Source organism: Albibacillus kandeliae, assembly GCF_003116585.1.
Lineage (GTDB): Bacteria > Pseudomonadota > Alphaproteobacteria > Rhodobacterales > Rhodobacteraceae > Albibacillus > Albibacillus kandeliae.
This window is the reverse complement of the sequence record NZ_QEHM01000003.1, coordinates 787756-900281: the sequence shown is the minus strand read 5'-3', so window position 1 is coordinate 900281 and position 112526 is coordinate 787756. Positions and strand designations below refer to the sequence as shown.

Sequence of the window (112526 nt, the reverse complement as noted above, 5' to 3'; positions counted from 1 at the left end):
ACTGCAGATCGAAGAAGCCCGGCAGGACGCCCATGTAGAAGAGGATCGCCTTGGGGTTGGCGAGGATCGCGGCCACCCCGGCGGCGAAACCGGCGGCCTTGCCGGGGCGCGTCAGCCGGCTGTTGGCGGCGATCTGGCCGGAACTGCGCACCAGCGTCCAGCCCATCCAGAGAAAGATCAGGCTCGCCACCCAGCGCATGATGGTCATGAAGCCCGAGACCTCCTGCACCAGCCACGAGACGCCGATCACGGCGATGAAGGGCCAGACGATGTCGCCGACCGCGACGCCAAAGGCCAGCGGCCATGCGGCCTGGAACCCGCCGCTGATCGACCGCGCCATGATGGCGAGCCAGACCGGCCCCGGGGTGAGGAACAGGATCAGCAGCGCCCCGGCATAGAGGAGCAAGTCGCCGGCGGTGATGGTCATGAAGCGTCGGGCAGCGTCAGCGAGCCGTCCTCGGCAAGAGGCCAGAAGGGGTTCATCGCCAGTTCCCAGACATGGCCGTCGGGGTCGGCGTAGTAGCCGGAGTACCCGCCCCAGAACACCTTTTCGGGGCGCTTCAGTACCGTGGCCCCGGCCGCCAGCGCCGCCGCGAAGGCCGCGTCGACCTCTTCGATGGTGGCAAAGTTCTGCGCCAGCGTGATGGCCCCTGTTCCGAGCTCCGCCCCGGCCCGCCCCTGGTCCTCGGCGAGCGCCGCCCGCCCGAACAGGCCGAGCGCAAGGCCATTCATCTGGTAGAAGGCGACACCCTCCTGCTCCTGCGCCGGAGACCAGCCGAGAGCGCCGTAGAAATCCTTGGCACGATCCAGGTTCGCGACGCCAAGCGTGATCAGGGTAACCCGTTGCGGTGTCATGCGGCATCCTTTCGTTCGACGCGGCTCTCGCCGCCGGTCTCGGTCACCTCGAGGTATTGCGCCCGCGCGCCCAGTTCCCCGAAAAGCTCCGGCCCGGTCCCCGTCATCCAGGCCTGCGCGCCAAGCGCACAGATCTCGTCATAGAGCGCAGCGCGGCGCCCGGCGTCCAGATGAGCCGAGACCTCATCCAGCAGCAGCAGCGGCGGCGCCCCTATGCGCGCGGCCAGCGCCCGTGCGTTGGCCAGGATCAGCGAGACCAGCAACGCCTTCTGCTCGCCAGTGGAACAGTCCTTGGCGGGCACGCCCTTGGCCGCGTAGACCCCGTAGAGGTCGGTACGATGCGGCCCCACCAGCGACCGTCCGGCCGCCATGTCGCGAAAGCGGCTTTCGGCCAGCGCTTCGCGCAGGTCCGTCTCGGTGTCGGGCATCTCGCCCTCGCTCTGTACCAGTTCCAGCGTGGCGGCGGGAAAGGCCGTCTCCGCCCCCTCCTGCGCGCCCGCCAGTTCCTCAAGCGCCTCGCGCCGGGCGCGGTCGATCATATGACCCGATTCCGCCATCTGCCGCTCCAGCGCGGCGTACCAGTGCGCATCGCGCACCTGGTCCTTCAGCAGCCGGTTGCGCTCGCGCATCGCCTTCTCGTAAGCCAGCGTTGCATCGGCATGGGCCGGTTCAAAGCTCATCACCATGCGGTCGAGGAACCGACGCCGCCCGTCCGCGCCCTCGATCCACAGCCGGTCCATCGCCGGGATCAGCCACAGCACCCGCGCGATCCGCCCGAGCGCCACCTGACCTGCGGGTTTTCCGTCGATCTTCACCTGCCGCGCCGCGCCGCCATCCGACCAGGTCTCGACTTCGTGCATCCGCCCCAGCGAGGCGATCACGGCGGCAAGCTTCCATCCCACCGATTCCGGCCGCCGCGCCATCTCTTCCGCGCTCGACCGGCGCAATCCGCGCCCTGGCGAAAACAGCGAAACCGCTTCGAGGATGTTGGTCTTGCCCGCGCCGTTCGGCCCCCAGATCGCCACGGGCCGGGCGTCGGTTTCGATCCGCGCCACCTTGTGACTGCGGAAATGCGACAGGGTCAGCTGCGTCAGTGCAAGCAAACCGGCCCCTGTCTTCTTTTCTTCGAAAATACTCTCGCCGAAGGCATCGACGCAGTCGATTTACACGCGCATCGGCATGACGACATAGACCGCGGTCTGGTCGTTGCCCTCGCGCATCAGCGTCGGGTCACCTGCCGAGTTGAACATGAAAACCGCGTTCTCGCGATCCACCTGGCTGGCGATCTCCAGCAGGTACTTGGCGTTGAAGCCGATCTCGAGCCGCTCGTCGCCATAGGCCACGGCGAGTTCCTCTTCGGCGGCACCGCTGTCCGGCGCATTGACCGAAAGAACGAGACGGTCCTCGTCGAGCTGCAGCTTGACCGCGCGCGAGCGCTCGGACGACACGGTGGCGACCCGGTCCACGGCCTGCGCGAATTCGCTGGCATCCACCTCGAGGCGGCGGGTGTTGCCCTGCGGAATCACCCGGGTGTAGTCGGGGAAGGTTCCGTCGATGACCTTGGAGGTCAGCGTGATGTCGGGGGTGGCAAAGCGCACCTTGGTCTCGCTGACCGACACGGCGATGGCCATGTCGTCGTCTTCCAGCAGCTTGCGCAGTTCGCCCACGGTCTTGCGCGGCACGATCACGCCCGGCATCGCCTCCGCGCCCTCGGGCAGCGGTGCGTCGATGCGGGCGAGGCGGTGGCCGTCGGTCGCGACGCAGCGCAGGACGCGGCCGTCCTCGCTGTCGGACACGTGCATGTAGACGCCGTTCAGGTAATAGCGGGTTTCCTCGGTCGAGATGGCGAACTTCGACTTGTCGAACAGGCGGCGCAGGTCGCTGGCCTTGGCCGAGAAGTTCGACTCGTATTCCGACGAGGCCATGACCGGGAAATCTTCCTTGGGCAGAGTCGCGAGCGAAAAGCTCGAGCGACCGGCCTCAACCGAGAGACGTCCGGCGGCGCTGTCGGCGGTCAGGGTAACGAGCGAGCCATCCGGCAGCTTGCGCACGATCTCGTGCAGCGTGGTGGCCGCGACAGTGGTGGATCCGGCGCGTTCAACCTGGGCCGGTGCCTTGTCCACGACCTCGATATCGAGGTCGGTGGCGCGGAACTGGACGGTGTTGCCCTCGGCCTCGATCAGCACGTTGGCCAGGATCGGGATCGTATTGCGGCGCTCCACGACCGATTGAGCCTGTGCGACCGCCTTGAGCAGGGCGCCGCGTTCGATGCTGATCTTCATAGTCTTCGATCCTTCGCAAGGGCCGGGAAGGGCAAGTTACCCGTTTGTTCCCGCAGCACAAGGTGTTTTCCTGCGTTTCTCGGCCGGAAAGGGAGATGCGTCAAGAGGAACGCCCGCCAGCGAAGCAAAGCTATGGCGCATCGGCACCGCAGTTGCTCCCAACCGGCTGGACGCGGCCCCGGAACAGGTCCGGGGCACGGCGTTGCCGTCCTGCTGAAGCGCTCAGGCTTCCAGCTGACGGCGCAGCATTTCCACGTCTTCGGCGATCTGCCCGTCCGAGGCCTTGAGCTCCTCGATCCGTTTCACGCCGTGCATGATGGTGGTGTGATCGCGCCCGCCGAACCGGCGCCCGATCTCGGGCAGCGAACGGCTGGTGTGATGCTTGCACAGGTACATCGCGACCTGGCGCGGACGGGCATAGGCCCGCAGGCGCTTGGGTCCGATGATGTCGCTGAGGCGGATGTTGTAGTACTCCGCCACCTTCCGCTGGATCTCCTCGACGGTGATCTTGCGCTCGGAAGCGCGCAGCACGTCGGCGAGGCAGTCCTGCGTCAGCTCCATGTCGATCTCGCGCCCGACCAGCGAGGCGAAGGCGAAGAGACGGGTCAGAGCGCCCTCGAGAACGCGGACGTTGGTCGAGATGCGGTGCGCAAGGAATTCCAGCACGCCGTCGGCGATGGTGAGACCCGGGTAGGTCTTGCGATAGGTCTGGACCTTGGACTGCAGGATGCCGAGGCGCAGTTCGTAGTCGGTCGGATGCAGGTCGACAACGAGACCGCATTGCAGGCGCGACTGCACGCGCTCTTCGAGGTCCTTGATCTCGCCCGGGGCACGGTCGGCCGAGATGATGATCTGCTTGTTCTGGTCCACCAGCGCGTTGAAGGTGTGAAAGAACTCTTCCTGGGTGGAGTCCTTGCCGGCGATGAACTGCACATCATCGACCATCAGCACGTCGACCGAGCGGAACATCAGCTTGAAGTCCATCATCTTGCGTTCGCGCAGCGCCTGGATGAAGCGGTACATGAACTGCTCGGCCGAGAGGTAGAGCACGTTCAGCTCGGGCTGACGGGCACGTAGTTCCCATGCGATCGCATGCATCAGGTGAGTCTTACCGAGGCCGACGCCGCCGTAGAGCACCAGCGGATTGAAGGTCACCGGACCGCCCTCGCTGACGCGACGCGCTGCGGCATGGGCCAGTTCGTTCGGCTTGCCGACGACGAAGCTGTCGAAGGTAAAGCGGGGATCCAGCGGCGCGGCCGGCAGGTCAGAGACCGTTTCCTCGGCGGCCACGGGGCGCGCCTGAACGGCCGCCGAAGCGGACTCGGCCTTGGCCGCCGGACGGGCCGACGCGGGATTGGGCCGGCTCGGCGCATTGGCCGGAACCTGGAACAGCACGCGCTGGACGGATTCGCCCGCGGAATTCAGTTCGTAAAGAATCAGATCCGAAAAGTTCTGCCCGACGTAATTCCCCATGAAATTCGTCGGCACGTGGAACACTGCAACCCCATCTTGCAGTTTCGAGAATTCAAGCGGCTCGATCCACGTGGTGTAATTGTTCTGGCCGACAGTCTTCAGCAGCCTCTGTCTGAGTTGTCCCCATTTCTCTTGTGTCATCCAGTGCCTCATGCATCCCAATTCAGGCGATTTCGCCCTTGCTATCGTTGACCGGCGCAGAAACCGGCTGGATTCACAGCAATAGGAGGCATGCGCTGCCGGAGACCGGCAACGTGAAGACCCAGACACTTCAACATCGAAACCCCAAACGCAAACCGACACCCGCCCGCAGCAGACGGATCGATCAGCGCAAGACTTCGCGCACACTTTTATATGACAGGGCCATGCGACGGCGAGCAACCAACGTACATAGCAGACCGAACAGACGAGGATTTGAGCCTCAACTGCCGACATCGCCTCCGGATTTCCCTGATGGCATTCAGGTTGTTTTTCCGAAGACTGCCTGTCCCCCCAAGCGAGTGAATCGCAAGATCAGTGGTACCAATTCCGGGTGGAGAGCGGCAACGAAACTATGATGTTGACTCTCACTTTCGCGGAAAGAATCTCTCGCGGCCGCAGAATGGTGCAGGGGACCGATTTCAGAAAAAAAGGCGCTGCGAAGTGCAACGCCTTTGAGCCGTTAAATATTCGTCACATTTCGCAGGGGACTTAGCCCAGGGCCTTAACCCGCGAGGACAGACGGGACAGCTTCCGCGAGGCGGTGTTTTTGTGCAACACACCTTTGGTCACGCCGCGCATCAGTTCGGGCTGAGCAGCGCGCAGAGCGGCAATTGCCACTTCTTTGTCACCGGAAGCGATTGCTTCCTCGACTTTGCGCAGGAAGGTGCGAATGCGCGAACGGCGCGCTTTGTTGATTGCGAATCGAGTCTCGTTCTGACGAGCGCGTTTCTTGGATTGCGGCGTATTTGCCATGTGTCGGTTCCCCTGTTTCGGGTCGGTTGAAATCGAGAGCGCAACGAGACCCATCCCTTTCGGGGAACACCGGGTTCAGTAACCGGTCGAATCCTGCCAGAGCGGGCATCACGCGCATGTATCGGCGGCGTATAGGCGACAACGCCGGAAAAGGAAAGCCCCTATCGCGCAGCAGGCGAAGGGGCGGGCCCGGCGGTACCGCCGGGCGCAGGACTCACTTGTCGCGGAACTGAGGCTGGCGCTTTTCGAGGAAGGCGGCCATGCCTTCCTTCTGGTCCTCGGTCGCGAACATCGAATGGAACAGGCGACGTTCGAACAGGATACCTTCGCGCAGCATCATCTCGTAGGACCGGTTCACCGACTCTTTGGCGGCGATGACGGTCGGCAGAGACTTCTCGGCGATCTTGGCCGCAGCGGCCATCGCTTCTTCCATCAGCTTCTTGGCGGGCACAACGCGGCTTACCAGTCCTGCGCGCTCAGCCTCCTCGGCGGGCATGAAGCGGCCGGTGAGGTTCATGTCCATCGACTTGGACTTGCCGACGAAACGGGTCAGACGCTGAGTGCCGCCCATCCCGGCAATGACACCGAGGTTGATCTCGGGCTGGCCGAACTTGGCAGTGTCGGCAGCGATGATGAAATCGCAGGCCATCGCCAGCTCGCAGCCGCCGCCCAGCGCATAGCCGGACACGGCCGCGATGATCGGCTTGCGGATCGCAAGGATACGGTCGCTGGCATCGGCAAAGAGGTTCTCGCTGAACACGTCGACAAAGGACTTCTCCGACATCTCCTTGATGTCGGCACCTGCGGCAAAGGCCTTTTCCGACCCGGTGATGACGATGCAGCGCACCTTGTCGTTGGCGTCGGCTTCTTCAAGTGCATCGCAGAGTTCGCCCAGAAGCTCGGTGTTCAGGGCGTTGAGGGCGTCAGGACGGTTCAGTTTGATGAGGCAGATGTGGTCTTCAGTTTCGACGTTGATCGTCTCAAAGGCCATGAATCGAGCTTTCGTTGTTCTCTTCGGAGTCGAGCCTTAACACGAGAGGTCCTCACTGCAAGTTATCTTTGGCATTTCGGACAGAAGAACGAGGACCGTCCCGACTGCACCAGTCGTGCGATGGTCTCGATGCAATCCGGGGTTTTGCAGGGGGCGCCTTCGCGCCCGTAAACATCGAAAGAGTGCTGGAAATAGCCCAGTTCCCCATCCGCGCGCCGGTAGTCGCGCAACGACGAGCCGCCCGCCGCGATGGCCTCGGTCAACACCTGGCGGATGATCGGGACCAGCGCGGCAACCCGGGCTGCGGCGATTTTTCCCGCCTTGCGCCGCGGCGAGATGCGCGCGCGGTACAGCGCCTCGCAGACGTAGATATTGCCAAGCCCTGCGACGATCCCCTGATCCAGCAGCGCGGCCTTCACGGGCGTGTTCTTGCCCCGGAACGCGGCGATCAGGTGGTCTTCGTGAAAGTCGTTGCCGAGCGGCTCGGGCCCGAGGACCGAGAGCAGCTTGTGCTGCTCGGCGGTGGCGGTCTGCATCAGGTCCATCGCGCCGAAGCGGCGGGCATCGTTGAAGGTGATGCGGCTGCCGTTCTCCATGTGGAAGACGACGTGGTCATGCTTCTCGGGCAGCGGATGCTCGTGCACGAACCGCCCCAGCGGATCGCCCGAGACCACCATGCGCCCGGTCATCCCGAGGTGGACCAGCAAAGTCTCACCCGACGACAGGTCGGCAAGGATGTACTTGGAACGCCGCCGCAGCCGCTCGACCCTTTGCCCGGTCAGCCGCTCGGCCATGCGCTCGGGGAAAGGCCAGCGCAGATCGGGCCGGTTGACCTCGGCACGGGCGATCACCTGCCCCTCCATCACGGGGGCCAATCCGGTGCGAACCGTCTCCACCTCTGGTAATTCTGGCATTATGCACTTTCTTACTACGGGGGCGCGCATTGTGCCGCCCGGAAACGCCCTATAACAAGGGGCAAAATTCAGCGGCGGCAAGGGCCCATGACCGACGACACCTCCAAGACAACCCATTTCGGACGCGAGACCATTCCCGAGGGCGAGAAGGCCGGGCGGGTGCAGGGCGTTTTCAACTCCGTGGCCAGCAAGTACGACATCATGAACGACGTGATGAGTGTCGGCATCCACCGGGTCTGGAAGGACGCGATGATGGACTGGCTGGCGCCGCGTCCGGGGCAGAAACTGCTGGACGTGGCCGGGGGCACCGGTGACATCTCGTTCCGCTTCCTCAAGCGCGCGGGCCATGGCCACGCGACCGTGCTGGATCTGACCACCCCGATGCTGGTGGAGGGCCGCAAGCGGGCCGAGGCGGCGCAGATGGCCGAGAGCCTCGACTGGGTGACGGGCGATGCGATGAACCTGCCCTTCGAGGCGAATACCTTCGACGTCTATACCATCAGCTTCGGCATCCGGAACGTGACCCGTCCGCAGGAGGCGCTGAACGAAGCCTACCGCGTCTTGAAGCCTGGCGGGCGCCTGATGGTGCTGGAGTTCTCGCAGCTGCCGAACGACGGGCTGCAGAAGCTCTATGACCTCTACAGCTTCAACGTGATTCCGCGCATGGGCCAGCTGATCGCAAACGACCGCGACAGCTACCAGTACCTGGTCGAGTCAATCCGTAACTTCCCTGACCAGGAGACCTTTCTGGGCATGGTGCGCTCCGCCGGTTTCGGCAATGCCAAGTACCGCAACCTGAGCATGGGCATCGCCGCCCTGCATTCGGGCTGGAAAATCTGACGCATGCGCGGACCGCACAACATCATCCGGCTGGTCCGGACCGGCGCCACGCTGGAACGCACCGGCGCCATGCAGGTGATCCTCGACGCCTACGACGCGCCGCCGCTGCTGCGGCTGGTGGCACGTCTGATGGGCAAACCCTTCATGTGGCTCGGGTACAAGGGGGATCCGGCGATGCCGCCCGCGACCCGCGCGCTGACCGCGCTCGGCCCGGCCTACATCAAGTTCGGCCAGATCCTCTCGACGCGTCCCGACCTCGTCGGCGACGACCTCGCCGTTCAGCTGCGCGTTCTTCAGGACAAGCTGCCGCCCTTTGCGACTGCGCTGTCCAAGGCAGAAGTGGCGAAGGAGCTTGGTGTCACGGTGGATGACGCCTTTTCGGAGTTCAGCGAACCGATTGCCGCCGCTTCCATCGCGCAGGTCCACAAGGCGCGGCTGGCCGACACCGGCGAAGAGGTTGCGGTCAAGGTTCTGCGGCCCGGGATCGAGCGGGCCTTCCGCAAGGACGTGGACGCCTTCTACTTCGCGGCGCGGATGGTCGAGCTGTTCGCTCCCGGCGCGCGTCGGCTGCGTCCGATGGACGTGATCGAGCATTTCGACGGCGTGGTGCGGGGCGAACTGGACCTTCGACTGGAGAGCTCTGCCGCCTCGGAGTTCGCCGACAACACCAAGGGCGATGAAGGTTTCCGCGTTCCCTCGATCAAGTGGGGCCTCTCGGGGCGCCGGGTGATGACGCTCGGCTGGGCAGACGGCGCGCCGCTGGGCGACAATGACGCCATCGACGCCGCCGGACACGACCGCGCCCTGCTGGGCGAGCGGGTGCTGCGTCTGTTCTTGATGCACGCCTTGCGCGACGGTTTCTTCCACGCCGACATGCATCAGGGCAACCTGAAGGTCGCCCCGAACGGCGATATCGTCTGCTATGACTTCGGGATCATGGGGCACATCGACGAGTATACCCGCCGGGTCTATGCCGAGATTCTCTTCGGCTTCATCCGTCGCGACTACAAGCGTGTGGCCGAGGTACATTTCGAGGCGGGCTACGTGCCTGCCGATCAGGATGTGGACGAATTCGCCCGGGCACTGCGCGCGGTGGGGGAGCCGATCTTCGGCATGGACGCCAGCCATATCTCGATGGGGCGGCTGCTGGCCTATCTCTTCGAGGTAACCGAGCGGTTTGGCATGGAGACGAGGACCGAGCTGATCCTGCTGCAGCGCACGATGGTGGTGGTCGAGGGCGTGGCGCGGTCGCTGAACCCGCATATCAACATCTGGGAAGTCGCACGGCCCGTGGTCGAGGATTACATCAAGAAATCCATCGGCCCCCGCGCCCTGCTGTCGGATCTGACCCGGACCGCGCTGGTCATGGCCCGTTTCGGCCCCCGCCTGCCCGGCATGGTCGAGGCGGCGCTGGTGGCGCAGGCGGACCCGAAACCGGTGGAGAAGAAGCACTGGCGGCGCTACGTCGTGCTGGCCGCCCTGATCGGCGGGGCCTTTGGTGCCGTCGTGGTCGCGGCGCTCGACCACATCTTCTGACGCAAAACGCGCCCCGGAGGGCGCGTTTTCGGTTCCGTCGGCTGGGTGTGCCTCAGAGCCGCTCGATGGCGATGGCGATGCCCTGACCGCCGCCGATGCACATGGTGATAAGGCCCTTGGTGCCGCCCGTGCGCTCCAGTTCGTAGAGCGTCTTGACAGTGATGATCGCGCCGGTCGCACCCACCGGGTGACCGAGAGCGATGGCGCCGCCGTTCGGATTGACCCGGGCCGGGTCCATACCCAACTCCCTGCTGACCGCCAGTGCCTGCGAGGCGAAGGCCTCGTTCGATTCGATCACGTCGAAGTCGCTGATCGACAGGCCGGTCTTTTCCATCAGCTTCTGCACGGCCGGGATCGGACCGATGCCCATCACCTCGGGGCGTACGCCTGCGTGGGCATAGCCGAGGATGCGGGCCCGGGGCTTCAGGCCGGCCTTTTCGGCCGCATCGGCGGTGGCGAGCACGATGGCCGCCGCGCCGTCATTGATGCCAGACGCATTGCCCGCGGTGACCGATCCGTCCTTCTTGAACACCGGACGCAGCCCGGCCAGCGCCTCGAGGCTGGTCTGCTTGGGGTGCTCGTCGACCTTGAAGGGCACCTTCTCGCGCTTGACCATCACCTCGACCGGAACGATCTGGCTGTCGAAGTAACCGGCCTCGATGGCTGCCGCCGCGCGGTCCTGCGACAGCATGGCAAAGGCATCCTGATCTTCGCGGGTGATCTGGTGCTCGGCCGCCACGTTCTCTGCGGTGACGCCCATGTGGCCGGTGCCAAAGGGGCAGTTCAGCGCCCCGAGCATCATGTCGAGCGACGTGATGTCCCCCATCTTCTGCCCCCAGCGGGTCGAAGGCACGATGTAGGGGCTGCGCGACATGCTCTCGGCACCGCCCGCCAGCGCGAACTCGGCATCGCCCAGCATCAGGCTCTGAACTGCCGAAACGATGGCCTGTGCGCCGGAGCCGCAGAGACGGTTCACGTTCATGGCCGGGGTGCTCTCGGGGATGCCAGCCTGCATCGCGGCGACGCGGCTCAGGTACATGTCGCGCGGTTCGGTGTTGATGACGTGCCCGAACACGACGTGCCCGATCTGCTTGCCCTCGACGCCCGAACGTTCCAGCGCCGCCTCTGCCGCCACTGTGGCGAGATCGATCGGCGCGGTGCTGGCCAGGGCGCCTCCAAAGGTGCCGATGGCCGTGCGTGCGCCATCGAGGATCACGATATCCGTCATGATGAACTCCTCCTCGTATCAATGAGTCGGCGCAGACTATGGCCCTCGCCGCGGTGCGGCGCCAGCCGAAACGCCCGGGACGTCGCGTTGCAAGCGCGATTGACAACCTCCCCGGGGCGGCGGATGAATCCGCCATGACGGACGAAACCGACGATATCCTGAACCGCCTGCCCGCCCGGTTGAAAGAAGCCCGCCGCGCGCAGGGCCTGTCGCTCGAGGCGGTCGCGAACCTCTCGGGCGTCTCGCGCTCGATGGTAAGCCAGATCGAGCGGGGCGAGAGCAGCCCGACCATATCGACCCTGTGGAACCTGACCCGCGCCCTGCAGGTCGATTTCGCGGGCCTGCTGGACGCCGCGCCCGCCAACGACAGAATCGACGTGATCCGCGCCGCCGAGGCGCCGACCATCGACAACATGGGCGAAGGCTGCCGGATTCGCATTCTCTCGCCGCCCGAGGAAGCAGGCCACCACGAGGTCTACGAGCTGATCTTTGCCCCCGGCGGGGCCCTGCGCAGCAAGCCGCACACCCGGGGCGCGACCGAGCAGCTAACCATCATCGAGGGCAGCGTGACTGTCACCTCCGGCATGGCGGAAAAGCCTCTGAACCTGGGCGATACCGCCCGATACGCCGCCGATGTGCCGCATGCCATCGTCGCCTCCGGCGGGGCGGCCAGGGCCTTTCTTATCGTCAAGGATGCATGAGAATTCCATGTTAACGGAATTTTTCCGCTAAACAGGAAATCCCCTATTTCGGATTCGCATCCGCTATGCTAGACATGAGAGCAAAGGAGACGCGCCCATGTCCACTGCATTCCTGTCCCACATCTCTGACACGCTGGCCGAGATCGACGCCGAAGGGCTGACCAAGCGCGAGCGGCTGATCACCTCGCCCCAGGGCGGCCAGATCACCGTGGGCGACCGCAGGGTGATCAACCTCTGCGCCAACAACTACCTCGGGCTGGCCGATCACCCCGCGCTGATCGCGGCGGCCAAGGGAGCGATGGATGACCACGGGTTCGGGATGGCCTCGGTCCGGTTCATCTGTGGCACGCAGGATCTGCACCGCGAGCTGGAGACACGTCTGGCGCAGTTCCTCGGCATGGAGGACTCGATCCTCTTCGCCGCCTGTTTCGACGCCAACGGCGCCGTGTTCGAGCCGCTTCTGGGCCCCGAGGACGCGGTGATCTCGGACGCGCTGAACCATGCCTCGATCATCGACGGTATCAGGCTCTGCAAAGCCAAACGCTACCGCTATGCCAACTCCGACATGGCCGACCTCGAGGCGCAGCTGAAGGCCGCACGGGCCGATGGTGCGCGGCACATCATGGTGGCGACCGACGGGGTCTTCTCGATGGACGGCTACCTCGCCAAGCTTGGCGAGATCCGGGCGCTGGCCGACAAGTACGAGGCCATCGTCATGGTCGACGATTGCCACGCCACCGGATTCATGGGGCCGCAGGGCCGGGGCACCCCGGCGCACGCGGGCGTCAAGGTGGACGTGCTGACCGGTACGCTGGGCAAGGCACTCGGCGGCGCGATCGGCGGCTATATCGCCGGGCCGCAGCCGGTGATCGACCTGCTGCGCCAGCGCGCACGTCCCTACCTCTTTTCCAACTCGCTGCCGCCCGCCATCGTCGCCGCCGGGATTGAAGCGATCCGGCTGGTGGAAGAAGGCGATGCGCTGCGGACGCAACTGTTCGCGAACGCCGCCTACTGGCGCGCGGGCCTCGCGCGGCTCGGCTTCGACCTGCTCCCCGGCGAACATCCGATCATCCCCGTGATGCTGGGCGAGGCGAAACTCGCGCAGGAGATGGCGGCGCGGCTGTTCGAGGAAGGCGTCTACGTCTCCGGCTTCTTCTTTCCCGTGGTGCCGCGCGGACAGGCCCGCATCCGCACCCAGATGAATGCCGCGCTGACCCGCGACGAACTCGACCGGGCGCTTGACGCCTTCGAGACCGCAGGCAAGGCCACCGGCGTCATCGCCTGAGATCCGCCCCGGACCTGATCCGGGGCCTACACGACCCAGACCCAAATGGCCCCGGACCAAACCCAGGGCGTGTCGGAGAGAGACCATGACCAACCAAATGCAGGCTCTGTGCAAGGCAAAACCCGAACCCGGGCTCTGGATGATCGACGCCCCGGTGCCGGAGATCGGGCCCGATGACGTGCTGATCAAGGTGAACAAGACCGGCATCTGCGGCACCGACATCCACATCTGGAACTGGGACGACTGGGCGCAGAAAACCGTGCCGGTCCCCCTGATCACCGGCCACGAATTCGCGGGCGAGATCGTCGAGTTGGGGCGCAATGTCGAGGGACTCGAGCTTGGCCAACGCTGTTCCGGCGAGGGACACCTGATCGGCAAGACCTCGCGTCAGAGCCGCGCGGGCAAGTTCCACCTCGACCCGGCGACGCGCGGCATCGGGGTGAACGAACAGGGCGCCTTTGCCCAGTACCTGCGCCTGCCCGCCTTCAATGTGGTCCCCCTGCCCGACGATATCCCGGACGAGATCGGCGCGATCCTCGACCCGCTCGGCAACGCCGTTCATACCGCGCTCTCCTTTGACCTGATCGGGGAGGATGTGCTGATCACCGGTGCCGGGCCCATCGGCATAATGGCCGCCGCCGTCGCCCGTCACGTCGGCGCCCGCCATGTTGTGATCACCGACGTGAACCAGGCGCGCCTCGATCTCGCCGCGCGTGTCGCCGACGTGATCCCGGTGAACGTGGCAAAGCAGGATCTGGCCGAAATAGAGTCTGGTCTGAAGATGAAGGAAGGCTTCGACGTGGGTCTCGAAATGTCCGGCAGCCAGCATGCGCTCGACCAAATGGTCGAGGCGCTGGTGATGGGCGGCCGCATTGCCCTCCTTGGCATTCCGCCGGGCAAATCGCCGGTGGACTGGTCGCGTATCGTGTTCAAGGCGATCACCATCAAGGGCGTCTACGGGCGCGAGATCTTCGAGACATGGTACAAGATGATCGCCATGTTGCAGAACGGGCTGGATGTCTCGGGCGTCATCACCCATCGTTTCGCCGCGGCGGAGTTCGAACAGGGGTTCGCCGCGATGAAGTCGGGTCTGAGCGGCAAGGTGGTACTGGACTGGACATGACCGCAGCTTCGATCCTCGATATCATCGGCAAGACACCTTCCGTCTGGCTCGACCGGCTCGTCGCGGCGCATGGGCTCGACGGGCGCATCCTCGCCAAGCTCGACTACCTGAACCCCGGCTTCTCCAAGAAAGACCGCGCCGCGCTCGGCATCATCCGGGCGGCGCGGGCCGACGGCACGCTGCAGCCGGGGCAACCGGTGGTGGAACTCACCTCCGGCAACATGGGCACCGGCCTCGCCATCGTCTGCACCCAGCTTGGCCACCCCTTCATTGCGGTGATGAGCCGGGGCAACTCGCCCGAACGCGCCGCGATGATGCGCGCTCTCGGGGCGGAGGTCGTGCTGGTCGACCAGGCCCCCGGCAGCGCGGTGGGCGAGGTCTCGGGGACCGATCTCGCGCTGGTCGATGCCGAGGCGCAGCGGATCACGGCCGAGCGCGGCGCCTTCCGGGCCGACCAGTTCAACCACCCCGGCAATGCGGCGGCCCATGCCGCCACCACCGGGCCGGAACTCTGGGAGGATTCGGGCCGGTGCCTGACCGCCTTCGTCGACTTCGCCGGCTCCGGCGGCACCTACGCGGGGACGATCCGCGCACTGAAGGCGTTGAACCCGTCGCTGCGCGGTTACCTGCTCGAACCCGCGGGGGCCGCCGCGATCTCGGGCCAGACCGTCACCGATCCCGGCCACCCCATTCAGGGCGGCGGCTACGCAATGCCCGACCTCGCCCTGCTGCAAGGCGCCCCGGTGGACGGCCACCTGACGGTGACGGGCGCGCAGGCGAAGGAAACAGCGCGCGACCTCGCCCGCGTCGAAGGCATCTTCGCGGGCTTCTCGGCCGGCGCCAACGTAGCCGCGGCGCTCGACCTGCTCGCCGGTCCCGAAAGGGGCGGGACCGTCGCGGTGATCATCTGCGACAGCGGCCTCAAGTACCTGTCGACCGATCTCTGGAGCTGAGCCCTTCTTTGGGTTCGCAAGTATCCCGGGGGTGAATTGGCCCGCAGGGCCAAGAGGGGGCTGGCCCCCTTACGGCACCAGCGGCATCCGACCCTTGCCGTCGAGCAGCCAGGCGTCGGTGCCTTCGAAGACGGCCGGGTAGATCGGACGACCATAGCCCGCGCCGCCGTCGAGGTTGACGTGGTTGCCGAAATGGAACGGCATGTCGACCGGCGTATGCCCGTGCACCACCAGCCTCGGGTGTTGCCGCCGGTCGGTCAGGAACTCGTCGCGGATCCACAGCAGGTCGTCTTCCACCTGATCCGCGATCGCCACGCCCGGCCGGATCCCTGCGTGCACGAAGAGCAGGTCCCCGACCTCCAGCATCAGCGGGCGTTCGGCCAGAAAGGCGCTGTGGGCCTCGGGCACCTTCTCCAGCGCCTCCGCCAGCACTTCGGCGCCGGGGCGGCGACCGGCCTCTTCGATGCCGTAGGATTCCAGCGTCGTCAGCCCGCCGACGCGCTCATGGAACCAGCCGATCCCCGAGCGAATCTGCGGGTCGGTCAGGGTGCCGTCGCGCAGGAAGCTCTCGAACATCCGGTCGTGGTTGCCCTTGATCACTTCCCAGTTCCGGCCTGCGGCGACACCGGCGCTCAGCAGCTCGATCACCTCTTTCGAGTTCGGCCCGCGATCTTCGAGGTCGCCAAGGAAGACGATGCGCGCGTCGTCGCCCCCGTCCTGCCGGATCCACTCCAGCGCCGCCTCGAGAAAGTCCATCCGGCCGTGAATGTCGCCCATGGCATAGAGAGGAGAGGTCACATTGCCACCTGTCGAAGAATTGCCTGCGCCTGCGGTGTGTCACAGCCGGGGCGAGATTGCCACCTCGACGGGCCTCGGGCGGGCGAATGCATGGCGGGATTGCCGCAGCGGAGCAGCTTGCCGCGGTCGGCCAGGCCACACCCGGGCATCATCATGCGGGCCGGGCTCGTGAAGTCTTTCTTTTTTGGACGTCTTTTGCCATGCTTGACGTAGGGTGAGAGGCCAGATCAGAGTCTCGCGGAAACTGCTGATGCCATTTCGACCCAGCAAGGTCGCTGCCATTTTTGGGTGCGGCCAAGCCAGGGGGAGCGATTGCACAAGGGATTGCGAACACGTCTTTCGGAAAGCCGGACAACGGCCGCGCAACGGCCGGGTTCCTCATTTGTTTCTCCGAAAGTCCGCGACCGGCCCCGCATCCTGACAATGATAAATCTCGAAAACAGGGAATACGGAAAATGAGGGGATTACCCTATTACTTCATGACGCTTGCAGTCGTGTCGATCCTGATCGGTATGGGCTGGGGCATCCAGATGAGCGTGACGATGGATCACTCCATGCATCCCGCCCATGCCCACCTGAATCTGATCGGCTGGGTCGGCTTCGCGATCTTCGCCTTCTACTACCACCTCGTGCCGGCCGCCGCCGATACGGTCATCGCCAAGATCCATTTCGCCCTTGCCGTGGTCGGGCTGGTGCTGATCGTGCCGGGGATCGTCATGGCGCTGAACCAGACGGGCGAAACGCTGGCCAAGCTGGGCTCGGTGCTGACGGTCCTGTCGCTCCTGTGCTTTGGCATCGTGGTGGTCCGGGGCGGATCGGCGAGCAGCGCCTGAGCGTCCCCGGACGGCGGCAAACCTAGGCGCCGTGCTCGGCAACGCTGTCGCGCGGCGCCTCGGCCCGCTCGGTCATGCCATAGTCCCGCAGGACATGGGCCACCCGCAGCCGGTAATCGCTGAAGATGCCGGCGCGCCCCTTGGCCTGTGCCCTGCGGTGCTGTGTCAGCTGCCGCCACTGCTCCACCGCCTCCTCGTCGCGGAAGAACGAGAGCGAGAGCAGCTTCTCGGGATTGGTCAGGCTCTGGAACCGCTCGACCGAGATGAACCCGTCGATCTCGTCGACCAGCGGGCGCATAGTCGCCGCTATGTCGAGGTACTGATCCTTGCGGCCCTCTGCCGGTTCAACTTCGAAGATGATGGCGATCATGGCTGGTCTCCTCCGCTCCCATGTGGGGCCGAGGCCAGCTTCAGCCAGGTCCGGTCCTCGCGCAACAGGAACCGCTCCTTCTGCGCGAACTCGTAGTTTTCGCGCCCCAGCGGATCGGCGGTGAGGCGCGCGCGATAGGCCTCGTAGGCGGCGAGGTTTTCGACATGGTAGATGCCGTAGGCCAGCGTCGACGATCCCTCGTGCGGCGAAAAATAGCCGACGAGGTCGGCGCCGCAGCGCGGGATCGCCTGACCCCAGTTTCGCGCATATTGCTCGAACTGCGCCTTCTTGGTCGGGTCGATTTGATAACGGATGATGCAGGTCAGCATTAACGGTGCCCTCTGGTAATGTCCCGCAATCTATGCCCCTTGCGGGCGTTGTGACGCTTTGGCCGCGGCCGAAACCGAGGGAAAGATCAGGGCTGGACAGCCGTTCCAATAAGGGGAAAACTGCTCTGAAGGACGCCTAGAAACCCTTTGCCCAGCCCTGTTTCCGCGCCTTCAACGATCCCCGACAAAACCCCGATATTATCTCAAGCTTGCCCCGATCTTGCCCAGATTGGGCGAGATAACGGCGGCTGAAACATAAATAGAATGCCACCGAGGGATCGCTGATGGACCGTCTCACCGAAATGGAAGCCTTTGCCAACGTGGTGGATCAGGGCGGCTTTACCGATGCGGCCAAGAAGATGGGCATTTCCAAGTCCGCCGTGTCCAAGCACGTCTCGAGCCTCGAGGCCCGGCTGGGCGCACGTCTTCTGAACCGTACCACGCGCCGCGTGAGCCCGACCGAGATCGGCCTGGCCTACTACGACCGCGCCCGTCGCGTGCTGAACGACGCGGGCGAGGCCGATGCGCTGGTGACCTCGATGCAATCGGCCCCCTCCGGCCTGCTCCGCATCTCGGTCGCGACCGATTTCGGCGTCAATCATCTGTCGCCGGTGCTGAGCGAGTTCCTGTCGGAATTCCCCGAGATCACCGTGAACATGGTGCTGAACAACCGCTACGTCGAACTGATCTCCGAAGGCTTCGACATGGCCGTGCGGATCGGCGAACTCGAGGACAGCACGCTGCGCGCCCGCAAGCTGACCGAAACCACCAAGGCGATGATCGCTTCGCCGTCCTACTTCGAGAAGTACGGGTATCCGCAGAAGATCGACGACCTGAACGAACACAAGCTGCTGCACTATTCCAACCAGTCCTCCGGCAACGTCTGGAAGCTGACCGCGCCCTCGGGCGAAAAGCGTCAGGTTCGCACCGCCGGGTGGCTCTCTGTGAACGATGGTCAGTCGCTGCTGAACGCCGCGATTTCGGGTCTCGGCATCGCCTATCTGCCGTCCTTCCTGTTCTCGGACGCGATGGAGAAAGGCCTGGTCGAATACGCCATGCCGAGCCTGCCGGTCGAGACTCAGGGCATCTATGCGGTCTATCCCCCGGGCCGCTTTACCCAGCCCAAGGTCCGCGCCTTCATCGACTTCCTCGTCAACGCCTTTGCCGACAAGGGCCCCGACGACTGGTAACGCCTTTCATGTTGCATCCCTGGCAACACACTGCCCCGCATCCCCGGATGCGGGGCTTTTTCATGCCGCGCGTTGTGTGACCCAGTTCATTGATGCGGTGCCTCGTGCGCGGTTTGAATGCCCGCAAATCCCGGTGTCAGCGTTCGGCGTGCCCTCGACAGGCGTCGTCCGCTGCGATCGGGAACCGGTGAGTCGTTTTTTTCGATGGCCGGGAAAGAAATTATCGACAGAAGCCCGCAAGCTTGCTGTCTATAGCGCAGGATGCTGGCGGGGCAAGGCATGGAAGCACGGATGAAAGGGAGGACGGGATGGCGGATCTGACAGCGGAACAGTTGCGTTTCGTGCAGAAGCACCTTGGCTACGACACCAAGGGTTACTTTGCGAAGAAGGCGATCAAATCGCAGATCGAGGAATTCTGGCGCCGCCGCGAGAAGGCGCAGTCAGAGATCAGGGACCTGCCGCCGGACCACCCCCAACGCGCCAACCTCCAGCAGGAGATCGATGCCGCGACCGCCAAGGCGGAAGGCGGCGACCTGAAAGGCGCCTACAAGGATCTGAAGTCAACCAAGGACAATGCCCGCGCCGCCGCCAAGCAGGTCCGCGACGGGGTGAACCTAGGCGCCGTGAATGCCGATCTGAACGCGCTCGAGAACGATGTGCGCCGCATGTCTTTCGACCGCGACCGCATCAGCGCCCTTGCCGACACCCAGAGCCAGGACGTGCTCGACGCGGTTGCCCGCATGGGCGACCCGGCCAGCGGGCGCGACCGCGAGGACACCATGCGCATCGTGGCCGACAACTACCGGGATCGCGAGCAGATCATGAGCGACTGGGACGCGATGGAGGCGAACCTCAGGCAGTTGGTGCAGACCTACAAGACCCAGCTGACAACCACTCCGACGATCCTGGCCCAATTGACTGCGGTCAGCCACAGCATCGGTCTCTACAACAAGCAGAACCCCGGGAACTCGAGCGGCACGCACAACGCGCGTTACACGGGGCTCGACGCCCGGGCACGGAACTTCAAGCTGACAGGCAACGGCGCAGACCTCGAAACCGAGGTGAATCAGTTGCTGCGGACCCGCCGCGATGCGCTGCTGAACGCGCTTAAGCCGAAGGTCACCTCGCCCACACTGTCCCCTGCCGCCTTCACCGACAACGACGGCAAGGCGCTGACGGGTCAGGATGCCGAGAAGATGTCGAAGGAGATGGAAGAACGCTTCCGTCACATCGAGAAGCGCGAGAAAGAGCGGCTGGAGGCCGCCAAGCGGGCGATGCAGGAGGCCATGATCACCGACTCGGCGTTTCTTCGGCAGACCGAAGACACCTCTCCGGTCACATCGCGGCAGCAGAGGCCCTTCTATACCGACGAGATGTTCGAGGAAGCGGAGATCGACGTTACCGATACCCGCAAGCGACCCGACGAGATTGCTGCCTCGGCGGCCCAGGCGCTCGACCAGGCGATCGACAGGCTGATGGCGCAGGCGGGCGGCTTCGTGCCCGACGAAGTCTTTGACCTCACGACTCGCAGCCCCCACGACTGGTACCGCGAGGCTGCGAAGGCCGCGGGCATCGTGTTCGATCCGGCCCATCCGGAAACCATCGACCCGACGGTCTGGGCCAAGATCAAGGCCGCAGGCGACGCGATGCGCAACACGGCCATCGACAAGTATCCGGACAAGGCCAAGTGCGACGACAAGGGCAAGCTGACCGAGGCGACTGTCGGCGGCGTGACCTATTCCGAGATCAAGATGCTCGGGAGCGGCGGCGGCGGCGTGGTCTACAAGGCGACTGACCCAGTGACCGGGCACCAGATCGTCCTGAAGACCCCCAAGGGCTACCATGCCGGCGAGCCGTCATCGGAGGACACCATCGAAACGATGCGGTCCGAGGCTGCAAACCACCGCGCCGTGAGCGGAGGTGAATCCGATCCCTGCCACCAGAACATCCTCGACATGAAAGGGATCGTCCTCGCACCCAACGGCGATCCGCTGATCGCCATGGATCTGGCCGACGCGGGGGATGCCAACGACTACACCGAGGCGATGGGAGCGTGCGAGCATTCGGGCATGATCTCGGAACCGGCGCGGCAGGCAATGATGGCAGCGCAGATGCGCGACATCATGAAGGGCATGAAGGCGATGCAGGCGCAGGGCATGACCCATTTCGACCTGAAGGAACTGAATATCTTCCTGACCTCGGACGGCACCTTCAAGGTTGCCGACTTCGGGCTGGCGCAACATGTCGATGGGCATGACGGCAAGGCCAAGCGGATTGATGAGTATACGCCGGGCTACGAATCTCCGGAGCAGAACGGCGAAGGCAGCCTGTCGCAGAAGTCCGACAACTTCACGCTGGGCGAGATCCTCGAACGCATCACCGATCCCAAACGGCAGCGCGGCAAGTTCAAGGAATCTTTCAGCTCCCAGAACCCCACTTCGGACCGCAGGCGAGACCAGGATGGCAAGGTCGGCACCGCCTCCGCGCTCGACCGTGTCATCAACAGCCTCAAGGACCCCGACCCCGACAAACGACCCACGATCGACTCGGTCCTGCTGAGCAGCTACTTTTCCGAGCTCGACGCGAGCCACACGCCCGAGGATGTCGACAGGCTGAAGAAGGCATCCGCCGAGTACGCCAAGAGCATCGGCCGGGAGACCGCCGACCTCAACCGGGAGATCACCTATCTCGAGGGCGAGATCCAGCAGCTGGAGATGGGAAAGACCGACGCTCTGGCCCGCGATCAGATCGAACTGGCGCAACGGTTCATCGCCGAGCAGGAGGCCCGTATCCGGCGGCTGACGCGCGAGCTTGCGCTGGAATGGGAGAAGAAGCCCCGGGAGGCGATCGAACGCAGCATCAGCAACTCCGAAAGCTCGATCGAAGGCGCCAACCGGCGAATTGCGACGGCCCAGGCCAAGCTGGGGCAGACCAAGTCGGCACTGGAGATCGAGGACATCGATAAGAAGATCGCGGACAAGCGCAAGCAGATCCAGGACTTCACCAAGAAGATTGGCGAGATCCACGCCAAGCCCGAATATGCCGCTGTCGTGCAGGAACTGAACGAGGCCAACAAGGCATTCGCCTGACCTGCAGGGACTACTGTTCGCGCAGTATGACCGCCTCGACCCGCCGATTCTCCTCGCGCCCTTCGGGCGTGAGGTTCGAGGCGGCGGGCGAGAGATAGGCAACGCCCTCGGCCTCCATCCGGTCCGGGGCGATGCCGTAGCTGTCGATCATCCGGCTGCGCACGGATTCGGCACGCCGCTTTGACAGGGACAGGTTTTCGTCCAGCGACCCGATGGAATCGGTATGCCCGACGAGGGCGATCACCATGCCCGGGTGATCTTCGAGGAAGACGGCAAGCTGGGCCAGCGAATCGTAGTCGCCCGGATCGAGCGCATCGGCCCCGGTATCGAAGACGAGGCCACCCAGTACTGCGTGGCCTTGCTGCAGCATCCGGTCCGAGAAGCCAGCCTCAAGGTCGGGGGCGGGCGCCGTTTCGGTCCCCGTCTCGGGCAGTGCCGCAGGCGGCGCGCTGGTGCCATCGCGATTGACATAGATGATCTGGACGAACCCGGCGCTCCGGCTCCGGCTGACCAGCAGGCTGGCTGCGGTGTCCTTGTCCTTGACCGCCGAAACAAAACGATAGTTGCGGATATCGACATACATGTCCGGCGCCGGCACCACCTCGGTCCCGAACCGGAAGTCGAAGCCGCCGCATTCGTTGTCCTTGCAGTCGAACGTCAGGGAGTAACCGGCCTCTTCCAGCTGGCTGCGCAAAGGGGCTAGGATCTGCAGCGTGGTCAGCCCCGGCCCGTCGATGCGCCAGGTCTGCCGCTCGATCCGGCCCTCAAGCCTCTGTGCCGGGATGCTGCCATCCCGGAACGGGCCGGTCGGCAGAGCGTAGCTGCCAAGCGGGCTGTCACGTTCCGAAAGCTGCCGCGCAGCGCCCCCCAGCCTGAGCTCGAAGGCCGTTGCGGGCGTCACGGCGAAAAGTAACGCCGCAAGCGCGGCAGCAAGCCGGATCATCTGAACTGCGAGTGATACTCGTCGTTGGGGGTCATCGCCGTGGCGCTGGCGACCCTGTTCGACATGTTGAAGAAACCCGCGACGTTGGCGATGTCCCAGATATCGCGGTCGTTGAAGCCGACCTCGCGCAGCGACTGACGGTCCTTCTCCTCGATCCGGTGGCTTTCGATCGTCATCTTCTCGGCAAAGTTCAGCATGGCGCGCTGGCGCGCATCCAGCGGCGCGACACGGTAGTTCATCACCAGCATCTCGCCGAGCTTCGGGTCGCCCGACAGCTGGCGCACTGCAGCACCATGTGCCACGAGACAATAGAAGCACTTGTTGATCGACGAGACGACAACCGCGATCATCTCGCGCTCCAGCTTGGACAGGCCGCTGTCGGCCAGCATCAGGTCGTTGTACATCCCGGTAAAGGCATTCAGCTTGGCAATGTCGAAGGCGTTGGCCTTCAGCACGTTCGGCACCATCCCGAGCTTTTCAACGCAGATATCGAAGTACTTCTGCGTCGCTTCGGGCAGCGGGTCCACCATCGGGAGGTTCAGGGCGGTGGGCATGGTCTGGTCGGTCACGTGCGGCTCTCCTCTTGCGGCATGTGTCGGTAATGATAGTGCCCGACCTTCGACATTCCCATGCCTGAGTAGAGCGCGTTCGCGGGTGTGTTGGCCACGGTGCAGACGACGGACAGCGTATGCGCCCCGTTGTCCCGCCCCCAGAACGCGGCTGCGCGCAGGAACCACTGGGCCATGCCCTTGCGCCGCTGGAACGGAACCACCTCGACCGCGTGCACCATCGCCACACCGTCATGGATCGCGGCAAAGGCAACCCCGGCAGGCTTGTCATGCAGGCGGCCCAGCAGGCCCGTCTTGGGGCCCTCCGCCCGCTTCATCACCTCGATCCGTTCGGGCCCGATGCCACCGGCGGCCCACATCTCGCGCATGATCGCCAGCGGCTCCCAGACGGTCAGGACGGTGACACGAGGGATCTGCACGTTGCAGAGCGTATCGACGGGGCAGGAATAGATGTTCACCGGATCCAGAACCGCGTAGCCCCGCGCCTCCAGCACGGTATCGAGCGCATCGTCTCCCGGGCGGATCTGGAAGATGCGGCGCTGTCCCATCGCGTCCATCGCCTGTTCCGCCGCGTCCAGGTCAGCCTCGGTGAAGGCGCCCTCAATGGTGGTCGCCGACACCCGGCTGCCACCGCCCCGTCCCTCGCGCAGGGTCGCGGGCCCAAGCCTGCGATAGCTGGCGGCGGGCCATGTTCCGTCCACCACCGCGAACCAGTCGGGTGCAGTCATGCCAGCGCCTCCAGCCCCGAGCGCAACCCGGCCATCGCCTCGGCCACGCGCGGGCCGTCGGCCCCGCGGATCACGACGTTTGCCCCAAAACGCCCGTCCTTCTGGAAGGGGTAACAGCCGATGGAAAGATCGTCATAGGCCTTGGCCAGCGCGGTCAGCACGTCGGCGATTTCGCCCTCACCCCGGTCCACCCTCAGCGTCTCGCTGATCAGCGGGGCACCCCCCGTCAGCAGCGGAAGGATGCTCTCGACCATGGCGACGAAAACGGCGGGCACCCCGGCCATGACGTGCACGTTGCCGAGGGTGAAGCCCGGAGCGGTGGAAACCGGGTTGTCGATCAGCGTCGCGCCATCGGGAATGCGGGCCATGCGCAGGCGGGCGACGTTCAGTTCCGCCCCGGTGCGCTGATAGTGCGCCTCGAGCAGGGCGCGCGCGTCGGCGCGCACGTCGATATGGGCATCAAAAGCCGCCGCGATGGCATCGGCGGTGATGTCGTCGTGGGTCGGCCCGATGCCGCCGCTGGTAAACACGTTGTCATAAGCCGCGGACAGGGCCCGCACCGCCGAGACGATGGCCTCGTGGTCGTCGCTGACCACCCGGACTTCCTTGAGGTCGATGCCGCGTTTCGCCAGTTCCCCCGCAAGGTGGTACATGTTGGCGTCGCGGGTCCGGCCCGAGAGGATCTCGTCGCCGATCACCAGCATCGCTGCGGTTGGATTTGCCATCTCACTGCTCTCCCTTGATCGGCATCAATGGCCGGTATAGGCCCCGCGCCATGCGCTTTCAAACCCCTCTTGTGCCCGCCACCCTGATCCGCCGCTACAAGCGTTTCCTGGCCGACTGCCGTCTGGAGGACGGGACCGAGATCACCGCCCACTGCGCCAACCCGGGCTCGATGATTGGGCTGGCCGAGCACGGCATGCGGATCTGGCTCGAACCCAACGACGATCCCAGGAAAAAGCTGAAGTTCGGCTGGCGCCTCGTGGATCACGGCGATGGCCATTTCACCGGGGTCGATACCTCGGTTCCGAACCGTGCCCTGCGCGCCTCGCTCGAGGCCGGGGAAGTGCCCGAACTGGCCACCTATGGCACTGTCCGGCCCGAGGTGAAGTACGGGCAGAACAGCCGCATCGACTTTCTCCTCAGCCAGACGGGACTGCCCGACGCCTATGTCGAGGTGAAGAGCGTGACCCTGTCGCGCCAGCCGGGGCTGGCCGAGTTTCCCGACAGCGTGACCGCGCGCGGGGCCAAGCACCTTGCCGAACTGACCGAGATGGTGCGCCTAGGTCACCGGGCCTTCATGTTCTTTCTGGTACAGCGGACGGACTGTACCCGCTTCGATCTCGCCCGAGATATCGACCCCGGTTATGCGGCGGCATTCGAAATTGCCAGACAACAGGGAGTTGAATTTCTGTGTTATGATACCACAATAGGGACAGATGGGGTCGAACTGGGCCGACCCGTTGCGCCAGTGACCTGATGTCCTCTGGCCCTTTTTGCATTCTGCGACTAAGTAGCCGGAAGTATGACGATGGAGCATTTCTTGAATAACGACAGTCGTGGTCGGACGACCAAGGACGGCATTCGTATCTACGACCGGGCGGACTTTGCCGGTATGCACGCGGCCGGAAAGGTCGCGGCACAAATTCTCGACGACATTTCCGCGCATATCTTTCCGGGCCAGACGACCGCCGAAATCGACCGGTTGATCACCGAGATGGTGGACGCCGCAGGCGCCACCTCGGCGACGATCGGATACAAGGGCTATCAGCACGCCAGCTGTATCTCGGTGAACCACGTGGTTTGCCACGGGATTCCGGGCGCCAAGATGTTGAAAGACGGCGATATTCTCAACATCGACGTCACCGTGATCGTGGACGGATGGTTTGGCGACACCAGCCGCATGTACGTGGCGGGCAAGCTGCCCCGCAAGGCCGAGCGCCTGATCGAGGTCACCCACGAAGCGCTGCTTCGCGGGATCGAGATGGTCAAGCCGGGCAACACCTTCGGTGACATCGGGCACGCCATCCAGACCTTCGTGGAAGCCAACCGCATGAGCGTCGTCCGCGACTTCTGCGGTCACGGCGTAGGCCGGGTGTTCCATGCGCCGCCGAACGTGCTGCACTACGGCCGCCCCGGCTCGGGTGCGACTCTCGAGGAAGGCATGATCTTTACCATCGAGCCGATGGTGAACCTGGGCCGCCCCGAAACCAAGACACTGGCCGACGAATGGACCGCCGTGACCCGCGACAAGTCGCTTTCGGCCCAGTTCGAGCATTCGGTGGGTGTGACCGACACGGGCTGCGAGATTTTCACGCTGTCCCCGGGCAACAAGTTCCACCCGACCTACGAGTCCTGATCAGCCCTCGCGCCACAACAGAGTGACATGCGTGTCGCCGTACTTGCGGGTATCGTGCAGGTCGTAGCCCTCGGGCGCGGCCTGTGGCGCGCTCTCTTCCCAGACCACCAAGGCCCCGGGCGCGATCCAGCTGCCCGCGGCTGCGGCGGTCAGGGCGGCCTCGCCCATGCCGAGCCCGTAGGGCGGATCGAGGAAGACAAGGTCATGCTGCCCCGCGGTGCTTTCGGCAAGGCGGGTGGCGTCCATGCGCAGCAGCCGGGTCTGCGCCCCGACACCGAGCAGCGAGATGTTCTTGGCGACGAGGCCGCCCCCGACGCGACCGTTCTCGACGAAGGTCACGCTCTCGGCGCCGCGTGACAGCGCTTCCAGCCCCAGCGCACCGGTCCCGGCGAACAGGTCGAGGACACGGGCGCCCTCGATCACGCCAAGCGAGTTCAGCGCGCTGAACAGGCTCTCGCGGACGCGATCGGCGGTCGGGCGCAGGTGTGCGCCCGCATCACCCTTGCCGACCGGCGTCAGCGGTCGCCCGCGAAACTGACCGGCAATGATCCTCACGCTTTCAGCAGCGACTTGAGATCGGTCGCGGGGTCGGCGATGGCTGCTGCGTCAGGCGACTTGCCCGCGTCGATCAGGCGCTTCCCCACCATGTAGCCGCGCGGATCGTTCATCGCATCGACAGCCAGCAGCGTATCGCCCTTGTAGTACCAGTAGGACACCGCCTCGCCCTCGCCCGAGCGGACGATGATCCGGTCATAGCCGGTATTCAGACCCGCGATCTGCAGCTTGATATGGTACTGGTCGGACCAGAACCACGGCTGCGGCACGTAGTCCTTCGCGGCGCCCATGATGTTGTCGGCCACGCACTCGGCCTGGTCGATGGCGTTGGGCACGCTCTCCAGCCGGATGCGCTCGCCCCGATAGGGGAAGGACGCACAGTCGCCCGCCGCCCAGATATGCGGGTCCGAGGTACGGCCCTGCGCATCGGTGCGAATCCCGTTTTCGAGGGTGACGCCCGCCATCTCGGCCAGCTTGGTCGCGGGCTGGATGCCGACACCGACAACCACGAAATCGACGTCCAGCTCGGTCCCGTCGCTGAGGATGGCGCCGGTCACCTTGCCGTCACCCACCAGCCGGTCGAGCCCTACGCCCTCGCGGACCTCGACCCCGAACTTGCCGTGCAGGTCGCGGAAATAGGACGAGGTCTCGGGCGCGGCGACTCGCTGGAGGATGCGCTCGGCCATCTCGACCAGCACCACCTTGACCCCGCGCTTGGCTGCGACCGCTGCCGCCTCCAGCCCGATGTAGCCACCGCCGACGATCAGCGCCCGCGCGCCCTCGGTCACGCCCGGGGCCATCGCATCGACATCGGCCAGCGTCCGCACCACGTGGACGCCATCCAGATCTCCGCCGATGGTCGCGGGCAGGCGGCGCGGTTCGGATCCGGTGGTGAGAACCAGTTCGTCGTAGGGAAATACCTCGTCCCCCGCGATAACCTTGCGCGCTGCCGCGTCGATCTCGGTGACCGGTTTGCCGAGGTGCAGGTGGATGCTCTGCTCGGCATAGAAGCTCTCGGGGCGCAGGTAGAGGCGCTCCAGCGCCATGTCGCCCAGCAGGTAAGCCTTGGACAGCGGCGGTCTCTGGTAGGGCGGCACCGGCTCGGCGCCGATCAGCGTGACATCCCCCTCGAAACCGTTCTTGCGCAGCCGCGCCACGAGAGAAGAGCCCGCCTGGCCCGCCCCCACAACGACAATTCTTTTCATTGCGTCCACTTCCTGATTTCTTTCGCCTTCCTGTCCCGCTCAGCTATATGCGCAGGAAAGCGAAATGCCAAACTCTACGGGAGACCATGAATGACCATCACAGTCGGAGACACTCTGCCGGACGCCACGCTCGTCCAACTCGGCGGATCCGGGCCCGAGCCGGTCGCCATCGCTGACAAGGTCAAGGGCCGCAAGGTCGTGATCTTCGCAGTTCCGGGCGCCTTTACCCCGACCTGCCACTCGGCCCACGTCCCGAGCTTTATCCGCACCAAGGCCCAGTTCGACGGCAAGGGCGTGGACGAGATCATCTGCGTTTCGGTGAACGACCCCTTCGTGATGAAGGCGTGGGGCGAGGCGACCGGCGCCACCGAGGCCGGGCTCACCATGCTCTCGGACGCCGGCAGCGAATTCACCAAGGCCATCGGCATGGACTTTGACGCGCCGCCTGCCGGGCTGATCGCGCGCTCCAAGCGCTACGCGATGCTGGTCGAGGATGGCGTGGTTAAGGTTCTGAACGCCGAAGCCTCGCCCGGGCAGTGCGAAATCTCGGCCGGCGAAGGCCTGCTCGAGTCGATGTAAGACCGCGAAGGTTCGCGCACGGATGGCGCGAACCTTCCTTTCGGCTTTCCCGGCGGCACGATCCGCGATAGGTTGACGCCCCATCGCTCACCCGTCCGAGACCCGAATGAACAGCCCCCGATCAGATGGCACGATGATCCCCGCTTGGGTCGATGGCCGCCTGCAGCCAGCCGACAAGCTGGAGGTGCATCGCCTCGGCCTGCGGCACCGCGCGGTCTCGGTGTTCCTGATCGAAGGGGAGAGCATCCTGATGCAGCGCCGGGCGCTGGAGAAGTATCACACCCCCGGACTCTGGGCGAACACCTGCTGCACCCACCCGCATTGGGGCGAAGAGACAGCGGATTGCGCCGTTCGGCGACTGGAGCAGGAACTGGGCATCACCGGCATCGTTCCCGAGTTTCGCGAGACGCTGGAATACCGCGCCGAGGTGGGCAACGGCATGGTCGAGCACGAGCTCGTCGACGTGTTCGTCGCCTTCGTCCCTTCGCGGCCTGCCGTGTCGCCCGACCCCGCCGAAGTGATGGAAACGCGCTGGAGGCCCTATGACCGGCTGCGCGAGGACATCGCGTTGCACCCGGAAAACTACGCGCCGTGGATCAAGATCTACCTGCGCGAGCATGCCGAACGTATCCTTGGCCCCAGCTTCGCCGGGGCGCAAAACAGCTATCGCTCCCGCGCGGCCGGCTGCTAGGCTCTCACCGGACAGTCAGATTCCGGGCGCATCGCGTTCCGACGGGCCAGAGCCCGTTTCAAGCTCTTGTAATCGCCCAAAATACTGCCAAGACTGCCGCTACGTCCCGGGCCGGCCACCGGCCTCAATCAACCGATGGGGAGCATCGAAATGTCCAAATTCAGCAAACTGGTGTTTGCCAGTGCCCTCGCGCTAGCCTCCGGGCTTGGCGCGGCACAGGCGCAAACCAGCCTCACCGTCGCCGTGCAGCTCGAGCCGCCGCACCTGGATCCCACCAGCGCGGCCGCCGGCGCCATCGACACCGTCACCTATGCCAACATCTTCGAGGGCCTGACCCGCTTCGCCTCCGACGGCTCGGTTATCCCGGGACTCGCCGAGAGCTGGGACATCTCCGAGGACGGCCTGACCTACACCTTCCACCTGCATGACGGCGTGAAGTTCCACGACGGCACCACGATGGACGGCGAAGACGTCAAGTTCAGCCTCGACCGTGCCCGCGCCGATGACAGCGTGAACGCCCAGAAGGCCCTGTTCGCCGGGATCGACACCGTCGAAGTGGTGGATCCGCTGACCGTGAAGGTGACACTGAAGCAGCCGAACGGCTCTTTCCTCTTCAACATGGCCTGGGGCGATGCCGTGATCGTCGCGCCCGAGAGCATCGAGAACATCAAGACCACCCCGATCGGCACCGGCGCCTTCAAATTCGTGAGCTGGACGCAGGGCGACAGCATCCAGATGGAGAAGAATCCGGACTACTGGGGCACCCCCGCCAGTATCGACAAGGCGACCTTCAAGTTCATCTCTGACCCCACTGCTGCCTTTGCCGCGATGATGGCCGAGGACATCGACGTCTTCGCCGGCTTCCCGGCGCCCGAGAACCTGCCGCAGTTCGAGGCGGATCCGCGGTTCCAGGTCCTGATCGGCAACACCGAAGGCGAGACGATCCTCTCGATCAACAACAAGGAAAAGCCGTTTGACGATATCCGCGTGCGCGAGGCCGTGGCCCATGCCATCGACCGCCAGGCGATCATCGACGGCGCCATGTTCGGCTACGGCACGCCCATCGGCACCTTCTTTGCGCCGCACAACCCGGCCTATGTCGACCTGACCTCGCTGTCCGAGTATGATCCCGAGAAATCCAAGGCGCTGCTGGCCGAAGCCGGCCTCGCCGATGGCTTCTCGACCACGCTCTACCTGCCGCCCCCGTCCTACGCACGTCGTGGCGGAGAGATCATCGCGGCCCAGCTGGCAGCCGTCGGCATCAAGACCGAGATCATCAACGTGGAATGGGCCCAGTGGCTCGAGTCGGTGTTCAAGGGCAAGAACTTCGGCCTGACCGTGATCAGCCACACCGAGCCGATGGACATCGGCGTCTTTGCGCGGCCTGACTACTACTTCCAGTACGACAGCAAGCCGTTCCAGGACCTGATGACCAAGCTGGATCAGACCACTGACCCCGACGGGCGGACCGAGATCCTGAAGGAAGCCCAGACCATGATCGCCAAGGACTACGTGGTCGGCTACCTGTTCGAACTGCCGGTGTTCACCGTCGCCAAGGCCGGGATCAAGGGCCTCTGGAAAGACGCCCCGACGCAAGCGGCAGACCTGACCGGCGTGTCCTGGGAATAACTCTCCCTCTTGGATCAAGACAATCGACGCGGGGCCCCGGCCCCGCGTTTTTCGTTTCCGGGGGCTGAAAAAGAAATGCGCCCGCTCCTTGGGGCAGGAGCAGGCGCAGATGCGGGCGAAAAGCCCTGCGGGGGACGAATGACAGAGCACACATGCGCTCGGGTCACATCATGTTAACGACACAGCTCTCAGCAAGTTCCATCGGTTTGAAAATAATTCATTTCTTCTTCCAGGTATCCAGCCAGCGCGAGAACCGGCCCCGGCGTTCGGCCATGTTCCCCTCGACCGAATCCCACTTCTCGCCCGCGTCCTTCAGCGCCGGGTCGATGGTGCGTTCGCGGAACTGTCGCCACGCCGCCCGTAGGAAGGCCCAGGCGATCAGCAGGAAGAGGAAGAAGCCGATATTGAACCAGGGGATCACGGTGACGTTCGGGCCCTCGATCGGGCGGATGCCGATGGCGTTGGGGTAGATCGACAGGTACTTGTTGCGCCAGCCGTAGTGGGTGATCACCACCCACTGGTCTTTCGCCGGGCTGATGTTCGCCGCTGCCTGCGCCTGCAGGTCCGAGCTGTCGAACTTGAAGTAGGGCGGCCAGATCCAGCCGGTGTCCTCGTTGCGGTAGACCATGACCCTGGTCGAGTCGCGCGGCAGGAAGCCGAGCAGCCATGTCTTCTGCTTCTCGGTGTTGATCAGCCGCAGGTCGCGCGTGACCAGCTGTGAGGCGCCGCTGTCGGCCTGTGCATAGAAGATCTTGTTCAGCCAGTTGAAATCCGTCCGGATCACCTCGGTCGAGGTGACACGCGCGATGTCGTGCTGGGGCAGGACATAGTGCAGAAGCCCCGCGAACAGCACGAAGACGATGACTTTCAGTGTGGTGATGATGCGGCGCATGGGCGCTCCTCGGGTAGTCAGGTGTAAGTCGTAATGAAGTGGATCGTCGCGATCAGAATGACCGGGAGCACGTAGACAAGCAGGATCAGCTTGCGGCGGAGACTGGACTGGTAATCCTTCATGCCGAGCTCGATGAAGGTTTCGCGGGCCATCGGATCGCCACCGTTGGGATGCACCTCTGCCCAGTGCTTTTCAAGCTTTTCCCGCCGCACCGAGCGGGAATAGACCGAGATCAGCAGGTAGGCCCCGGTCATGAAGATGAACCCGAATATGACGAGACGGACAAACCCCATGTGCTACCTCCGTACCGCGCCCCAGGGACCAACCCTGCGGACGATCTCCTGTACTGGGTCCTTGACCGGCGCCGATGGCATCCGGTTGGCCATGTCCGGCTCGCTCCCAAACAGCGCCGCGCGGGCGCCTGCCTTGTCCACCTGATACTCCCGCGCGAGGAAGTCGGCGACAAAGGATCGCTTGGCATCGGGCCAGCCCCGGTAGAGCTGATAGAACAGCTCCTTGTGACAGATGAAAAGCTGGCGGATGTCGAGCGGCGCAAGCTCCGCCAGCAGCATGTTGACCAGATCCTTCCAGGGCGTATCGGCTGCCCTGAGCGAGTAGAAATAGGCCGCATCGTCGGAATCGATCCGGGGCCAGCGCCCGCCTGCCTCGGCCCAGCGCACGAGGTCGCGCAGCCCGTGGTAGGCGTCCGGCAGCCGGTCGACCTGATCACGCGCCAGCCGCCGCAGGTCCGCGCGGGACCGCCCGGCGAGGTCCAGTCCAAGGTCCGCCGCCGCATCCACCACGATGAAGTCCATCTTCTGCCGCAGGATCGCAGCCGCATCGACACCCCGCGCCTTGACCACCGGCTCGACCAGCCCGTTCAGTTCGAAGAACCGCGCGATTCGGTTGCGCTCGGTCAGATCGAACACCTTGGGGATCGGTACGTCGCGGAACACCTCCTTGTCGCCGCAGGCAATCAGCGCCGGATGCGCGACCGACTGGAACAGGTAGGCCCCGCCGAAATGCGCGGTCCAGAAATCCGGTTGGCTGTAGCTGCGATGCTCCAGCCGCACCGGGTTGCGGGTGATATCGCCCGATTTCTGCGCCAGCCCGATCATCTCGGCAATCAGAACGTCATCGAACCAGCCATCCTCCTCGCGTCGGAATCGCTCGACCAGCCCATGCAGCTTTTCCGCGTGGGCAATGGTACCGGTGGTGGTGTCAGCCTCGATCTCGACCTGCCCGACATCGAACAGTCGCGCAGGCGTCGACACATCGAAGACCGAGTTCACCATCTCGCCTGCCACCGCATCTGTCGCCGTCAGCGCGAAAAGCTGCGCCTCGTTTTCGGTGATGAACCGCTTCAGGATTTCGCGGCTGGTCGAGAACTTGACGTTCAGCAGCGGGCAGCGCTTCTGGTCGGTCGAGAGCAGGATGAACTGCCGGTTCACCCCCCGGTGGTTGAGGTAGAGGTCATCGTCGAATTCGTCGCCCACCTCCGGCGAGTATCCCGAGAGATCGATATGGAAGTCGGTCAGCCCCGTGCGGCGACCCGTCAGATGTTCCAGCGCGCGATTGTACCGCTCCACCATCGCCGCGCCGGTGACGCGGTAGAGGTTGCCGAACATCAGGCCCTTTTCGATGAGGCGTTTCATTTGGTCTCTCCTTCGGAAGCGTGACCGGTCCGATCCCTGTTCGCGGGCTGGGTTGGTGTACTCCCGGTGAGCAAGCAGGGTGTCAGAAGGACCATGGGAAGGACGTTATTGAGCACCATGGCTATCCCCCTCCTTCCAGCGCCGCTGAAAGGTCGCGAGAAGCCACGGGACACCCAGAACGACCATCGTGCAGATGGACGCGAGATTTGCCAGGAGGGGATGATCGCCCATGGTTCCCGTTACCCCGACAAGGCTCAGGATCAGGGCAACCAGCCCTGTCAGCAGAAGGCAGATGACCAGAGATCGGGTCAGCCAGCTCCAGCGCCCCCAAGGGCGGACCCGTACGACCGCTTCCGCAAGGACAGCAGCAACAAGAATGAAGCTGACCCAGTAGGCGTAGATGCTCACCCCCGCTCCTCCAGATACCGCCGCTTTGCCTCTTCCTGGCGCCCGAAGTCGCGCACCATGGCGTCAATCGCCACCTCGTCCGACTTGTCGGCATAGCGGAACTCGGAATCGGCGTAGCGGTTGATCTCCTGAATCACCATCTCTGGCGTGATCGGCACCCGCAGGTCGGCGATCATCGCCTTCTTGGTCTCGTAGTCGCGGAACAGGAACAGCTCGGGGTTCTCCATCCACTCGTCCGGAAGCTCGAAATCCATCGCGCGCACCTTCACCGCGTCGGTGATGTTCTTGATCGCGCGGCCCGTAAATCGCTCGTCCGCCTGCTGGATCGCCTTCAGGTAAGTGCCCATCTTGGCGATGGTGTCGAGTTCTCCCACCTGCGCATGGACCCGGTCAAAGACCTCCATCAGCCCCGCCTCGTGCGGCCGCGAATGGCTCTCGAAGCTCGCGGCCACTGCCTTCTTGATTTCCTGAGCCGAGAACAGCTCGTGCGCCCCCAGCGGGATCGCGTGGTTCTTGCCCATCAGCAGGGCGAGAATGTCGATGTAGTCCTCCCGCGTCTGCGGCCCGTCGACAAGGAACCGCGCCCCGGCCCTTTGACGCAGGGCGTCGTCCACGTTCTCGGGGTAGTTCGAGAACATGCCGAAGGTACAGTTGCCCCGCACCACGGTATTGGCCCCGGCAAAGCTCTCCATCAGCACGGCGGTGATCTCCAGTTGCCCGGCCGAGGACTGCCGGTCACCGCGCTTGCCCGCAAGCTGGTCGATGTCGTCGATGGTGCCGAAGCCGATCACGTTCGGGTCGATGATGGTGTTGATAAAGGCCTTGGCGTTCTGCCCCGATTTGCCCTGGTAGCTGTCGATGTTCTCGGTACTCAGGTTCTGGTAGCGGAACGGATACCGCGCCACCGCGCAGTAGTCATTGATCAGCCCTGCCATCATCTGGATCAGGGTGGTCTTGCCCGTCCCCGGCTTGCCGTCGCCCATGAAGGTGAAGATGAAGCCGCCCAGCTCGGCAAAGGGGTTCAGCCTGCGGTCGAAATCATAGGCCATCAGCATCTTCGAGAGCTTCATCGCCTGGTACTTGGCAATGTGGTTGCCGACCACCTCGTTCGGTTTCTTGAAGGTCATGGTCAGCGTGGTCGACTTTGCCTTCGACGCCGGGGTGAACCCCCGGATGGTCAGGTCGTCCGCCTCCACCCGCCAGGTTGCGCCACTAAAGGCGCCGAGGTGCGCGGCACTCTGGGCGCGCAGGGCCGCCTTCTCCATCACCTGCTCTGCATGGGCCGCGACGCAAGCCACCAGCCGCGCGTCGTCGCCCGCGTGGGCGGCGATCACCTGGTCCAACTCCCATAGAACCCCGTGCAGCGCCAGCTGCCCGTTGTCGGTCAGCACTTCCTGTGACTCGCCCACCTCGACCGTCACATCGCTGGCATGTGACGACAGCAGGTAGGCGACGGCATTGCCATAGACATGGAGCGCGATCAGCGCCTCGGCTGCCAGCAGTTCGGAGAACTCCGTCCGGCGCGCGGCGGGCAGGTCACCGGCGAGGTTCGCGCGCTTCAAATCAGCCAGCGGCGTCGCCGCGCCAAAGGTATCGGTCAGCGCCATCGCGATCGCCAGCGCGCGGCGCAGGCTGTTCATCACCACCGCCTGCGAGGGCGAGGTGATCGGATCGCCCTCATCGGCCGCCTCGATCCGCTCCAACAGACGCACACCCTCGGGCCGCGCCGTGGAGCGGGTCACCAGACCCGGCGTGGTGGACCGGAACCGCCGGTGGCTGCCGATCCCGGGTGAACGCTCGGCCACCGGTGCCTCGGCCACGGGCTTGCCGATGCGGGGGGTGTGATCGAAGCCGTCCAGCATGGCCGCCGCCGCCGCGTAGTGCTTGCGGATATCCTCCTCGCGCAACTCCATCTGGTCCGATGTCAGGCTCATTTCGCGCGCGCTCCCATAATCTTTTCTCTCCAAATACTCTCGCCGAAGGCGTTCTTCGGATCGGACTGCGTCCCCTCAGTACCTGAGCACCCGCCCACCTTCCCCGACCACGAATTTCCTTACCCCCGCGAACCCCGGCGGGTTGCGCTCGGCCAGCACCTGGAACGGGCGCTGCGGCAGGATGATCGAGCGTTCGGTCAGGGTCGCCCCGGTATCGGCCCCGCGTCCGGCGAAGGGATCGAGGGCAAAGACCTCGCGCTCCACCGTCCCGAACCAGCCGGAGCGCTCCGAGATGACCCGCTCGCTTTGCAGTTCCTCGAGGGTCCAGACCAGCGCCCAGTCCTCGCCCTCGGCGGCGCGGGCATCTTCCAGAACCTCCCGCAGTGGCCCGTGCTGACGGGTGAAGGCATGGGAATACATCGGGCCGATGTGCAGCCGACGCAGCCGTTTCGGGTGCAGATCGTCGAAATCCTCGTCGAACCCCTTGGCGATGGTCAGCAGCTTGAGCCCGCCCAGCGCCTGCGCCATCAGGTGCGCCTGTACTTCTGGCCAGCGTTTCTGGTCCTTGGGCAGCGAGATCTTGCCGCTGTCCTCGACCTCCATCAGGTAGATCACCGGCAGGTTTGTCTGACTGTCGTAGGCCGCCCAGTGCAGCAGGAACCGCCGCCGGTCCGGCCCAAGGTCCCCGAGCCACTGGAACTCGGGGTCATTCTGGACCCAGAACAGCTGACCCCGGGCCAGTTCCTCGTAATAGAGCCGCTGCGACAGGGCGAACTGGAGTTTCGTCGGGATCGTGCGTTCACCGATGATGGTGCGCACCATCTCGGTCTTCAGCGCCTCCGCCGAGGGCATGTTGGCCAGATGGCTGGCCGCCTGCTGGGCGTCATTGGCCATCGTCATCAGCTCGGTCGCCACCGGGAACCCGCTGTCCCGCGTGTCGATCATGAGCGAACCAAAGAACCGGCCGGTGTCGCGCCCGACCATCAGGTATTTCATGCTGAGCGCGCGGAAGGTGAAGGTCAGGGCCGAGACGTAGCGGGTCAGAACCTTGACGTCGGTCTTGCTGAGCGTGCCGTCCGCCTCCATCACCGCCGCCACCCGACCCAGGTGAGAGGTGATGTCCTCGAACTTGCGGAAATAGCGGCGCGACTGGAAGGTATCGGTGAGCCCGGTGCGCTCGTCCACGGAATCTGTCTGGGCGGTCACGGCCGTTCCCCCGTGTCGCCTGCGCCGAGATCCCCAGTAAGGGAGTTGACGTGCACGTTGCCGCCATGCGGCTCAAGCCCAGCCACAAGGCTTAGGTGGCCAGGCCGCATGCCAAAAGAGGCGCGGTGACGATTGACCGATGCGGAAAGGGCGGACCCGAAACTGTCCGTGACCAGCGACGGACGGTTCGCGTCACCCGCCATAGAGGTTCTTGTCATGTTTCTCGACAATCTTCTGGAACCGGCGGGCAAAGCGCTCGTCGGCCTTGGCCTTGGCTTCCAGCACTTCGCGGGCAAAAACCATATGGCCCTCGTGCGCTTCCAGCATGTCGGCCATCTTCTGGTTGGTGGCGGTGCCGATGGCGGCCATGGCGGTCTGGGCCTCTTGGTCCGTCTTCACACCGATCTCGTTGATACGGTGCGCTATGTCCTGCTGCTGGGCCGTTTTCAGCGACTTCGAGAGGGCATCGTAGAGCACGACGCGCTGCTTGGTGTCCGTCTGCAGCTTGTTGATCAGCACCATCTGCGTTGCCGCCTGGTTCTGCAGCGAATCCACCCAGGTCTTGCCCTTCTCGATGTAGCGCTCCAGCGTCTGCGACTTGGCGAGCTTGACCTGCTCCTGCTGGACCATCTCGTTGTAGGTCTTGTTCAGGTCAGCCAGCTCGGTTTCCAGCTTGGTACGCGCGGCGGCGTCCTGTTCCACGGCGATCCTGTTCTCGACCGCGATGATCTTGGGGTCCATCGCGAGGATCTCGGCGCGCAGACTTTCCAGTTCGCCGACGACCGCCTCGCGCTCGTCCAGCGTACCGGTGAGGTTGTCGCCAACCTTCACCTTCTGCTCTTCCAGCATCGCCAGCTGGCCCTCCAGCAGCTGCACGATCACGTCGGACTTCGAGATCAGATCCTGCAGCTTGTCGTCGATCGACGCGGTGCGCATACGCTCCTGCCGCATCGAATCGGACTTGGCCGACGAGAAGATGCCGACAAAACTCTCCCACCCGGTTTTGTTCCGCATCTCGTCGAAGTCCTTCGAGAAGGCGGTGGTGACGTCGTCGAGGCCCATGATCAGCTCGGCGATGTTGGCGTTCATCACCTCGGTATGGGCGTGAACGTCCTCCAGCGTCGCGTTCTCGATGTCGATATCGGCCGCCTGCCCCGCGTCGATCTTGGCGCGTGCGGCTTCGATCCGGGCCGTCATCGCCTGAATCTCCGACTGGCTCTTGGCAACTTTTTCCTGGGACTCGCGCACCAGCGCATCAAAATCCGCCATCTATCGCTCCTCGTTGGCCCGACCGGTCCTGCAGACCGCTCCCCCAATCATGTAGTAATGTTAAATCAATTTACATCCCCGCCGGAGCGGATTTTCGCGGGAAGTGTCGCAAATGCCGGTCTCAAAAGAAAGACACTTGAAGCATGGACTTGCATCCGGCCCAAGGGGCGGGACTATGGCGGTTATCTCATTGCAAGGAACCACCGGATGTCCAGCTTTCAAACCGTCGCCCCCTCGGTCGAACCCGAGACAGAACGCCCCGACCCGGCCAAGGTCATCTCGGGCGATCCCGTGTTCACCACCTGGAACCTCGAGGAACGCGACGGTCTCTACTGCGGCATCTGGGAGGCGACGCCGGGCAAGTGGAGGATTTCCTACGACGAGTGGGAGTACTGCCGGATCCTTTCGGGCCACAGCATCATCACCGACGAGACAGGAGCCTCTTTCGAGGTGAAGGCGGGCGACAGCTTCATGCTGCGCCCGGGCCTTTCGGGAACGTGGGAAGTGGTCGAGACCACCCGCAAGGACTACGTGATCCGGCTGTGATGCCAGCTCACTCCGTCTGGGCGACGACGCCTTCCAGTGCGCGCTGCTGCTCGAGGTCCCTCTTGCGCTGCTTCTCGGCCTCGACCGCGGCATAGACCTCTTCGGGGTCCACGATGGTCGGCGGCAGTTCCACACCGCGGCTGGCCATCTCTGCACCTTCCAGCATCACGGACTCAGAGTAGGTTCGCACCACGACCTCGGTTCCAAGATCGGTCCGGTTGAACAGGTGGATCACGTCCTGGTTGAACAGGCGGATGCACCCGGCCGAGTTGGCGTTGCCGATGGACTGGGCGTCATTGGTGCCGTGGATGCGGAAGTAGGTGTCGCGCCCGCCGCGATAGAGATAGAGCGCCCGCGCACCCAGCGGGCTGGCCACACCGCCGGGAATCCCGCGCTTGAAGGGGCCATAAACCTCGGGTTCGGTGCGCAGCATGTTCGCCGTCGGGGTCCAGCCGGGCCATTCCTCCTTGCGGCGGATGGTGCCACGGCCGCTGAAGCTCTTGCCCTCGCGGCCGACCGCGACCGGGTAGCGGGTTGCCATGCCGCCCTCTTCGACGAAGTAGAGGAACTTGGCGTAGGGATCGACAACGATGGTGCCCGGAGACTCGCTGCCGTTGTAGGAGACTTCGGCGCGGCGGTTCGGCTCCGCAAGGAATGCCGGGTTGACCGGCGGGATCAGGATGTCGTTGTCCTCGACCGGACCGTAGGGCTCGACGATATCGACCTTCGGCGGGTTGTAGGAATCCTCCGGGACGCCGCAGGCCGAAACGGCGGCCAGCGAAAGCGAGAGAACGAGGAAGCGGGGTATGGAAAAGAGGGTCATAGGCCGAGCATATTCTGTTTTGCCGACAACAATTAGCCGGGAAACGCCCTGCGTCAAACGCCAATCCCCTTTATCGTCCGGGGTGTTCCTGTCCGGTCACGCCCAAAGGCGGAGCCCTGCCGACCCCGCCCCGGCAGTTCCGATCAGCCTACCACGTTGAATCCCGGGCCAAAGGGATAGCCCGTGATGTCCTCGGAGCCCTCATCGGTGATCACGAGAATATCGTGCTCCCGATACCCCCCGGCGCCCGGCTGACCCTGTGGAATCGTCAGCATCGGCTCCATTGAAATGACCATTCCGGGCTCCAGAATCGTGTCGATGTCCTCGCGCAGCTCCAGCCCGGCCTCGCGGCCATAGTAGTGCGACAGAACACCGAAGGAGTGGCCGTAACCAAAGGTCCGGTATTGCAGAAGGTCCCGGTCGGATAGGAACTGGTTGATCTGACCGGTCACCTCGGCACAGCTTACGCCAGGTTTCAGCAGGCTCATCCCGTATTCGTGGGCCGCCACGTTGGCTTCCCAGATCTTCAGTGAAGCCTCGTCCACCTCGCCCACGAACATGGTGCGTTCCAGAGCGGTGTAATAGCCCGAGATCATCGGGAAGGTATTCAGGCTCAGGATGTCGCCCCGTTGCAGCAGGCGACTCGTCACGGGGTTGTGCGCGCCATCGGTGTTCAGGCCCGACTGGAACCAGACCCAGGTGTCGCGATACTCGGCGTCGGGAAAGCTCCTGGCGATCTCGAGTTCCATCGCGTCGCGGCCCGCCATGGCCACGTCGATCTCGCGCACCCCGGCACGGACGGCATCGCGAATCGCATAGCCCCCTACATCCGCCACGCGCGCCCCCTCTCGGATCAGGACGATCTCGGCCTCGGACTTGTGCATCCGCTGCAGCATGGTGGTCAGAGACAGGTCGACGATGGTCAGCGGTTCGAGGAAATCCTCCAACCGGTCGCGCTGGGCCAGGGTCAGGTGGTCGGCCTCGTAGCCGATCACGCCGCCGGTGCCCGCCACCGAGCGCACGGCGCGCCAGAAGTTGTCTCGCGTCCAGTCGGTATAGGTGAGGTTGTCGCCATGACAGCGCCGCCACGGCTGACCCGCGTCGATGCCGGCGGAAATCGTCACGCTGTCGGTCTCGGTCACCACGAGGGCATAGGGTCGACCGAAGGAGCAGTAGAGGAACCCCGAGTAGTAGGCGATGTTGTGCATCGAGGTGAACACGGCCGCCGTCGCACCCGCCGCGTCCATGCGCTCGCGCAGTTCTTCCAGACGGGCCTCGTATTCCTCGGGCGCGAACGGCAGCTTGGCCTTCTCGCCATTGTGGAAACGGTAGAATTCAGGACGTGAGGTCATCGCGACCCTCCTTTTCAGAAAGGTCCCGGCGTTCAGGACAGGAAACCGGGCTCACCCACAGGTGCGGCGACGCCATCGCCCAGCCCGGCGAAACCCTGTGTCAGATCGGAGCGTGTTGCAAGCCCCGGCGCAGTCAGCGCAGCTTGCGCGCCTTGGCTTCTGCGAGGAGCCTGGCGTAAAGTGCATCGCTTTCACCCCGGCTCAACCCGGAGGTGGCGACGACCTGTCCGCCCACGGTCGCCGCCGGAGCGGCAGAGGCACCGGACGCCGCGAGAGAGTCATTGCCCACGCCACCGGTAATCGGACCCGAGGAATAGTCCATCGAATAGACCGTGTCGGTCTTGGTCACGAAGACGTAGTCGGGCATCACCGTCACGTACTGATCACCGGCCAGAACGGGGGATGCGGCAAGGGCGAGGGGCAGGATTGCCGTGAAACGCATAAACTGAAACTCCATCAAGGCGCCCGGCCAAAGGCGCGCGCAAAGGAAACTGCCACCAGCAATCGGCGGCCCGATATGCGATCGGTTATATCACCGACGCCCAGCGAAATCTGCAAGTTTCTCTGGGCAAGGCCCCAGGTCGCCACCCCCCCGATCCATTCGTCCCCGTACCAGGACAGGCTGGCGCCATAGCGGTCGCTGAGGCCGAGGCCGACACCGCCGAAGACGCCAGGCTCGGTGCCCCGGTCCCTGATCCCGCTGCCGTAGCCAAAGGTGAGCATCATGGGCAGGCCAAAGGCTTCGTCCGCAGGCCGGATCCCCGAAACGGCGAGGTTCGCGTCCGGGTTCAGCAGGTTGGAATCGCCCCATGTCACAAGGTTCTGCAGATCGAGCGCGACACCGCCCTGCCATGTACCGCCAAAGCTGAAGTTCCGGCTGAGGGTCACACCGATCTTGCCGGACTCGCCGATATGGTAGGGTGTGAGCGAGGTTATGTCGACCATCGGCGTCACCGCGATGGCCCGGTCGGCGTCGCCGAATCCCATGCCAAAGACCAGCGACGCGTCCCAGTCGTCCTCGAACCTGCGGTCCCGCTTGTTGGTGGCCGCCAGCCCGACGAACCCCACGCGGCTGGGCAGGCCGAAGCCCGAGGGAACGCCAAAGTTGCTGACCCGCGTGGGCCGCCGCTGGCGCCCCCGTTCGAGCTGGTTCAGCAGGTCGAGCAGTTCCTCATCACTGAGGGTCGAGGGGTCGATCTCGGCCGCGGCAATGCCGGGAAGGGGCGGCGGCACCTGCGCTGCCACGGTCCCCGGCACGGCCGGGAACAGCAGCATGGCAATCCGCAGGAGCCGTCGCACCGCCTCAGGCTTCGCCGGTCAGCACCGCCACGAGGTCGCTCTCCGGATCGGCCAGCGCCTCGATGACGTCGAAGTGATGCCTACCGGGCGCAACCACGCGCGGACAGCCCCAGGCGTCGGCCAGCCACTGCGCCTGGTCGAGGAAGGCGGGGCGCTCGTCACCACCGACCCACACCGTGACGGGCACGTCCGGCATCGGCTGCAGAACGGGACTCTCGGCTGCGGATTCCTCCGGCGTGAGCCGCAATTTCTCGTTCATCGTCGTCTGCATCAGCGGGGCGAGGTCGCTCAGCGGAGAGATCGGTACCACCTGGCTCAGCCGTTCTGCCACCTCGGGCGGCAACATGCCCGGAGCCAGCATGCGCGCCGAGAGGTGCCCGCCCGCCGAATGGCCGGTCACCGCGATCGGTCCTTCCACCATGGCAGCGGCCGCATCGACCGCCCGCGACATCTGGGCCGTGATATCGGAAATATGAACGTCCGGGCACAGATCGTAGGACGGCATCGCGACCGCCCAGCCATGCTCCAGCGGGCCCGCCGCGAGATGCGACCAGTACCCCCGATCGAAGGCCAGCCAGTAGCCGCCGTGGATGAACACCACCAGCCCAAGCGCTTGACCTTCGGGCAGGAAGAGGTCGAACCGGTGGCGCGCACCTTCGCCGTAGCTCAGGTCGAGATGCGCCCGTCCCTCCGCCGCGAGGCTTCGCGCGAAGGCTTCGGCCTCCGACTTCCAGCGATCGGGATAGTCGTCGCTCCCCGCGATATAGGCGCCATTCGCATAGGCGTCGTCCAGTTCCATTCCAGGCTCCCGTTGGTGCTGTCGTCATCGGCCGCATCATTCCGCGTCGCAGCGCGCGGGACAAGCCATTTACGGAGCGCATCAGAACGCTATGTTTCCGATAGTCCCACTTTGCCGAAAGCCGCCCGGTGCGCCCGGCGAAGCCCGGGCTTTACGCCTAGACAACCGCAGGTTCCGGTGCTTCTTAGGCGGGAAACGATACCATCAACAGGAGGCCCCGATGCTGGACGCAACCACCGACCTCAAATCCCTTCTCAAAGATCCCGACCTGCTGGCCACCAAGGGCTATATCGGCGGCACATGGGTCGACGGCGAGGACGGCACCTTCGCGGTCACCAACCCGGCGCGCGGCGACGTGATCGCCGAAGTCGCCAGCCTCAGCCGCGCACAGGTCGCCAAGGCGATCGACAACGCCTACGCGGCCCAGAAGGAATGGGCGAAGCTCACCGGCAAGGAGCGCGCGGCCATCCTGCGCAAGTGGTTCGATCTGATGACCCAGAACGCCGAGGATCTCGGGATCATCCTGACCGCCGAACAGGGCAAGCCCAAGGCCGAGGCCACCGGCGAAATCCACTACGGCGCCTCCTTCGTCGAGTTCTTCGCGGAAGAGGCCAAGCGGGTCTATGGCGAGACCATTCCCGGCCACCAGCGCGACAAGCGCATCACGGTGATCAAGCAGCCGATCGGTGTCGCCGCCTCGATCACGCCGTGGAACTTCCCCAACGCGATGATCACCCGCAAGGCTGGCCCGGCGCTGGCCGCGGGCTGTGCCTTTGTCGCGCGCCCGGCCTCCGAAACCCCGCTGTCGGCATTGGCGCTGGCGGTGCTGGCCGAACGTGCGGGTATCCCCGCCGGTGTGTTCAACGTCGTGCCGTCCGAGCGCGCCTCGGAGGTCGGCAAGGAGTTCTGCGAGAACCACAAGGTGCGCAAGCTGACCTTCACCGGCTCGACCGAGGTCGGCCGCATCCTGCTGCGTCAGGCCGCAGATCAGGTGATGAAGTGCTCGATGGAACTGGGCGGCAATGCGCCCTTCATCGTGTTTGACGACGCGGACATCGACGCCGCCGTCGAAGGCGCGATGATCTGCAAGTTCCGCAACAACGGCCAGACCTGCGTCTGTGCAAACCGCATCTACGTGCAGGCCGGCGTCTATGACGCCTTCGCCGCCAAGCTGGCCGAGGCCGTGAACAAGCTGAAGGTCGGCGACGGCCTCGCCGAGGGCACCACCACCGGCCCGCTGATCAACGCCGAGGCAGTCGAAAAGGTGAAAGAGCACCTCGAAGACGTCACCTCGCACGGCGGCAAGGTCATCGCGGGCGGCAAGGAGCACGCGCTGGGCGGCACCTTCTTCGAGCCCACCATCGTCACGGGCGTGACGCAGGACATGAAGGTCTCCAAGGACGAAACCTTTGGCCCTCTGGCCCCGCTGTTCAAGTTCGAGACCGAGGACGAAGTGATCGAGATGGCGAACGACACCATCTTCGGTCTGGCCTCCTACTTCTACGCAAAGGACCTGTCGCGGGTCTACAAGGTGGCCGAGGCGCTGGAGTACGGCATGGTCGGCATCAACACCGGCCTTATCTCGACCGAGCTCGCGCCGTTCGGCGGCGTCAAGCAGTCGGGTCTTGGCCGCGAAGGCAGCCATCACGGCATGGAAGACTATCTGGAGATGAAATATCTCTGCATGAGCCTCTGACAGGCTCTGTGCAAGGGAAAGGGGCGGCGCGGCCGCCCCTTTCGCATTCTGTCCGGTCAGGTCTGGCTGGGACCGCGCAGGCCAGAGATGACCCTCCGGATCGCACTCCAGTCCTCCGCTTCCTCGATGCGGCCCGCCTCGCGGCACTCGTGCATCTTGCGGGCGACTTCCGCTTCGGCCTTGGGGCCATGGGTCCGGTACAGCGCTCTCGCGTATTCGCTCACTTGCATCGCTTCCATCGGTCCAACCTCCTCGTGGATTCGTTGACTGGCGTTGCTCCCGACTCATGGCCGGGACTCCCAATATAGGCGCAATGACCCCGATCTGCCGAATCCGGTGGCAAAGTTACGCGGGAACCGGCCGGTTCCTCCGGTAGCTCGCAACCGCAGCAATGGTCAGACCCAACACCAAGAGTTCGGCCAGGGGACCGCTCCACCAGATGCCCGGCTCTCCCATCCAGAAGGGCAGGATCACCGTCAGCGGGATGCCGAAGAGGAAGGTCCGGGAGAGCCCCAGCAACCCGGCACGCGCCGCATCCCCGATCGCCTGGAAATAGGCGGCGATCATCATCTGGGGTCCGAACAGGAACAGGGTAATGGTGACCACCGGCAGGATCCGGGAGACCTCGGCCACGATGCCCTGATCAGCGACGAAGACCGCCCCGATCTCGTTCCGGAACAGGAAGAATCCTGTCTGCGCGAGGGAGCAATAGGCCAGGGCCACGCAGGCGCCCGTGACGAGGGCGAGGACGGACCTGCGCCCAAGACCGGCCCCGTGATTGTTCCCGATGATGGACTGCGCGGCAAAGCTCAGACCCAGCAGCGGCAGGAAGAGGAAGGTCATGAGCCGGGTGATCAGCCCGAAGGCGGCGGCCGTCACCGGGTAGCTCTCAGGTGCCCAAGCCTGCAGGCAAGCCAGCGTGACAGCCGAAGAGAGCGACAGGCCGACATACCCAAGGCTCATGGGTGCCCCGAGCGCAAGGATGCGGCTCCACTGCGCACTCTGCAGGCGCATCCGGGTTCCTATATGCCCTCTCCGGTTCAGGATAAGCGCCAGAGACAGGGCCTGCGCCAGCACTGTGCCCAGCGCAGACCCGGCTACGCCCCAGCCGAACCCGGCGACGAACAGCAGGTCGAACCCGATGTTCAGAGTCGTGGAGAGCACCATTGCGCCGGTCATCAGGCCCATGCGCCCCTCGGCCCGCAGGGCATCGGTATTGACGGAGAGGGAGAAGGCTACCGGCGCGAACCCCGCGAGGATCGCAAGGTATCGCCAGCCTAGCCCGGCAAGCGCGGCATCCCCGTCTGCAAGGCGCAGCGCCACCGGATGACCGGCGGTCCAGACCAGCAGGTTCACGATCAGCGCGCAAAGCCAGCCAAGTTGCAACGCACCGTGGTAGGCTTCGCGCGCCTGCCTTTGGTCCCCCGCGCCCAGCGACCGGGCGTAGATGCTCGAGAAGCCCGAGGACACCAGCGATGACAGTGCGACCAGCGCGATCGTCAGCGGAAACACGAGTGTCACGGCGGTCAGCGCCTGCGCACCGGCGAATATGCCAAGGACGTAGGCATCGACGAGCGTGAACAGCCCGTTAGTCAGCATGACACCCACGATGGGAAGCGCAGTGCGCGTGAACAGCCGCCCCAGCGGCAGAGTCAGGTAGATATTGGTCGAAGACGACGGCATCGACATGGCACAACCTCATCCGGTTCCGTCAGCTCGGAAAGGTCGGGGCTCGCATTGCCGACGGTTCGCGGAACCGTAATCGGTCGGGTCAGGGGAACGGACTTCACCGGGATGCGAGCGGCAGGCGCCGTGGCCTGTTGCGCGCAGTAGGGTCTGAGGACCAACAGGTCAAGCCGGAAAACCGCCGACGCCGACACGCTCTGCGATGCGACGAAAAAACTTCCCGGGGTCGCCAAGGATTGACCGTCGCCGCGCGTCCAAGGAACGTGATGCGAATGGATACGAGCGACGAGACACTGGCCCAGGCGGCCGCCGCTGGCGATGCGGCGGCCTTCTCGGCGTTGTTGCAGCGGGTCTACGACCGCCTGTTCCGCCTCGCCTTTCGCCTGACCGGCAGCCGGACCGAAGCCGAGGACCTGACTCAGGACATATGCGCCGCGCTGCCGGGCAAGCTGTCCGGGTTCAGGGGACAGTCGCGGTTTTCGACCTGGCTCTACCGGGTGACGGTGAACGCCGCCCACGACCGTCGCCGCAGGCAGGCCAGCCATTCGAAGGCCGCCGATGGCTGGGGCGACTGGGAACTGGCCCGTCGCGCCGAAGCCGAGGAGACCTCGGAGCAGGTGGACTGGCTGATGACGGCGATGCGCGGCTTGAAGGACGACCTGCGCGATACGCTGGCACTGGTGCTCGACGAGATGACCCACGCCGAGGCCGCCGAAATTCTGGGGGTTTCCGAGGGCACCATCAGCTGGCGCATCTCGGAAGCCAAGAAGCATCTGGCCGCCTTGCGCGCCACGGAGGATCGGACATGACCGACGATCTCGATGACCTGAAGGCGGCGATGAACGCCGCGACACCCCGCCCCGATCCCGCGGTCAAGGCGGCACATCTTGCGCTGGCCGAGAAAAACTTCGCCGACCTCCAAGGATCGCGCGACGCGGCGCGTCTCAACTCCGATCGCCCCCGTGGGGGCCTTTGGAGCGGAGTTAGGAAGATGTTTGCAACCATGACCACACGCGGCGGACTCGTCGCGACCACCGCCATCGTCGCCGTCGCCTTCGTGGTGCTGTCGCCCGCCGGTCGCGACCTGCTGTCGCCGCGCGACCTGACGCGCCCAGCTGTCGTCGAGGAGCGCGAGGCCGACGATGCGATGGGTCTGCAGGACGCGCGGCAGGAAACGGCCGGGCAGATGGCCGAACCCGCGCTGGAAGCGCCCGCCGTGGCGATGCCGTCCCCCGCGCCTCAGGCCCCCGCCGCCGAACTTGCGACACGGTCCCGCACACTGGGCCAGACGCTGATGAAGGCCGCGCCTGCCGACATGATTGCACCCTTGCCAGAGGCCGATACCGAGGCCTTTGCCAACGCGTCCGACAACCCCCTGAAGATCGCTGCCGAGGATCCGGTCTCGACCTTTTCCATCGACGTCGACACCGCCTCATACGCGGTGGTGCGCAATTCGCTCACCAACGGGCAGCTGCCGCCGAAGGACGCGGTGCGCGTCGAGGAGATGATCAACTACTTCCCCTACGACTATCCCACCCCCGCAGCGGGCGAGGCGTTCCGGCCCACCGTCTCGGTCAGCCCGACGCCGTGGAACGCGGGCACGCAGCTGGTTCAGATCGGCATTCAGGGCGCCACGCCCGAGACCGACAGCCGCCCGCCGCTGAACCTCGTGTTCCTTGTCGATACCTCCGGTTCGATGAACCAGCCGGACAAGCTGCCGCTGCTCAAGCAGTCTTTTGCCCTGATGCTGGGCCAGCTTAGGGCCGAGGACCGGGTTGCCATCGTCACCTACGCGGGCAGCGCGGGCGAGGTTCTGGCACCGACCCCGGCCAGCGAGCGCGAGACCATCCTCTCCGCGTTGAACCGGCTGGATGCCGGGGGATCGACCGCCGGACAGGAGGGTCTGCAACAGGCCTATTCCGTCGCCGATGGCATGGCGCGTGACGGAACGCTGCAGCGCGTGATCCTCGCGACCGACGGTGACTTTAACGTCGGCCTCTCCGATCCCGAGGCGCTGAAGGATTTCATCGCGCAGAAGCGCGAGAGCGGCACCTACCTCTCGGTATTGGGTTTCGGGCGCGGCAACCTCGACGATGCGACGATGCAGGCGCTGGCCCAAAACGGCAACGGCACCGCCGCCTATATCGACACGTTGTCCGAGGCCCAGAAGGTGCTGGTCGACCAGCTCTCGGGCGCCCTGTTCCCCATCGCCGACGACGTGAAGATCCAGGTGGAGTTCAACCCCGCGGAGGTCGCCGAGTATCGGCTGATCGGCTACGAGACCCGCGCGCTGCGGCGTGAGGATTTCAACAACGACAAGGTCGACGCGGGCGAGATCGGCGCCGGAACTCAGGTGACCGCGCTCTACGAGGTCACGCCGGTCGGGTCCCCGGCGCAACTGACCGATCCGCTGCGCTATGGGCAGGCGACAGCGGTGGCCGGACCCGACGAACTCGGCTTCCTGCGGCTGCGCTACAAGGCCCCGGGAGAGAACAACAGCCAGCTGATCGAGATGCCGATCACTGCCGACCTTCCGGCACAGGCCGATGCCGGTTTCGCGGCCGCCATCGCGGGGTTCGGCCAGTTGCTGCGCGGATCGACCTACCTCGGCGACTGGGGGTGGGACGATGCCATCGCGCTCGCCAATGCCAATCGGGGCGTAGACGCCTATGGCTATCGCGCCGAGGCGGTGCAGCTGATGCGGCTGGCACAGAGCCTGTCCCGCTAGGAGAGGTCGAGGCGGGGAGACCCGCCTCTTTCCCTTCGCGTCAAGTTGACGCCGAGTAACAGCCCGGAACCACCGAAAGCCATGTTAGGCTCTGGTTAGGAGACTCGGAGGGAGGAGACCGATGGCCCTGAAATTGCGCGACGCGCCGGGCTTCCCCGATTACATCGAGGGTCAGACCAACCACCAGTTCATGCAGGCCGCCTGGGCGCAGGGGCCACTGGCGATCGACGACAAGGGTATCGTCAGCGTCTTTTCCGCCGAACACATGGCCATGCTGATCGACGACCGCTGGACCCGGCAGCTCGAGCTTGAAATCATGCGCGCCTCGGGCGTCAGCGGCGGTGCGATGTACGATTTCATCCGCGACGTGATGCTGTTCTCGAACGATCAGGTGCACCGCAACAGGCGTGGGCCGATGGTCAAGACCTTCGCGCATCGCGCCATCGCCGAACTGAGACCGGAGGTGGCGACGCGCTGCGCCGGACTGATTGCGCCGCTGGTCGGCACCGGCAGCACTGATTTCCTCGGCGCCATCGCTGGCCCCCTGCCCGCCCTTGTCGTGGCTTCGGTGATGGGTGCGCCCGAGGAAGAGGCCGCCTTCTTTGCCTCCCACGTCTATTCCGCGATCCGCGGCCTTTCCATCGTGCCAGACGACGTGCGCGAGGAATCGACCCGGGACATGGCCGCGCTCGACTCGTACATGGAAACGCTGGTGGCCGAGCGGCGGGCCCGGCCCAAGGAAGACATGCTGACCAGCTACCTCCAGCGGGTGCAGGGTGGGCCAATGGACGAGAACGAGGTCAGGGCGCAACTTCTCGCGCTGCTCGTGGCCGGATCGGATACCACCCGGGGGGCGCTGACTGCGACCGTCTCACAGCTGATGCAGAACCCAGCGCAATGGGATCTGCTGGTGTCCGACCCCGAACGCTGGGCCCCGGCGGCGGTGGCAGAGGGTCTGCGCTTCGATCCGGTGATCGGGTCGCTGGCCCGCGTCACCACGGAGCGGCGCGAACTGGCGGGCTACGACATCCCGGCGGGCACCATCGTCGGGCCCTCCATGCTTACCGCGCTGCGCGATCCGGCAGTCTATGCAGAACCCGACCGGTTCGACATCACCCGCACCGATCACCCGCGCCTGCATCCGATTTTCGGTGGCGGACCCCATCGTTGCCTGGGCGAGGCACTCGCGCGGATCGAACTGGAAGAGGCCCTGATTGCCTTGGCGCGTCTGGCCCCGCACATGTCCCTCGATGGTCCGCCCGCCCGCCTGAGCGGCTATGGCGCGGTCCGGATCGTCTCGCTGCTACAGGTCGTGCTCTGACCTTCCGGAGAGTGCGGAAACGAAAAAGCGCGGAAGCCATGCCTCCGCGCCGTACTGGTTAATCGGTAAGGTCAGGGTCAGTTGACGGTCTCGGCGTCCACCACATCCTTGGGCGCGGTCAGGGACTTCTGACCGGCAATCTCGATCCGGCGCGGTTTAAGGGCCTCGGGCACCTCGCGCTCCAGGTCGATATGCAGCATCCCGTTCTCATGGGTCGCACCGGTCACCTTGACGTGGTCGGCCAATTGGAAGCGGCGCTCGAACGCGCGCGTGGCGATGCCACGGTGCAGATAGGTGCGCTCACCTTCGGCTTCGGCCTTCTTGGCCGAGACCACCAGAGCCTTCTCCTTCAGCTCGACCATCAGGTCAGCTTCCGCGAAACCGGCGACGGCGATCGAGATGCGGTAGGCATCCTTGGCGGTCTTCTCGATGTTGTAGGGGGGGTAGGTCGGCTGGCCGACGTCGCTTGCCAGCAGGCGGTCCATCATGTCGGCGATCTGGTCGAAACCGACGGTTGCACGATGCAGCGGTGCAAAATCAAAATGGCGCATTTGGGTCATCCTCATCCTTGAGCGATTCACGTGGGCCCTCCCACACGGGACGGGCAGTTGGTCGTCCCGGGACCCTGATCAGGCATCCCGGCAAGACTCAGATGGGAATGGAAAATGCGGCTTTCAAGCCCCGCTCAGCGGCCTGCGGTGGGCTCTTCCGTGTTGGCGCCATAGGCTGCTCCGGCATAGAGCCGCATCACCTTGACGGTGCGCTGAACGTCCATGCCGACAGCCATGCGACGTTCCGATCCGAAGGATACCACCGAGACCATGTCGAAGAGGTCGGGCCGCGCGAGGGCGACTGGTCTGCCCTTGCCGAAATCCGGGCGGGTCTGACCCGAGAAGATCGAAAAGCACCCGTCGGTGTAACGGTCGCCCTGTCCGATTGCACCGCAGCCAATCTTGCCAAGCGGCGAGGACCCACGCGCCTGGAGGCCGGCCGGCGCGGCGCTGGTCCATTGCCAGGGGCCGGTGATCTGGAGGGCGTCCCGCGGCAGGGTCGCAAGCGACAATACCGGTACGGCAGTGTCCTCCGCGCGCAGTCCGGACGTCAGGGCCAGGACAAGGCTGGCGGCGATGGCTATATGGCGTTTCATGGCTTTACGAACTTCGCTCCCGTCTGGCGTTGATCTCCCCCCACGGTAATTCTCTGGATGCGCGGTGCATCCGGCGTTTCGTAGCCGCTTCCGGCGGCAAGCTCGGACATCAGGACGGCCAGCGGCTCGTCCAGGTCGGTTCCAAGGGCCACGCGCTTGTCTCCGACCTCGGCCTTGGCCGACACCACCGAGACGATGCGCGGCGTGGCGCCATCGAATGAAAATACAGGTGCCCCGGACGAGCCGTAATCGACGTCGCAGGACATCACCAGCACGCCCTGCTGCCGCCCCATGACATGGCAGACGTCCTGCAGCGACGGCGCCTCGGCCCGGTCGTGGGCATAGGAGACGATGCCGATGCGTTCGCCCGTCACCGGACGTTCGGCGGTCTTGAACGGTGTGACGCTGGTATTGCGGATCGGATGCTGCAGCTCGAGCAGCGCCACGTCGTTGCGCACCCGCACCGGCGAGACCGCCTCGTCAAAGACATAGTCGGGATGCACCACCGCGCGGCGCACGAAGCGATAGGCCGAGGCCCGCCCGTTGCGCCACCCGGCAAGAAACTCGATGTTCTCGGCCTCGATGCGCTGCCCGGTGTGCTTGTCGTACATGCAATGGGCGGCCGTCAGCACGAGGTTCGGCGCGATCAGCGCCCCGGTGCAGAAGCCGATGCCGTTCAGGTCGAGCCGCCCGACCGCTTCCCATTCGCGCCCGGCCTCTGTGGTGTCGAGCCGTTCAAGCCGCGAGTCCGCCTCGTCATCTCCCGCCCAGGCGAAGAGGGGAACCGACACGGCCAGCAGGACAGCGAACAGGCGAAACAACACGACTCTCCGGAAATGGATTTCGGCCCCAAGGGCTAGAGAGCCGATGCGGCGAAAATGCGGCCATTGTGCGGTTGCGTAAAGATCGAACTGTTTCGTGGCGCGGCTACCCTCAGGCGCGCCGGCTCAGCGCCGCGGGTCGCGGCCCGCCCGTTGCCCAGTCGAGCAGTTCCACCGTGTGCACCACCGGCACCTGCGTCCCCGAGCCGATCTGCATCATGCAGCCGATATTGCCCGCGGCGATGATATCCGGCTGTTTTGCCTCCAGCGTCTGGACCTTGCGCGCCTTCAACTGGCCCGAAATCTCGGGCTGCATGAGGTTGTAGGTTCCGGCAGAGCCGCAGCAGAGATGGCTGTCTGCCGGTTCGACCACTTCGAACCCCGCCGCCTTCAGCAGGGCCTTGGGGTGAGACTTGATCTTCTGACCGTGCTGCAACGAGCAGGCGGCATGATAGGCCACCCTTATCGCCCCCGCGGCGCTCTCGTCGGGGATGCGATCAACGCCGCCGATTTCCGCCTTTGCGAGGTTGATGGCGCTCACCTTCGCCTCCGGCATCAACTCGGCCAGCACCTCGGAGACATCGCGGGCGATGGCGGCAACCCGCGCCGCATCCTCCGACAGCGGATCGTTGCGGAACATGTGGCCGTAGTCCTTCACCGTGGTGCCGCAGCCCGAGGTATTGATGACGATGGCATCCAGCCCCTTGCCGTCCATTTCACTGGTCCAGGCCCGGATGTTGCGCGCCGCGCTCGCGTGGCTCTCGCCTGTGCGGCCCATGTGGTGGGTCAGCGCGCCGCAGCAACCCGCGCCCTCGGCCACCACGACCTCGCAGCCAAGCCGGGTCAGGAGCCGGATGGTTGCGTCGTTGATATCGGTGTTCAGCGCCTTCTGGGCACAGCCCGTCATCAGCGCCACCCGCTTCCTTCGGCTTCGTTCCGGCGCAAAGCTCTGCGGATCGTCATTGCGGCTCACCGGGGGAATGCGGCGCGGCGCCATGTCGAGCATCGCGCGCAGCCGCGGGTCCGGCAGCAGGGCACGAAACGGCCGTCCGACCTTCGCCGCCAGCAGCGCGAGGCGGAATCGCCCCGGGTAGGGCAGGATACGCGCCAGCAGCCAGCGCAGCGCGCGCTCGCCCGCCGGACGGCGATAGCGGGTCTCGATGTACTCGCGCGCGTGATCCACCAGGTGCATGTAGTGCACCCCCGAGGGGCAGGTGGTCATGCAGGCCAGGCAGGACAGGCAGCGGTCGATATGGCGCACGGTCTTTTCGTCCGGCACCCGCTCGTTCTCCAGCATGTCCTTGATCAGGTAGATCCGGCCCCGCGGACTGTCGAGTTCGTCACCCAGCACCTGGTAGGTTGGGCAGGTCGCCGTGCAGAACCCGCAGTGAACACAGGCCCGCAGGATCTCGTTGGCCCGCGCAGTGCCCGGGTCCTGCAGTTGCGCAGCGGTGAATTCGGTCTTCATCTCGTCATGCCCCCACCGGGGCAGACATCAGCCCCGGGTTGAAAATACCCCGCGGATCGAACCGCGCCCGCAGCCCTTCCGCGATCCGTGCCAGCGGGGCCGATTCCGGGTGGAACATTCCGATCCGCGCCCGTGTCCCGGCCGCGGCCCGAACCAGCGTCGCGTGCCCCGGCACGCGCAGCCGCGCCCTAAGGTCAGTTCCTTCCGGCACCAGCGCCCAGATCAGGCCACCCCCCCAGTCCAGAACGATCTGCCCGGTTCCGAAGTCGGCGACGGCTGCAGCGGTGTCACCCGGTTTGACCGAAATCCGCCAGACATCCCCCGGCACCCCGTGAAAAGCTAAGACGTCCCGGATTCCGGTCCAGAGCGCCGCTCCCTCCGCTACCTCGCGCACCGCGCCGAAAGGGGCCAGAACCTCGGCAAGGCGGCCCGCCCGGTAACTGACCGAGCCCTCGAACCCCTCGATGCGGACCAGCGCCTGCCCCTCGGCATGGGCCGCCCCGCTCACCTCGAAGGGCGAGCCCAGCGCCGCAGACAGCGCACGCACGGCTGTGCCCGCATCCGCGATCTCGACCGCCAGCGTCGCCTGTGTCTCGGGCTTCGGCAGCACCTTCAGCGAGACCTGGCTCAACACGCCAAGCGTCCCCCAGCTGCCCGCCATCAGCTTGACGAGGTCATAGCCCGTCACGTTCTTCATCACCCGGCCGCCATTGCTGATCACCTGCCCCGTGCCATCGACAAAGCGCACCCCGAGCAGGTGATCGCGGCAGGCGCCGACCTGGATCCGGCGCGGCCCCGAGACATTCGCCGCCACCACCCCGCCGATGGTCGGCTCGCCGCCGGTGCCCATAAGTCCGCGATGATCCATCGGCTCAAAGGCCAGACGCTGCCCTTCCGCCTCCAGCGCGGCCTCGATCTCGGCCAGCGGCGTGCCCGCCCCGGCCACGAGGGTCAGCGCACCGGGCTCGTAGAGCTCGATACCCGCAAGCCCACCGGTCTCCAGCAGCTCGCCCGCGCCTTGAAATCCGCGCGTCCCGCCCCCCTGCACCCGCAGGGGGCCGCGCGCCCCGGCCACCCCCGCGCTCAGCTCCGCTTCATTCTCCGGCTTCACAGCCATGCTCCGCCCCCATCTTCTTTGGGTTCCAAGTATCCCGGGGGTGAATGGGCCGGCAGGCCCAGAGGGGGCAGCGCCCCCGACCCGGCCGGATCACGCGATCCGGAAAACCTCATGCCGCCGCCGGTCTCGGGGCGCGCCGTGCCTGCGACACCGAGAGCGGGAAAACCTTCGCGGGGTTCAGCAGCCACTGCGGGTCAAAGACGTCCTTCACCGCCATCTGCGCCTCGAGATCCGCGTCCGAATACTGGTGCAGCATCAGGTCGCGCTTCTCGATCCCGACCCCGTGCTCGCCGGTCAGGCAGCCGCCCACCTCGACGCAGAGCTTCAGGATCTCGGCCCCGAGCGCCTCGCACAGTTCCAGCTGGCCCGGTTCATTGGCGTTGAACAGGATCAGCGGATGCATGTTGCCGTCGCCCGCGTGAAAGACGTTGGCCACGTCCAGACCGTATTCGCGGCTCAGCTCGCCGATGCGGCGCAGCACGAAGGGCAGCTCACTGACCGGGATGGTCCCGTCAAGGCACATGTAGTCGTTGATCTGGCCCATGGCCCCGAAGGCGCTCTTGCGGCCCAGCCAGATGCGACCGGCCTCGTCGGCGTCCTTCGCCTCGCGCAGTTCCACCGGGTTGTGCCGCGCGGCGATCTCCTTGATCAGGCCAAGCTGGTGGGCAATCTCGGCCTCCGAGCCCTCCACCTCGACGATCAGCAGTGCCTCGCACATCGGATAGCCCGCCTGTGCAAAGGCCTCGCAGGCCTCGATGCAGGGGCGATCCATGAACTCGATGGCGACCGGCAGCACGCCCGCCTTGATGATGTCCGAGACGCAGGCGCCCGCCACCTCGTTTGAGTCGAAGCCCATCAGCACCGGCCGCGCGCCCTCGGGCTTGCGCAGGATCCGCAGGGTTGCCTCGGTGACGACGCCCAGCTGGCCCTCCGAACCGCAGATCACGCCCAGCAGGTCCAGCCCCGGCGCGTCGAGATGGGCGCCGCCGATCTCGACCACGGTGCCGTCCATCATGACCATCGTCACACCCATCAGGTTGTTCGTGGTCACGCCGTACTTGAGGCAATGCGCACCGCCCGAGTTCATCGCGATGTTACCGGCGATGGCACAGGCAAGCTGACTGGAGGGATCGGGCGCATAGAAGAAGTTCTCTTCCTCTACTGCGCCGGAGACCGAGAGGTTGGTCCGCCCGGTCTGTACCCGGATAAAGCGGTTGTTGTAGTCGGTTTCCAGCACCGCGTTCATCCGCGCCACTCCGAGGATGACGCAGTCCGCGGTCGGCAAGGCGCCGCCCGCCAGCGAGGTGCCGGAGCCGCGCGGAACCACCGGCACGCCCATCTCGTGGCATATCCGCAGAACCGCGGCGACCTGTTCGGTGCTCGACGGCAGCACGGCGCAGAGCGGCGGACAGCGGTAGGCGGTCAGGGCATCGCATTCGTAGGCCCTGGTCTCCGCCTCGTCCGAGATCACCGCGTCCCCGGGAAGGACGGCGCGCAACCGCTCGACCAGGGAGGATTTTTTGGCCAGAATGGCCGGATCAGGCAGGGGCATTTCCATGGCTACTCTCCAATCTGGTAAAAAAATATTACCAATCCCAGATTGCCGCAAGGTGAATCTCCCGGGGCAGGGACAGACAGAATGACACTTCCGGACCGACTATCCGTTTTCTCGCCGCTCGATGGGGCCGCGCTGGTGCTGCTGGTGCTGTGCTGGTTCCTTACTGGCTGGCGGATCGAGCACCCCGGAGCGCGCCAGCCTTCGGTCAGCGTTCTGATGGAATCCTTCCGGCGCGAGTGGATGGTCCACATGATCACACGGCAGCCCCGTATCTTCGACGCGCAGCTTCTCAGCAGCCTGCGTCAGGGCGCGTCGTTCCTTGCCTCGGCCACGATGATCGCGCTTGGCGGGGGCTTCGCCCTGATTGGCAAGACCGATGAACTGGCCGGGCTAGCCAAGGATCTGACTCTCGGGACCAGCCCGACGGTGGTCTGGGAGATCAAGATCCTCACCGCCATGCTGTTCCTGACCAACGCCTTTCTCAAGTTCGTCTGGTCGCATCGGCTGTTCGGCTATTGCGCGATCATGATGGCGGCGGTGCCCAATGATGAATCCGATCCGCTGGCCCTGCCCCGCGCGGTCCAGTCGGCAGAGCTGAACATCACCGCGGCGCGCAGCTTCAACCGCGGGCTGCGGGCGACCTACTTCGCTCTGGCTGCCACCGCCTGGCTCATCGGGGCCGCCCCGCTGATCGCGGCAACGCTGGTCTGCGTGGCAGTTCTCTGGCGGCGCGAGTTCGCCTCCCAGTCGCGCCGGATCCTGATGCAGACCCCGGCGTCGGCCCAGCCGGACCTCTGACCGGCGATCAGTGGGCCTCGGCCCAGTTGGCGCCTTTCCCCGCGTCGACAATCAGCGGCACCGCCAGCTTGACCGCCGGGTCGGCGGCGCCCTCCATGACCTCGCGCGCGCGGTCGATGGTGACGTCGACGGAGTCCTCGGGCACCTCGAACAGCAGTTCGTCGTGGACCTGAAGCAACATGCGCGCAGGCAGGTCGGCGATGGCCTTGGGCATGCGGATCATGGCGCGGCGGATCACGTCGGCGGCCGTGCCCTGAATCGGCGCGTTGATCGCGGCGCGGCGGGCAAAGCCGGCGTGCGGCCCCTTGGCGTTGATCTCGGGTGTGTGAATGCGGCGCCCGAACAGGGTCTGGACGTAACCGTGCTCCTTGGCGAAGGAGATGGTGCTGTCCATGTAGTCGCGGATGCCCGGGAAACGCTCGAAATAGCGGTCGATGAAACCCTGTGCCTCGGCACGGGGAATCCTTAGGTTGCGGGCAAGGCCGAAGCCGGAGATGCCGTAGATCACCCCGAAGTTGATCGCCTTGGCGCGACGGCGGATGTCGGGTGTCATCTCGTCCAGCGGTACGTCGAACATCTCGGAGGCGGTCATCGCGTGGATGTCGAGCCCGTCGGCAAAGGCCTGCTTCAGCTGCGGGATATCGGCGATGTGGGCGAGGATGCGCAGCTCGATCTGCGAGTAGTCGAGCGACAGAAGCACGTTCCCCGGCTCGGCGACAAAGGCTTCGCGGATGCGGCGGCCCTCCTCGGTGCGGACCGGGATGTTCTGCAGGTTGGGATCGGTCGAAGCCAGCCGCCCGGTGTTGGCCCCGGTGATCGAGTAGGAGGTGTGGACCCGACCGGTATCGGGGTTGATGTGGGTCTGCAGCGCGTCGGTGTAGGTCGACTTCAGCTTGGAGAGCTGCCGCCAGTCCAGCACCCGCGCGGGCAGGTCGTGCTCGGTCGCGAGGTCCTCCAGCACGTCGGCGGGGGTCGAATAGGCCCCGTTCTTGCCGCGCTTGCCGCCCTCAAGGCTCATCTTGTCGAACAGGATCTCGCCCAACTGCTTGGGGGAGCCGACATTGAACTTCTCGCCCGCCAGTTCGTGGATCTCGTCCTCCAGCGCGGCCATCTTCTGCGAGAAGGCGTTGGACATGCGGCTGAGCGTGTCGCGGTCGACTTTGACGCCGTGCATCTCCATTTCCGCCAGCACCGGCACCATCGGCCGCTCCAGCGTTTCGTAGACAGTGGTCACGCGGGCGCGGTGCAGTTGCGGCTTGAAGATCTTCCACAGGCGCAGGGTGATGTCGGCGTCCTCGGCGGCATAGTTCACCGCCTCCTCCAGCGGCACCCGGTCAAAGGTGATCGCCGCCTTGCCCGAGCCGAGCAGCGGCTTGATCGGGATAGGCGTGTGCCCGAGGTAACGTTCGGAGAGCGTGTCCATGCCGTGCCCGTGCTCGCCGCCGTGCATGGCGTAGGACATCAGCATGGTATCGTCGATCGGCGCCACCTCGATCCCGTAGCGGGAAAAGATCTTGGCGTCGTATTTCATGTTCTGCCCGATCTTGAGGACCGAGTCGTCCTCCAGCACCGGTTTCAGCAGGTCCAGCGCCTGCTGCATCGGGATCTGCCCTTCGAGCAGCGTGTCGGAGCCGAAGAGATCATCGGCCGAACCATCCTTGTGGGCCAGCGGGATGTAGCAGGCGTGCCCCGGCTCGACGCAGAGCGAGATGCCGACCAGATCGGCGGTCATCTCGTTAAGGCCGGTGGTCTCGGTATCGACGGCAACCCAGCCCCGTTCGCGGATCGCCGCGATCCAGGTCTCCAGCGCGGCGATGTCGCTGACACGGTCGTACTGCGCCTTGTCGAACGGCGGCATTTCGGGTGCGTCGGCTGGTGCTTCGTCGGCCTCCGATGCAGCGGGCGCCTCGGGGATCGCGGGTGCCTCGACGCCCAGCTTGTCCGAGACCCGCTTGGTGAGGGTGCGGAACTCCATCCGGGTGAGAAAATCGAGCAGCTTCTCGGGGTCGGGCTCCTTCACCTCGAGGTCATCGAGTGTGAAGGTCAGCGGCGTCTCGCAGTCGAGCTGGACCAGCTTTTTCGAGAGTTCGATCTGATCGCGCTTCTCGATCAGGGTCTCGCGCCGCTTGGGTTGCTTGATTTCCCCGGCGCGCTCCAGCAACGACTCGAGGTCGCCGAATTCGTTGATCAGCAGTGCAGCGGTCTTGATGCCGATGCCGGGCGCACCGGGCACGTTGTCGACACTGTCACCGGCCAGCGCCTGCACATCGACCACCCGCTCCGGGTAGACGCCGAATTTCTCGAACACGCCGTCGCGGTCGATCCGCTTGTTCTTCATCGCGTCGAACATTTCGACCCCGTCACCGACCAACTGCATCAGGTCCTTGTCGGACGAGATGATGGTCACCCGGCCACCGGCCTCGCGCGCCTGGCACGAAAGGGTCGCGATTATGTCGTCCGCCTCGTAGCCTTCCATTTCCTCGCAGGCGATGTTGAAGGCGATGGTCGCCTCACGGGTCAACGGGATCTGCGGGCGCAGGTCCTCGGGCATGGCCTCGCGGTTGGCCTTGTACTGGTCGTACATGTCATTGCGGAACGTGTGGCTACCCTTGTCGAAGATCACCGCCACATGGGTCGGCGCGTCCGACCCGTTCGAATCCTCGACATACCTCTGGAGCATGTTGCAAAAGCCCGACACCGCCCCGATCGGCAAGCCGTCGGACTTGCGGGTCAGCGGCGGCAGCGCATGGTAGGCGCGAAAGATGAAGGCCGATCCGTCGATCAGGTGCAGGTGGCACCCCTTGCCGAATGTTCCCTCGCCCATGTGCTGCCCGCTCCCGGATATCGTTACGCGCGGCCAAGCTATCTCTCCGCGCAGGTGAATGCCACCGCCGAATGGGCGCGATCCTGCTAGAGGCTGTCAGCAGGCAGCCTCAATCCATCGGCGGCATCGGGGCGCGCGGCGCGCGATCATCCGTATACTGCGGCTTCTTCAGCAGAAGGGCACAGGCGGCGACGATCACGTAGGCGACAAGGTTGTAGAGCATGGCCGTCGAGATGGCAGAACGGAACGCCTCGTGCTGGGCCATGCCGCCCGCGAAGGCCGTCGCTAGCGTCGAGAAGAAGATCTGGCTGACCACCGCGATCCCAAGCGCGCTGCCAGCCTGCTGCACGGCCTGAAGCGCGCCTGACCCTGCCCCCGCATCCTTCACCGGGACACCGGCAAGGATGGTCTGGAACATCGGAGCAATGGAGAACGAGACCCCGATACCGGACATCAGCAGCGCCGGGAGGAATCGCCAGTGATCCACCGCATCGGTGGTCGCAAGGATCTCGGAACGCAGCCAGAAGATGCCAATCCACAGCAGCGTGAGGCCGAACAGGATCCGCTGCTTCTGCCAGCGCGGTCCGAGGCGCGAGTTGATCACCGAGGCCACGAGAATGCCGACCGGGAAGGGCACGGTGGTCAGGCCCGAATGCAGCGGATCAAATCCGTAGCCCGATTGCAGATAGAGCGCGATGACGAGGAACAGCGCCGGCAGCGCCGAGAAATAGACCAGAGCAAGGGTACTGCCGATGGCAAAGTTCCACGCCTTCAGCAGAGTGATCGGCATCAGCTGCGGATTGCCAAGCCTCTCCTGACGCGCCTCCCACATGACGAAGCCGGCGAAGAAGACCGGAGAGGCGCACATCAGGGCAAAGCACCAGACTGGCCAGCCCAGCGTCCGCCCTTCGACCAGCGGAAAGATCAGGGCCAGCATCGCGGCCGCCATGAACAGGATCCCGATCCAGTCGTTGCGCAGCTTGGGGTTGCCCGGAACGGTCGGGACCAGTCGGCTCGCCGCGACGAAGGCGATGACCCCGATGGGCAGGTTGATCAGGAAGATCGCACGCCATCCCAGTCCCCACAGATCGGCGTTGATCAGCGTCCCGCCGAGGATCGGGCCTGCCACCGAAGCAAGCCCGGCGACGAGACCGAACATCGAGAAGGCGCCGCTGCGATGGCGTGGGGCAAAGAGGTTCTGCGCGATGGCCATGACCTGCGGCATCATCACCGCGGCGGCCATGCCCTGCAGGAACCGGGCGATGACCAGCATCTCGATGCTGCCCGCCATGCCGCAGATTGCCGAAACGATGGTAAAGGCCGCGACGCCGACAAGGAACAACTGCTTGCGCCCGATGATGTCGCCGAGCCGCCCCATCGGCAGCAGCAGCAGGGCGAAGACGAGGATGTAGCCCGCCACGACCCATTCGATCTGGCTCTCGCTGGCACCTAGATTGCGTTGCAGCGAGGGGATCGCGACGTTCACGATGGTCACGTCGATCAGGTTCATGAACTGCGCCAGCAGGATCGCCGCGAAAGCAAGCCAGCGGGTGCGGTCCGAGATCTCGTCGTGCAGGGCGCGCGGCGCCTCCGCAGGAGCCATCGTGGTGTCGGTCATGTGAAGCGTCCTTCGAAATCCTGGGAAGACTCGGCCGCATATGCGCGCAGCAGTTCGGCGGCCAGTTCGGGGTATCGGGTTCTGAGCAGTCCGGGTTCGCCCATGCCCAGCAGCGCCCAGATGATCAGCGGTGCGGCGGCCTCGGGGCGCAGATCGGCGCGGAGCGTTCCGTCGTCACGGCCAAGGGCCAGCGTGTCGGACAGCGCGCGCACCCAGCGCTCGCGCAGCGGCACAAGGAAGCGGTCTATGCCCGGCTCCTTGCCGATGCGGCGGCCGAGGCTTGCCATCACCGGGGCGATGTCGGGGTGGTTCAGGCGGACCTGCCGGAAATCGACGAGTTGCTTGATCAGCCGCTCCAGCCCCGTCGCCTCGGCCCGGAAGGTGCTGAGGTACTGGGTCCGGAAATCCTCGGAGATGCTTTCCGCGACAAGCGCGAAGAGCCCGTCCTTGCCCCCGGCGTGATAGTCGAGCGTGGCGATGTTGATGCCAGCCCGCTCGGCAACCGAGCGCATCCGCAACCCTTCGAACCCCTTCTCCATAAGTTCCGCCCGCGCGGCGAGCGCGATGTCACGCCGGCGGCGCCGGGCGATCTGGCTTTCGGGAGCGGTATCGGGGCTGACGTGCTGCATGGGGTCGGTTGATTTTTTCAATCAGATGATTGAATTTCCGGCGCGTGTCAACGCCGCGCGGGTCTCGTGACGAGACAGCCGGCGGTCCGGTGCTGCTTGATCAGATGGAGAGCGGTCCCGGGGCGGGCGGTGACGAGGTCAGTCGGCCTTGCCTTCAAAGTCCTTGTGGACGAACTTGCAGTCGCAATAAGGGCATTCCACCCAGCCGGTCTCGTGGGAGAGGCTGAGCCAGACGCGGGGATGGCCAAGAGCCCCCTCGCCACCGTCACAGGCGACCCTGTAGCTATCCACCACCTTGGTTTCCGGCGCTTCGATGGTCATCGCGGGCTGGTCCTTTGCAACTGCAGATCACGCTTCCTTATGTGCCAGCAGCCGGTGTGCTGCAAGCCCCCGACCTTTCCGCCGCGCGAGATGCCAGAACCACGGCCCGGACCGGCGCCGGACATGACGCAGTTCCGCTCAAAAGGGTTGCAAAACAATTGAAGCATTTACGTCACGGGCCTGTCATGCGTCTCTGCCATCGGGGGCCTTAAGAAAAACCAGAAATTTTCCGGAGGGATCTCGCATGTATCTTGGATTTGACCGCGCCGTCGGGCGCCAGAATAATTCTTTCGAGCCGAAGCTCATCCTCGGCAGCAACCGCAGCGACACCATCGAGGGCAACAGCCGAGACAACGTGATCCTCGGCCTCAAGGGCGACGACACCATCTTCGGCGGTGACGGCTCGGACAAGATCATCGGCGGGCGCGGCTTCGACACCGCCGTCTACTCCGGTTCGATCCTCGACTACCGCATCGACGGCTTCGGCTTTGCCAAGGGGTGCAAGACCTCGCCGCTGGCGCTGATGGTAACGGGCGTTGGCGCCTCGGCCGACATTGGACGCGACGTGCTGACCGGGATCGAGGCGCTCTACTTCGAGGGCGACGACTATACCCTGTACCTTGATGGCCGGAACAACGCCGTTCTGGCCGGCGACGACGCAGTTGCCGCGGTTGAAGGCACCGCGCTGATGATCGACACGGCCGAGTTGCTGGCCAACGATCACGAATTCGACGGCGACACCTTGGTGATCACGGCGGTCTCCGCAACCTCCGAACTGGGCGCCAGCCTGAGCCTCGAGAACAACCAGATCACCTATCTCGCCGGGGCGTCCTTCGATGCGCTGGCCGAGGGCGAGCAGGTCACCGATACCTTCACCTACATCGTGGACGACGGGAAGGGCGGCACCGATACCGCGACGGTCACCGTCACCCTGACCGGCACCAACGACGCGCCGGACCTGACCGTGGCGAGCGATGTCACGATTGACGAGAACACCACCGCAGTCACCACCGCCAGCGCCACGGACGTGGACAGCAGCACGCTGGTCTATGCGCTGTCCGGCGACGACGCGCACCTGTTCCAGATCGATGAAGACGGAAACCTCAGCTTCATCGCCGCACCCGACTTTGAGAGCCCGGAAGACGCGGACGCCGACAACCGCTACCAGGTGACCGTGACGGTCACCGACGACCTCGGCGCGAGTGACAGCACCGACCTGACCGTCACCCTAGCGGACGTGGCCGAGGGCCCGCTCTCGCTGAAACAGAGCTTCGAGACCGAGGCCGTGGGCAACCGCTACGAGGCTGCCAACACCAACGGCACCACGTTGCCCATCGGTACCGTCGTGGACCTCGTCAATGTCGACGGTCTGGCCAGCGTGGATAGCACCGAGGCAAGCGCGGGACTGATCGGGTACGACCTGACATGGGAGAACACCCGGGGCGACGTCGGTATCTCTGACGGCGACTACATCGGCGTGCAGAACTACACCGGCGCCGTAGGCGCCTTCACCGATGGCAGCCAGGGTTACGAGCTATCCGATGCCGATGGCCTGCTGCGCCTGACCTTCGACACCATCGACCTGAGTGGCGCCGGAAAGACCATGATCTCGCTCGACGCCTTCGTGCAGTCCACCGGCTGGGAAGCGGACGACCTCATCAACATCTACGTCGTGACCGATGCGGGCACCGTTTCGCTGCTGGACAGCACCGGGCAGGACATCGACAACATGGGCATCGAAGGGAGCTGGATGAAGCTTTCGACCATGCTTGAAGCCAGCGTCAATTCCGCCCAGCTGGTGGTGGAATTCGACAGCAACTCAGCGGACGAGGCGCTCTACTTCGATAACGTCGAGGTGCAGGAACAGTTCGAGATGGTCCAGAGCTTCGAGACCGAATCCGTGGGCAACCGCTACGAGGCCGCCGACACAAACGGCACCACGCTGCCCATCGGTACCGTCGTGGACCTCGACAACGTCGACGGACTGGCCAGCGTCGATAGCACCGAGGCAAGCGCGGGGCTGATCGGGTACGACCTGACTTGGGAGAACACCCGGGGCGACGTCGGCATTTCCGACGGCGACTACATCGGGGTGCAGAACTACACCGGTGTCGTGGGCGCTTTCACCGATGGCAGTCAGGGCTACGAGCTCTCCGATGCCGATGGCCTTCTGCGCCTGACTTTCGACACCATCGACCTGAGCGCCGTGGGCGAGGTCACCGTCTCGCTCGACGCGTTCCTCCAGTCGACCGGCTGGGAAGCGGACGATCTGGTCAACATCTACGTCGTGACCGATGGGGGCACCGTCTCGCTGCTGGACAGCACCGGGCAGGACATCGACGACATGGGCATCGAAGGGAGCTGGATGACGCTCTCGGCGACGCTCTCGGAAAGAGTCAACTCGGCCCAGTTAGTCGTCGAGTTCGACAGCAATTCGGCGGACGAGGCGCTCTACTTCGACAACGTCTATGTCGGTACTGCGGGCGAGGATACCGGCGAACCGGCCGACATCACCCTGATCTCGGCGATCCAGGGCACCGAGGGCGAGGCGGCGATGGCCGGTGAATCGGTCACCGTCTCGGCCATCGTGACCCATATCACTGATACCGGCTTCTACCTGCAGGAAGAGGAGGCCGACTACGACGCCGACGCGCGCACATCGGAAGGCATCTTCGTCTACGGCAACACCAGCGGCCTCGCGGTCGGTGACCTTGTCGCCGTCAGCGGCATCGTGTCCGACTACTACGGCATGACGCAGCTGTCCTCGGTTTCGAACATCGACGTCCTCGACACCGGGGTAGCGCTCCCGGCTCTGTCGACCCTGACGCTCTCGACCGACACGCCGATCGACTACGAAGCCTACGAGGGCATGCTGGTCGAGATCGCGAGCGCGACGGACCCGCTGACCGTGATCGAGAACTACAACCTCGACCGCTACGGCGAGATCGTCATCGCGACCGGAACCCAGACCCAGCCGACGCAGCTTTACGATGCGCAGACGCAGGCCGACGAGATCGCCGCCCTGACCGAGGCCAACACCAACACCCGGATTTTGCTGGATGACGGTAGCTCGGCCGAGAACCCCGACGCGTTCGTCTTCATCCCCGACAACAATCCGGACGACGACAACGGCTACCTCGACTCGGGTGACACCTTCACCGACGCGGGCACCACTCTGCGCCTTGGCGCCGAACTGAACGACACCGTCAAGGGCGTGCTGAACTACGGCTTCGACGACTGGCGCGTGACCGTGACTGAGACGCTGTCGATCGACGAGAGCACCAACAGCGGTGCGCGCGAGGCCAGCCCGGAGGATGTTGGCGGGTCACTGCAGGTGGCCTCCTACAACGTTCTGAACTTCTTTACCACGATCGACCAGGGCAGCGCGGGCACCGGGCCCGACGGGACGCTGGACCCGCGCGGTGCAGACACGGTCGAAGAGTTCGAACGGCAGGCCGCCAAGATCGTCGACGGCATCCTCGGAACCGGCGCCGAGGTGCTGGCGCTGCAGGAGATCGAGAACAACGGCTCGGGCGACGGCTCGGCAGTCGACACGCTGGCCGATATGGTCACTGCGGCAGTGACCGACGGCAGCGTCTTTGCCTCGGTCGACCCCACCGGAACCGGCGGCTTTGTCGGGACCGATGCCATCACCACCGGTATCATCTACGACACCACTGCCGTGACTCTGCTCCACAGCGAGTACATCACCTACGAGGAAAGCTCGGCCGACACGACCTACGCGCTGGCCGAAAGCATCGCCACGGCGATCGGCGCCACTGACCTTCTGGACGATCTCGGGGACTACCAGCGCAACCGCCCGAGCGTCGCCGCGACCTTCGAGGACAACGACACCGGTGCCGTCTTTACCGTCGTGTCGTCGCACTTCAAATCGAAGGGCGACAGCGGTCTGCAGGCGATTGCCGATGCCGCGCAAGACTACCTCGACGGCGGCGGTACGGACATCACCCAGTCCGACCTCGACGCCTTCCTGTCCGACCCGAACTTCGATCAGGGCGACGGGCAGGGCTTCTGGAACGGTGTGCGCAGCGACGCGGCCATGGAGCTCGCCGAGTGGATCGGCACCGAGTACAACGGCGGCGGCGTGACCAACGTGATCATGCTGGGCGATCTCAACTCCTACGCCGAGGAAGACCCGGTCCAGTACCTCGACGACACGGCAGGCTTCACCGACCTGATCGACACCTACATCGGACAGGACACCGCCTATTCCTATGTCTTCGACGGGCAGCAGGGCACACTCGACCAAGGCATGGCTGACGACACTCTCGCCGGCTACGTCACAGGCGCAACCGAGTGGCACATCAACGCCGACGAGCCCGACCTGATCGGCTATGACAACAGCTACACCAACTCGGATTTCTACAACGATGGTGTTTATGCCAGCTCGGACCACGATCCGCTGATCGTCGGTCTCGACTTCAACGGCTGGGTGACACCGCTGGTCTGATCCCGCAGGTGCGAAAGCTTGAGAGGACCCGCAGGCCAGCCGCCTGCGGGTCCTTCTCGTTTCAGATGTCCAGAACCAGCGGGCAGTGGTCCGACACCTCCGGATCGTAGACCACCCGGAAGTCACGGACTGCCGCCGGATCGCTGACCATCAGGTAGTCTGCGAAGCGTCCCGGCTTGGTGTAGTGGCTGTTCCGGGTTCCGGGAAACCCGCCCGCTGTCACCAGGTCTACCAGTCCCGCGGCGCGTAGGATTTCCATTGTCTCGCTCTCGGGCTCGACGTTGAAGTCTCCGCAGATGACTTCCAGATCGCCGGGCCGGACCAATTGACGCGACATGGCAAGCAGTTTTCGGGCCTGCACCGCGCGTTCGGGCGTGTCATGCTTGCCCGCCAAGTCGCGCAGCCCGTGCATATGTGTGATCGCCACGGCGCGGACCCTGTCATGATCGTAGACCCTGATCCCGTGCGCGCTGCGCGATCTCGGGTGGTCGCCATAGCCGTCCGGTCCGTAATCCTTGTGAACGAACCCCTGCACCTGCCCGATCACCGGCAGCGACCGGTGAACAAAGGTCGCGAGGCCCCACTGCGAGGGGACCGACACGTCGTCGTCCCACAGCACCCCCTGCGCCGCCGGGCAGAAGACCGCGACATGATCGGGCAGCGCACGGCAGACGTCACGGAAGAAGTTCGCCCGCTGCGGCAGAACGTGATCGCCGTCGCGATAGGTCAGCCAGTCCTTGTCGGTCGCCGGACTGTGAATGACCTCCTGCAGGCACAGCACGTCCGGCGCCGCTGACGAGAGGTAGGGCAACAGGGGCTCCAGCAGCTTGCCGCCCCAGCCGTTCAGGCACATGATCTGCATCGCTCGCCTCCTCTTGCTTCAGAGCGCACCCTTGCGCCGCGACCGGCCGAGTGCAACCGCTCTCCACCAACCGGCACCGTCCCGGTCGCAAATCATCCGGCCTCAGCCAGTCGGGACAAGTCGCGGGGTCATGGCGCATGCCAAGCTGCGCGGGAACGAGACCAGCGGCCGGGGAGTGCTCCGATGTATGACAACACCAGACCGGACAGGTATTTCACCGAGGAACATCAGGCGTTTCGGCAGAGCCTGCGCGCCTTTGTCGAAGCCGAGATCATCCCGAACGTCGAGGCCTGGGAAACGGCAGGCCGGCTTCCGCGCGACCTCTATCGCAAGGCGGGCGCGCTGGGGGTGCTGGGCGTGCTCTATCCCGAGGACCTTGGCGGGTCGGAGGGTGATTTCTTCATGCAGGTCGTGGTCGGCGAAGAGCTGTCGCGCTGTGGAGCCGGTGGTGTCTGCGCCTCGCTCGGATCGCATTCCATCGGCATTCCGCCGGTGGTCAAACACGGCAGCGCCGCGCTGCGCGACACCTTCGCCCGGCCGGTCATAGCAGGCGAGAAGATCGCGGCGCTGGCCATCACCGAGCCCGGGGGAGGATCGGACGTCGCGGCGCTGCGCACGACAGCGGTGCGCGATGGCGACAGCTACGTGGTGAACGGGGAAAAGACCTTCATCACCTCAGGGATGCAGGCCGACGTGATCACCGTGGCGGTGCGGACCGACCCGGCGGCGCGAGGGGCGGCAGGCATCTCGTTCCTGCTGGTCGAGGGCGATACCCGGGGCCTGACGCGAACGGAACTGACCAAGATGGGCTGGTGGGCCTCAGACACCGCGCACCTTGCCTTCAACGACTGCCGGGTGCCCGCGTCTCACCTCATCGGGGTCGAGGGCGAAGGGTTCAAGGCGGCGATGATGAACTTCAACGACGAGCGCCTGTTCCTCGCGGTGCAGGCCTACTCGATGGCGCAGGCCTGCTATGACGAAGCCCTCGCCTGGGCGCAGCAGCGCCGGGCCTTCGGACAAACCCTCGCCGGGCATCAGGTGATCCGGCACAAGCTGGTCGACATGGCCGCCCGCATCGACGCCGCGCGGACCCTGACCTACGATGTGATCTGGCGGCGGATGCAGAAGCTGGACCCGCTGAACGTGCACATCGCGCGCACCAGCATGGCAAAGGTCACCGCGACCGACGCGATGAAGTTCTGCGCCGACGAGGCAGTACAGATTCTCGGCGGCATGGGCTTCATGCGCGGCACCGTGTCCGAGCGGGTCTACCGCGAGGTGAAGGTCATGACCATCGGTGGAGGGACCGACGAGGTGATGCGCAACCTCGCCGCCTCGCAACTGGGGATCTGAGGCTCAGATCCCGAGGATCGCGCGGGTCTCGTCGGGCGACGCCACCACGCGCCCGGTCTCGCGGGCCAGCTGCGACATTTCCTCGATGAGCTGCCCGTTCGACGTGACCTTCTCACCGGATGCCAAATAGAAGGTGTCCTCGAGCCCCGTGCGCAGATGGCCGCCCAGCTCGGCGGTGCGACGGTGCAGCGCCCAGATCTCGCCGCGCCCGATGGCCGTAACCTGCCAGCGCGAATCCGTCGGGGCGAGCCCCTTGAGGATCGGCAGCAACTCGGGCAGCGCGGGCATCCCCGAGGCGACCCCCATCACGAAGTTGAGCTGCGCGGTGCCTTCGAACATCCCGTTCTTCTGGTACATGTCCACGCAGCGCACGATCCCGGTGTCGAAGCATTCGAACTCGGGCAGAGTGCCGGCCGCAGTCATGACCTCGAGAAAGTCACGGACCTTGCCGACCGGGTTGTCGAACATCATCGGCGGCCAGGCCCAATCGCCATTGGCGCGCAGTTTCAGGTAGTTCAGCGATCCGGCGTTGCAGGCCGCCATCTCGGGGCGGGTCCGGGCCACGCAGTCGAGCGCGGGTTGGTAGTCCGGCCCCACGACACCCGTAGTGTGGTTGATCACCACGCCGGGACAGGCGGCGCGGATGGCGTCCTGCACCTCGCGCGACAGTGCGGTATCCCACGAGGGGAGATGTCCCTTGTCGGGCCCCTGCTGGCGCAGGTGAATGTGCATGACGCTGGCCCCGGCCTCGTAAGCCCGGCGTGCCTCCGCCGCCATTTCGGCAGGGGTGACCGGGACGTGATGCTGCCTCGGGTCCGTCAGCACGCCGTTCAGCGCGCAGGTGATGATGGCCTTGCTCATGACGCCTCCGGAACTTTCCACGCTCCCGTCATAGGCTGCGGGGAAACGCCCGGCTTGCGCACAGTCGCTGCGCGACCCGAGCCCTAGCCATCCGGCACAAGTCTGCGACCCCCGCGCGCCGTTATGCTCCCGATGACCGGGCGCGCGGCCCGGCGGCAATGCAGCGGACCAACCATGGCGAAACTCATCAGCTCCGTCTCTCCGTCCTCCGAGACGTTCCGGGCCAACCGGCAGGGCATGCTGGACCTGCTCGGCCAGATGGAAGAGATCGAAGGCCGCACACGTGCCGCCTCGGAGCGGTCACGCGCGCGTTTCGAGAAACGTCATCAGTTGCTGCCCCGCGATCGCGTCGCGCTGTTGCTGGACCCCGGCAGCCCCTTCATCGAACTCTCCCGGCTCGCCGGTTACGGTCTGGACAGCAAGGACCTGGGCCAGTCGGTGCCGGGCGGCGGGGTGATCGCCGGGATCGGCTATGTCTCGGGTATCCGCTGCATGATCAGCGCCTCGGATTCCGGGATCGCCGCCGGGGCCCTGCAACCGATGGGGCTCGACAAGCAGTTGCGCGTTCAGGAGATCGCGCTGGAGAACAAGCTGCCCTATGTCCAGCTGGTCGAAAGCGCGGGCGCCAACCTGATGGACTACCGGGTGGAGGACTTCATCCGGGGCGGCAACATCTTCCGCAACCTCGCGCGGTTCTCGGCGGCAGGGCTGCCGGTGATCACGGTAACCCACGGCAGCTCCACCGCCGGGGGCGCTTATCAGACCGGCCTCTCGGACTATATCATCATGGTGCGCGGACGGACCCGGGCCTTTCTAGCCGGGCCGCCCCTCCTGAAGGCCGCCACCGGCGAGATCGCGACCGAAGAGGAACTGGGCGGTGCCGAGATGCACACCGGAATATCGGGCCTTGGCGATTACCTGGCCGAGGACGACCGCGAGGCGCTGGGACTGGCCCGCTCGATCCTTGGCAACATCGACTGGCTCGGTCAGCGCGAACCGGTGCGCCAGCATGACGAACCTGCCTACGACCGCGAGGAATTGCTGGGCCTGATGCCGATGGACCACCGACAGCCGGTCGACATGAAGGAGGTCATCGCGCGGTTGGTCGACGGTTCGGACTTCGTCGAGTTCGGCACACGCTACGGCGGCGCGACGGTCTGCGGCAACGCCCGGATCGCGGGCTGGCCCATCGGGATCATCACCAACAATGGCCCCATCGACCCCGATGGCGCGGCCAAGGCGACGCATTTCATACAGGCCTGCTGTCAGGCGGGAACCCCGATCCTCTATCTCAACAACACCACCGGCTTCCTCGTCGGCCGCAGCTACGAAGAAGCGGGCGCGATCAAGCACGGTTCCAAGATGATCCAGGCGGTGACGACCGCAACGGTGCCCCAGTTCACCATCTACTGTGGCGCCTCCTTCGGCGCAGGCAACTACGGCATGTGCGGGCGCGGCTTCCACCCCCGGTTCTGCTTCTCGTGGCCCAATGCCAAGACAGCCGTGATGGGCGGCGAACAGGCGGCGGGCACCATGGCCGTTGTTCAGGAGGCCCGCGCCGAGCGGATGGGAGAGCCCGTCGACCATGACCGACTGAACGCCATGAAGGCCCGGATCACTGAAACCTTCAACCGCCAGATGGATGCGTTCTACACCTCGGCGCGCCTGCTCGACGACGGGGTGATCGACCCGCGCGACACCCGCGAGCTGATGATCGAACTGATGCAGGTCGCGCGCGAGGCCGATGCCCGGCAACCCCGCGCCATCCAGTTCGCCGTGGCCCGCCCGTGACCAGCGCAAGAGACCAGGACATGCAGAAAACCGCTCCCTTCTCCAAGCTGCTTGTTGCGAACCGCGGAGAGATCGCGGTCAGGATCATGCGAACTGCCCGCGCGATGGGGTTCCGGACTGTTGCGGTCTACTCCAACGCGGACGCCGGGGCGGCGCACGTGACATGCGCGGACGAGGCTGTGTGCATCGGCGACGCGGCGCCTTCGGCCTCCTATCTGCGGGTCGAGGCGATCATAGACGCCGCACGGCGTACCGGCGCTGAAGCCATTCACCCCGGCTATGGCTTCCTCGCCGAGAACGAGGCGCTGCCAAGCGCCTGCGCGGCGGCGGGGATCGTCTTTGTCGGGCCGGGCGCCGCGGCCATCCGGCAGATGGGCGACAAGGCTGGTGCCAAGTCCCTGATGATCGCAGCGGGGGTGCCCTGCGTCCCGGGCTACCAGGGCGAGGACCAGTCGCCCGAGACCCTTCTGCAAGAGGCGCGCCGCATCGGGTTCCCGGTGATGATCAAGGCCACGGCAGGCGGTGGTGGGCGCGGCATGCGCCTCGTGACCGAGGAGGCGGCATTTGCCGCGCACCTCGCCTCTGCGGTGTCCGAGGCGACAAGCGCCTTCGGCAGTGGCACGGTTCTGCTGGAAAAGGCCATCATCGCGCCGCGCCATGTCGAGATACAGGTCATCGCGGACGCGCACGGCAATGCCATTCACCTCGGCGAACGGGACTGTTCCCTGCAGCGCCGCCATCAGAAGATCATCGAAGAGGCCCCCTCGCCCGCCGTCGATGCGGCGCTGCGTGAACGGATGGGCGAGGCCTCCATCGCGGCGGTCAAGGCAATCGGCTACGTCGGCGCGGGCACCTTCGAATACTTGCTCGACGCCGAGGGCCATTTCTACTTCATGGAGATGAACACCCGTCTGCAGGTCGAACATCCGGTGACCGAAGCCATCACCGGTCTCGATCTCGTCGAGCTGCAACTGCGTATCGCCGCGGGAGAAAAGCTTCCCCTGACGCAGGAGCAGGTAATCTTTTCGGGCCACGCCATCGAGGCACGGCTCTGCGCCGAGGACCCGACCGCCGGTTTCATGCCGCAGAGCGGGCGGATGGCACTCTGGCGGCCCGCCGAGTTTCTCCGCACCGATCATGCGCTCTCCGATGGCGCCGATATCTCACCGCACTACGATTCGATGATCGCCAAGCTGGTGGGCCACGGCACCACGCGCAAGGATGCCCGCCGCAAGCTGATCGCCGGGCTGGAATCGACGATTGCGATGGGGCTGAGGACAAACAAGGATTTCCTTGCCGCCTGCCTCGCCCACCCGGCGTTCCGCGACGGCTCTGCCACGACAGCATTCATCGCAGACCACGGCGATACCCTGCAGGTCGAGCACGCAGCACAGGAGTCTTCGGCCGCGATGGTCGCCGCCGCCCTCCTGCGTGCCGCGCCCGGCACCGGACTGACCCATGGATATATGGCCCCACTCCGCCTGGGACGGAACGAAACCGAGTACCGCCCCCGTGTCCGCGCCCTGCGCGACGGGGCCTGCACGGTCGAGATGGAGGGGCAACTGCCCCTGAACCTGCGCGTCCTCGCTCGCCGCGGGCACATGGTCGAGATCGAGCGGGAGGGTGCACGCCTGTCCGCCACGCTGTTGTGCGACACCGGGCAGGTCACGCTCCAGTTCGCCGGGCGAACCTATGACTTTACGGATCTCACCTTCGAGCCGGTTATCACTGCGGCGGCTGCAGGCGGGGACGGCAGGATCCGGGCGTCGATGAACGGCAACGTGGTCGGCGTGGCTGTCGCGGTGGGTGACCGTATCGAGGCCGGTCAGATGCTGGTGGTGGTGGAAGCGATGAAGATGGAACACGGTCACGCCAGCCCGGTGGCCGGGACCGTCACCGCCGTGAACGTCGCCCCCGGGATGCAGGTCGCGACCCACGCCGTGCTGGTGGAGGTCGAGGCACGATGACGAGCGATTGCGTTCTTCACGACCAGCGCGGCGCGGCCTTCTGGATCACCTTGAACCGGCCGGGGAAGCGCAATGCGCTGAATGCCGACGTGATCGCGGGCATCTCGGCAGGCATCGACGCGGCCCTGGCGACGCCCGAGGTGCGCTGCATCGTGCTGACCGGTGCGGGCGACCGGGCGTTCTGCGCGGGCGGCGACCTGCAGCCCGGCGGTGGTTTCGACATCGACTTTTCCCAGCCGCGCTCTGCCTACGCGGACTTGATGCGCAAGACGCAGGATTGCCCGCTGCCGACGCTGGCCGTGGTGAACGGGGCCTGCGTTGCAGGTGGGATGGGCCTGCTGGCCATGGTCGACATGGCCATTGCCACCAAGACCGCGATGTTCGGCCTGCCCGAAGCCCGCATCGGCCTTTTCCCGATGCAGGTCCTTGCGCTGTTGAAGACAATCGTTCCGGCGCGGACCCTGCGAGAGTGGATGCTCTGCGCAGAGCTGTTCCCCGCGCAGGAAGCGCTGGTGGTCGGCCTGCTGAACCGGGTGGTTCCAGCCGACGAACTCAACGCCACTGCCGAGGCGATGGTGGACAGCCTGTCGCGTTGCTCGCCTTCGGCCCTGCGGCGCGGCAAGTACGCAATGCGTGCGGTCGAAGCCATGACCTTTGATCAGGCCATCGCCTTTGCCGAGGGGCAGCTGAGCCTGATGACACTGACCGAGGACGCGCGCGAGGGGCTCGCCGCGTTCAACGAAAAGCGCCCCGCGAGGTTCACGGGCCGCTAGCCGTCAGTCCGACCCGATGCCCATGAACTTGGTGAGAATGCGGAGCATCACCTCGTCCGCACCGCCGCCGATCGAGGTCAGGCGTACATCGCGGTAGATCCGCGAGATCTCGCTTTCTTCGCTGTAGCCCATGCCGCCCCAGAACTGCAGGCAGCCATCCGCGATCTCGCGCGAGAGGCGGCCCGCCATCAGCTTGGCCATCGTCGCCAGCCGGGTGGCATCCTCTCCGCCGACCACCATTTCGACCCCACGCCAGTTCAGGGCGTTCAACGCCTCCAGCTGCGCCTGCATCTCGGCAAGACGATAGTGGACCCACTGATTGTCGAGGATCGAGCGGCCGAAAGCCTTGCGTTCGCGTGTATACTCGATGGTGCAGTCTATGGCCCGCTGCAACACCGCCGCCGTATTCAGCGCGCCCCAGAGGCGTTCGTACTGGAACTGCTCCATCTGGTAGACGAAGCCCATGTTCTCCTGCCCGATCAGATTGCCCTGCGGCACCCTGACGTCATCAAAGAACAGCTGCGCAGTGTCCGAGGAACGCATCCCGATCTTGTCGATCTTCTTTGCGACCTCGACCCCCCTGGTCTTCATCGGCACTACGATCAGCGACTTGTTGCGATGCGCCGGGCCGTCCCCTGTGTTGGCCAGCAGACAGCAGAAGTCGGCCTGCGTGCCGTTGGTGATCCACATCTTGGCGCCGTTGATGACGTAGTCGCCGCCATCCTTGCGCGCCGTCGTCTTCAGCGAGGCGACGTCCGATCCGCTACCGGGTTCCGACACGCCGATACAGCCAACCATGTCGCCCGCGATGGCCGGGCGCAGGAACGCCTCTCGCAGCGCATCGCTGCCATGTTTCTCCAGCGCCGGTGTGCACATGTCCGTCTGAACGCCAAGGCTCAGCGCGACACCGCCCGAACGCGCTGCACCCAGCGCCTCGGCCACGACGGCGGCATAGGAGAAGTCGAGCCCCAGCCCGCCCCAGTCCTCGGACTTGGAGACGCCGATCATCCCGAGGGCGCCAAAGGACTTCATCACCTCGTGTGCCGGGTAGATGCCCGCCGCCTCCCATGCGTCCGCATGGGGGTTCACCTTGTCCTCGACCCAGCTCCTGACCGACGTCCGGACCGCCTCGTGTTCCTGTGTCAGCTGCATCCCGTCGCGCTCCTCCTTCGCCGGGCCCGCGGCGGCGGGCCCTGACCGGAGGCTACAGGCGGCCCGCCGCGATGGTCTTGTGTCCAGCGGCTAGTTCCAGGCGGGACTGCGCCGCCCTCAGTCGAACATCGAGTTCGGGATCGCCGTGGCAATCGCCGGGAAGATGATGATCAGCGCCAGCCCGACGATCATGGCGAGCAGGAAGGGGAAGACGCCACGGAACACCGTGGTCAGGGAAACACCATCGGCCACGCCACGCACCACGAAGACGTTCAGCCCGACCGGCGGAGTGATCATCCCCATCTCGATCACGATCACCGCGACGACGCCGAACCAGATCGGATCGAACCCGAAGCCCGTGATCACCGGAAAGACGATAGGGATCGTGATCACCAGCATCGACAGCCCGTCCATGAACATGCCGAGCACCACGTATGCCAACAGGATCACGATGAGCGTGCCATAGGCCCCGAGACCTAGTGCCCCCAGCCCCCCGCCCAGCGTGGCCGGAATGTGGGTCACCGCAAAGAAGGGGTTCAGCACGTTCGCCCCGATCACGATCATGTAGAGCATGGCCGAGGTCTGGAGCGTGTCACGCAGCGCCAGTTTCAGCATCTCGAAGGTCAGCCGCCGCTGTGCAAGCGCGAGGATCAGCACAAGGCCCGCGCCGATGCCCGAAGCCTCGACCGGGGTAAAAACACCCACGTAGATGCCCCCGATTGACAGCACGATGACCCCGATCAGCGGCGCGGCCTCGGCAAGAACGCGGAACCGTTGCCACAGGGCAACCCGCTCGCCGCGTGGCCCTGCCTCGGAGTTCAGCGTGGCGATCAGCCAGATCGCCGCCATGAACAGAGTCATCAGCAAGAGGCCCGGCAGGATGCCTGCCATGAACAGCCGCCCGATGCTTTCCTCGGTCAGGATCGCGTAGAGGACGAAGCCGGTGGAGGGCGGGATCAGGAAGCCCAGCGTGCCGCCCGCCGCGATGGCCCCGGTGGCGAGGCTGTCGGCGTACCCCAGCCGCCGCATCTCGGGGAGGGCGACCTTGCCGAGGGTGACGGCGGTTGCCACGGACGAGCCGGAGACGGCGGAGAAGGCAGCGCAGCCGAGGACCGAGGCCGAGGCCAGCCCGCCCCGGAGCCGACCGACCCAGGCAAAGGCCGCGTCATAGATTCCGCGGGAGTACCCGGCAGCGGAGGAAATGTTGCCCAGCAGGATGAACATAGGCACGACGATCAGCGAGTAGCTGGCGACGGCCGAGTAACTCTCGGTCAGCAGCACTGCCCCGGCAGCGCGGTAGCCTTCCAGCGCCCAGTAGCCGAAGAAGCCCACCAGCAGCATGGCAAAGGCCACGGGGGTGCGCAGGATCATCAGCACGAACAGGCAGAGAATGCCGGTCACGCCGGCGGCGGTCGGTGTCATCACTCAGCACCCTTGCCGATCAGAATAAGGACGAGTTCCACCGCAAAGACGAGCACGCAGAGGCCCGCCCCGGCGGCGAGGATCGCGTAGAACGGCCACAGCGGCAGGCCCAGCATGTTGGTGGCGTCGCCCCACTCGAGCGCGTCGAGCGCCTTGGCACCGGCGCGCTGGCACAGCACCGAGAGCACGCCGCCCGACAGCACCCGGCTGATTACATCGCCGACAAACCGGCCCCAGCGGCCCAGCGCACGGTCGAAGACATCGACACCCACGTGCTCGCCCCGGGCGGTGCAGTAGGGCAGCGCGGTCATCACCAGCGCCACGGCGGCAAGCTGCACGATCTCGTTCAGGCCGAGGATCGGTGTGTTGATCGCGTAGCGCATCAACACACCAACGAAGATCAGGAGAACCATGCCCAGGAGACATATCGCACCGACCCAGGTTAGCGCGAGGGTTGCCTGGGCGAGCATCCTCGCCCAGGCCGTTTCTTGCAGGCGGTCCATCAGTCGGCCAGCGCCTCGACGATCGCCTTGGCGGCATCGCCGGTCTCGGCCACGACCTCGTCGGTCACCTTGTGCGCCGCCTCGTTGAAGGGCGCGGCCTCTTCGGCGGTCAGGTCGATCACTTCCTTGCCGTCCATGCCGCGGAACGCCTCGATCCCGTCGGCGGCAACGGTCAGCTGCACCTTGTTGCCCAGCAGCGAGGCTTCCTTGCCTGCATCCTCGACGGCGGCCTTGTCCTTGTCCGACAGGCTCTCCCACGCGTCATGGTTCATCACGATGAAGAAGGGCGAGTTGGTGGTCTCGAACCCGCGGGTCAGGTACTGCGCGACTTCGCCCAGCTTGAACGCCCGGGTCGCGGTGGCGTCGATCATGGCGCCGTCGATCACCCCGGTCTGCATCGAGTTGTAGATCTCGGTCACCGGCATCGACACCGGGGTCGCGCCCCATGCTTCGACCAGCTTGCCGGTGTTGCGCGAGGGCACGCGGATCTTCTTGCCCGCGAGGTCGGCGGGCGACCGGACGGCAGTGTCGCGCATGTAGAGCACGTTCTCGGCGGAGGACCAGAGCGACACCAGTTTCACCCTGCGGTATTCCGGCTGGAACAGGTCGATATGGTCCCAGATATTCTGGGTGCCGGTGGCTTCTTCGACCACGTCCGGCAGTTCGGCGATCAGGGTCAGCGGAAAGGTCGACGCGGTGTAGCCCGGCAGCGAGATGGCGAACTCCGCCACGCCGTCGACCACGCGCGAGTACTGCTCGACAGGACCCGGCCCAAGTTCGCCACCGTTGTAGAGGGTCACGGTCAGGTCGCCGCCGCTCTTCTCGGCCACCATGTCGGCAAAGGGCTGGAAGGCACCTGCGACATAGGGATGGGTCGGCGGCATGAAGTTGGCGAACTTCATATCCTCGGCCAGCGCGGCCGACGCGCAGAGCGCAAGCGCCGCTGCGGTGATGGTGGTGAAACGCATGGTATCCTCCCGAAATCTCCGGACCGGACGCGATCCGGCCAACGCGGCTCTTATTCGCCCGGTCCCGGGTCTTCAGGCCAATTCAAAGAGGGTGAATCGGAATAAGTTCTGGCTATAGAACGCGGCGGCGCGCCGCCTCGTCGCGGAGCAGTTCAAGCAACAGGCTCTGGGCCTGCGTCGGCAACCAGCCTTCACGCAGGGTAAGACCGATGGGCCGCGCGGGCCAGTCGGCACGCACGTCCAGCCGGATCAGAAGCCCGCGCGCGATCTCGGCTTCGGCCTGCGCCTCGGAGATGCAGCCGAGGAAATCGCCCCGCTCGAGGAACTCGCGCATGAAGAGGATCGACCCGGCCTCCATCACGCTCTCCGGGCTGCCCTCGAACACGGCATCGAACTGCTTGCGCGAGGGCGTCCCGACACGCGGCACCACCCAGGCCCGCCCGGCTAGGTCCGCCGGCGCGAGATTTCGCACGCCGCCAAGCGGGTGACCGGGGCGGGCAACAACGGCGAGACGGTCGTCGAACAGCCGCTCCTGCACCACGTCCGAAATCGGCAGCGGGTCGCGCAGTGCTCCGATCATCACGTCGATATCGCCGCGCCTGAGACCGGTCAGCAGGTCACTGTAGAGCCCGTCGATTACCAGCAGCGGTTGGCGCGGTCGCTGGACCCTGAACCGCGCCAGCGCCTGGGGCAGGAGAACCGAGCGCGAAAGCGGCAGCGCGCCCACGACGATCCGGCCCTCCTCGCGCCCGTCGAGTTCGGCAAGATCGGCCTCGGCCTGTTCCAGTTCGGAGAAGGCGAGCCGCGCCGCCTGCGCCAGCGCCCTGGCGGCACGGGTCGGGACCAGCCCGTGCGGCCGCCGTTCGAACAGCGATTGCCCGGCCTCGGTTTCAAGCTGCGTAACCGCCCGGTGCACCGTGGGCTGCGCCAGCCCGAGGCTGCGCGCGGCGAGGGTGAAGTTCTCGGCGTCGGCCACGGCAATCAGCGAGGAGAGCTGTGCGCTCGATGTTGTCACCACCAGCCGCGCCGACAATTCCTCCAGCGCGCGGTCGAGCCGGCCAAGGGCGCGGCGCACCCGTTGCCCCAGGATCCGCCCGCGTTCGGTCGGGAAGACACCCTGCCGGGTCCGGTCGAACAGCGGCCCGCCCGCCTCGCGCTCGAGCTTGCCCAGCGCCTGCGTCACCGCAGGCTGCGAAACGTGAACACGTTCTGAGGCGAGAGTCAGCGATCCGAGATCGCTGACGGCGAGAAATACCCTGAGATGACGAAGGTTGCGCGAGATCATGACGGCAGGACCGCCGCGTCGCAAATAAGCGGCAGGGCGATCCGCCTGCCGTACTGTTGTATCACACCCATCCGGCGCTCCAATCCCCACCCCGGCCTGCGTTCTTCCCAGCTATGTCAACCGCGAGAGGAATAGCAAGAACTTATGCCCGGACACGGGTTTCGAAATTGTCACCGACCGCCTCGCCGTGAGATTGCGCAGGGCAAACACCGGGAGGAGACCTGCCATGTCCGACAAGAAAACCGCTCTGGTCATCAGTGCCCATGCCGCCGACTTCGTCTGGCGCTGTGGCGGCGCAATCGCCCTGCATGCCGAGATGGGTTACGACGTCACCGTGGCCTGCCTCTCGTTCGGCGAACGCGGCGAGAGCGCACGGCTGTGGAAGGAAGGCAAGTCTCTGGACGAGGTCAAGGCCATCCGCCGGGCCGAGGCCGAGGCCGCAGCCGATGCGCTGGGCGTCGCGCGGCTTGAGTGTTTCGACCTTGGCGACTACCCCCTCGTGCTCGGCACCGACGAGAAGTACCGGCTGGTCGACCTGATCCGCGAGGTGCAGCCCGCCTTCATGCTGTCGCACTCGAAATTCGACCCCTACAACACGGACCACATGTACACGACGCAGGTGGCGCTCGAGGCGCGCATGATCGCACAAGCCTGGGGTCACAACCCGGGGCAAAAGGTGCTAGGCGCGCCGCAGCTCTACCTTTTCGAACCGCATCAGACGGAACAGATGGGCTGGAAGCCCGATACCTTCCTCGACATCACCCCGGTCTGGGACAAGAAGCGCGCCGCCATGGAGCACATGAACGGTCAGGTTCACCTGTGGGACTACTACACTCGCGTCGCCCAGCAGCGCGCCAATCATTTCAAGCGCAATTCGGGCGGCATGTCGGGCGGGCGTGACTGCAAGTACGCAGAAGGATTCGAATCGATCTTCCCGCGAACTGTTGATGAACTGTGAATGATGCGGGAAGCGGAAAAATCTGCCATGATTCAGGTGTCTGACCATTCAAAGGGAGTTCCTGGCCATGACTTTTCTTGCTCCGTTCCAACCGCAACTGCTGTCAATCCTTCGGATCATGTCGGCGCTGCTTCTGCTGCAGCACGGCACGACCAAGGTGCTCGATTTTCCGGCAAGCCAGATGAGTGCCGTGCCGCTGTCCACACCGGCCGGCATCGCAGGCATCCTGGAGCTGGTGTTCGGCATCCTGCTGGCCATCGGCCTGCTGTCGCGGCTGTCCGCCTTCATCCTGAGCGGGATGACGGCCGTGGCCTACTTCATGGTTCACGCACCGCAGGGGTTCTTCCCGCTGCTGAACGGCGGCGAACTGGCCGCACTCTACTGCTTTGTCTTCCTGTACCTCGCCGCAGCGGGCCCCGGCCCCTGGTCGGTGGACGCCATGCGCAGCAAGGACGCTGCCTGAGCGGACAGGCCAACACCAAGAACAGGTCGGGCCTCTCGGGCCCGACCCCGGAGGAGACCTGAATGACCCGGCCCACCAATCCCAGTTTCGACCTCGCCCACCTTGGCCATGTCGAGATGCTGACCGACAGATACGAAGAGAGCCTGGATTTCTTCACTCGCATCTACGGTCTCAAACTGTCTGCCGAGGACGAAACCTCGGCCTACCTCCGGGCCTGGGACGATTACGAGTTCCACACGCTGAAACTGACCCGCGCCAGCACCACCGGTGTTGGACACATCGGCTATCGCGCCGCCTCTCCCGAGGCGCTGGAACGCCGGGTCGAGGTCATCGAGGCCTCGGGCTACAAGGTGCACGGCTGGGTCGAGGGAGACCTCGGTCATGGCCGCGCCTTCCGCTTCGAGGACCCTTTCGGCCATGTTTTCGAGATCTATTACGAGACCCGGTGGTGGGAGCCGCAGGACGAGGCCGAGAAGGCCGCTCTGAAGAACACCGCCAGCGCCTTTTCCGGCGCCGCGCCGCGCCGGATCGACCACCTGAACCTGCTGTCCTCGGACGTGAGCGAATTCCGGCGGTTCATGGAAATCTGCCTTGGCTCGCGCGTGACCGAGTACATCCAGCTCGACAACGGGCGGATCGGCGGCTGCTGGTTCACCGTCAACAACAAGACCTACGACCTTGCCTGCACCGAGGAGCATGGCGGGGGCGACGGTCGGCTGCACCACGTCACATATGCCACCGACCAGCGCGAGGACATCCTGCGCGCGGCGGATATCTTCCTGCAGAACGGGGTGCATATCGAGACCGGGCCGCACAAGCACGCGATCCAGGGCACCTTCTTCCTCTATGTCTGGGAGCCTGCTGGCAACCGCGTGGAGCTGGCCAATGCCGGTGCTCGGCTGATCCTGGCGCCCGACTGGGAGCCGGTCTGCTGGACGGAAGCCGACCGCAAGAAGGGCCAGGCCTGGGGGCTCAAGACCATCGAGACCTTCCACACCCACGGTACGCCGCCGGTGGCCAAGGGCTGAAGATCGCTGCGGGCGGCCGCGACCGTGGCGGCCGGGCATTCGAGTATTTCAGAAGAGAAGATGCAGGAGAGGGACTGATATGGCAGTCGTGGTTCAGAACGTGGCACGGGCCGAGGCCGCAGTGATCGACGCGCTGGGGCGTGCGGGCGTCGCAACAGTGCACGAGGCGCAGGGGCGCAAGGGTTGCCTGCAAAGCTATGTGCGGCCGATCTGGACCGGCGCGCAGATCGCGGGCTCGGCGGTCACTATCTCGGCCCCTCCGGGCGACAACTGGATGCTGCACGTCGCCATCGAGCAATTGGCCGAGGGTGACATCCTCGTTCTCGCGCCCACGTCTCCCTGCGACAACGGCTATTTCGGCGACCTGTTGGCGACGTCGGCGATGGCGCGCGGCTGTCGGGGGCTGGTGATCGACGCCGGGGTGCGGGACGTGAAGGACCTGACCGTCATGGGCTTCCCGGTCTGGTCCAAGGCGATCAGCGCGCAGGGAACGGTGAAGGAGACGCTGGGCTCGGTCAACGTGCCGATCGTCTGCGCCGGTCAGGCCATCGAGGCCGGGGATGTCATTGTCGCCGATGACGACGGGGTCGTCGTGGTTCGCCGGGACGAGGCCGCCGCCGTGCTGGAGAAGGCCGAGGCGCGGCTGGCCGCCGAGGAAGCCAAACGCCAGCGCCTCGCAGCGGGGGAACTGGGGCTCGACATCTACGATATGCGCCCACGACTGGCCGAGAAGGGCCTGAAGTACATCTGATCCCGTTGCCGGGGGAGGAGGACAATGATGACGCGATACGAAGACGAGGGCATATCCTGTCTCTGGATGCGAGGCGGCACCTCGAAGGGGGCTTACTTCCTTGCCTCGGATCTGCCCGCCGATGCAAACCTCCGCGATGCGCTGCTGCTGCGGATCATGGGTTCGCCCGACCCGGCGCAGATCGACGGGATCGGCGGGGCCGACCCGCTCACCTCCAAGGTCGCCGTCCTCTCCGAACCGAGCCGGCCGGATGCCGACGTCGACTACCTGTTCCTTCAGGTCTTCGTCGACAAGCCACTGGTCTCTGACGCGCAGGGTTGCGGCAATATCCTGGCCGGGGTCGGCCCAGCCGCCATCGAACGCGGGCTGGTCGCGATCACCGGCGAGGAGACCACCGTGCGCATCCACATGCGCAACACCGGCGAGATCGCCGTGGCGCGGGTGCAGACGCCGGGCAGCCGGGTCAGCTATGCGGGCACTGCGCAGATCGACGGTGTTCCCGGCCACCACGCAGCCGTGCCGCTTTTCTTCGAAGGGCTGGCCGGGTCAATGTGCGGCTCGCTACTGCCGACCGGCAAGGTGCGCGATGTCATCGACGGGGTGCAGTGCACGCTGATCGACAACGGAATGCCCTGCGTGATCCTCCGGGCGGAAGACCTCGGCGTGACCGGTTACGAGAACCGCGATGCGCTGGATGCAGACACCAAACTCAAGGCAAGGCTGGAAGCGATCCGGCTGCAGGCCGGGCCCATGATGAGGCTGGGCGACGTTCGCGAGAAATCGGTTCCCAAGATGACGCTGGTCTCGGCCCCGCGCGCGGGCGGTGTGCTCTCGACCCGCAGCTTCATCCCGCACCGCTGCCACGCGACCATCGGCGTCTTTGCTGCCGTCAGCGTGGCGACGGCCTGCACTCTGCCCGGCTCGCCGGCGGCAGAGATCGCGACGCTGCCTCGGGGTGAAACCTTTGCCATCGAGCATCCAACCGGCGCGGTCGACGTCCTACTTGAACGCGACGCGAGCGGTGCCGTGCGCCGGGCCGGAAGCCTCAGAACGGCGCGCAAGCTGTTCGACGGGCGCGTGTTCCCGCGACCGGCCTAGAGCCGGTCGGCACAGTAGCGCGCGAACTCGCCCGCGTGGCAGATCCAGACCCGGTCGCGCTGATCCGCGATATGCTTGAGGGCGCGCCGCAGCTGACGCAGACGGAATGGCTGACCGACGATGTAGGGATGCAGCGCCACGCCCATGACAAGCGCCTGCCCAGCGGATTGCTCGAGCATCTCGTCGAAATTGTCGATGATCATGTCCGCGAACTCGGCCGCTCCGACCTTGCGCGCCATGATCGCGGGAATGTCGTTCAGCTCCTGCGGGTATGGGATCGACAGCAAGCGCCCGGCGCGGGTGGTCATCCATACCGGCTGGTCGTCCATGCACCAGTTCAGCGTGTAGCGATATCCCGCTTCGACCAGCAGGTCCGGAGTGACCGGGCTCTCGGCGATCCAGGGGCTGAGCCAACCCTCCGGCGGACGCGCCTCGGCACTGGCAATGACCTCGGTCGCTTCCGCGATCATGACCCGCTCCGCCGCTTCCTCCATCACGCTCTGGCGTTCCGAATTGGTGCGCCCGTGACCGGCGACCTCGTCACCCCGCGCCCGAAACGCGGTCATCAACTCGGGCGCGTAGTCGTACATGGCGCTGTTGGCCAGCACCGTGGCGGGCAGGTCCAGCGCATCGAACAGCTCGATCATCCGCCACGCCCCGACGCGGTTGCCGTAGTCGCGCCAGGCGTAGTTCAGGATATCCGGCTGCGGACCCCCGGGCGCCAGTTCGGCGCCGAGGCCCTCGCCAAAGGCAAAGTGTTCGAGGTTCAGGCCGAAGTAGACGGCGAGGCGCTTGCCGCCCGGCCAGTCCAGCGGCGCACGCCGCGTGATCGGGACATAGTCGTAGCGCCCGTGACCCGGCAGGCTCACGACGCTGCGCCCCCGTAGCGCGCCGCCGCCAGCGCCAGATGGGCCGATGCCGCAACCCCGTCGATCAGGGTGATCCCGGTGCGCGCCGCGAGATCGTCGCGCAAGCCCGTCATCCCCGCGCAGCCGAGCACCACCGCCTCCGCACCATCCTCGTCCCGTGCCCGCAGGAAGGCGTCGGCAAGCTGCACACGGGTCGCCTCGCTGCCCTCGTCGATGGCCAGTACTCCCAGGCCGCTGGCCCGCACCGACGCACAGGCGCCGGAGAACCCGTTGCGGTCGATGTTGCCGCGGATGACCGGGATCGCGGCGGCAACCGAGGTGACGACCGAGAACCGCAGCCCCAACAGCCCCGACATGACGTAGGATGCCTGCCCGATCCCCAGCACCGGGCAAGGCGCCGCCGCACGCGCTTCGGCCAGCCCCGTATCGTCGAAACAGGCGATCACGATGGCATCCGCCCGCGCGTCGCGCACCCGCGCCAGAACGCCGGGAACCGCCGCCTCGCCGTCCTCCGCGCCCTCGATGGCGGGCGGGCCGTCGCGGTTCGTCACCCCTGCGACCTCGACCCCCGGCAGCGCCGCTCGGGCGGTGGTGACAATCGCGTCGGTCATCCCTTCGGTGGCGTTCGGGTTGATGTAGAGGATGCGGGTCATACGCCCCTGCCCGCATCGGACCCGAGACGCGCCCTGCGCTTGCCCATGATCCAGACCGCGAGCAGGAAGGCGGCGATGATCCCGAAGGAAAAGATCGTCGTCAGCGTGCCCAGCGCGTAGATCACCGGTGTTGTCACATTGGTGGTCATCCCGAAGATCTCGAGCGGCAGCGTGTTGTAGCTGCCTGCCGTCAGCAGGGTTCGCGCAAACTCGTCGTAGCTGAGGGTGAAGCCGAACAGGGCCACCCCGATCAGCGAGGGCGCGATGATCGGCAGCACGACGTGCCGGATGGTCTGCCAGGCGGTCGCGCCCTGGTCGCGGGCGGCCTCCTCGTAACTCTTGTCGAAGCGGTTGAAGACGGCGAACATGATCAAGAGGCCAAAGGGCAGCGTCCAGGTCAGTTGCGCGCCGAAACCGCTGGTCGCCCAGTGCACCTTCAGTCCCAGCTGGTTGAAGATCAGGCCAACCCCCAGCGAGATCAGGATCGACGGGATAACCAGGGAGGTGATGGCGGCATAGAACAGGATACCCGACCCGCGGAATTTCTTGCGAAAGGCCAGACCCGCCATGACCGAGATCACCACGGTGGTGATCATCACCATCAGCCCCAGTCCGAAACTGCGCCGGAACGCGCCCCAGATGTCGCCGACGGCCTGCTCCTGGAACAGGTCGCGGAACCAGTAGGTCGAGACCCCGTTCATCGGGAAGGTCAGCCCGCCCCCCGGCCCCTGAAAGCTGAGGATGCCGATGGTCAGGATCGGCCCGTAAAGGAACAGGACGAAGAGGCCGAAGAAGGCGGCCAGCACGTAAAAGCTGCGGGGGCGTCGTTCCATCAGATCAGAGCTCCTTCCGGATGTTCACGAAGCGCAGCAGGATCGCGATCATGATCAGCACGGTGCAGAGCAGCACCACCGCAGTCGCCGAAGCGGAGGGGTACTGCAGCAACCCGATGTCGTTCGAGATCAGCCGCCCCACGTTGGCCCGTTGCGAGCCCGACATGAAGCGCACCGTGATGAAGTCTCCCATCACGAGGGTGACGACGAAGATGGTGCCGATCATGATCCCCGGCTTGGTCAGCGGCAGGATCACGTGCAGCAGCGTCTGGAGCCCCGACGCCCCGTTGTCCCGCGCAGCCTCCAGCAGCGACTTGTCGATGCGCATCATCGTGTTGAAGATCGGGACCACCATGAACAGCGTGTAAAGATGCACGAAGGCAAGGATCACCGAGAAATCGGAATAGAGCAGCCATTCGAGCGGCTCGTCGATCACCCCCCAGGAGATCAGCGTCTGGTTGGCGATCCCGTTGCGGCCCAGAAAGGGAATCCAGCTGATCATCCGGATGATGTTCGAGGTCCAGAACGGGATGGTGCAGACGAGGAACAGCGCGATCTGCACGGTCTGGCTGCGGATGTGGAAGGCAAGGAAATAGGCCACCGTGAACCCGATGGAGAGGGTGAAGGCCCAGGTGATGAAGGCGTATTTGAAGGTCGCGCCGAAGACCTTGTAGGTAACCGGGGAACTGAAGAGGAAAGCGTAGTTCTCGAACTGGAAGTCCGGGTAGATCGAGAACTCGGTCGCGCCCCAGAAGCTGACGATCACGATCATCACGATCGGGGCAATCAGGAAACCCAGCAGGATCACCGCCAGTGGCGCGGCCTCGAGCCAGCCCAGCAGATGTCGGTTCCTTGTCATCGGTACGCCCTCGTCCCTCGGCTCTTGTTCATCTTTTCTTCGGAAATACTCGCAGGGGGTCCGGGGGGCAGCTGCCCCCCGGCCTGTCGCGGGCAGATGCCCGCGACCATTGTCATGCCGCGATGAACTCGTTCCACTTGCGAACCATGTACTGGTTCTCGTCCATCACCGCGTTCCAGCAGGCCACGTGGCCCATACGCTCGTAGAACGACCCGCCGTCTCGCACGTCGCCGGCCGCGGCCAGCTTGTCGCCGGTGGGGCTCGTGATCACGTCGGTGGCTTCCTTGCCCTCGAACCAGTAACCCCACTCGTTCTCGGTCATGAACTCCTTGGAGGTCTCGGGAACGGCGGAGTAATAGCCCTGGCGCATCAGGTAGCCGCCGACCCAGCCGGAGAGGTACCAGTTGATGTACTCATAGGCCGCGTCCAGCTCCATGCCGGAGAGCGAGCTCGACAGCCCGATGCCGCCGCCCCAGGAGCGATAGCCCTCTTTCAGCGGCTGGTAGACGCATTCGATGCCGCGCGACTTGACCGCTGTGATGGCGGGCGACCACATCGACTGGATCACCACCTCGCCGCTCGCCATCAGGTTGACGCTCTCGTCGAAGGTCTTCCAGAAGGCGCGGAACTGGCCGGCCTTCTTGGCCTCGGTGAAGATCGCGATGGTCTTGTCGATCTCCTCGCGGGTCATGTTGCCCTTGTCGGCATAGGCGACCTCGCCCATCGCCTCGCAGACCATGGCCATGTCCATGATGCCGATCGAGGAAATGTCGAGGATCGAGGCCTTGCCCTTGAACTCGGGGTTCAGCAGCTCGGTCCACGACTCGATCGGGCGGCCGATCAGGTCGGGGCGGATGCCGAGCGTGTCGGCGTTGTAGATCGTCGGGATCAGGGTCATCCAGCCGGTTTCACTGTCGGCAAAGCTGGTGCCGCCGGGGCCGTCGACGAAGCCCACGGTATGCGGCGCTGTGCCCTGCGCGATCACGCTCTCGGGGGTCAGCTTGCCGGAGCGGAAGATGCCGACGATCTTGTCGTAGTTGGCGATCTTGGAGGTATCCATCGCCTGCAGGTTGCCGGTGGGCCAGACCTTCTTGCAGATCCAGTACTCGATATCGGCGATGTCGAAGCTGTCGGGCTGGGTCGCGGCGCGCTGGGTGACGCTGTCGGAATCGAGCGCGGTCATCTCGAGCGTGAAGCCGAGGTCTTCCTTCACCTTGTTGGCGACGTCGTTCAGGTTCGACACGCCGGTGCCGAACTGGCGCAGCACGATGTTCTTGGTGTCCTGCGCCCAAAGCATCGGGGCGGGAAACGCAGTGGCGGCAACGGCTGCGCCGCCCGCCTTCAGCAGGCTGCGGCGGGAATAGCCGACCTTGGGTTTTGCCATTGTCTTGTCCTCTCTGTCAGTGTGTTGGTTATGATGGTCTTGTGTTGGGCCGCTTCAGGCCTCGAGGCGGTGGAGCCGCCCTTCGTCCCAGTTCAGCTGTACGGCCTCGCCGGGGGATTTCGGTGCGAGGAAGAACTGGTCCTCGGGCAGCAGGGCGAGCACCTCGTCCCCGCTCTCGGTCCGAGTCGTGACCGCGACCGATGCGCCCTGGTACTCGACGGCGGTAACTGTCGCCGCGAGGCCCTCGGGTACGAGGCGGACTGCGTCCGCGCGCACCGTGACCTTGCCGCCTGGCAGGGCGATCACGTTGTGCCCGCCGATGAAACGCGCCACGAATTCGGTGCGCGGCAGGGCCCAGACCTCGCGCGCAGGACCGGCCTGTTCGATCACCGCGTTGTTCATCACAACGATCTCGTCCGCCAGCGCGAGCGCCTCGTCCTGGCCGTGGGTCACGTGGATGAAGGTTATGCCAAGCTCACGCTGCAGCCGCTTCAGCTCACTGCGCATCCGGATACGCAGGAACGGGTCGAGGGCCGACAGTGGTTCGTCCAGCAGCAGCACCTTGGGTTCGGTCACCAGCGCACGCGCAAGGGCCACCCGTTGCTGCTGCCCGCCCGAGAGCTGGGCCGGCAGACGATCCGCTAGGTGGACCATGTCGACGAGTTCCAGAAGGTCGTTCGCCCGTGCATGCCGTGTGGCCTTTTCCACGCCCTTCATCCGCAGCGAGAAAGCGACGTTGTCACGCACCGAAAGATGGGGGAACAGCGCATAGTTCTGGAACATCATCGCCGTGCCACGCTGCGCGGGCGCGAGGTGCGAGACATCCAGCCCGTCGAGCAGGATCGACCCCTCGCTGACCTCCTCATGCCCCGCGATCATGCGCAGGGTCGAGGATTTGCCACAGCCCGAGGGGCCCAGAAAGCAGACGTAGCTCCCCGGCGCAAAGACATGGTTCAGGTCGCGCACGGCCACGGTCTCGCCATAGCGTTTGGTCAGGTGAACCAGTTCCAGATCGTAACCCGTGCGCATGTGCCCTCCATGTCCGCGGTCAGGGAGAGCCTGCGTCAGCCCGCGCTCTGCCGGGCAATGGTTTCGTGAGGGCGGAATGGCGGAAGCAGCACATTGTCCGATTTTTGTGCAGGCTTGTATTCGATGTGTGGAAAATTACGCACATTATTGTATACAATTATGTCGATGATCGAGATCCGCCAGACTGGCTTGTGTCCACCACGGCGATTCGGCCAAACAGGACGTAACCGACACCAGTACTTTCGAGGCCATGACAAGTATCGACCCCCGGATCTGGACGAGTGAGACCGTGGCCGCGGATCTCGAGCGCGCGATCCACGAACACCGCCTGCCTCCCGGAACCAAGCTGGGCGAGGATGAACTGGGTGAAGCCTACGGGATCAGCCGGACCCTGGTGCGGGCCGCGCTGCAGGCTCTTTCGCACCGGCGGCTGGTCGAACTGAAACGCAACCGGGGTGCCTATGTCGCCCAGCCCACGGTGCAGGAGGCGCGCGAAGTCTTCGAGGCGCGTTCGCTGCTTGAGCCGCGCACAGCGAGATCCGCGGCGGAACGCATCACCGAGGAGTCGCTGGCAACCCTGCGCAACCATATTGCCGACGAGCACGACGCACTCCACGCGGGCGAGACGGGCCGGGCCCTGTTCCTCTCGGGGCAATTCCACATCCAGATCGCCCGCATCGCGGACCAGAAGACGATCGAGGACTTCATCTCGGAACTGATCTCGCGCTCGTCGCTCATCATCGCGCTTTACTGGCGCCGTCGCGCCGCCATGTGCGAAAGTCAGGCCCATCACGCGCTGATCGACGCCTTTGCCCGTCGCGACGGCCCCCTTGCCGAGGATCTCATGAAGAGCCACCTGCTCGACCTCGTCGCCTCGCTCGACCTGCGCCACGTGGTTGCCCCGCCGCAATCCCTGCGCGAGGCGCTCGGGCGATGAGTGCCGCCACCTGCCGCACCGCAACCGCGGGAGAGGTCGCTTTGATGCTCGACTGGGCGGATGAGGAAGGGTGGAACCCGGGCCTCGACGATCCCGCCGCCTTCCATACCGCCGACCCCGGCGGCTTCTTCGTCGCCGAGGTGGACGGCGCGCCAGTTGCCGCCATCTCGGTGGTCAACCACTCGGATCACTACGCTTTCCTCGGGCTCTACCTCTGCCGCCCCGACTGGCGCGGCAAGGGCATCGGGTTTGCGCTCTGGCAGCACGCGCTTGCCCATGCCGGCAACCGGACCGTCGGGCTTGACGGCGTGGCGGCCCAACAGGCGAACTACGCCCGCTCCGGCTTCGTGCGCGCGGGCAGCACCCGCCGCTTGCAGGGCAAACTGCCACCCGCTTCGGGCCCATCGCGCCTCGCCACCCCGGAAGATATCGCCGCCATCGAACGGCTCGACAGGGCAGCCAACGGGATCGACCGGCCCGCCTTCCTCTCGGCATGGATCGCTCCATCGGAAACACGAAAGACCGTTCTGCTTGAAACGTCGGACGGCATCGTCGGCTGGGCAACCGCCCGCCTCTGCCGCGCAGGGTGCAAGATCGGACCGGTGATCGCCCCGACCCCGGAACAAGCCCTGCCCCTCGCCGTGAGCGCCGCCGCTGCCCTGGGTCAGGTCGTGGCAATAATCGATGTTCCCGACAGCAATACCCGCTTTGACGGCATCCTGCGCGACATCGGTTTCACCGAAACCTTCGCCACCGCCCGCATGTACCGTGGCCCGGCCCCGACGCCTAACGAGACACTGCAGGCAATTGCCACGATGGAACTGGGGTAGGCTTAGAACACGGAAAACCACGGGAAAGTGGTGATCCCGACAGGATTCGAACCTGTAACCTGCCCCTTAGGAGGGGGCTGCTCTATCCAGTTGAGCCACGGGACCGCCGGGCCTGCTCTTACCTGTCATCGGCGGGCTTGTCACCGCCTTTGGGCACGAAACGAACAGGTTGTTGAACAGTCTCGCGGGATTGCGCTAACGTCAACGCAGCTCGTTCAGGAAAGTTTTGCCCGTGTCGACAGATACCAAACGCCCCCTCACTCTCCGCGATGTGTCCGAGGCGTCGGGGGTTTCGGAAATGACGGTCAGCCGGGTGCTGCGGAACCGGGGCGACGTAAGCGACTCGACGCGCGAGCGGGTGCTCGCTGCGGCGAAGGAGCTGGGATATGTTCCGAACAAGATCGCCGGAGCGCTGGCTTCCAGCCGGGTCAACCTTGTCGCGGTGATCATTCCCTCGCTGAAGAACATGGTGTTTCCCGAGGTTCTCTCGGGCATCAACGAGGTGCTGGAGGATACCGAACTGCAGCCCGTGGTCGGCGTCACCGACTACCAGCCCGAGAAGGAAGAGCGCGTTCTCTACGAGATGCTGTCATGGCGCCCGTCGGGCGTGATCATCGCGGGTCTCGAACATTCCGAGGCGTCGAAGGCCATGCTGCAGGCTGCCGGGATCCCCGTGGTCGAAATCATGGATACCGATGGAAAACCTGTGGATGCGGTGGTGGGGATCTCGCATCGCCGCGCAGGCCGCGAGATGGCGGCGGCGATCCTGAAGGCTGGATATCGGCATATAGGGTTCCTCGGCACCAAGATGCCGCTCGACCACCGCGCCCGGAAACGGTTCGAGGGCTTTACCGAGGTGCTGGCCAAGGCCGGGGTCGAGATCGAAGACCGCGAGTTCTACAGCGGCGGCTCCGCGCTCGCCAAGGGTCGCGAGATGACCGAGGCGATGCTGAAGCGCTCTCCTGATCTCGATTTCCTGTACTATTCCAACGACATGATCGGCGCAGGCGGGTTGCTCTACCTGCTGGACCAGGGGATCGACGTGCCGGGCCAGATCGGCCTTGCCGGGTTCAACGGAGTCGAGCTTTTGCAGGGGCTGCCGCGACAGCTTGCAACCATGGACGCCTGCAGGCTCGAGATCGGGCGCAAGGCGGCCGAGATCATCTCGGCGCGACTGGCCGACCCCACTGCCGAGATCGAGAGCAAGATCACCCTGACCCCCAAGATCAGCTACGGCGACACGCTGAAACGGTGGTAGCGCATGACCGTTGCCAGCCTCGACAACCGCGCCGCGCGCCGGGTCTTCCTGCATCGGCACGCGCTGGGCGAGACGCCCGGCGGGCCGGGCAAGGGCGATGACCTTGCCGCGCTGATCGAGCGGCTGGGGTTCGTCCAGCTGGACAGTATCAACACCGTGGCGCGGGCGCACGACCTGATCCTCTTTGCCCGCCGTCCCGCCTATCGCAGCAAAAACCTCAAGCGCCTCTACGAGAAGGACAGGGCGCTGTTCGAGCATTGGACCCATGATGCCTCGGTCATCCCGATGACCTTCTACCCGCATTGGCATCTCCGCTTCGAACGTGACGCCGCGCAGCTCAAGGACCGCTGGGTAAGCTGGCAGGGCGACGCGTTCCATGACCAGTTCGATCCCGTCCTGCGCCATGTGCGCGACCACGGGCCAGTCAGCTCGTCAGAGGTCGGCACGGACGAGAAGCGCTCGAACGGGGGCTGGTGGGAATGGCACCCCTCCAAGACCGCGCTGGAATACCTCTGGCGCAGCGGCGCGCTGACCGTGGTGGGCCGGGAGGGGTTCCAGAAACGCTATGATCTGACCGAGCGCGTGATCGAGGAACATCTGCGCGCCGACCATGCCCGCCCGGAGCCGGAAGAGACCGTGGACTGGCTGTGCAATGCCGCGATGGACCGGCTGGGGTTCGCCACCTCGGGCGAAATCGCGGCGTTCTGGGCCACCGTGACCCCGCAGGAGGCGAAGGAATGGTGCGCGGTGCAGCTTGAGACCGGCGCGCTGATCCCCCTGACCATCGGCTGCGAGGACGGCAAGCCGCGCACGTTGCTTGCGCGCCCCGACATTCTTGAGGAGGCAGAAGCCCTGGCCCCTCCGACCGCAAGGATGCGGGTGCTGAGCCCCTTCGATCCCGCTCTGCGCGACCGAAGCCGGGCCGAGCGGCTGTTCGGTTTTCACTACCGCATCGAGATCTTCGTTCCCGAACCCAAACGCAGGTACGGCTACTATGTCTTCCCCTTGCTGGAGGGCGACCGCATCGTCGGACGCATCGACATGAAGGCCCACCGCGACGAGGATGTCCTGCGGGTGACAGCTCTGTGGCCGGAGCGCGGCGTGCGGTGGTCGGCCGCGCGCACTGCCCGGCTCGAGGCCGAACTGACCCGCGTTGCGCGGCTTGCCGGTGTCGGCAATGTCACCTTTGAAGACGGCTGGCTGCGGGAGCCGCTCTGAGGCTTACCCCAGAAAACCCCGCGCGCGGATGAGATCGGCCAGCTGGGCGCCCGACGTCTCGACCGGCTTGCCCGAGGTATCGAGCTGGGCCTCGGCCCGGGCATAGAGCGACTCGCGACTGGTCAGGATCGACTTGAGCTGTTCCATCGCCTCGGGGTTCCCGGCCATGGGCCGCTCGTCGCCCTGCGCCCGCACCCGCGACATGTGTTCGTCAGGCGAGGTCCGCAGCCAGATGGTGTGAAAGTGACCGAGCAGCGTGTTGTAGGTGTCAGGTTCGACCACGATACCGCCCGCGACGGCCAGGACCACCGAGTCATACGTGGCGATGACCCGGTTCACCGCCTGCGCCTCGAGGCTGCGGTAGCCCTCCTGACCGTAGAGCGCGAGCACCTCGTCGACCGGCATTCCGGAATGTGCCTCGATCTCGCGGTTCAACTCGACGAAGGGCACGCCCAGCGCCTTGCCTGCGACAGCGCCGAGAGTGGACTTGCCCGCACCGCGCAGACCGATCAGGCAGATGCGATGCCCGCGTGCCGCCTCGAGAGGTTCCGGCGTCAGCGTCTGCAAGACGGATTGCTGCACCTCACGGCTTGCCGTGCGGTAGAGATCGGCCACGCGACTCGCATCCGAGGTCCAGGGGTCATCCTCGCCCATCAGCCATTCGATGCGGTGGTCGAGCGCGATCGCGACCCGTTGCAAGAGCCCGATGGAGATATTGCCCTCGCCAGCTTCGAGCTGGGCGAGGTAGCGGGGCGATACGCCGGAGATCTCGGAGAGCACGCGGCGCGGAATCCCCTTGCGCTCGCGGGCGCGGCGCACCCGTTCACCGACGCGCTGGATCAAGGCCGCAACCATGCGGTCCGGGTCGCCCTCGACCTGGACCGGTGCCGTTTCGCCCTTGAAATTGGTGATCTCGCTCATGCCTCGTGCCGCGTATGTAAAATAATGCACAACCTACGATGGCAGGCCATTTCAGGCAATCGGTTTCGCGGCAACGAGCAGTATTACGAGCGGATCAGCGGCTCGACGATCTCGCGGATATCGCGCGGCGGTTCCCGCGTCTCGACCTTGCCTGCGACGCTGAAAACACAGGTGAAATTGCCCTCGAAACAGAGGACCCCGCCCTGCCGGCCCAGCACCCGGAACGAGATGGACTTGGTGCCCAGCCGCGTCGGCCAGACTTCGCACAACAGGCGGTGGCGCGGCGTCACGGGCGAACGAAAATCCATCGACATGCTGACGAAGGGCGTACCGAAACCGCGGTCCATCTCGAGCTGGTACCAGCCATCGCCGCCCAGCACATGCTCCCACCAGGCGTCGATGGATTCGATGGCAAAGACCGGCAGTCGCCCGGTGTAGGCAATCTTGGCCGGGTCGCAATCGCCCCAGCCAACCCGGATCTCGTGCTCGAAGGCGACGGCCGCGTCTCGCATCAGTAGGTCTCCACGTGGTAACGCCCGTCCTCGCGCATGGCATCCCGGATCTCGGTCCAGACCAGACCCTTGGCGCGCGCGATATCCGACAGCGCCTCCTCGACACCCTGTTCCATCGCCTTCAGGCCACAGATGTAGATGTGCCCCTTGGGATCGCGCAGCAGCCGGGCCACGTCCTCGGCCTGCTCGCGCAGTTTGTCCTGCACGTAGTGCTTGGGCTGGTCGGTCTCGCGCGAGAAGGCAAAGTGTTTCTTCATGAAGCTGTCCGGCACCTTCTTGAGCGGGCCGAAATAGGGCAGCTCGCCCTGCCGACGCGCGCCGAAGACCAGCGTCAGCGAGTCCTTGACCGAAGGCGTCTCGCGCTGGCGCCGCATGGTAAAGCCACGGAACGGCGCCGAGCCGGTGCCGGTGCAGATCATCATCAGGTGCGCCTCGGGGTCCGAGGGCAGCAGGAAGGTCGCGCCGAAGGGACCGGTCACCTTGACGGTGTCGCCCTTCTCGAGGTCGCAGACGTAGTTGGAGCACAGACCCTTCTCTTCGCGCTTCACGGTCAGAGACACGTTCTTGTAGCCGGGCCGCTCGCCATCGCGCGGGCTCGACACCGAATAGAGACGCGGCAGGTGCTGGTTGCCCTTGTCGTCGGTGCCCGGCGGGATGATCCCGATGGACTGCCCTTCGAGCACCGGGAACGGCAGGCTCCCGAAATCGAGGATGATGTGACGAACGTCGCTGTCGCTCTCGGGATCGGTCAGGCGGTAGTTGCCCTGTACCTTGGCCTCGGCCGGCTTGCCGAGGTTGTACATGTTCACCGTCGGCTTGGATGCGGTCGCTGGGGCCTTGGCCTTGCCACCGGCCCCCTTGTGGGCCTCGGCCAGCAGGGCCGCCATGGCGTCGTCGAGTGCATCGGCGTCCGCGTCGGCGTCACCGGCCTCGATCTCCTCCTGCTCGGGGAGTTCCATCCATTCGAACTGCTCTTCGACCGAGTAGGGCTCGTTCACCACGCGCCATTCGTCGATGGAGCCGGTCGGGCAGACCGGGATGCAGTCCATGCAGAAATTGCACTTGCTGGCATCGACCACCACGTTGTTGTCGTCGTGCACGATGGCCTGCACCGGGCAAGTCATCTCGCAGGTGTAGCAACGAATGCAGATTTCGGGGTCGATCAGGTGCTGCTTGAGCGGCTTGTTCATTGAGACTCGCGTTTCCTGGAAAGAATGACCTCCGGGATGACCAGAGCGTCGATCAATTCCGCGCAGAGTCCGGTGCAGTCCGTGCAGCCCACGCAAGGGCCCTGCAAACCGTCCAGCGTGCCCGCGAGGCGCACGGTATGGGGGGTGACGGGTTTGGAACGAACGATATCCATGACGTGACTCCGATACGAGCAAGTTCGGCCTGAACGGGTGTCTCTGCCATGCCGTGACCGGACTTCTGGGCAGAGTACCCGATTCCCGCTGGGCGACAAATATGGCTTGTCACACAACGGGGTCTGGCGATGCGGAGGGGCAACGCTGGCCCCTCCTGGCTTGACTCGGGCGCGGGGTGAGGGCTGAGCCGTGAGGCTCAGGCCATGTGCAGTTTGACGTACTCGAAGTCGCCCGGCTTGTTGTCGATCCCGACCTTCGGCGGCGAGATCCAGCTGGCGTACTTGCCCGGCTCGTAGCAGGGCTTCATCAGCGACTGGATGAAATCGCCGTCGGCTTTGGTCGGCAGCCATTCGTCCTTGCGCTTGGCCCATTCGTCCGAGCTCATGATGGCGCCATCCGGGTCCACGGCCACCGAGGAGAACACGCCGATCTGGCGGTGGAAGCCCTCGTGCGGCAGCTTGAGTTCGAACTCGACACCCGCCTTCTCGATGATCTTGTTCCAGCGGCCAACACCACCGGCCGCGTCGCGGACATAGTCGTCGCGCAGGCGCATGTTGATCGCGGTCAGCGCCGGGGCGTCCTCGGTGACGATCTTGCCGTCCTTGATGGTGCAGACCTTGTAGGTCGCATCGGTCAGCTTGTGATCGTCGTCGATCCGGTTCTCCATGTACCGGCCCTTGATGCCCGAGTTGAACGCGTTGGCCGCGTTGGTCGAGACTTCCTGACCGAACAGGTCGAGGCTGAGCGTGTAGTGAAGGTTCAGCTTCTTCTGGATGGTCGGCAGGTCGATGACGCCGAGGTCACGGATCTTGTTGATGTCATACGGGTCGGTGATACCCGCCTTGTTCATCGCGTCCAGGGTCGCCTGGATCGTGCGGCCCACCCCGGTTTCGCCCACGAACATGTGGTGGGCTTCCTCGGTCAGCATGAAGCGACAGGTGCGCGACAGCGGGTCAAAGCCCGACTGTGCCAGCGATTCCAGCTGCATCTTGCCGTCGCGGTCGGTGAAGTAGGTGAACATGAAGAACGACAGCCAGTCCGGCGTCTCTTCGTTGAACGCACCCAGCATTCGCGGCGCCTCGTCCGAACCGGACGAACGGACCAGCAGTTCGTTGGCCTCTTCACGGCCGTCGCGGCCAAAGTACTTCTGCAGCAGGTAGACCATCGCCCAGAGGTGGCGGCCTTCCTCGACGTTCACCTGGAACAGGTTCCGCATGTCATAGAGCGAGGGCGCGGTCAGGCCGAGGAACTTCTGCTGTTCGACGGAACCCGGCTCGGTGTCGCCCTGGATCACGATCAGGCGCTTGAGCATGTTGCGGTACTCGCCCGGCACTTCCTGCCATGCGGGTTCGCCATAGTGCTCGCCACAGGGGATCTTGCGGTCTTCCACCTGCGGCGCGAGCAGCACGCCCCAGCGGTATTCCGGCATCTTCACGTAGTCGAACTTGGCCCAGCCCTTGGGGTCCACGGACACGGCCGTCCGCAGGTAGACCATCGATTCCTGGAAGTTCTGCGGGATCAGGTCGTTCCACCAGTTGATGTAACCGGGGTGCCATTTCTCCAGCGCCTTCAGCACTTTCTTGTCCGACGACAGGCCCACGTTGTTGGGGATCTGCGTATCGTAACTTACGTTGATCAGGTCGAGCATCGTATCCTCCTCTCCTTCCGGAGCCAAAAATCTTCAAAGATTTCCGGCAAGGCTCCGTCGAGCCTTGCCGCAGTCCGTTACACGCGTTCCATGTTGTATTCGCCGCGCTGGCCGGTGCCGTAGCGCTGCAGTGCGCCATCCTTGCCCACCGCGTTCGGACGCTGGAAAATCCAGTTCTGCCATGCGGTCAGGCGACCGAAGATGCGGGTTTCCATCGTCTCGGGCCCGGCAAAGCGAAGGTTGGCTTCCATCCCGGTCATCGCGTCCGGCGAGAAGCTTGCGCGCTCTTCCATGAAGATCCGAACCTCGTCTTCCCAGTCGATGTCGTCGAGGATGTAGGTCACGAGACCCAGCTCGTCGGCCTCGTCAGCCTCGATCGCTTCACCGATCTTGTCCTTCAGCGCGGCAACGGCTTCCGGCTCGCCCAGGAAACGGGTTTCGAGGCGGGTCAGGTCGTTGCTCATCGGGTAGGTGCCGAAGTTGCTGTCGGTCAGGGTGATCGCCGCCATCGGCCGGTTGTCGCCCTCGAACTCGTCCAGCATCATGTAGGTGCGGTCGACGGCCCAGAGGATCTCTGCCAGCATGCCGGTGTAGCACGACCCGTGCTCGACCAGCGCAACCATGCTGCGCGAGGTCAGGTCGACGCGCTTGAGCACGCGCTTCCAGTACTTGAGGATCTCGTTCGACAGCCAGTTGTCAGCATTGTCGAGCAGCAGCTTCTCATGTGCCTGGACCAGCTCGGCGTCGCCCTGCGTGGTGAACACCACGAGGCCGATTTCGCGCTCGTTGAGACGCAGGTGCAGGATTGCATCGTCCAGCTCACGTGCGAGGCGCAGCATGTAGGTCTCGCAGCCCTCGGCCTGCAGCGCGGCGGCATCGGCCGGCGCGGCACCCTCGGGGCCCTTGACCAGGATCGTCGCTTTGCCGCTGTCCCGGTCCACGGTGACCTCGACCAGCGTGTAGGTGACTGAGCCATCTTCGCCGATCTTGCGGTTCAGCGGCTTCAGCTCGATACCCGTCAGGCCATCCGCCTTGGACGAGGCCCCCGCGAATTCCCTGGCGCGCTCCTTGACGGTGTCATCGAACTTGGAGTTCGCGACAACCTCGTCGACCAGACGCCATTCCTTGGCGCGCTCGCCCCGGATGCCTTCCTCGATCGAGCAGAAGACGTCAGCACGGTCGCGGCGCACCTTGCGCTTGTCGGTCACGCGGGTCAGGCCGCCGGTGCCGGGCAGAACCGCCAGCAGCGGAACCTCGGGCAGCGCTACGGAGGAGCTGCTGTCGTTGGTCAGCATGATGTAGTTGCAGGCGAGCGCCAGTTCGTAGCCGCCGCCAGCGCATGCACCTTTCACGGCCGCGATGTACTTCTGGCCCGAGTCTGCCTCGGCGGCCTCGAAGGTGTTGCGCGTCTCGTTGGTGAACTTGCAGAAGTTCACCTTGTGAGCGTGGCTCGCGCCACCCAGCATGCGGATGTTCGCGCCTGCGCAGAACACCTTGTCCTTGCCGGATTGCATGACTACGACCTTCACTTCCGGGTGCTCGAAGCGCATCCGCTGGACCACATCGGCCAGCTCGATGTCGACACCGAGGTCGTAGGAGTTCAGCTTGAGCTGGTAGCCGTCGAACAGCCCGCCATTCTCGTCCACATCCATGAACAGGTTTGCGACGTCGCCATCATACTCGACGCGCCAATGACGGTACCTGGAAGGGTCGGTCTGGAAATCGATGACCTTGGACATCTCACTCTCCCCTTGAGATCTAAGTTGGTTGCATTTTAGTGCGTCACGTGACCGAGGTAAACCCCGGATGTGCATAATAGTGCAAATTAAGTATTTCGCATTATCAGCTAGTTAGGTGTGTGTGGGCAAATATCGGCTGACCAAATTATGCACTATATTGCACATCTCACCTTCACTGCGCGGTGGCCAGAATCGCTCTTTCCCGCAACGCCGCCACCAAGTCACGGACAGCGGCCAGCGGCAGGCTCATCACTTCCGTCATTCCGTCGCAGGCGGCGAGGTGGTCCTCGGCGATGTCGCACAGGCGCCGCGTGGCCTTTGGCCGGTCCATCCGCAGCTTGAGCGCCGCGTTCGCGGCCTGGATCACGCCTTGCACGAACTGCTGTTCGGCCGAGTGCGGCGGCAGGTTCATCCACACCGGCTCGAGCACCTCGTGCGCCTCCCAGTGGTAACCGCGCTCGATGTAGTACCAGCCTGCCCGCCATGCGAGCGTCTCGCTCAACTGCGCCACGGACATGCCGGGCTGAACCGAGTTGTGGAAGGCGTCGAAGGCGCTCTCTGCATGGCGCGCGTCCCGCCCCGGCACGTAGGCGTAGGGCGGGAGAGGTATGTCGTCAGGCCGTTTCAACAACCGCCGCCTCGATGCGCTCCAACCGCGCTGCGAATTCGGCAACCTCGCGCAAGACCGCCTCGGGTTGCTCGAGGTGAGGCGCGTGCTTGCAGTCGTCGATCACCACGAGGTCCACGGGCGAATAGGCCCGCTCCTCGATCACCTCGACCTGCGCCAGCGTGCCGTACTGGTCATCGCGGCCCTGGATCGCCAGCGTCGGAATGCGGAAGTAGTCGATTACTTCGGCCACGTTCCATTTCACGAAATCAGGGTGCAGCCAGACATCGTTCCATCCCCGGAACGCCACTTCGGGATCGCGGTGATAGCGCGCCATCTTCTGCTTCAGGTCACCGGAATCGAATGCGACCTTGGCCTCGGCAATCGACGCGAGGCCGCCCGGCTCGGTGAAGAAATGCGGTGCCATCACGATCAGGCCGCGCACCCGGAAATCCTCGACACTGCCCGCGTGGATCGCGGCGATGGTTGCCCCGTCACTGTGACCGAAGAGGATGCCGCGCTGGAAGCCGATGGCGTCCAGCACCTGCGGCAGCACGTTCACTGCCTCGTAGGTCATGAAGTCCAGCGGCTTGGGCAGCTCTGCGGCATCCGACTGGCCATAGCCGAGGCGGGAGTAGACGAAGACCCCCATGCCGGTCGCCTCGGCCACCTTCTTGGGGAAGTCGCGCCAGAGCGCGGCACAACCCAGCCCCTCGTGCAGCATGACGATGGTCGGCGCCTCAGCAGGCGCAGGGCCCAGCGCGTAGTATTCGAGCCGCTTGCCGTCGATGATCAACGGCGTTTCCGGGGTTTCAGACCAGTCCAGCGTCATTGCGCGCCCTCGCGCAGCTTGAAGCGCTGGATCTTCCCGGTAGCCGTCTTGGGCAGTTCATCCACGAAATCGACCCAGCGCGGGTATTTCCACATGCCGATCTTCTCCTTGACGAATTCCTTGAGATCGCCAGCCGCTTCGCAGGCGTTGCCCTCTTTCAACACCACGTAGGCCTTGGGTTTCTCCAGACCCTTGTCGTCGGCCCAGGGCACCACCGCGGCTTCGAGAACGGCAGGGTGTTCGACCAGCGCCTGCTCGACCTCGAAGGGCGACACCCAGATCCCCGACACCTTGAACATGTCGTCGGTTCGGCCGCAGTAGACGTAGCGCCCCTCCGCGGTCAGTTCGTACTTGTCACCGGTCCGGGTCCAGTGCCCTTCGAAGGTGGAGCGGGACTTGTGCCGCCGGTTCCAGTAGCCATCCGCCGCCGAGGGGCCGCGCACCAGCAGCTCACCGACGTCGCCAACGCCCACGTCCTCGTCATGCTCGTCGACCAGACGCACCTCGTAACCGGGCACGGCCTTGCCCGAGGTGCCATAGACGATGTCGCCCGGCGCGTTCGACAGGAAGATGTGCAGCATTTCGGTCGAGCCGACGCCATCGACGATCTGCGCTTTCCAAAGCCGCTCCCAGCGCTCGCCCACTTCGCGCGGCAGGGCCTCGCCCGCCGAGGTACAGAGCCGGATGCAATGGTCGGGCGCACCGCCCGCCTTTTCCTGCGCCGCCACCAGCGCGGCGTAGAGGGTCGGCACCCCGCAGAAAATCGTCGGGCGCTCACGCGCCATGATCTCGAAGACCGCGTCCGGGGTCGGCCGCCCGCCGAAGATCACCGTGCTGGCACCCACGGCCAGCGGGAAGGACATGGCGTTGCCAAGCCCGTAGGCAAAGAACATCTTGGCGACGGAAAAGACGGTGTCGTCTTCCTTGATACCAAGGACCTGCGCGCCGAAAGTATCCGCCGTGGCCTTGAGCGAGGAGTGGACGTGGCGCACCCCCTTGGGCGTGCCGGTGGAACCCGAAGAGTAGAGCCAGAAGGCCATTTCGTCCTCGTTCGCCTCGCAGGCTTCGACCTGCTCGGCCCCCTTGACGAAATCCGTATAGCTTTCCGTGCCATCCGGCGTGGTGCCAATAACAACGACCGCGCGCAGGAAGGTGTTCCCCTCGACGGCCGGTTTGACGACGTCCCAAAGCTGTTCGGACACCACCAGGATCGAGGCACGGCTGTCTTTCAGGATGTCCTCGTAGATCGAGGCGGACAGCAGGGTGTTCAGCGGCACCGGGATGGCGCCGGCCTTGATCGCGCCCCAGAAAACCACCGGGAACTCCAGCTGGTCCCGCACGATCATCGCCACGCGCTCTTCTCGCCGGACGCCATGCGCGAGCAGGGCCCCGCCAAAGCGCGCGGTCTGGTCGGCCAGTTCGGCGTAGGTCAGGCTGCGCTGCTCGCCGTCCGCCTCACGGAAGGCGGTCTTGGACCCACGCCCTTCCTCCAGATGTCTGTCGATGAAATAGGCAGCGGCATTGCCAGAATGTGCCATACGAAACCCTCCCCGGTTCGGACCGCGGACGCCGAGCCTTTGGCTCCTCCGACTCAAGCGCCGCGGTAGAGTGCATTCTGCCGACCTTATGCAACATAATGCCTACATTTGGCAATATACTGCATACTGACTTCGGTCGATTTCAGCTCAGATCCGGATCACCGCCTCATCCTTGTCATCATAGAGCGCCTCGACAAGGTCTTTGCGCCGCTGCTGGATCTTGCGGAAATTCAGGTTCCCCTTGGCGGTGATCTCGCCTTCGGCCATCGAGGGTGGCTCGGACATGATCAGCGCCCGGGTGATCCGGTTCGACGACCCGGCGGCCGTCTTGGCCATATCGCGCAGGCGTTCGCCGATCTCCTTCGCCATTTCCCCGCCGGTGTAGCGGCCATTGCCCTCGGTGTAGCCGCCCGCCGCCAGCGCATCGGCACTGGGCACGATCAGCAGACCCACCTCGTTGTGGCCTTCACCCACCACCACCACGTCCGCGGCCCAGGGTGTCAGCCGCCCGAGCGCCTCGAGCCGCAATCCGGCTGCGCGCACCCAGATTCCGGTCAGCAGCTTGAAGTCCTCGGCGATGCGCCCGTCGAACCGCAGGCCCTTGTCCATGTCCGCCGGATCGACAAAGGCCATCGCGTCACCGGTGCAGAAGTACCCGTCTTCGTCAAAGGCGTCGGCAGTCTTGTCGGGGGCCTCGAAGTAGGCCGACATGATGTTCGGCCCCTTGACCCGCACCTCGAAACGCTCGTCGTCGGTCGGCACCAGTTTGACCGTGACGCCCGTCATCGGCACGCCCACGATGCCCGAGCGATCGGTCGGCTCATGCTGGATCAGGGTGGCCGGCGCCGTTTCGGTCAAGCCCCAGGACGAGTTCATCAGCGGCACGTGACCTCGCACCTCCGTCGCCATCTCCTCCAGATCGCGCCAGACGTCCTGCGGCAGCGACGCCCCCGCATAGAACAGCATGTCGAGGTCCTCGAAGTAGCTCCGACGCAGCCCCGCGTCCTTCTTCATGGCGTCGCGCAGCATGGCGAAGCCGACCGGCACGTTGAAGGCGAGTGTCCCGCTGACCATCGACAGGTTCTCGATGCTCTGCTGGATCAGGCCCTTCGCCGGTTTGCCGCCGTCGATGTAAAGGCTGCCGCCGCTGGCGAGCATCATGTTGAAGTTGTGCGAGCCGCCGAAGACGTGGTTCCACGGCAGCCAGTCCACGATGCGCGGCGCGCGATCTTGCAGGAACGGCAGGGCGTCCAGCAATTGCGCCTGGTTGGCGCACATCATGCGGTGTGTGGTGATCACCCCCTTGGGGTTCGAGGTCGATCCGGACGTCATGAGGATCTTGACCATGCTGTCCGGTCCGACCTGCGCCGCCGCCGCATCGACATCGGCACTGCCGCCACGCAGCAGGTCGGCAAAGGGGGTCTCGCCGGGCTGGACGTTGGTGCTGACCACCTTGTCGAGCCCCGCGAGTTCTTCGAGGGCAAGAGCGCGCCCGAACTTCTCTCCGTCGACGGCATAGACCATCCCGGGACGGGTCAGGCCGATCACGTACTTCAGATGGCTCTCGGCCCCGGGGATCAGCGAATACTGTTCCGCCACCGGCACCGTCGGGATGCCGACGTAGTGCGCCGCCAGTGACAGCAGCCCGTGATCCACCCCGTTGCCCGAGATGATCAGGATCGGCGTATCCCTGGTCAGGCCACGGTCCAGCAGGGCGCTGGCAATCGCGCGGACCTGTTGCAGCGCCGCGGAATAGGTCACCTCGCGCCAGCCCGCGCCACTGCGCTCGGCCAGGAACACGGTCTCGGGACGTTCGCCGGACCAGCGGTTCAGCCAGTCGCCCGAGGTATCGGCGACCTCGGACATCTCGTAGCCCGAGCGCAGAAGGATCGCGCCATCGGGGCGGTCCTCGCGGATCACGCTGTGGGCTCGGTAGTTCGGTCGGTTTCTCTCTACGTCAGCCATCGTTTTCCTCCCTGGCCGTAGCAGACTCGATCCGGCGCAACGCCGCGATCAGGTCGGCCCTCTCGCATTCATCAAGTCCTTGGGTCATGCGCCGGTCGTGGCGGCGCACCTCCTCCTTCGCGGCCTCGCACAACCGTCGCCCTTCGGCGGTCGGTTCGATGGCCAGCGCACGCCGGTCTTCCGGCGCGACATTGCGGGTGATCAGCCCCATCCGCTCCAGCGTATCCAGCACCAGAACGAGGTTGGGCCGCTCGATCATCAGGGTCTCCGCCAGCTCGGACTGGCGCAGACCGGGGTTGTCGGCAATCACCACCAGGGCCGAAAAGCTGACCATGCGCAGGCCAAGCGGTTCCAGCACCCGGTTCACATCGCTCTGAATCACGTGAAACGCCCGTTTCATCGTGTACCCGGCGAATTCGCGCAGCGATGCGTCCCTCTCCGACGCGAGCGGCACTCCCCTCCCTCGTGTCGTCCTCCCTGACATGATGGCTACCTGAACTGAGGCGCCCGTTTTTCGAGGAAGGCCGCCAGCCCTTCAACCGCGTCCGGGCTGGTCTGGGCAAGTGCAGCGCAGAGGCTTTCGGCAAAGAAGCCGTCCGCCTTTGCCATGTCCTCGATCCGGGCGATGCCCTGAATCATCACGTAGTTCGAGAGCGACGCGTTGTCGGCGATCTTGCGCGCGAGGTCGTAGGCCAGCGGCAGCGCTTCTCCCTCACCCACCGAGTAATGCGCAAGACCCAGTTGGCGGCCCTCTTCGGCGCCGTATTTGCGACCGGTCAGCATCATCTCGATCATCCGGTCCGCTCCGAGGATACGGCCTACGCGCACTGTCGCACCGCCGCCCACGAAGATGCCGCGACGGCCCTCGGGCAGTTGGAAGATGCAGGACGGTTCGGCAATACGGACGTGGGTCGACGTCGCAAGCTCCAGACCGCCGCCGATCACCGCGCCGGTCATGGCCGAGACGATGGGCAGACCGCCGTACTGGATCCGGTCCATGACCTGATGCCAGTTGCGCGAATGGCGCATGGTCTGCTCGGCATCGCGCGCCACGTGCTCGCTGAGGTCGAGGCCAGAACAATAGTGGCCGCCGGTCCCGGTCAGCACGACGCAGCGCACGCCCTCGGGGGGACTGGAAAAGAACGCATCCAGCTCGGCCAGCAGGCCATCGGACATGGCGTTGCGCTTTTCCGGGCGGTTCATGGTGACGGTGGCAATGCGGCCGTCGACCTCGATCTTGGTATATTTACCCGTCATCTCTGCCTCCTCGGCGAAAATAATGGTTATAGATGGTAACAGTTCAAACGAACTTCGCCCCTTGTGGGGGCCTGCCGGGCCTTGTCAGCCCGGCAGCAGGAAGAGCGTGATGGCGGGGAACGCCACCAGAAGGATTACGCGAACGATGTCCGCCCCCACGAAGAACATGACTGCCTTGTAGGTGCGCACGATCGGGGTTTTCGGGTCCATCGAGTTGATGATGAACAGGTTCATCCCGACCGGAGGCGTGATCAGGCCGACCTCGACGACGATCAGCACGAGAATGCCGAACCAGATCGCCATGTGCTCGGCCGACATGCCGAAATCGAGAACCGAGACCACCGGGAAGAAGATCGGGATGGTCAGCAGGATCATCGACAGGCTGTCCATGAGGCAGCCGAAGATCAGGTAGAAGACGAGGATCATCGACAATACCGTCAGCGGGCTGAAACCCTGGCTGACCACGTAGGTCGACAGTTCCTGCGGGACCTGCGTCAGGGCGAGGAAGCCGTTGTAGAAGCCGGCGCCCAGCACGATGAAGAAGATCATCGCGGTCGACCGCGCGGTCACCGTAAAGCTCTCGATCAGGGTCCGCCAGGTCAGGCCACCGTTCAGCAGCGCGATCAGCCCGGTGCCCGCAGCCCCGACGGCCGCGCCCTCGGTCGGGGTGAACCAGCCAAGGTAGATACCGCCGACCACAAGGCCGAAGACCAGAAGTACCGGCCAGACATCGACCAGCAGGCTGAACCGCTCGGCCATCGGGATCGGGTCGCGGGTGCCTGCCGATTCAGGGTAGAGCCGCACGTAGATCGAGATCACGATGACATAGCAGAGCGCGGCGAGAAGTCCGGGAATGAAGGCCGCAAGGAACAGCTTGGCGATGTTCTGCTCGGTCAGGATGGCGTAGATCACCAGAACCACCGAGGGCGGGATCAGGATGCCGAGCGTACCGCCCGCGGCAAGGGTCGCCGTCGAGAACCCGCCGTCGTAGCCGTAGCGCTTGAGTTCCGGCAGGGCGACGCGGCCCATGGTCGCCGCAGTGGCCAGCGACGATCCGCAGATCGCGCCGAAACCGGCACAGGCGCCGATGGCGGCCATCGCCACCCCGCCCTTGCGGTGCCCGAGGAACCCTTCCGCGGCCTTGAACAGAGCCGTGCTCATGCCCCCCAGCGTCGCGAAGTGCCCCATCAGGAGGAACATCGGGACGATGGTCAGCGAGTAGCTGGAGAAGGTCGTGTAGGTCTCGTTCTTGAGGCGCGCAAAGGCGACGTTAGTGCCCCCGGTGACCATGACGAGACCGCCAAGGCCGACGAGGAACATGGCGAGCCCGATGGGAACCCGCAGGAAGATCAGCAGCATCAGAACCGGAAAGGAATAGATACCGATTTCGAGTGCAGTCATCAGCCGGCCTCCGCGCCGTCCGGGAGGATCACGGTCCCGGTGAAGAATTCGATTATCCGCATGGCAGCGACGTAGACGGCCACGATGGACGACACCACGGCACCGAACAGGCTCGCCGCATAGGCCCACCACACCGGGAACTGCAGCAGAAAGCTGGTCTCGCCATAGCTCTGCTTGCTCAGCATCCCCTCATAGAGACGCCATGCGATCAGGATCAGCACGGCCGCGAAGACGATGTCGATGATCACCCGCAGCACGCGTGTCACGACGGGCGGCATCATGTCGGTGAAGATGTCCACCGAGGCATGACCGCCAGTGATCTGGCACAGCGGAATGAAGGCGAAGATGGCGAAGGCCACCCCGGCCTCGACCAATTCGAAATCGCCGGTGATCGGGCCGACGCCGATCTCGATGGCCCAATGCGCGAAGCCGGGCGCCAGCGATTGCATGAAGGCGCCGTGGAAGAAGCCGTTGAGCAGCCGCCCGGCGATCGAAACGCATGTCAGGACGATCAGAAAGCTCAGGACGATTCCGCCCAGGACCGCCATGAAACGGGACAAGCCCATCATGAAGGATTTCATACCCACCCCCTGCCTAGGTGACGTGTCACCTGGGTGTCAGTCAAAGGGCCGCGCCAGCCACGTGACGCGGCCCCTCAGATACGCTTGATGCGTTACTCGGTGTACTTGTCGATCAGCATGCGGGCTTCGTCGAGCAGCGCCTGCCCGTCCTTGCCCTTGGCTGCCATGTCGGCAAGCCATGCGTCATAGACCGGCTTGGACGCCTCTTCCCAGGCCGCGACATCAGCTTCCGGAATGGTGATGATGTTGTTGCCGAGGTCGACCGCGATCTGACGCGCCGGGCCGTCCGCATCCGCCTGCGTGCCGCCAGCAAAGACCGAGAACTCCTCGCCGGAGTTGTCGTCGATCACCTTCTTCAGGTCATCCGGCAGGCTCTCGTACTTGTCCTTGTTCATGGCCAGCACGAAGGTCAGCACGTAGAGCGCCTTGCCCTCGAACTCGGTGTGGTTGTGCACCAGTTCCGAAACCTTGAGCGAGGTGGTCACTTCCCACGGAATGGTGGTGCCGTCGATCACGCCCTTGGACAGGCCTTCGGTCACAGCCGGAACCGGCATGCCAACCGGGGTTGCGCCCAGTTCGGTCAGCAGCATGTTTACCGAGCGGGAGCCGCCGCGGATCTTCATGCCCTGCAGGTCTTCGGGCTTGGTCACCGGATCCTTGGTGTGGATCATGCCGGGGCCGTGCACCCAGGTGCCGAGGATGTGGACATCCTTGAACTCGGTGTCCTTCAGGTGCTCGTCGAAGATCTGCCAGTAGGCGCGGCTGGTGGCGCGCGCGTTGGTCATCATGAACGGCAGTTCGAAGACTTCGGTCGACGGGAAGCGGCCCGGCGTGTAGCCGACCACGGTCCAGACGATGTCGGCGACGCCATCGATGGCCTGGTCGATCAGTTCTGGCGGCTTGCCACCGAGCTGCATGGACGGGTAGCGCTCGACCTTGATGCGGCCGCCGGAGTCTTTCTCGACGTTATCGGCCCATACATCGAGCACCAGTTTCGGGACGTTGGCCTGCGCCGGCAGGAACTGGTGAAGCTTCAGCGTCACTTCCTGCGCCATTGCGGCGGTGCCAATGAAAGACGTCGCCAGTGCGGCGATCGCAGCACTACCGGCAACGCCCAAGAGCGTTCTACGTTTGGTCATGTGATTCCTCCCTATCGACCACGTATGTCGTAAGCACTATATTGCCACTTTGGTCATATAATGCAAATGTTGCACAAGTGTGTCTGGCGAAAAGTCATGGCACATAACATGACGATTCTGCAAGGTAGTTATGTGCTATAACTATATCTTCTTCGCCTTTCGGGTCTCGGCGGACACAGCGCCCTCCAGCCCCGTGCTCCCGTAGAGCCAGTCGATCTGGTCATACCACTCCTCGGGCGACCGTGCGCTCATCACAGCATTGCGCAGTTCCGCATGTGCGCCCGCCGGGTGATAGACGTGCTGGCCGATCTCGCGCGACTGCAACTGAACCCGCGCGGCACGCAGGCGGCGGCTGTTCTGATAGTCGACCAAAGTCTGCTCGATCCCGTCGAACCCCCGCACCCCCATCAGGTGTGACAGGCTCACCGCATCCTCCATCGCCATGCAGGCGCCCTGGGCGAAGTACTGGAGCATGGGATGCGCGGCGTCGCCCAGCAGGGCAACCTTGCCATCCGTCCAGTTCATCACCGGGTCGCGGTCGCACAGCACCCAGAGCTTCCAGTCGTCCGCCTTGTCGATGATCTGCTGCGCCACCGGGGCCACGTGCTCGAACCCGCGACGCACTTCGTCGCGACTGACCGGCTTGCCTGCCACCGGTTCCGGCGCATCGTTGTGATAGGTGACGACGAGGTTGAATGTCTTCCAGCCCTGCAACGGATAGTGGACGATATGACATTTCGGCCCGGCCCAGAGGGTCGCCGCGTTCCAGCGCAGGTCCTCCGGCATTTCCTCGGTCGGGATCACCGAACGATAGGTCGTATGCCCGGACACGCGCGGCGGCCCGTCCTGCAACATCTGCTTGCGGATGTTCGACCACAGCCCATCTGCGCCGATGAGGATCCGCCCCTCGACGCGGGAGCCATCGGCCAGCACCGCGCGCACCCCGGTGTCGTCCTGCTCATAGCCCTCGACCCCGCTGCTGGTGCGCAGTTCGACCTTGGGGTGCGCCTGGCAAGCCTTTAGAAACACGCCGTGCAGATCGCCCCGATGCACCACGGCATAGGGGTTCCCCATCCGGGCACGAAAGGCATCGCCCAGCGGAATGCGGGTGATCTCGACCCCGGTCAGGGCATCCATCAGGCGCAGGTTGTCGATGTAGACGGCCATCTGCCGCGCGGTCTCACCCACGCCCAGGTAGTCGAAGGCATGGAAGGCGTTCGGCCCCAGCTGAATGCCCGCACCGATCTCGCCCAGTTGCGAGGCCTTTTCCAGCACCAGCACGTCGAGCCCCTTCTGGGCAAGGCCGATGGCTGTCGCCAGCCCGCCGATGCCGCCGCCGGCAATGAGAATGCGATCCGTCGTCATGTGCGTTCCTCCCTGCGGGCAAAGCGCCGCCCTGCCCCGGACTGCGATCCGGGGCCCGTGTTCACGTGATGTCTTGCGAGGCCCCGGGCGTTGCCCGGGGCGGTGTGACGCCTACTCGGCGTCGGTGATCGTCAGGGCGATCGGGTCCAGCCCGTCAATCCCGCCAGTGATCTTGTCACCCGCCACGACCGGACCCACACCCGCAGGCGTGCCGGTCATGATCAGGTCCCCGGGGCGCAGATGATAGAACTTGGACAGGTCCATCACGATCTCGTCCAGCTTCCAGATCAGTTCTTCCAGCGTCGCATCCTGCTTGACCTCGCCGTTGACCTCGAGGTGGATGCGCTGCGCGCCGATTTCACCCATCTCGGCGGCCGGGGTCAGCGGCGAGAAGACGGCGCTGCTCTCGACATCCTTGCCAAGGTCCCACGGGCGCTGCTTGGACCGCGAGGCGATCTGCAGGTCGCGGCGGGTCATGTCGAGCCCGCAGCCGAACGCATAGATAGCCGCGTCGGCCTCGGCCTTGGTGGCGCGGAAGACCGGCTTGCCGATCGCCATCACCAGCTCCATCTCGAAATGGAAGTTCTCGGTGCCCGGCGGGTAGGGCATGGAGGCGCCACTCAGAACCGCGTTGGCAGGCGACTTGGTGAAGTAGAATGGAGCCTCGCGGTCAACCTCGAACCCCATCTCGGCGGCATGGGCGGCATAGTTGCGGCCGACGCAGAAGATGCGACCCACCGGGTAGTCGGCGGTTTCGCCCTTCACCGGGATGGTCACCGGTTCCGGCAGGGTAAAAAGCAGATCGGTCATTTCGCGCGTTCCTCGTAGTATCCAAGCTTGTCTTGCAGCGGGCGGTCGTGGATGCGGACCAGGAACGCTTCGCTGCCTGCCTCGTGCTTGATGTCGGCAAAGACAGGGGCGGTAAAGGTATCTTTGGGGCCCCACTCGACTTTCTGCCCGTTGATCATCGAGGACCCATGCCCCTTGATCACGTGGAAGGCGGCGGAGGAGGACCGGAGCGGCGGTTCATCGATCTGCCCTGCGCCCAGCATCATCGCGGTGAAGCCCATCGTCGGCAGTACATCCTGCCCGGTTTCGGGGTTGATGTAGTCGACCTCGGCGACGCCTTCGTCACCATATTTCGCCAGTTCTCGCAGCGCGGCC

The 112526-nt window shown here is 65.1% G+C and carries 107 protein-coding genes and 1 tRNA gene (2 of these 108 only partly in view); 34 read left to right on the top strand and 74 right to left on the bottom strand.

From position 1 onward, the window contains the following. From DDT93_RS10180 to mutM, 8 genes are all read right to left on the bottom strand, one after another. On the bottom strand, positions 1-427 hold the 5' portion of the coding sequence (locus DDT93_RS10180; protein ID WP_109465676.1) for a LysE family translocator. It extends 191 nt beyond the left edge of the window; the window shows 427 of its 618 coding nt (coding positions 1-427); its start codon is at positions 425-427; its stop codon lies off the left edge, out of view. Next, on the bottom strand, positions 424-855 hold the full coding sequence (locus DDT93_RS10175; protein WP_109465675.1) for a VOC family protein: 432 nt from the start codon (positions 853-855) through the stop codon (positions 424-426). Before DDT93_RS10175 ends, DDT93_RS10180 begins: the two co-directional genes overlap by 4 nt. Then, positions 852-1958 carry a DNA replication/repair protein RecF gene (recF, locus tag DDT93_RS10170; protein ID WP_109465674.1) on the bottom strand — a complete coding sequence of 369 codons (1107 nt, stop codon included), beginning with the start codon at positions 1956-1958 and terminating at the stop codon, positions 852-854. The genes DDT93_RS10175 and recF overlap by 4 nt, the downstream gene beginning before the upstream one ends. 60 nt (positions 1959-2018) lie before the next feature. Then, a complete protein-coding gene (gene dnaN / locus DDT93_RS10165) occupies positions 2019-3137 on the bottom strand; it encodes a DNA polymerase III subunit beta (RefSeq protein WP_109465673.1) in 1119 nt (372 codons plus the stop codon). Positions 3138-3359: 222 nt separating this feature from the next. Next, positions 3360-4751, bottom strand: a complete 1392-nt coding sequence (dnaA, locus tag DDT93_RS10160) for a chromosomal replication initiator protein DnaA (protein ID WP_109465672.1) — start codon at positions 4749-4751, stop codon at positions 3360-3362. A 549-nt stretch (positions 4752-5300) separates the two neighbouring features. After that, positions 5301-5564: a 30S ribosomal protein S20 gene (gene rpsT / locus DDT93_RS10155; RefSeq protein WP_109465671.1), complete on the bottom strand. Its 264-nt coding sequence runs from the start codon at positions 5562-5564 to the stop codon at positions 5301-5303. 214 nt (positions 5565-5778) lie between these two features. Continuing rightward, positions 5779-6555, bottom strand: coding sequence for an enoyl-CoA hydratase (locus DDT93_RS10150; RefSeq protein WP_109465670.1), 777 nt, complete (start codon positions 6553-6555; stop codon positions 5779-5781). A 62-nt stretch (positions 6556-6617) separates the two neighbouring features. Further along, positions 6618-7469: a bifunctional DNA-formamidopyrimidine glycosylase/DNA-(apurinic or apyrimidinic site) lyase gene (gene mutM / locus DDT93_RS10145; RefSeq protein ID WP_109465669.1), complete on the bottom strand. Its 852-nt coding sequence runs from the start codon at positions 7467-7469 to the stop codon at positions 6618-6620. An 87-nt stretch (positions 7470-7556) separates the two neighbouring features. Between mutM and ubiE the strand changes: the two genes are divergently transcribed. Both ubiE and ubiB read left to right on the top strand, forming a co-directional pair. Next, positions 7557-8309 carry a bifunctional demethylmenaquinone methyltransferase/2-methoxy-6-polyprenyl-1,4-benzoquinol methylase UbiE gene (gene ubiE, locus DDT93_RS10140; protein ID WP_109465668.1) on the top strand — a complete coding sequence of 251 codons (753 nt, stop codon included), beginning with the start codon at positions 7557-7559 and terminating at the stop codon, positions 8307-8309. A 3-nt stretch (positions 8310-8312) separates the two neighbouring features. Next, the gene (gene ubiB / locus DDT93_RS10135) at positions 8313-9845 is read left to right on the top strand and encodes a 2-polyprenylphenol 6-hydroxylase (protein WP_109465667.1); all 1533 of its coding nucleotides are present in this window, start codon (positions 8313-8315) and stop codon (positions 9843-9845) included. Positions 9846-9897: 52 nt separating this feature from the next. On the opposite strand, the gene DDT93_RS10130 is transcribed toward ubiB, so the two are convergent. Beyond that, positions 9898-11073 carry an acetyl-CoA C-acyltransferase family protein gene (locus tag DDT93_RS10130; protein ID WP_109465666.1) on the bottom strand — a complete coding sequence of 392 codons (1176 nt, stop codon included), beginning with the start codon at positions 11071-11073 and terminating at the stop codon, positions 9898-9900. A 134-nt stretch (positions 11074-11207) separates the two neighbouring features. On the opposite strand from DDT93_RS10130, the gene DDT93_RS10125 reads away from it, so the two are divergent. From DDT93_RS10125 to DDT93_RS10110, 4 genes are all read left to right on the top strand, one after another. Next, entirely contained in the window at positions 11208-11774 is a 567-nt protein-coding gene (locus DDT93_RS10125) for a helix-turn-helix domain-containing protein (RefSeq protein ID WP_109465817.1), read from the top strand. Positions 11775-11871: 97 nt separating this feature from the next. Beyond that, positions 11872-13059, top strand: a complete 1188-nt coding sequence (locus DDT93_RS10120; RefSeq protein ID WP_109465665.1) for a glycine C-acetyltransferase — start codon at positions 11872-11874, stop codon at positions 13057-13059. An 85-nt stretch (positions 13060-13144) separates the two neighbouring features. Beyond that, the gene (gene tdh / locus DDT93_RS10115; RefSeq protein ID WP_109465664.1) at positions 13145-14182 is read left to right on the top strand and encodes an L-threonine 3-dehydrogenase; all 1038 of its coding nucleotides are present in this window, start codon (positions 13145-13147) and stop codon (positions 14180-14182) included. After that, positions 14179-15135 carry a PLP-dependent cysteine synthase family protein gene (locus tag DDT93_RS10110; RefSeq protein WP_109465663.1) on the top strand — a complete coding sequence of 319 codons (957 nt, stop codon included), beginning with the start codon at positions 14179-14181 and terminating at the stop codon, positions 15133-15135. The genes tdh and DDT93_RS10110 overlap by 4 nt, the downstream gene beginning before the upstream one ends. 69 nt (positions 15136-15204) lie before the next feature. Here DDT93_RS10110 and DDT93_RS10105 read toward each other — a convergent pair whose 3' ends face one another. Next, entirely contained in the window at positions 15205-15933 is a 729-nt protein-coding gene (locus DDT93_RS10105) for a metallophosphoesterase family protein (RefSeq protein ID WP_232825413.1), read from the bottom strand. Between the two features lie 455 nt (positions 15934-16388). Here DDT93_RS10105 and DDT93_RS10100 point away from each other — a divergent pair, with 455 nt between their 5' ends. Beyond that, entirely contained in the window at positions 16389-16766 is a 378-nt protein-coding gene (locus tag DDT93_RS10100; protein WP_109465661.1) for a hypothetical protein, read from the top strand. 22 nt (positions 16767-16788) lie between these two features. On the opposite strand, the gene DDT93_RS10095 is transcribed toward DDT93_RS10100, so the two are convergent. Both DDT93_RS10095 and DDT93_RS10090 read right to left on the bottom strand, forming a co-directional pair. Beyond that, positions 16789-17136, bottom strand: a complete 348-nt coding sequence (locus tag DDT93_RS10095; protein ID WP_109465660.1) for an antibiotic biosynthesis monooxygenase family protein — start codon at positions 17134-17136, stop codon at positions 16789-16791. Then, positions 17133-17465, bottom strand: a complete 333-nt coding sequence (locus DDT93_RS10090; RefSeq protein WP_109465659.1) for an NIPSNAP family protein — start codon at positions 17463-17465, stop codon at positions 17133-17135. Before DDT93_RS10090 ends, DDT93_RS10095 begins: the two co-directional genes overlap by 4 nt. Positions 17466-17749: 284 nt before the next feature. Between DDT93_RS10090 and DDT93_RS10085 the strand changes: the two genes are divergently transcribed. Together DDT93_RS10085 and DDT93_RS10080 are read left to right on the top strand one after the other, a co-directional pair. Beyond that, a complete protein-coding gene (locus DDT93_RS10085) occupies positions 17750-18655 on the top strand; it encodes a LysR family transcriptional regulator (RefSeq protein ID WP_109465658.1) in 906 nt (301 codons plus the stop codon). A 308-nt stretch (positions 18656-18963) separates the two neighbouring features. After that, on the top strand, positions 18964-21744 hold the full coding sequence (locus tag DDT93_RS10080; RefSeq protein ID WP_109465657.1) for a protein kinase family protein: 2781 nt from the start codon (positions 18964-18966) through the stop codon (positions 21742-21744). A 10-nt stretch (positions 21745-21754) separates the two neighbouring features. On the opposite strand, the gene DDT93_RS10075 is transcribed toward DDT93_RS10080, so the two are convergent. Genes DDT93_RS10075 through DDT93_RS10060 form a run of 4 tightly spaced genes read right to left on the bottom strand, consistent with a single transcriptional unit; the run spans position 21755 to position 24709 of the window. After that, positions 21755-22687 carry an OmpA family protein gene (locus DDT93_RS10075; protein ID WP_109465656.1) on the bottom strand — a complete coding sequence of 311 codons (933 nt, stop codon included), beginning with the start codon at positions 22685-22687 and terminating at the stop codon, positions 21755-21757. Then, positions 22684-23256, bottom strand: coding sequence for a peroxidase-related enzyme (locus DDT93_RS10070; RefSeq protein WP_109465655.1), 573 nt, complete (start codon positions 23254-23256; stop codon positions 22684-22686). Before DDT93_RS10070 ends, DDT93_RS10075 begins: the two co-directional genes overlap by 4 nt. Continuing rightward, on the bottom strand, positions 23253-23984 hold the full coding sequence (locus tag DDT93_RS10065) for a GNAT family N-acetyltransferase (RefSeq protein ID WP_109465654.1): 732 nt from the start codon (positions 23982-23984) through the stop codon (positions 23253-23255). Before DDT93_RS10065 ends, DDT93_RS10070 begins: the two co-directional genes overlap by 4 nt. Then, a complete protein-coding gene (locus tag DDT93_RS10060; protein ID WP_109465653.1) occupies positions 23981-24709 on the bottom strand; it encodes a competence/damage-inducible protein A in 729 nt (242 codons plus the stop codon). The genes DDT93_RS10065 and DDT93_RS10060 overlap by 4 nt, the downstream gene beginning before the upstream one ends. 50 nt (positions 24710-24759) lie before the next feature. Here DDT93_RS10060 and sfsA point away from each other — a divergent pair, with 50 nt between their 5' ends. Further along, positions 24760-25464, top strand: a complete 705-nt coding sequence (gene sfsA / locus DDT93_RS10055; RefSeq protein ID WP_109465652.1) for a DNA/RNA nuclease SfsA — start codon at positions 24760-24762, stop codon at positions 25462-25464. A gap of 63 nt (positions 25465-25527) precedes the next feature. Continuing rightward, complete coding sequence (gene map, locus DDT93_RS10050) at positions 25528-26343, top strand: type I methionyl aminopeptidase (protein ID WP_232825412.1); 816 nt, start codon at positions 25528-25530, stop codon at positions 26341-26343. Here the strand turns inward: map and rsmD are convergent, their stop codons facing one another. Continuing rightward, positions 26344-26898 (bottom strand): 16S rRNA (guanine(966)-N(2))-methyltransferase RsmD, encoded by a 555-nt coding sequence (gene rsmD / locus DDT93_RS10045; protein WP_109465650.1) that lies wholly within the window; start codon positions 26896-26898, stop codon positions 26344-26346. Continuing rightward, on the bottom strand, positions 26895-28103 hold the full coding sequence (locus tag DDT93_RS10040; RefSeq protein WP_109465649.1) for an NAD(P)/FAD-dependent oxidoreductase: 1209 nt from the start codon (positions 28101-28103) through the stop codon (positions 26895-26897). Before DDT93_RS10040 ends, rsmD begins: the two co-directional genes overlap by 4 nt. Positions 28104-28193: 90 nt before the next feature. Here DDT93_RS10040 and DDT93_RS10035 point away from each other — a divergent pair, with 90 nt between their 5' ends. The 3 genes from DDT93_RS10035 to DDT93_RS10025 all read left to right on the top strand — a co-directional run bounded on the left by DDT93_RS10035 (position 28194) and on the right by DDT93_RS10025 (position 31002). After that, positions 28194-28682: a peroxiredoxin gene (locus tag DDT93_RS10035; RefSeq protein WP_109465648.1), complete on the top strand. Its 489-nt coding sequence runs from the start codon at positions 28194-28196 to the stop codon at positions 28680-28682. Between the two features lie 133 nt (positions 28683-28815). After that, entirely contained in the window at positions 28816-29373 is a 558-nt protein-coding gene (gene idi, locus DDT93_RS10030; protein WP_109465647.1) for an isopentenyl-diphosphate Delta-isomerase, read from the top strand. A 150-nt stretch (positions 29374-29523) separates the two neighbouring features. After that, the gene (locus DDT93_RS10025) at positions 29524-31002 is read left to right on the top strand and encodes an ABC transporter substrate-binding protein (protein WP_109465816.1); all 1479 of its coding nucleotides are present in this window, start codon (positions 29524-29526) and stop codon (positions 31000-31002) included. A gap of 217 nt (positions 31003-31219) precedes the next feature. On the opposite strand, the gene DDT93_RS10020 is transcribed toward DDT93_RS10025, so the two are convergent. The 7 genes from DDT93_RS10020 to DDT93_RS09990 all read right to left on the bottom strand — a co-directional run bounded on the left by DDT93_RS10020 (position 31220) and on the right by DDT93_RS09990 (position 38366). Next, a complete protein-coding gene (locus DDT93_RS10020) occupies positions 31220-31894 on the bottom strand; it encodes a DUF1523 family protein (RefSeq protein WP_109465646.1) in 675 nt (224 codons plus the stop codon). A 17-nt stretch (positions 31895-31911) separates the two neighbouring features. Further along, positions 31912-32187, bottom strand: coding sequence for a hypothetical protein (locus tag DDT93_RS10015; RefSeq protein ID WP_109465645.1), 276 nt, complete (start codon positions 32185-32187; stop codon positions 31912-31914). Positions 32188-32190: 3 nt separating this feature from the next. Beyond that, positions 32191-33549, bottom strand: coding sequence for a DUF6638 family protein (locus DDT93_RS10010; protein ID WP_109465644.1), 1359 nt, complete (start codon positions 33547-33549; stop codon positions 32191-32193). A gap of 105 nt (positions 33550-33654) precedes the next feature. After that, positions 33655-33957 carry a hypothetical protein gene (locus tag DDT93_RS10005; RefSeq protein WP_109465643.1) on the bottom strand — a complete coding sequence of 101 codons (303 nt, stop codon included), beginning with the start codon at positions 33955-33957 and terminating at the stop codon, positions 33655-33657. Beyond that, on the bottom strand, positions 33954-35891 hold the full coding sequence (locus DDT93_RS10000) for an AAA family ATPase (RefSeq protein WP_109465642.1): 1938 nt from the start codon (positions 35889-35891) through the stop codon (positions 33954-33956). Before DDT93_RS10000 ends, DDT93_RS10005 begins: the two co-directional genes overlap by 4 nt. 75 nt (positions 35892-35966) lie before the next feature. Beyond that, positions 35967-37097, bottom strand: a complete 1131-nt coding sequence (locus DDT93_RS09995) for a hypothetical protein (RefSeq protein ID WP_232825411.1) — start codon at positions 37095-37097, stop codon at positions 35967-35969. Positions 37098-37289: 192 nt separating this feature from the next. Continuing rightward, positions 37290-38366 carry a hypothetical protein gene (locus tag DDT93_RS09990; RefSeq protein WP_109465641.1) on the bottom strand — a complete coding sequence of 359 codons (1077 nt, stop codon included), beginning with the start codon at positions 38364-38366 and terminating at the stop codon, positions 37290-37292. 207 nt (positions 38367-38573) lie between these two features. Between DDT93_RS09990 and DDT93_RS09985 the strand changes: the two genes are divergently transcribed. Next, positions 38574-38912 (top strand): cupin domain-containing protein, encoded by a 339-nt coding sequence (locus DDT93_RS09985; RefSeq protein WP_109465640.1) that lies wholly within the window; start codon positions 38574-38576, stop codon positions 38910-38912. 7 nt (positions 38913-38919) lie between these two features. Here DDT93_RS09985 and DDT93_RS09980 read toward each other — a convergent pair whose 3' ends face one another. The 5 genes from DDT93_RS09980 to DDT93_RS09960 form a co-directional block, all read right to left on the bottom strand. Further along, the gene (locus DDT93_RS09980) at positions 38920-39735 is read right to left on the bottom strand and encodes a L,D-transpeptidase (RefSeq protein WP_109465639.1); all 816 of its coding nucleotides are present in this window, start codon (positions 39733-39735) and stop codon (positions 38920-38922) included. Between the two features lie 143 nt (positions 39736-39878). After that, a complete protein-coding gene (locus DDT93_RS09975) occupies positions 39879-41087 on the bottom strand; it encodes an aminopeptidase P family protein (RefSeq protein ID WP_109465638.1) in 1209 nt (402 codons plus the stop codon). Positions 41088-41220: 133 nt separating this feature from the next. Next, complete coding sequence (locus DDT93_RS09970) at positions 41221-41529, bottom strand: hypothetical protein (protein ID WP_157960135.1); 309 nt, start codon at positions 41527-41529, stop codon at positions 41221-41223. Positions 41530-41543: 14 nt separating this feature from the next. Continuing rightward, the gene (locus DDT93_RS09965) at positions 41544-42386 is read right to left on the bottom strand and encodes a hypothetical protein (RefSeq protein ID WP_157960134.1); all 843 of its coding nucleotides are present in this window, start codon (positions 42384-42386) and stop codon (positions 41544-41546) included. Between the two features lie 4 nt (positions 42387-42390). Further along, complete coding sequence (locus tag DDT93_RS09960) at positions 42391-43185, bottom strand: alpha/beta hydrolase (protein ID WP_109465635.1); 795 nt, start codon at positions 43183-43185, stop codon at positions 42391-42393. Positions 43186-43405: 220 nt separating this feature from the next. On the opposite strand from DDT93_RS09960, the gene DDT93_RS09955 reads away from it, so the two are divergent. Beyond that, entirely contained in the window at positions 43406-44881 is a 1476-nt protein-coding gene (locus DDT93_RS09955; RefSeq protein WP_109465634.1) for an NAD-dependent succinate-semialdehyde dehydrogenase, read from the top strand. A 56-nt stretch (positions 44882-44937) separates the two neighbouring features. Here DDT93_RS09955 and DDT93_RS09950 read toward each other — a convergent pair whose 3' ends face one another. Together DDT93_RS09950 and DDT93_RS09945 are read right to left on the bottom strand one after the other, a co-directional pair. Continuing rightward, positions 44938-45120 (bottom strand): hypothetical protein, encoded by a 183-nt coding sequence (locus DDT93_RS09950; protein WP_109465633.1) that lies wholly within the window; start codon positions 45118-45120, stop codon positions 44938-44940. Positions 45121-45226: 106 nt separating this feature from the next. Beyond that, positions 45227-46570 (bottom strand): MATE family efflux transporter, encoded by a 1344-nt coding sequence (locus tag DDT93_RS09945; protein ID WP_109465632.1) that lies wholly within the window; start codon positions 46568-46570, stop codon positions 45227-45229. A 269-nt stretch (positions 46571-46839) separates the two neighbouring features. Here DDT93_RS09945 and DDT93_RS09940 point away from each other — a divergent pair, with 269 nt between their 5' ends. The 3 genes from DDT93_RS09940 to DDT93_RS09930 all read left to right on the top strand — a co-directional run bounded on the left by DDT93_RS09940 (position 46840) and on the right by DDT93_RS09930 (position 50616). Then, on the top strand, positions 46840-47376 hold the full coding sequence (locus DDT93_RS09940) for an RNA polymerase sigma factor (protein ID WP_109465631.1): 537 nt from the start codon (positions 46840-46842) through the stop codon (positions 47374-47376). Further along, positions 47373-49295: a vWA domain-containing protein gene (locus DDT93_RS09935; protein WP_109465630.1), complete on the top strand. Its 1923-nt coding sequence runs from the start codon at positions 47373-47375 to the stop codon at positions 49293-49295. Before DDT93_RS09940 ends, DDT93_RS09935 begins: the two co-directional genes overlap by 4 nt. 121 nt (positions 49296-49416) lie before the next feature. Next, positions 49417-50616, top strand: coding sequence for a cytochrome P450 (locus DDT93_RS09930; RefSeq protein WP_109465629.1), 1200 nt, complete (start codon positions 49417-49419; stop codon positions 50614-50616). Between the two features lie 77 nt (positions 50617-50693). On the opposite strand, the gene DDT93_RS09925 is transcribed toward DDT93_RS09930, so the two are convergent. The 6 genes from DDT93_RS09925 to DDT93_RS09900 all read right to left on the bottom strand — a co-directional run bounded on the left by DDT93_RS09925 (position 50694) and on the right by DDT93_RS09900 (position 56727). Then, positions 50694-51167 (bottom strand): Hsp20 family protein, encoded by a 474-nt coding sequence (locus tag DDT93_RS09925; protein ID WP_109465628.1) that lies wholly within the window; start codon positions 51165-51167, stop codon positions 50694-50696. A 134-nt stretch (positions 51168-51301) separates the two neighbouring features. Beyond that, positions 51302-51763, bottom strand: a complete 462-nt coding sequence (locus DDT93_RS09920; RefSeq protein ID WP_157960133.1) for a hypothetical protein — start codon at positions 51761-51763, stop codon at positions 51302-51304. After that, positions 51760-52563 carry a trypsin-like serine peptidase gene (locus DDT93_RS09915; RefSeq protein ID WP_408607926.1) on the bottom strand — a complete coding sequence of 268 codons (804 nt, stop codon included), beginning with the start codon at positions 52561-52563 and terminating at the stop codon, positions 51760-51762. Before DDT93_RS09915 ends, DDT93_RS09920 begins: the two co-directional genes overlap by 4 nt. A gap of 133 nt (positions 52564-52696) precedes the next feature. After that, positions 52697-54052 (bottom strand): glycolate oxidase subunit GlcF, encoded by a 1356-nt coding sequence (glcF, locus tag DDT93_RS09910; protein ID WP_109465626.1) that lies wholly within the window; start codon positions 54050-54052, stop codon positions 52697-52699. Positions 54053-54056: 4 nt separating this feature from the next. Next, on the bottom strand, positions 54057-55163 hold the full coding sequence (locus tag DDT93_RS09905) for an FAD-binding protein (RefSeq protein WP_109465813.1): 1107 nt from the start codon (positions 55161-55163) through the stop codon (positions 54057-54059). 115 nt (positions 55164-55278) lie between these two features. Continuing rightward, positions 55279-56727, bottom strand: coding sequence for an FAD-linked oxidase C-terminal domain-containing protein (locus DDT93_RS09900; RefSeq protein ID WP_109465625.1), 1449 nt, complete (start codon positions 56725-56727; stop codon positions 55279-55281). Between the two features lie 81 nt (positions 56728-56808). On the opposite strand from DDT93_RS09900, the gene DDT93_RS09895 reads away from it, so the two are divergent. Continuing rightward, positions 56809-57525 (top strand): DUF599 domain-containing protein, encoded by a 717-nt coding sequence (locus DDT93_RS09895; protein WP_109465624.1) that lies wholly within the window; start codon positions 56809-56811, stop codon positions 57523-57525. A gap of 7 nt (positions 57526-57532) precedes the next feature. Here DDT93_RS09895 and polA read toward each other — a convergent pair whose 3' ends face one another. The 4 genes from polA to DDT93_RS09875 all read right to left on the bottom strand — a co-directional run bounded on the left by polA (position 57533) and on the right by DDT93_RS09875 (position 62917). After that, positions 57533-60349, bottom strand: a complete 2817-nt coding sequence (gene polA, locus DDT93_RS09890; protein ID WP_109465623.1) for a DNA polymerase I — start codon at positions 60347-60349, stop codon at positions 57533-57535. A 109-nt stretch (positions 60350-60458) separates the two neighbouring features. Continuing rightward, the gene (locus DDT93_RS09885; RefSeq protein WP_198654812.1) at positions 60459-61967 is read right to left on the bottom strand and encodes an MFS transporter; all 1509 of its coding nucleotides are present in this window, start codon (positions 61965-61967) and stop codon (positions 60459-60461) included. Beyond that, positions 61964-62617, bottom strand: a complete 654-nt coding sequence (locus DDT93_RS09880; RefSeq protein ID WP_157960132.1) for a TetR/AcrR family transcriptional regulator — start codon at positions 62615-62617, stop codon at positions 61964-61966. The genes DDT93_RS09885 and DDT93_RS09880 overlap by 4 nt, the downstream gene beginning before the upstream one ends. A gap of 117 nt (positions 62618-62734) precedes the next feature. After that, positions 62735-62917, bottom strand: a complete 183-nt coding sequence (locus DDT93_RS09875; protein ID WP_109465621.1) for a zinc-finger domain-containing protein — start codon at positions 62915-62917, stop codon at positions 62735-62737. Between the two features lie 244 nt (positions 62918-63161). Here DDT93_RS09875 and DDT93_RS09870 point away from each other — a divergent pair, with 244 nt between their 5' ends. Continuing rightward, positions 63162-67388 (top strand): ExeM/NucH family extracellular endonuclease, encoded by a 4227-nt coding sequence (locus DDT93_RS09870; RefSeq protein WP_109465620.1) that lies wholly within the window; start codon positions 63162-63164, stop codon positions 67386-67388. A gap of 61 nt (positions 67389-67449) precedes the next feature. On the opposite strand, the gene DDT93_RS09865 is transcribed toward DDT93_RS09870, so the two are convergent. Next, a complete protein-coding gene (locus DDT93_RS09865) occupies positions 67450-68250 on the bottom strand; it encodes an endonuclease/exonuclease/phosphatase family protein (RefSeq protein ID WP_109465619.1) in 801 nt (266 codons plus the stop codon). Between the two features lie 183 nt (positions 68251-68433). On the opposite strand from DDT93_RS09865, the gene DDT93_RS09860 reads away from it, so the two are divergent. Next, positions 68434-69603: an acyl-CoA dehydrogenase family protein gene (locus tag DDT93_RS09860; RefSeq protein WP_109465618.1), complete on the top strand. Its 1170-nt coding sequence runs from the start codon at positions 68434-68436 to the stop codon at positions 69601-69603. 3 nt (positions 69604-69606) lie between these two features. On the opposite strand, the gene DDT93_RS09855 is transcribed toward DDT93_RS09860, so the two are convergent. Further along, the gene (locus DDT93_RS09855) at positions 69607-70464 is read right to left on the bottom strand and encodes a BKACE family enzyme (RefSeq protein WP_109465617.1); all 858 of its coding nucleotides are present in this window, start codon (positions 70462-70464) and stop codon (positions 69607-69609) included. Positions 70465-70638: 174 nt separating this feature from the next. Here DDT93_RS09855 and DDT93_RS09850 point away from each other — a divergent pair, with 174 nt between their 5' ends. The 3 genes from DDT93_RS09850 to DDT93_RS09840 are packed head-to-tail and all read left to right on the top strand — an operon-like array spanning position 70639 to position 74995. Beyond that, on the top strand, positions 70639-72255 hold the full coding sequence (locus DDT93_RS09850) for an acyl-CoA carboxylase subunit beta (RefSeq protein ID WP_109465616.1): 1617 nt from the start codon (positions 70639-70641) through the stop codon (positions 72253-72255). Between the two features lie 20 nt (positions 72256-72275). Beyond that, positions 72276-74222, top strand: a complete 1947-nt coding sequence (locus DDT93_RS09845) for an acetyl/propionyl/methylcrotonyl-CoA carboxylase subunit alpha (protein WP_109465615.1) — start codon at positions 72276-72278, stop codon at positions 74220-74222. Further along, entirely contained in the window at positions 74219-74995 is a 777-nt protein-coding gene (locus tag DDT93_RS09840; RefSeq protein WP_109465614.1) for an enoyl-CoA hydratase-related protein, read from the top strand. The genes DDT93_RS09845 and DDT93_RS09840 overlap by 4 nt, the downstream gene beginning before the upstream one ends. Before the next feature lie 3 nt (positions 74996-74998). Here the strand turns inward: DDT93_RS09840 and DDT93_RS09835 are convergent, their stop codons facing one another. The 5 genes from DDT93_RS09835 to DDT93_RS09815 form a co-directional block, all read right to left on the bottom strand. Next, positions 74999-76147, bottom strand: coding sequence for an acyl-CoA dehydrogenase family protein (locus DDT93_RS09835; protein ID WP_109465613.1), 1149 nt, complete (start codon positions 76145-76147; stop codon positions 74999-75001). Between the two features lie 117 nt (positions 76148-76264). Further along, on the bottom strand, positions 76265-77569 hold the full coding sequence (locus DDT93_RS09830; protein ID WP_109465612.1) for a TRAP transporter large permease: 1305 nt from the start codon (positions 77567-77569) through the stop codon (positions 76265-76267). Further along, the gene (locus tag DDT93_RS09825; RefSeq protein ID WP_109465611.1) at positions 77569-78072 is read right to left on the bottom strand and encodes a TRAP transporter small permease; all 504 of its coding nucleotides are present in this window, start codon (positions 78070-78072) and stop codon (positions 77569-77571) included. Before DDT93_RS09825 ends, DDT93_RS09830 begins: the two co-directional genes overlap by 1 nt. Continuing rightward, the gene (locus DDT93_RS09820; protein WP_109465610.1) at positions 78072-79040 is read right to left on the bottom strand and encodes a TRAP transporter substrate-binding protein; all 969 of its coding nucleotides are present in this window, start codon (positions 79038-79040) and stop codon (positions 78072-78074) included. Before DDT93_RS09820 ends, DDT93_RS09825 begins: the two co-directional genes overlap by 1 nt. Positions 79041-79152: 112 nt before the next feature. Further along, positions 79153-80325: a LysR family transcriptional regulator gene (locus DDT93_RS09815; protein WP_109465609.1), complete on the bottom strand. Its 1173-nt coding sequence runs from the start codon at positions 80323-80325 to the stop codon at positions 79153-79155. Positions 80326-80551: 226 nt separating this feature from the next. Between DDT93_RS09815 and DDT93_RS09810 the strand changes: the two genes are divergently transcribed. From DDT93_RS09810 to DDT93_RS09790, 5 genes are all read left to right on the top strand, one after another. Then, complete coding sequence (locus DDT93_RS09810) at positions 80552-81283, top strand: PIG-L deacetylase family protein (RefSeq protein ID WP_109465608.1); 732 nt, start codon at positions 80552-80554, stop codon at positions 81281-81283. Positions 81284-81350: 67 nt separating this feature from the next. Then, on the top strand, positions 81351-81746 hold the full coding sequence (locus tag DDT93_RS09805; RefSeq protein ID WP_109465607.1) for a DoxX family protein: 396 nt from the start codon (positions 81351-81353) through the stop codon (positions 81744-81746). Positions 81747-81808: 62 nt separating this feature from the next. Beyond that, entirely contained in the window at positions 81809-82774 is a 966-nt protein-coding gene (locus DDT93_RS09800; RefSeq protein WP_109465606.1) for a VOC family protein, read from the top strand. Positions 82775-82853: 79 nt separating this feature from the next. Continuing rightward, entirely contained in the window at positions 82854-83525 is a 672-nt protein-coding gene (locus tag DDT93_RS09795) for a 4-carboxy-4-hydroxy-2-oxoadipate aldolase/oxaloacetate decarboxylase (RefSeq protein WP_109465605.1), read from the top strand. 27 nt (positions 83526-83552) lie between these two features. Then, a complete protein-coding gene (locus tag DDT93_RS09790; RefSeq protein ID WP_109465811.1) occupies positions 83553-84623 on the top strand; it encodes a 4-oxalomesaconate tautomerase in 1071 nt (356 codons plus the stop codon). On the opposite strand, the gene DDT93_RS09785 is transcribed toward DDT93_RS09790, so the two are convergent. The 6 genes from DDT93_RS09785 to DDT93_RS09760 all read right to left on the bottom strand — a co-directional run bounded on the left by DDT93_RS09785 (position 84620) and on the right by DDT93_RS09760 (position 90250). After that, the gene (locus DDT93_RS09785; protein WP_109465604.1) at positions 84620-85492 is read right to left on the bottom strand and encodes a polysaccharide deacetylase family protein; all 873 of its coding nucleotides are present in this window, start codon (positions 85490-85492) and stop codon (positions 84620-84622) included. The genes DDT93_RS09790 and DDT93_RS09785 overlap by 4 nt on opposite strands. Continuing rightward, positions 85489-86145 (bottom strand): aspartate/glutamate racemase family protein, encoded by a 657-nt coding sequence (locus DDT93_RS09780; RefSeq protein ID WP_109465603.1) that lies wholly within the window; start codon positions 86143-86145, stop codon positions 85489-85491. Before DDT93_RS09780 ends, DDT93_RS09785 begins: the two co-directional genes overlap by 4 nt. Further along, the gene (locus DDT93_RS09775; protein WP_109465602.1) at positions 86142-86978 is read right to left on the bottom strand and encodes an ABC transporter permease; all 837 of its coding nucleotides are present in this window, start codon (positions 86976-86978) and stop codon (positions 86142-86144) included. The genes DDT93_RS09780 and DDT93_RS09775 overlap by 4 nt, the downstream gene beginning before the upstream one ends. Positions 86979-86982: 4 nt before the next feature. Continuing rightward, positions 86983-87837: an ABC transporter permease gene (locus tag DDT93_RS09770; protein WP_109465601.1), complete on the bottom strand. Its 855-nt coding sequence runs from the start codon at positions 87835-87837 to the stop codon at positions 86983-86985. A 112-nt stretch (positions 87838-87949) separates the two neighbouring features. Continuing rightward, the gene (locus DDT93_RS09765) at positions 87950-89221 is read right to left on the bottom strand and encodes an ABC transporter substrate-binding protein (RefSeq protein ID WP_109465600.1); all 1272 of its coding nucleotides are present in this window, start codon (positions 89219-89221) and stop codon (positions 87950-87952) included. Between the two features lie 54 nt (positions 89222-89275). Next, positions 89276-90250, bottom strand: a complete 975-nt coding sequence (locus DDT93_RS09760) for an ABC transporter ATP-binding protein (RefSeq protein WP_109465599.1) — start codon at positions 90248-90250, stop codon at positions 89276-89278. A gap of 250 nt (positions 90251-90500) precedes the next feature. On the opposite strand from DDT93_RS09760, the gene DDT93_RS09755 reads away from it, so the two are divergent. Together DDT93_RS09755 and DDT93_RS09750 are read left to right on the top strand one after the other, a co-directional pair. Further along, on the top strand, positions 90501-91187 hold the full coding sequence (locus tag DDT93_RS09755; RefSeq protein ID WP_109465598.1) for a GntR family transcriptional regulator: 687 nt from the start codon (positions 90501-90503) through the stop codon (positions 91185-91187). Further along, complete coding sequence (locus tag DDT93_RS09750) at positions 91184-92017, top strand: GNAT family N-acetyltransferase (protein ID WP_109465597.1); 834 nt, start codon at positions 91184-91186, stop codon at positions 92015-92017. Before DDT93_RS09755 ends, DDT93_RS09750 begins: the two co-directional genes overlap by 4 nt. A 28-nt stretch (positions 92018-92045) precedes the next feature. Here DDT93_RS09750 and DDT93_RS09745 read toward each other — a convergent pair. Then, positions 92046-92122, bottom strand: a tRNA-Arg gene (locus DDT93_RS09745). Between the two features lie 127 nt (positions 92123-92249). On the opposite strand from DDT93_RS09745, the gene DDT93_RS09740 reads away from it, so the two are divergent. Both DDT93_RS09740 and DDT93_RS09735 read left to right on the top strand, forming a co-directional pair. Beyond that, entirely contained in the window at positions 92250-93275 is a 1026-nt protein-coding gene (locus DDT93_RS09740; RefSeq protein ID WP_109465810.1) for a LacI family DNA-binding transcriptional regulator, read from the top strand. Between the two features lie 3 nt (positions 93276-93278). Further along, complete coding sequence (locus DDT93_RS09735; protein ID WP_109465596.1) at positions 93279-94493, top strand: winged helix-turn-helix domain-containing protein; 1215 nt, start codon at positions 93279-93281, stop codon at positions 94491-94493. A 3-nt stretch (positions 94494-94496) separates the two neighbouring features. Here DDT93_RS09735 and DDT93_RS09730 read toward each other — a convergent pair whose 3' ends face one another. From DDT93_RS09730 to DDT93_RS09650, 18 genes are all read right to left on the bottom strand, one after another. Then, complete coding sequence (locus tag DDT93_RS09730; RefSeq protein WP_109465595.1) at positions 94497-95414, bottom strand: helix-turn-helix transcriptional regulator; 918 nt, start codon at positions 95412-95414, stop codon at positions 94497-94499. Positions 95415-95497: 83 nt separating this feature from the next. Beyond that, on the bottom strand, positions 95498-95926 hold the full coding sequence (locus tag DDT93_RS09725; RefSeq protein ID WP_109465594.1) for an acyl-CoA thioesterase: 429 nt from the start codon (positions 95924-95926) through the stop codon (positions 95498-95500). Further along, a complete protein-coding gene (boxA, locus tag DDT93_RS09720; protein ID WP_109465593.1) occupies positions 95926-97116 on the bottom strand; it encodes a benzoyl-CoA 2,3-epoxidase subunit BoxA in 1191 nt (396 codons plus the stop codon). The genes DDT93_RS09725 and boxA overlap by 1 nt, the downstream gene beginning before the upstream one ends. Then, positions 97113-97289, bottom strand: a complete 177-nt coding sequence (locus DDT93_RS26725; RefSeq protein ID WP_198654811.1) for a hypothetical protein — start codon at positions 97287-97289, stop codon at positions 97113-97115. The genes boxA and DDT93_RS26725 overlap by 4 nt, the downstream gene beginning before the upstream one ends. Positions 97290-97486: 197 nt before the next feature. Then, a complete protein-coding gene (gene boxB / locus DDT93_RS09715; RefSeq protein ID WP_109465592.1) occupies positions 97487-98938 on the bottom strand; it encodes a benzoyl-CoA 2,3-epoxidase subunit BoxB in 1452 nt (483 codons plus the stop codon). Positions 98939-99015: 77 nt separating this feature from the next. Then, the gene (boxC, locus tag DDT93_RS09710; RefSeq protein WP_109465591.1) at positions 99016-100677 is read right to left on the bottom strand and encodes a 2,3-epoxybenzoyl-CoA dihydrolase; all 1662 of its coding nucleotides are present in this window, start codon (positions 100675-100677) and stop codon (positions 99016-99018) included. 172 nt (positions 100678-100849) lie between these two features. After that, a complete protein-coding gene (locus DDT93_RS09705) occupies positions 100850-101305 on the bottom strand; it encodes a DUF309 domain-containing protein (RefSeq protein ID WP_109465590.1) in 456 nt (151 codons plus the stop codon). Next, complete coding sequence (locus DDT93_RS09700; RefSeq protein ID WP_109465589.1) at positions 101292-102116, bottom strand: alpha/beta fold hydrolase; 825 nt, start codon at positions 102114-102116, stop codon at positions 101292-101294. Before DDT93_RS09700 ends, DDT93_RS09705 begins: the two co-directional genes overlap by 14 nt. After that, positions 102113-103654 carry a benzoate-CoA ligase family protein gene (locus DDT93_RS09695; RefSeq protein WP_109465588.1) on the bottom strand — a complete coding sequence of 514 codons (1542 nt, stop codon included), beginning with the start codon at positions 103652-103654 and terminating at the stop codon, positions 102113-102115. The genes DDT93_RS09700 and DDT93_RS09695 overlap by 4 nt, the downstream gene beginning before the upstream one ends. A 147-nt stretch (positions 103655-103801) precedes the next feature. Then, positions 103802-105619 (bottom strand): feruloyl-CoA synthase, encoded by a 1818-nt coding sequence (locus tag DDT93_RS09690; RefSeq protein ID WP_232825410.1) that lies wholly within the window; start codon positions 105617-105619, stop codon positions 103802-103804. Beyond that, the gene (locus DDT93_RS09685; protein WP_232825409.1) at positions 105612-106073 is read right to left on the bottom strand and encodes a MarR family winged helix-turn-helix transcriptional regulator; all 462 of its coding nucleotides are present in this window, start codon (positions 106071-106073) and stop codon (positions 105612-105614) included. The genes DDT93_RS09690 and DDT93_RS09685 overlap by 8 nt, the downstream gene beginning before the upstream one ends. A 35-nt stretch (positions 106074-106108) precedes the next feature. Beyond that, entirely contained in the window at positions 106109-106876 is a 768-nt protein-coding gene (locus DDT93_RS09680) for a crotonase/enoyl-CoA hydratase family protein (protein ID WP_109465586.1), read from the bottom strand. An 84-nt stretch (positions 106877-106960) separates the two neighbouring features. After that, entirely contained in the window at positions 106961-108277 is a 1317-nt protein-coding gene (locus DDT93_RS09675) for a TRAP transporter large permease (protein ID WP_109465585.1), read from the bottom strand. Continuing rightward, a complete protein-coding gene (locus DDT93_RS09670; RefSeq protein WP_109465584.1) occupies positions 108277-108858 on the bottom strand; it encodes a TRAP transporter small permease in 582 nt (193 codons plus the stop codon). Before DDT93_RS09670 ends, DDT93_RS09675 begins: the two co-directional genes overlap by 1 nt. Positions 108859-108950: 92 nt before the next feature. Beyond that, a complete protein-coding gene (locus DDT93_RS09665) occupies positions 108951-109997 on the bottom strand; it encodes a TRAP transporter substrate-binding protein (RefSeq protein ID WP_109465583.1) in 1047 nt (348 codons plus the stop codon). Between the two features lie 141 nt (positions 109998-110138). Continuing rightward, positions 110139-111362 (bottom strand): 3-hydroxybenzoate 6-monooxygenase, encoded by a 1224-nt coding sequence (locus DDT93_RS09660; protein WP_109465582.1) that lies wholly within the window; start codon positions 111360-111362, stop codon positions 110139-110141. Between the two features lie 111 nt (positions 111363-111473). Continuing rightward, on the bottom strand, positions 111474-112172 hold the full coding sequence (locus DDT93_RS09655) for a fumarylacetoacetate hydrolase family protein (RefSeq protein ID WP_109465581.1): 699 nt from the start codon (positions 112170-112172) through the stop codon (positions 111474-111476). Further along, positions 112169-112526: the 3' end of a cupin domain-containing protein gene (locus DDT93_RS09650; protein ID WP_109465580.1), read on the bottom strand. It continues 680 nt past the right edge of the window; only the last 358 of its 1038 coding nucleotides appear in the window; the start codon falls outside the window, past its right edge — the gene reads right to left on this strand; the stop codon is at positions 112169-112171. Before DDT93_RS09650 ends, DDT93_RS09655 begins: the two co-directional genes overlap by 4 nt.

Bases quoted from the DNA above. Each gene is read 5' to 3' on its own strand.
- DDT93_RS10020 (WP_109465646.1), bottom strand. From the start codon at position 31,894: ATGCGCCGCATCATCACCACACTGAAAGTCATCGTCTTCGTGCTGTTC.
- DDT93_RS09810 (WP_109465608.1), top strand. From the start codon at position 80,552: ATGTCCGACAAGAAAACCGCTCTGGTCATCAGTGCCCATGCCGCCGAC.
- DDT93_RS09920 (WP_157960133.1), bottom strand. From the start codon at position 51,763: ATGAAACGCCATATAGCCATCGCCGCCAGCCTTGTCCTGGCCCTGACG.
- DDT93_RS10130 (WP_109465666.1), bottom strand. From the start codon at position 11,073: ATGACGGATATCGTGATCCTCGATGGCGCACGCACGGCCATCGGCACC.
- glcF (WP_109465626.1), bottom strand. From the start codon at position 54,052: ATGAAGACCGAATTCACCGCTGCGCAACTGCAGGACCCGGGCACTGCG.
- DDT93_RS09970 (WP_157960135.1), bottom strand. From the start codon at position 41,529: ATGCGTTTCACGGCAATCCTGCCCCTCGCCCTTGCCGCATCCCCCGTT.
- DDT93_RS09800 (WP_109465606.1), top strand. From the start codon at position 81,809: ATGACCCGGCCCACCAATCCCAGTTTCGACCTCGCCCACCTTGGCCAT.
- DDT93_RS10100 (WP_109465661.1), top strand. From the start codon at position 16,389: ATGAGGGGATTACCCTATTACTTCATGACGCTTGCAGTCGTGTCGATC.
- boxB (WP_109465592.1), bottom strand. From the start codon at position 98,938: ATGCTCGACCTGATCAACGTAAGTTACGATACGCAGATCCCCAACAAC.
- boxC (WP_109465591.1), bottom strand. From the start codon at position 100,677: ATGTCCAAGGTCATCGATTTCCAGACCGACCCTTCCAGGTACCGTCAT.
- DDT93_RS10040 (WP_109465649.1), bottom strand. From the start codon at position 28,103: ATGAAAAGAATTGTCGTTGTGGGGGCGGGCCAGGCGGGCTCTTCTCTC.
- DDT93_RS09765 (WP_109465600.1), bottom strand. From the start codon at position 89,221: ATGGCAAAACCCAAGGTCGGCTATTCCCGCCGCAGCCTGCTGAAGGCG.
- DDT93_RS09775 (WP_109465602.1), bottom strand. From the start codon at position 86,978: ATGGAACGACGCCCCCGCAGCTTTTACGTGCTGGCCGCCTTCTTCGGC.
- DDT93_RS09985 (WP_109465640.1), top strand. From the start codon at position 38,574: ATGTCCAGCTTTCAAACCGTCGCCCCCTCGGTCGAACCCGAGACAGAA.
- DDT93_RS09790 (WP_109465811.1), top strand. From the start codon at position 83,553: ATGACGCGATACGAAGACGAGGGCATATCCTGTCTCTGGATGCGAGGC.
- DDT93_RS09850 (WP_109465616.1), top strand. From the start codon at position 70,639: ATGGCGAAACTCATCAGCTCCGTCTCTCCGTCCTCCGAGACGTTCCGG.
- DDT93_RS26725 (WP_198654811.1), bottom strand. From the start codon at position 97,289: ATGGATATCGTTCGTTCCAAACCCGTCACCCCCCATACCGTGCGCCTC.
- sfsA (WP_109465652.1), top strand. From the start codon at position 24,760: ATGCGCTTTCAAACCCCTCTTGTGCCCGCCACCCTGATCCGCCGCTAC.
- DDT93_RS09755 (WP_109465598.1), top strand. From the start codon at position 90,501: ATGACAAGTATCGACCCCCGGATCTGGACGAGTGAGACCGTGGCCGCG.
- DDT93_RS09805 (WP_109465607.1), top strand. From the start codon at position 81,351: ATGACTTTTCTTGCTCCGTTCCAACCGCAACTGCTGTCAATCCTTCGG.
- DDT93_RS09660 (WP_109465582.1), bottom strand. From the start codon at position 111,362: ATGACGACGGATCGCATTCTCATTGCCGGCGGCGGCATCGGCGGGCTG.
- DDT93_RS09990 (WP_109465641.1), bottom strand. From the start codon at position 38,366: ATGGCGGATTTTGATGCGCTGGTGCGCGAGTCCCAGGAAAAAGTTGCC.
- idi (WP_109465647.1), top strand. From the start codon at position 28,816: ATGATCCCCGCTTGGGTCGATGGCCGCCTGCAGCCAGCCGACAAGCTG.
- DDT93_RS09690 (WP_232825410.1), bottom strand. From the start codon at position 105,619: ATGGCTGACGTAGAGAGAAACCGACCGAACTACCGAGCCCACAGCGTG.
- DDT93_RS09780 (WP_109465603.1), bottom strand. From the start codon at position 86,145: ATGACCCGCATCCTCTACATCAACCCGAACGCCACCGAAGGGATGACC.
- DDT93_RS10080 (WP_109465657.1), top strand. From the start codon at position 18,964: ATGGCGGATCTGACAGCGGAACAGTTGCGTTTCGTGCAGAAGCACCTT.
- polA (WP_109465623.1), bottom strand. From the start codon at position 60,349: ATGGGCGAGGGAACATTCGGCAAGGGGTGCCACCTGCACCTGATCGAC.
- DDT93_RS09860 (WP_109465618.1), top strand. From the start codon at position 68,434: ATGTATGACAACACCAGACCGGACAGGTATTTCACCGAGGAACATCAG.
- DDT93_RS10110 (WP_109465663.1), top strand. From the start codon at position 14,179: ATGACCGCAGCTTCGATCCTCGATATCATCGGCAAGACACCTTCCGTC.
- DDT93_RS09885 (WP_198654812.1), bottom strand. From the start codon at position 61,967: ATGACCGACACCACGATGGCTCCTGCGGAGGCGCCGCGCGCCCTGCAC.
- DDT93_RS09945 (WP_109465632.1), bottom strand. From the start codon at position 46,570: ATGTCGATGCCGTCGTCTTCGACCAATATCTACCTGACTCTGCCGCTG.
- DDT93_RS10025 (WP_109465816.1), top strand. From the start codon at position 29,524: ATGTCCAAATTCAGCAAACTGGTGTTTGCCAGTGCCCTCGCGCTAGCC.
- DDT93_RS09680 (WP_109465586.1), bottom strand. From the start codon at position 106,876: ATGACGGGTAAATATACCAAGATCGAGGTCGACGGCCGCATTGCCACC.
- DDT93_RS09795 (WP_109465605.1), top strand. From the start codon at position 82,854: ATGGCAGTCGTGGTTCAGAACGTGGCACGGGCCGAGGCCGCAGTGATC.
- DDT93_RS09845 (WP_109465615.1), top strand. From the start codon at position 72,276: ATGCAGAAAACCGCTCCCTTCTCCAAGCTGCTTGTTGCGAACCGCGGA.
- DDT93_RS10175 (WP_109465675.1), bottom strand. From the start codon at position 855: ATGACACCGCAACGGGTTACCCTGATCACGCTTGGCGTCGCGAACCTG.
- DDT93_RS09875 (WP_109465621.1), bottom strand. From the start codon at position 62,917: ATGACCATCGAAGCGCCGGAAACCAAGGTGGTGGATAGCTACAGGGTC.
- DDT93_RS10085 (WP_109465658.1), top strand. From the start codon at position 17,750: ATGGACCGTCTCACCGAAATGGAAGCCTTTGCCAACGTGGTGGATCAG.
- ubiE (WP_109465668.1), top strand. From the start codon at position 7,557: ATGACCGACGACACCTCCAAGACAACCCATTTCGGACGCGAGACCATT.
- DDT93_RS09950 (WP_109465633.1), bottom strand. From the start codon at position 45,120: ATGGAAGCGATGCAAGTGAGCGAATACGCGAGAGCGCTGTACCGGACC.
- DDT93_RS10000 (WP_109465642.1), bottom strand. From the start codon at position 35,891: ATGAGCCTGACATCGGACCAGATGGAGTTGCGCGAGGAGGATATCCGC.
- DDT93_RS10035 (WP_109465648.1), top strand. From the start codon at position 28,194: ATGACCATCACAGTCGGAGACACTCTGCCGGACGCCACGCTCGTCCAA.
- DDT93_RS09855 (WP_109465617.1), bottom strand. From the start codon at position 70,464: ATGAGCAAGGCCATCATCACCTGCGCGCTGAACGGCGTGCTGACGGAC.
- DDT93_RS09695 (WP_109465588.1), bottom strand. From the start codon at position 103,654: ATGGCACATTCTGGCAATGCCGCTGCCTATTTCATCGACAGACATCTG.
- DDT93_RS09980 (WP_109465639.1), bottom strand. From the start codon at position 39,735: ATGACCCTCTTTTCCATACCCCGCTTCCTCGTTCTCTCGCTTTCGCTG.
- DDT93_RS09960 (WP_109465635.1), bottom strand. From the start codon at position 43,185: ATGGAACTGGACGACGCCTATGCGAATGGCGCCTATATCGCGGGGAGC.
- DDT93_RS09825 (WP_109465611.1), bottom strand. From the start codon at position 78,072: ATGGACCGCCTGCAAGAAACGGCCTGGGCGAGGATGCTCGCCCAGGCA.
- DDT93_RS09670 (WP_109465584.1), bottom strand. From the start codon at position 108,858: ATGAAATCCTTCATGATGGGCTTGTCCCGTTTCATGGCGGTCCTGGGC.
- DDT93_RS09815 (WP_109465609.1), bottom strand. From the start codon at position 80,325: ATGATCTCGCGCAACCTTCGTCATCTCAGGGTATTTCTCGCCGTCAGC.
- DDT93_RS09955 (WP_109465634.1), top strand. From the start codon at position 43,406: ATGCTGGACGCAACCACCGACCTCAAATCCCTTCTCAAAGATCCCGAC.
- DDT93_RS09975 (WP_109465638.1), bottom strand. From the start codon at position 41,087: ATGACCTCACGTCCTGAATTCTACCGTTTCCACAATGGCGAGAAGGCC.
- DDT93_RS09840 (WP_109465614.1), top strand. From the start codon at position 74,219: ATGACGAGCGATTGCGTTCTTCACGACCAGCGCGGCGCGGCCTTCTGG.
- DDT93_RS09750 (WP_109465597.1), top strand. From the start codon at position 91,184: ATGAGTGCCGCCACCTGCCGCACCGCAACCGCGGGAGAGGTCGCTTTG.
- DDT93_RS09675 (WP_109465585.1), bottom strand. From the start codon at position 108,277: ATGACTGCACTCGAAATCGGTATCTATTCCTTTCCGGTTCTGATGCTG.
- DDT93_RS09770 (WP_109465601.1), bottom strand. From the start codon at position 87,837: ATGACAAGGAACCGACATCTGCTGGGCTGGCTCGAGGCCGCGCCACTG.
- DDT93_RS10150 (WP_109465670.1), bottom strand. From the start codon at position 6,555: ATGGCCTTTGAGACGATCAACGTCGAAACTGAAGACCACATCTGCCTC.
- DDT93_RS09725 (WP_109465594.1), bottom strand. From the start codon at position 95,926: ATGCGAGACGCGGCCGTCGCCTTCGAGCACGAGATCCGGGTTGGCTGG.
- DDT93_RS09895 (WP_109465624.1), top strand. From the start codon at position 56,809: ATGACACTTCCGGACCGACTATCCGTTTTCTCGCCGCTCGATGGGGCC.
- DDT93_RS09830 (WP_109465612.1), bottom strand. From the start codon at position 77,569: ATGACACCGACCGCCGCCGGCGTGACCGGCATTCTCTGCCTGTTCGTG.
- DDT93_RS10095 (WP_109465660.1), bottom strand. From the start codon at position 17,136: ATGATCGCCATCATCTTCGAAGTTGAACCGGCAGAGGGCCGCAAGGAT.
- DDT93_RS09935 (WP_109465630.1), top strand. From the start codon at position 47,373: ATGACCGACGATCTCGATGACCTGAAGGCGGCGATGAACGCCGCGACA.
- DDT93_RS09930 (WP_109465629.1), top strand. From the start codon at position 49,417: ATGGCCCTGAAATTGCGCGACGCGCCGGGCTTCCCCGATTACATCGAG.
- DDT93_RS09700 (WP_109465589.1), bottom strand. From the start codon at position 102,116: ATGACGCTGGACTGGTCTGAAACCCCGGAAACGCCGTTGATCATCGAC.
- dnaA (WP_109465672.1), bottom strand. From the start codon at position 4,751: ATGACACAAGAGAAATGGGGACAACTCAGACAGAGGCTGCTGAAGACT.
- DDT93_RS10075 (WP_109465656.1), bottom strand. From the start codon at position 22,687: ATGATCCGGCTTGCTGCCGCGCTTGCGGCGTTACTTTTCGCCGTGACG.
- DDT93_RS10090 (WP_109465659.1), bottom strand. From the start codon at position 17,465: ATGCTGACCTGCATCATCCGTTATCAAATCGACCCGACCAAGAAGGCG.
- ubiB (WP_109465667.1), top strand. From the start codon at position 8,313: ATGCGCGGACCGCACAACATCATCCGGCTGGTCCGGACCGGCGCCACG.
- DDT93_RS09665 (WP_109465583.1), bottom strand. From the start codon at position 109,997: ATGACCAAACGTAGAACGCTCTTGGGCGTTGCCGGTAGTGCTGCGATC.
- DDT93_RS09865 (WP_109465619.1), bottom strand. From the start codon at position 68,250: ATGCAGATCATGTGCCTGAACGGCTGGGGCGGCAAGCTGCTGGAGCCC.
- rpsT (WP_109465671.1), bottom strand. From the start codon at position 5,564: ATGGCAAATACGCCGCAATCCAAGAAACGCGCTCGTCAGAACGAGACT.
- boxA (WP_109465593.1), bottom strand. From the start codon at position 97,116: ATGAACAAGCCGCTCAAGCAGCACCTGATCGACCCCGAAATCTGCATT.
- DDT93_RS09820 (WP_109465610.1), bottom strand. From the start codon at position 79,040: ATGCGTTTCACCACCATCACCGCAGCGGCGCTTGCGCTCTGCGCGTCG.
- mutM (WP_109465669.1), bottom strand. From the start codon at position 7,469: ATGCCAGAATTACCAGAGGTGGAGACGGTTCGCACCGGATTGGCCCCC.
- DDT93_RS10125 (WP_109465817.1), top strand. From the start codon at position 11,208: ATGACGGACGAAACCGACGATATCCTGAACCGCCTGCCCGCCCGGTTG.
- DDT93_RS10010 (WP_109465644.1), bottom strand. From the start codon at position 33,549: ATGAAACGCCTCATCGAAAAGGGCCTGATGTTCGGCAACCTCTACCGC.
- DDT93_RS10120 (WP_109465665.1), top strand. From the start codon at position 11,872: ATGTCCACTGCATTCCTGTCCCACATCTCTGACACGCTGGCCGAGATC.
- DDT93_RS09925 (WP_109465628.1), bottom strand. From the start codon at position 51,167: ATGCGCCATTTTGATTTTGCACCGCTGCATCGTGCAACCGTCGGTTTC.
- tdh (WP_109465664.1), top strand. From the start codon at position 13,145: ATGACCAACCAAATGCAGGCTCTGTGCAAGGCAAAACCCGAACCCGGG.
- DDT93_RS09835 (WP_109465613.1), bottom strand. From the start codon at position 76,147: ATGCAGCTGACACAGGAACACGAGGCGGTCCGGACGTCGGTCAGGAGC.
- DDT93_RS10060 (WP_109465653.1), bottom strand. From the start codon at position 24,709: ATGGCAAATCCAACCGCAGCGATGCTGGTGATCGGCGACGAGATCCTC.
- DDT93_RS09730 (WP_109465595.1), bottom strand. From the start codon at position 95,414: ATGAGCGAGATCACCAATTTCAAGGGCGAAACGGCACCGGTCCAGGTC.
- DDT93_RS10015 (WP_109465645.1), bottom strand. From the start codon at position 32,187: ATGGGGTTTGTCCGTCTCGTCATATTCGGGTTCATCTTCATGACCGGG.
- dnaN (WP_109465673.1), bottom strand. From the start codon at position 3,137: ATGAAGATCAGCATCGAACGCGGCGCCCTGCTCAAGGCGGTCGCACAG.
- DDT93_RS09760 (WP_109465599.1), bottom strand. From the start codon at position 90,250: ATGCGCACGGGTTACGATCTGGAACTGGTTCACCTGACCAAACGCTAT.
- DDT93_RS09735 (WP_109465596.1), top strand. From the start codon at position 93,279: ATGACCGTTGCCAGCCTCGACAACCGCGCCGCGCGCCGGGTCTTCCTG.
- DDT93_RS09870 (WP_109465620.1), top strand. From the start codon at position 63,162: ATGTATCTTGGATTTGACCGCGCCGTCGGGCGCCAGAATAATTCTTTC.
- DDT93_RS09655 (WP_109465581.1), bottom strand. From the start codon at position 112,172: ATGACCGATCTGCTTTTTACCCTGCCGGAACCGGTGACCATCCCGGTG.
- DDT93_RS09940 (WP_109465631.1), top strand. From the start codon at position 46,840: ATGGATACGAGCGACGAGACACTGGCCCAGGCGGCCGCCGCTGGCGAT.
- DDT93_RS10065 (WP_109465654.1), bottom strand. From the start codon at position 23,984: ATGACTGCACCCGACTGGTTCGCGGTGGTGGACGGAACATGGCCCGCC.
- DDT93_RS09900 (WP_109465625.1), bottom strand. From the start codon at position 56,727: ATGGAAATGCCCCTGCCTGATCCGGCCATTCTGGCCAAAAAATCCTCC.